The sequence below is a fragment of the Ruegeria sp. D4 genome (assembly GCF_056534475.1).
Genome location: NZ_JBQFPJ010000010.1, coordinates 54,388 through 162,033, shown reverse-complemented (window position 1 = coordinate 162,033; position 107,646 = coordinate 54,388). Strand labels below are relative to the sequence as shown.

Genomic DNA, 107,646 nt, shown 5'->3' with positions numbered 1-107,646 from the left:
TGCTGTTGGGCCTGCCGATCACCGAGCGCGCATATGGCCCCGAGAACCTGACTGGCAACTACGCCATCATCGCGTTTCATTCGCCCTTCTGTTACGGGGTTGGCATCACGGTCATGGAGATCATCCGCAACCGTGGGAACGGTGGTGCGCATATGGCCCGGTCCGTTCTCACGGCCATGTTCCGCAACGCGCTGATTCTTGGGATTGCACTTGGCTTTGTGGTTAATCTGTCCGGGTTTGCCGTTCCGGCGGTCGTGGACGAGGCTTTGGGGCTGATCACCCGCGCCGCTCTGCCCGGCGCGCTTTTCGCTCTGGGCGGGGTGCTGGTAAAATACAAACCAGAAGGTGACTTTCGTACAATCGGTTTTGTCTGCTGCATTTCTCTGGCCCTGCATCCGGGGCTTGTCTGGCTGTTCGGCTCAGCGGTTGGCCTGCCGCAGGATCTGTTCCGCTCGGGCGTTCTGAATGCTGCGATGGCACCGGGCTTCAACGCGTATATCTTTGCAAACATGTATGGTCGCGCCAAACGTGTTGCCGCGTCGTCGGTTCTGATTGGCACCGCGGTTTCGATCCTGACAGTCTGGATGTGGCTGACCCTTTTAGGGTGATCCGGCATTGACAATCCGCACCCGGAAAACACCTATCGCGATATCACACAGGAGACCCGGCAATGCCTCATGCTCTTATCGTCGCTCATGGCCAACCATCGGACCCGCCCCCGGCCGAGGCCGCGCTCGCGGCGTTTGCTGATCAGGTCGACAGGCTGGCGCAAGGCGTCACGGTCCGATCGGCGACATTGGCCGCCCCGGGGGCATTGGAGTCGCGGTTGGCCGAGCTGCCTGAAGATGTTGCGATTTACCCCCTGTTCATGGCCAAAGGCTGGTTTGTAACGAGTGCCCTGCCGAGGCGGATCGGCGAGCGCAGTGCCCGTATTCTGGACCCTCTGGGCATTGATCCGGACTTGCCCGAACTGACCGCCAGGTCGCTGCTTGCGACGATGTCGGGGAAGAACTGGGAAACCAGCACGACGGATTTGGTGATTGCGGCCCATGGTTCCGGACGCAGCCGCAACCCTTCTGCCGTGACAAACAGTTTTGCTGATCAGTTGAGGGCGCATTTGCCCTTCCGCTCTGTCCGTGTTGGATTTGTCGAGGAACCGCCCTCTATTGCCGAATCCGCAACCGGACTGGGCGAACGTGCGCTGTGTCTTCCGTTTTTTGCCTGCACCGGTGGTCATGTTCTGCAGGACGTTCCAGAACAATTGCAGCAAGCCGGTTTCCAAGGTGTTACATTGCCCGTGATCGGAGAGCTGCCTGAAATTCAGTCTCATATCGCGGATGTTCTGACCCGCGAATGCGCCGCATGACAGGCCTGTTCAAAAAATCTGCACCGTTTCGGTTTCAACGCACATCTGCCGAACAACTGTTGTCCGATACAAAGCTAAAAAAGCCGAGTGACGCCTCAGCTATTGCGGTTTGGCCATGTGTTCGCATTGGGCCGCGTTGGCAAGGTCGGAATAAAGGTGATGACGGGACTTGCCGTTTCGCTTGGCCTCGTACAAGGCCTGATCAGCGGCATGCAGTATTTCGGCAGACTTGAGGATATCAAACTGTGTGGAAATCGCCGTTCCAATGCTGGCTGAAATCCGACAGGGGTTCTGATCGAAACTCATCGGCTCGCGAAGCCTGCCGATCAAACGGCCTGCAATCGCCGACAGCTTCTTTTCATCCGTCAGGTCCCTAAAAACAATAACAAACTCATCCCCACCCATTCTGACAACCGCATCATCGCTGCGTGTCTCTTCAACCATGATCCGCGCGGCCTCTTGCAGAACAAAGTCACCGGCCGCGTGTCCCAACTTGTCGTTCACGGACTTGAAGAAGTCCAGATCAAGGTGCATCAGGGCAAAATCGGTTTGCGTCGATGCCATCTGGCCCAGTATGTGATCCATCGCGCGACGGTTTTTCAGGCCGGTCAACGTATCGGTAAAGGCCTGTTCTTCCGCCGCCACCCTGGCGTCCTGAAGGCGCCGGTTCAACGATCGCGACGCCTCCATCGCTGCGGACTTGGCCTCGACCAAATAAAGAAGCTCAATCGCAAGTTCAGCACCGGAAAAATCTGCGCTGGTCAGCGCGTAGTCGCGAACAGCATCTAGGATCGAAATACCAAACGAAAGGTTGATCACCGCGCCACCTTGATCCGGCAGCGGGGTTATCAGCCCTTTCAAAGCCGTGCGTGGTTCATCGTGAAACCGCAGGTGCAGCTTTGCACCCGCCATGGACATCAGAACGGGAACGGTCGACACGGTCCGGGGGCGGACCAATTCAAACAAGTCTAGAAAATTCTGCCCGGCCATTGCGCGTTCCGGCCGGAACTTTTGCAGCGTCGGTCCGACCTGAACAATCCGCCCGTCATTGTCCAACAACAAGAACATCGGGCAAAGAGTTTCAAGCAAGACGCCCAGACCCCGCACATCCATCATGGTCTTCGCGCCCCAAGTTCAAATTGACGCCCTTCGGCAAAGGAACTCTCCACCAGGGCAATTGTAATGACATCAGCGTCCCCCTGTACGCCGTCATGGGACAGTATCACCAAAGCGCCGTAGTCATCCGCCATGGCTCGCAAAACTCCGACCATGACACTGGAGTATCCCGGCAAGCCCGGAAAACAGTGCAACTGGTATTCAGCGCCGGACAGTTCACGCAATTCAAGCGCGGGCAGAGACAGGTCGGATACCGCCAGCCTGACCCGGTCGGACAAGTCGTCCAGGGAATGCAGAAACTCCACGTACGTCACGCCGCCAAAACGCAGCAGGCGCCGCAACCCTTCGGTATTCGGATGCGAGACAAGATATGTCCCAAGATCTTCAAGCATTTCGGCACGCGTGCGGTTCCGATCGGCGCACAGCGCATCCAAAACCCGCAGCGGCGTGTCCGTATCATAGACAAGCATCGCTTCGAACTCGACAAACCCGAGTTCAGCCGCCGCGGCAACGCGCAGCCAGCATGCCTGCCCATAGGTCGCGCATACGAAGGACTGTACCGCCCGGTTGATCAGACCATGCATCAATTGCCCCGGATTGATTTCGCGTTCAATCTGGCCAGATAATCCTTAACAAATACCCAATACCCGCTGCGAAACCGGAAATAGTGCAGCCATTCGAATTCCTAGAAATCCGTGGGCGCGCCACCTTCAGATTTACGCCGCGCGACAAAGTCGGCCAATTCTTCGCGAATGCCCTCATCCAATGCAGGTGGTTCAAAGCTTGTGATGATTTCCTTGAACATGTGATGCGCGCGCTCGGCTGTCCAGATGCCACCGGCCGCCGCCCAGCCTTCATAGTTCTTCCAATCACTCAGAAACGGCTGGTAGAACGCGGTCGAGTACCGGTCCTGTGTGTGCTGGATACCAAAGAAATGCCCGTCGTTACCAACCGCCCTGATCGCATCCAGCGCGATCTCGTCCGGCCCTGTGGCGCTGATTTCTGGCTGCATATATCTTTGGATCTGCTGCAGAATCTCGCAATCCATGATGAATTTTTCAGGGCTCGCGATAAGGCCGCCCTCAAGCCAGCCTGCAGCATGGTAGACCATGTTCGTTCCCGACTGCACCGCCGCCCACAGCGAGTTCGATGTCTCCCATATCGCCTGCCCATCCGGGACGTTTGCAGCACAAACACCTGATGAGCGCATCGGCAGTCCGTAGAAACGTGCCATCTGCCCGGTCATTTGCGTCGACCGCATGTACTCCGGCGTCCCGAAGGCCGGAGCGCCGGACTTCATGTCTACATTTGAGGTGAAGGTTCCGATCACACAGGGAATACCAGGACGTACATACTGAAACAACGCAATGGCACACAGTGCTTCGGCCAGCGACTGCGCGACTGCCCCGGCCATGGTCACGGGCGCCATGGCCCCCGCCAGGGTAAATGGCGTTACCACAATCGCCTGCCCCCGACGGGCCAGTCGCAGACAGCCATCAATCATCGGGAAATCGTGCTTGAGAGGTGATGTCGAGTTGATGTTGGTGTACATCCGCGGCTTCGACTCGAACTCCTCATGGCTGAGGCCGCTGGCGATGCGCACCATTTCCATGACATCTTCCACGCGCTCCTTACCCAGCGAATAGGCGTGCATGGCCTTGTCGGTCAGGGTCAGCTTGTCATACAGCACGTCCAGATGTCGCACACTGGCGTGAATATCCACCGGCTCGACCGGATAGCCGCCAGCAAAATGGATACAGTTGAAGTACTGCGTCAGCTTCAGCAGGTTCCGGCACATCTCGCGATTCCCCGAAACCTTGGTGCCGATCTCCATATCCCAGTAGTTCGGCGGCGAAGAGACGTTCCCGAACAGCATGGTCTTGCCGCCGACTTCGATCGTTTTGTCCGGGTTTCTAGGCGTGATGGTAAAGCTTGACGGCGCTTTGGCGATCATTTCCATGACAAAGTCGCGCCCCATGCGCACATTGTCACCGTTGATGGTACATCCTGCTTCGCGCAGAATGCCCAGCGCCTCCTTGTTGTAGAACTCGATACCGATCTCTTCGAGTATTCGCATCGCGCCCTCGTGGATCGCCTCGATCCCGGCCTGATCCAGCGGCTCGGTGGGTCTGTCGATATTGACGGGTGGGTTCCACGGCATCTGATCGATGACTGCGCTGCCCCGGCGAGCTGCGGCTCCCGAACGTCCACCACTTCTGCGTCTGCGCGTATTGCTGTCGGCCATTTGTTCCTCCGAGGCTTTTTATCAAAAAGCCCCGAAGTCTGGAACATGGCCGCTCTGTCTGCGACAGGTTGTGTCGGTTTCTTATTCCAAACCGCCGAAATCCGCTCAGATCGACCGATTTTCCGCCAGCCAAGCAGGAATATGTCCGATATCCGGCAATACAACATCGGCCATCGGCGCGAGCGTTTCAGGGCCTGCAAGACCGGTCAAAACCCCGATGGTGGTCATGCCGGCGGCGCGGCCTGCCTGCAGGTCATGCAGGCTGTCGCCAACCATGACCACATTCGCCGGGTCCACACACACTTGTGCGGCAAAAGCCAGCAACTGGCCCGGTCCCGGTTTGCAGCCGTGGCCGCTGTCATATCCCGCGACAAAGTCGAAATGATCCCGGATTCCAACGGATGACAAATGCTCCAGCGCGGGTCTTTCACTGTCATTGGTGGCAACGCCCAGCTTGAAGCCGGCTTCCCGTAGCTGTTCCAGAAAAGGCACAAGCGGAACGGCCGGTGCCTGTGGGGCCGCGGCGGATTCCTCGTCGATCAACTCGATCAGGGCCTCGCAGGTCATCTCGGGCAAATAGGGAAGAAGCGCTTCTGCAATTTCCACAACGCTTGCGGCAATTACGATGCTGTCATCCGAATAGGCCCCCTTCTCGGGATCAAACCCGATCACCAGCGCAAGTTCCTCCGCTTTTGATTTGTCACCCGATGACAGACGCAGCAGCAGACTGCGCCCAAATGTGCCCCAGGTGTTTGCAAAGTCAAACAAGGTACCGTCCTTGTCGAACACGATGGCGTTTATTGGCATTGGGGCTCCTGCAAAAAAGTCGTCTCAGGTCCAGTGAACATCGGCTTCGCCGGACAACGCGGCGCGCGCCTGACCCGGCAAGTCATAAGGGACCGAATTGGCATCACAAAAAGCGATCACCCACGAATCGTCAAGCATCAGAAACTCAAGAACCGACGCCATGAAATCCGGCTCGCCAGCGCGGGCGCGCAGATCGCCGACCGATGCACCGGTCGAACCCAGAAACACCGGTAGAAGTTCCTCGTTACCGACAAGCCAGGTCAGCACATTCAGCGCCAGAGTTTCCGCCGAATTGCCGGAGATTGCCATATTCAAGCCTCGGATCAGAACTTGGAAAGGGTTTGTTAACCAGACTCATAAACACTTTGGCAGCACATGCAATCAACGGTGAACGAATATGTCCGTGCAAGGAACGATCCTTGTCCTAGACGAGGCCTCGACCAATCGCATCATGCTGAAGGTTCAGCTTACGGCGGCATGGTATCACGTCGTTCAGGGTGAGAAGCTTGAGGGGCTGACACCCCTATTGCGCCGTGTGCGGCCGGATCTGGTGCTGACGGCGCTCGCGCTGGCAGATGGAACCGCCGCAGATGTAAAGCGGTTGATTCAGAACATTCCGGATCTTGGAGACATCCCCGTTGTCGCCATCGCCCCGCAGAATGACAAAGCGGCCCGGCTTGAGGCGCTGTCTGCCGGGTTGGACGACGTTCTGGCCCATCCGTTCAAGGACAATTTGCTGATGGCGCGGGTTCGCAGCCTGCTGCGCATGCGCGCGGACGTGCAGGACCTTCAGTTCAAGGAAGATACGCTTCCCATCGGCTTCGCCGAACCTCCCGCCACATTGATCGCACCAACCGCGCCATCGCGGGTCGCAATTCTGGCCCCGTCCCACCGCACAGGTGCGTCGTGGTGCCGGGCTCTGCAGCAGCAGACGCATCATTACCTTTCCAAGCACACCCAATCGAACCTGAAAGACATCCTGTCAGGCCCTGTTCCGGATGCAATTGTCGTGGACCTGAACACCGCGCCTTCTTCCCTCAACGTTCTGGCAGACCTGAGATCGCGCAGCGCCACACGACACACCGTCCTGATCGGCGTTCTGGACAAAGAACACGCGCCCAATGCAGCCGAAGCGCTGGATCGTGGGGCCGACGCAGTTTGCCTGGGCGACTTCTGCGCACGTGAGATTGCGCTGCGACTGGACAGTCTGATTGCCCGCAAGTCCCGCACCGATCAGATGCGCGCCTCATTGCGTCGCGGACTTGCTGACTCATGGGTCGACCCGCTGACAGGTCTAAACAACCGCCGGTTTGCGATGCAGGCCGTTGGCCATATCGTCCGGCGATCCCGGCACACCGGCCGTGGGTGCGCTCTGATGCTGGCCGACCTTGATCACTTCAAGGCAATCAATGACCGGTATGGTCATGCCGCCGGAGATCATGTTCTGACCGAAGCGGCCAGACGCATGCGAAACGCGCTTGGCCCCCGCGGCTTTGTCGCCCGTTTCGGAGGTGAAGAGTTTATGATCGGGGTGCCTGACGCAACCAATGCGCAGGCATTGAACCTAGCAGATGCGATGTGCAGATCGATTCGCGAAAGGCCCTTTTCGCTGCCGGACCAGAACGGGTTCACCCAAGTCACGACCAGCATTGGCCTGAACGTGTTTCGGCCCCCTTACCCGCAATACCAAACCGAACACGCGCTTCTGGACAGTTTGATCAAATCCGCAGACAAAGCTCTTTATGATGCGAAATAAGCCGGTCGCAACCAGATCAGCACCCGGCAAAGCGCGGCGTAACACCGGTTTCAGCGCGCTTTAGTCCTTTTTCTTGTGCCAATGCCGACCGCGTTTTGTCACTTCGTCCAGCCGGTCGGCATACACTGCCCGTTCTGCATCGCTCATTGCGATGACGCGCGCCAGCCACTGCCCTTGCAGGGCACCCTGCAATTTCGCCGAAGCCCGCGCCTGCTGCGTCAGCAAAACCTCGACGGCGGCCGGATCGAATGGCACGGTTCGCAAGGCCTGGCTGAGAGCTGCGAAATCCTTTGACCTGTGCTGCGATCCCTCTTTGCGCAAACCGGACAGGTCCGACCGCATCGCAGTTCGCTCTGATTTGGGCAATGCCCGGTAAAGGGCCGATCCGAACCCCGGCGGCGCCTTGGCATGATCGCTGCCCTTGACCCTCATGAAGGTCCCCAAAGCGACACCGACAATCAGCAAGTTAAGGGCCAGGGACGCAGCCAGAAGTATCGGCATCCAACGGCGTTTTGGCTTGGGTGTTTCGCTCATTCCGTATCCTCCAGGAACACTGCATCCAGGTCCGCCACTTCATAGGTTGCGTCCTGCGAGAACAGATACGTCGCCGGGTCCGGCAGAAAGGCCGGAGCCGAGAACCCGATCCAGACACCCGCCGCACTGGCCGCGACCAGCCCGCCAAGGCCCTGCCAACCACCGATACCGTCCAGAAGGCGTTGCCACGTGCTGCGCCCCGGCGGGACAGGTTTGGCAAGCCGATCCAGTCGAACTTGTTCTGCGTCCGTCATAATCCGAACCGCCAGATCGTCCGGCAGGTGTCGACGCCCGGCTCTGGCCTGCGCAAACAGTTGATTCAGCTCGGTATCATCATCAGCCATCGTCATACCCCAGTTCGTCCCGACGCCCGGCAAGATATCCCGCCAAGGCGCGTTTTCCGCGTGCCGTCAGGCTTTCGACCGCTTCTACAGATATGCCCATGATCCCGGCAATCTCGGGGTTGGGCAGCTCTTCGATATGCCGCAATACAACTGCCTGTCGCTGCCGTTCGGGCAGATGAGACAGGGCGGATTGCAGCGCGTCTTTTCGGGCCTCGTCCTGCATGCGTTCAAACACGCTTGCGCTGGCATCCTCGGGATCGACACCTTCGGCCAGCCTGTCAGGCTGTTTCTTGCGGCGCAAGTCAACGCACAGGTTCAGGACCACGCGATACAGCCACGTTGAAACCTTTGCCTGCCCCGGCATCCAATCCGGCGCCATCTGCCAAAGGCGCATCATCGCGTCCTGCGTGACATCTTCGGCTTCGGCTCGGTTGCCCAGCATCCGCAGGGCGACGGAAAAACAGCGCGGGCCAAGCCGGTCGGTCAAAACAAGCGCCGCCGCTGCGTCGCCGGCGGCAAACCGCTCCAGCAACGCATCGTCACCGATTGCGTCCGCGGCGCAAGTCCCGCCGCGAACGTCTTGCGTTGAGGAGGTCAGATCCTCCATCCCGCATCAGCTGTCGTCAGAGTCTGCCTTGCCACGCTTCTTGTGGTGCCGACCCATTCTGCCTTTTGCATCCGCAAATTCCTGCTCCGAGATCGTTCCGTCATCATTCGCATCGATCCGGTCAAACATCTTGTCAGCCCGGCGCGGTTTCGGCAACTCATCCGTGGTCAGGAAACCATCGTTATTGGCATCGTGTTCTTCAAACATACTTGCAATGCGGTCGCTGGTCTTTTTCTGCACTGCCGCCTGCATCTCTTCGACGCTCAACTGGCCGTCCCCGTTGGCATCCGCATCGCTAAATCGCTGATTGCGATGGGCCAGCATTTCGTCTTTCGTAACCTGCCCGTCACCATTCGCATCCAGTTCCTGAAACGACACCGGTTCCCGGTTTTTCGACCCTGCGGCCAAAGCCGTTGTGCCTGTAATCGCAACTGCCGCAACTACAATTGCCGAAATGAACTTTGCGCTGTGCATGTCGTGTTTCCTTTTTTCGCGCGACCCCATTGCCGCTGCTTATGGTGTTAAAACGGGACAGCCGCAGATTTCCGTCGCAGGAAACCAAAAAATTTTTCAGACCATTTTTCGCCGGATGCGGTCATTGCGACGCACCCCCCTTTCAAGCAGACCCAAAGATGCGCAATATATGCGACATTCGAATGCGCGAGTTTTCATCATGACGGATCATACGATCGACACCACAACTCCTCAGGATCGTGAGACCTGGCCCGCACTGGTCAGAGGCTTTCGTTGCCGTTGCCCGAAATGCGGACAAGGCAAGCTGCTGTACAGCTACCTCAAGGTCAACGACAGCTGCGGCAATTGCGGGCAGGAACTGCACCACCACCGGGCGGATGATGGCCCTGCATACCTGACCATTCTGATTGTAGGCCACTTGCTCGCGCCCGCGCTGCACGTCTCATATGTGCACTGGCGCCCTGATCCGCTGACGATGGCCCTGGTTTTCGCCATTGGCTGTACGGTTCTGACCCTTGCCTTGCTGCCCAGGATGAAGGGGGCCGTCGTGGCCTATCAGTGGGCGCGGCGGATGCATGGGTTCGAACGGGCCCGGTGACGGACAGGCATGACCACAGACAAAACTGCAATTCGCAACGCGGCAACCGTAATTGTCCTGCGGGACAGAATGACCGAGCCATCAATTCTGATGGGCCAGCGCGGGGCCAAAGCGGCTTTCATGCCGAACAAGTTCGTTTTTCCTGGCGGCGCAGTCGATGCCGCGGATGGTGATGTTCCGCTTGCCACGCCGCTGACTTCAAAGTGCCACGGCCGTCTGGCCGAGCGGGCAGAGACAAATTTGCAGAATGCGCTGGCTTCCGCCGCGATCCGCGAGTTGTGGGAAGAAACCGGCCTGATCCTGGGGCAACCGGGCACCTGGCCGGGAGATATCCCTGAAGACTGGCAGGGCTTTGCCGAGATGGGTTTTCGGCCCTCTGCGCAAGGCCTGCAGTTCGTGTTTCGCGCACTGACGCCGCCGGGCCGCCCCCGTCGCTTTGATGCGCGGTTCTTTCTGGTTGATGCCGATGAGGTACAAGGCGATCTGGACGATTTCAGCCATGCCTCGGACGAGCTGTCGCACCTGCAATGGGTCAGGCTGGATCAGGCGCGTGATTTTGACCTGCCCTTCATCACCGAAGTTGTTCTGGCCGAGATCGCTGCACGGGTCGCGGACACATCACCCCCGGCCTCTGTGCCGTTTTTCCTGAACAACGAAGAGGCCAGCCTGTTTCTGCGTCTCAAGGGCTATCCCATGCCCGAAGCAGACTGACCCGTCCGCTTATTTCATCCGGCTGATGACAACGGTAACTTCGGGCTTTTTCCCGATCTCCGTTTTTGTGCTCTGACGAACGATCCGTCGCATCGCTTCTTCCAGCTTGTCATCATCGCGCAGGGTTTTGGCCTCGGCCCGCATCAGGAACTGGTTCAGATCCTCCTCCAGCACCTCGACCAGCGCCGCGCGTGACGACCCAAGCTCCGGCAGGCCCATGGTGTCACACCAGGGCTCGCCCAGCGGTTCATCTTCTTCATCCAGAATAACCGTCACAGTCACGTGGCCATTCAGCGCCATGCGAATCCGGTCTCGCACAACCCCATCCAGCGCGCCAATCTTGACGGTTCCGTCCAGATAGGTTCGACCGGTTTCCACGTAGTCCGCAACCTCGGGCGTATCCCCGGTCAAGTCCAGCATGGTCCCGTTCACGGCCAGCATACCGGTTCGGCCGCCCGCCTCGGCCAGTTTCGCATGTTCGCGCAGATGCCGGTGTTCACCGTGCATCGGGATGACCATCTTTGGGTTCATCAACTCGTGCACCCGCTCAAGGTCAGGGCGGTTGGCGTGGCCTGAAACGTGATACAGACCCGAACTGTCGTCCACCACGTCCACGCCCTTTTCGCTCAGCTGGTTCATGATGAAAATCACCCCCCGCTCGTTGCCGGGAATGGTTTTGGAGGAAAATAGAAACAGGTCGCCGTCCTTCAACTCAAGTCCGCGATACTTTCCACGCGCCAGCTGTGCGCTTGCGGCGCGGCGTTCACCCTGGCTGCCGGTCACGATCAGCATCAGGTTCTGACGCGGCATATCCACCGCCTCTTCGGCGCTGACGACGCGAGGGAAGTCCGAAAGGATGCCGGTTTCCGTCGCTGCCTCAATCATGCGGCGCATTGCGCGCCCCAGCAGAACAACGGACCGGCCGGCCCGTTGACCGGCCTCGGCCAGGGTTTTGACCCGCGCGACGTTTGAGGCGAATGTGGTCGCGACGACCATTCCGTCGGCCTCTTCGACCAGTCGTGTGATTTCGGGCCCGACTTCACTTTCCGAGCGTCCGGGATGGTCAGAGAATACGTTTGTACTGTCACAGACCAGCGCCTTGACGCCGGGATTGGCTACTTCGGCCCACAGATCGGGATCGAAGGCTTCGCCGACAACAGGGTTGGCATCCAGTTTGAAATCGCCCGTATGCACGATCCGGCCAGCCGGGGTGTCGATCACCAGCGCCGCACTTTCGGGGATGGAGTGTGAGACCGGCAAAAATCCGACCGTAAACGGACCCACCTGAATCTGTTCGGGCCAGGCAGACGCTGTGCGCACCGCGTCCTCCGGATGGCCGTATTCCTCCATCTTGCGGCGCGCGATATTGGCGGTGAAGGCCCGCGCATAGATCGGCGCGTTCAGCGCGTCATAACAATGCGCAACCGCACCAACATGGTCTTCGTGCGCGTGGGTCACGAATACCGCGTCCAGCCGGTCCGCACGTTCCCGCAGCCATGAGATATCGGCATGGATCAGGTCAACGCCCGGGGTGGTATCCATATCCGGAAACGTCACGCCCAGATCCACAAGGATCAGCCGTTCCTGCCCCGGTTTGCCATACCCGTAGACATAGGCGTTCATGCCAATCTCGCCCGCGCCGCCCAGCGGCAAATAGATCAATCTTTCGCTGCTCATGCCGAGCCGTTTTCCTTGTTGTAGCGATGTATCACAGTCAGACCGTGCATCGTCAGATCATCCTCGATTGCGTCGAACCCCACGTCGGCCTGATCGAACAGAGGCGCAAGCCCACCGGTTCCAACGACTTTCATCGGCATTCCGTATTCAGCCTTGATCCGGGAAATCAGCCCTTCGATCAGCCCGGAATAGCCCCAATACACGCCGGACTGGATACAGCCAACCGTATTTGTCCCGATCACTTTTTCCGGGCGGGTTATGTCGATATGCGGCAATGCCGCCGCGCCCTGATGCAATGCCTCAAGACTCAGGTTCACACCGGGGGCGATGATGCCGCCGACATAGGCACCATCTGCGGCCACCACGTCGAAATTGGTCGCAGTGCCGAAGTCCACCACAACGACATTGCCGCCATGCCGATCAAAGGCACCGACGGCATTCGCCAGCCTGTCCGGCCCTGGAACCGTCCCCTCATCCACGCGTGGGGGCACGGGCAGCAGACAGTCCGGCCGGCCCACGACCAGCGGGCGGCAATCAAAGAAACGGTCCGCAAAAACCCGCAGGTTGAACACCACACGCGGTACGGTCGAAGCGATGATGACATCGGTGATTTCCGCTTCGATCCCATAGTGTTTCACCAAGGTCGAGTACCAGGTGAAATACGCATCAGCCGTACGGGCGTGATGGGTCGATGTGCGCAGGGTGCACAGGAACTTCTCGCCATCCCAGATCGAGAAAACGGTATTCGTGTTGCCGCAGTCGATAGCCAGAAGCATGTACGCCTCCCTCAGAAAAACACATCGGCCGCAGGAATGCTCACCCGGCCTTTCGCGGTGTTTAAGACAAGGTTTCCTGTCGCGTCTACAGTTTCGAAGGTTCCAACCGTTTCTGACGCTGCGGTCCGGGCGGTAATAACCTCGCCCAACCGGGCCGCACGGGACAACCATGCCTTTCGGATCGGATCAAACCCAAATGTGACAAACTGCGTTTCGTACCGCGCATAGGCCGCGGCCATTTCCGTCAGGAAATCTTCGGGCGACACCTGCGCCCCTGTTTCCGACAACAACGATACGGGCCGAACAGCGCCCGGTTCGACCATATCCGCTCCCGGAGCTTCGGTCAGGTTGACGCCGATGCCGATCGCCAGATGCGACACCTCGCGCCCGTGGCCGGTGCTTTCCAGCAATATGCCGGCCATTTTACCGCCGTTCAGCAGAACGTCATTGGGCCATTTCAACGACAAACCGGTCGCCCGGCCTGAAACAGCGACGCATGCATCGAACAGGGCCAGAGCAGCCACAAAGCTCCGCAGGGCGGATTGTTCCGGGTTGCCCTGTGGGCGCATCAGCAAGGTCGCCGCCAGATTACCTTTCGGATTGGCCCAAACCCGTCCCCGTCTGCCCCGCGCCGCCGTCTGGCGATGGGCCATGATCCAGACAGGCCCCTGCGCAGTCGGAGCGATCCGGGCCGCTTCGTTCAGGGTGCTGTCCACCTCCTGCACAACATGCAGGCCGTATCCGGCGGGCCAACCGCTCATGTCAAAAAGGCCCGGTCACAAGACCGAGCCTCCTGAATGTTGCGAAAGGGAAGATCAGTTGACAAGTGTCGCCGCCGCAGCCGCAGCCGCCCCCTCGATCCCGAACTGGTAGAACACGCCGATCAGCATGAGTGCCGCCGACCCCATCAGAGCGACCCACAGAACCGGTGTGGAATGTGTCTCGATCGGTTCTTCGTTCTCATCACCGAAGTACATGTAGAACACGATCCGCAGATAATAGAAGGCACCAATGACCGAAGCGATGGCCGACACAATGACCAACCCGGTCAACCCCGCGCCGACACCGGCCTGCCAGACGCCGAACTTTGCGAAGAAGCCCAGCATCGGCGGCACCCCGGCCAGGCTGAACATCAGGATCAGAACGGCCAGCGCCTTGCCCGGATCGCGCTTGGAGTATTGCCTCAGAGCGTCAATGTCGGTGACCGGTTTGCCGTCACGCTCCATCATCAGGATGAAGGCAAACGTGCCGATGTTCATGGTCACATAGATTGCCAGATACATCAGCATCGCCTTGACGCCCATTTCCGTGCCTGCAGCCAGGCCGATCATCGCATAACCCATATGGGCGATTGATGAAAACGCCATCAGTCGCTTGATGTTGCGTTGACCAATCGCGGCAACCGCACCCAACAGCATCGACAGGACCGAAAGCAGCACGATCACCTGCTGCCAGTCTTTCACCACACCACCAAAGGCGTCGTGCATCAGTCGGGCAAACAGCGCCATAGCGGCCACTTTCGGCGCGGTGGCAAAGAAGGCCGTGATCGGCGTGGGCGACCCTTCGTAAACGTCCGGTGTCCACATGTGGAACGGCACGGCCGACACTTTGAACGCAAGCCCCGAGATCAGGAAGATCAGACCAAACAGAAGGCCAATCGAGACGTCGCCGTGGTGAACCGTCTGGATAATGCCCGAGAACAGCGTGGTGCCGGTGAAACCATAGACCAGCGACGCACCGTAGAGCAGCAAGCCCGAACTCAGCGCGCCCAGAACGAAGTATTTCAGACCGGCTTCGGTAGACTTTGCACTGTCACGACGCAGGGCGGCCACCACATAAAGCGACAGCGATTGCAGTTCCAATCCCATGTAAAGGGACATCAGGTCGCCGGCACTGACCATCATCATCATGCCAACAGCGGCCAGGGCCACCAGCAAGGGGTATTCAAACCGCAGCAGACCGCGGCGGGTCATGTAATCCTGGCTCATCACCAGAACGGCAGCGGCCGACAACAGGATTGCAACCTTGGCAAAGCGCGAGAACCCGTCATCCACGAACATGCCGTTGAACGCGACATTGGTGCCGTCGCCATTTGTGGCAATCCAGAAGGACAGCAGCGCCATCAGACCTGCCGTCGCCCAGACCAGAACCGGCGCCAGCCCGTCTTTCGTCGTATAGACAGCCCCGATCAGAGCAGCCATCGCATACACGGCCAGAACGATTTCCGGCAGGATTATTGTCAGATCAGCCTGGATCATGTCTCCAAAGCTCCCTTAATGCGAGGCGGCCGTCTGGGTCGCGGCCTCAGCCGCGGCCAGAGCCGTGTCATAGTTCGAAATCAATGCAGCGGTCGATTGGCCGATCACATCTGTCACCAGCGACGGGTAGACACCCAGCAGGATGGTCATCACGATCAGCGGCGCAAAGATCAGCCGCTCGCGCGAGCTCATGTCTGTCATTGCCTTCAGGCTTTCCTTGATCAGGTCGCCAAAGACAACACGGCGATACAGCCACAGCGCATATCCGGCCGAGAAGATTACACCGCTTGCGGCGACCGCAGTCACCCAGGTGTTGACTTGGAATGCACCCATCAGGGTCAGGAATTCGCCAATGAACCCGGAGGTGCCCGGCAAGCCGACATTGGCCATGGTGAACAGCATGAAGACCAGCGCATAGGCGGGCATCCGGATCACCAGACCTCCGTACGCTTCGATGTCGCGGGTGTGCATCCGGTCATAGATTACTCCAACGCAAAGGAAGAGCGCCGCCGAGATGAACCCGTGGCTGAGCATCTGGAAGATCGCACCGTCAATACCCTGCTGGTTCGCCGCGAAAATCCCCATAGTCACAAAGCCCATGTGCGCAACGGATGAATAGGCAATCAGCTTCTTCATGTCCTCCTGCACCAGCGCAACCAGCGAGGTGTAGACAACCGCGATGGCCGACATCCACAGCACCAGATCGGTCATCACCGCCGAGCCCACGGGGAACATCGGCAGGCTGAACCGCAGGAAACCGTAGCCGCCCATCTTCAGCAGGATCGCCGCCAGCACGACCGAGCCCGCAGTCGGGGCCTGCACGTGCGCGTCCGGCAGCCAGGTGTGGACCGGCCACATCGGCATCTTCACGGCAAATGACGCAAAGAACGCCAGAAACATCAGCGTCTGCATTCCGCCGACAATGTAGATGCCCAGAACGCTGAACCCTTCGGACGAGAACTGATGCGTCATCAGCGCCTCGATATCCGTGGTTCCCGCATCCGAATACATCGCGACCATCGCCACCAGCATCAACACGGAACCAAGGAAGGTGTAGAGGAAGAACTTGAAACTGGCGTAAATGCGGTCCTTGCCGCCCCAGATGCCGATGATCAGGAACATCGGGATCAGACCTGCCTCGAAGAACAGGTAGAACAGCACCAGATCCAGCGCCATGAACACGCCCAGCATCAGGGTTTCCAGCATCAGGAAGGCAACCATGTATTCCTTGACGCGGGTCGTCACATTCCAGCTGGCCAGAATGGTCAGCGGCATGATGAAGGTGGTCAGCAGCACGAACAACACGCTGATGCCATCCACGCCCATCTTGTATTTCAGGCCCATCAGCCATTCACCCTCTTCCACCATCTGGAAGCCGGTGTTGGACGGATCAAAGCCGGTATAGATGCCGATCGACACCAGGAAGGTGACGGTGGTCGCCAGCAGTGCGATCCATTTCGCATTGCGCTGTGCCGCGGCATCATCGCCTTGCAGGAACAGTGCCAGAATACCGGCCGCCGCTGCGGGGATGAAGGTGACGATGGAGAGGATGTTATCCATTAGTGTGCGCCCCCGCCAATCGACATCCAGGTGATCAGGGCTGCGATGCCCAGTACCATCCAGAAGGCGTAAGTAAAGATGTACCCCGTCTGCGCCTTGCCTGCGAGGCGGGTAAAGAAGGGAACTACGCCCATGGCAACCCCATTCAGGAAGCCGTCAATCGTGTTGCCGTCACCGCGTTTCCAAAGGAACCGCCCCAAAGCCACGGTGGGTTTGACGAAGATCGCGTCGTAGATCTCGTCAAAGTACCATTTGTTCAGCAGGAACAGGTACAGCGGACGCTGGTTTGCAGCCAGTCGCGCAGGCAACGATGTGTTCACAATGTAGAACCAATAGGCCACGACAAAGCCCAGCAGCATTGCGATGAAAGGCGAAACCTTGACCCATTTCGGCGCCGCATGTGCATCGTCCAGCACATGGTTGTCCGGTCCGATATACAAGGCGCCCTCACCTGGTTCTCCGGCAAAGACATAGTGGTGATCGCCGCCTTTTGCGTCCTTGTCACCATGAACGGCATCCTCGCCATGCCCTTCATCCGCGTGCGCTGTGTCCGCATGAGCTTCTTCAGCTTCGTCACCGTGATGCTCCTCGGCGGTACCATCAGCCACATGCTCGGAATGCGTTTCGGCGTCGTGACCTTCCGCATGCTCCGAGGCTTCGGCCACGGGGATGCCGTAGAACTTGCCGACCTTGTCGGTATGCCCAAAGAAGGGGCTGTACCAGAGCATCCCGGCAAAAACCGCACCAAGTGACAGAACCCCAAGCGGCACCAGCATTGTCATCGGGCTTTCATGCGCGTGATCATGCGTATGCTTGTCGCCGCGCGGGTCGCCATAGAAGGTCAGGAAGATCAGACGCCAGCTGTAGAATGAGGTGAACATCGCCGCAATAACCAGCATCCAGAAGGCATAACCCGTACCGCCCGCGTAGGCGCTTTCGATGATGGCATCCTTGGACAGGAAGCCGGCAAAGCCGAATGTCGTCAGCGGGATGCCCACGCCGGTAATGGCCAGCGTACCAATCATCATCGCCCAGAAGGTATAGGGAATCTTTTTCCGCAGCCCGCCGTATTCGGTCATCTCCTGCTCGTGATGCATGGCGTGGATCACCGAACCGGCCCCAAGGAACAGCAGCGCCTTGAAGAACGCGTGCGTCAGCAGGTGGAACATCGCAGCGGAATACATGCCGACACCAGCGGCCACGAACATGTAGCCCAGCTGCGAACAGGTCGAATAGGCGATAACGCGTTTGATGTCGGTCTGCACCAGACCCACGGTCGCCGCAAAGAATGCGGTCGAGGCCCCAAGGAAGGTGATAAACCCGGTCGCACCCGGCGCGAACTCCATCAGCGGCGACATGCGGCAGACCAGGAACACACCCGCCGTCACCATGGTCGCGGCATGGATCAGCGCCGACACAGGCGTCGGGCCTTCCATCGCGTCCGGCAACCAGGTGTGCAGGATCAACTGCGCCGATTTACCCATCGCACCGATAAACAGCAGGACACAGATCACCTCGATGGCAGTCCACTCACCCCACAGGAAATGCAGCTTTTCTTCGGCCAATGCCGGAGCTGATGCAAAGATGTCCGAGAAGTTGATGCTGTCCGTCAGGAAAAACAGCGCGAAAATCCCCAGCGCGAAGCCAAAGTCACCCACTCGGTTGACGATAAAGGCTTTCATCGCGGCCGCATTGGCGCTGGATTTGCGATAATAGAACCCGATCAGCAGGTAGGATGCGACGCCCACGCCTTCCCAGCCAAAGAACATCTGAACCAGATTATCAGCTGTCACCAGCATCAGCATGGCAAATGTAAAAAACGACAGATAGGCAAAGAAGCGCGGCTTATAGCTTTCGCCCTCGCGCCATTGCGGGTCGTGATCCATGTAGCCGAAGGAGTAGAGGTGAACCAGCGCCGAAACGGTCGTTACCACGATCAGCATGATCGCGGTCAGGCGGTCCAGACGTATGGCCCAGCTTGTCGACAGCGAACCGCTCTCGATCCAGCGCATGATCTCGATCTGCTGGGTCACACCATCAAAGGTGAAGAAAACAATCCACGACAGCAGACAGGCCAGAAACAGCAGGCCTGTTGCAGTCCACATGGCGGCCTTCTCGCCAATGAACTTCCAGCCGAACCCGCAGAGCAGCGCGCCCACCAACGGGGCAAAGAGGATGGTAGTTTCCATATTCCCTTACCCCTTCATCATATTGACGTCTTCAACCGCGATGGTGCCACGGTTGCGGAAGAAGCAGACCAGAATGGCCAGACCAATCGCCGCCTCGGCCGCCGCCACGGTCAGCACGAACAGCGTGAACACCTGCCCGACCAGATCGCCCAAGAAACTGGAAAACGCCACGAGGTTGATATTCACCGCCAACAGCATCAGCTCGATGCTCATCAGCAGGATGATGACGTTCTTGCGGTTCAGGAAGAGACCGAAGATGCCGATGACGAACAGCGTCGCCGCGACCGTAAGATAGTGTTCAAGTCCGATCATCGTCTCAAAGTCCCTGCCCCGGTTTCACGTCCTTCAACTCCATCGCCTTGGCTGGGTCGCGCATCATCTGGCCGACGATGTCCTGACGCTTGATGTCCTGACGGTGGCGCAGGGTCAGCACGATGGCGCCGATCATGGCCACCAGCAGGATCAGGCCTGCCAGTTGGAACAGAAGGAAGTATTGATCGTAAAGAATTACACCCAGTGCCTCGGTGTTGTGGCGGTCTGCCGGGACCGGTTGTGCCAGATTGGCCGCTGCGCCCTGAGCGCTGTCCCAGGCCCCAAAGGCCATGACGAACTGCATCAGGATGACCAGACCGATCAGCAGAGCCAGCGGCATATAGCGCGCCATCTCAGCCTTGAGCTCAGCAAAGTCTACGTCCAGCATCATCACCACGAAGAGGAACAGAACCGCGACCGCGCCGACATAAACGATGATCAGCAGCATCGCCACGAATTCCGCCCCCAGCAGCACGAACAGGCCCGCCGCGGACAGGAAGGACAGGATCAGCCACAGCACCGAGTGCACCGGTTGTCGGCTGATCACCGTGAACAACCCGCCGGTAATGGCGCTGATGGCAAACAGATAGAAGGCAAAGACGGTCATTGATCCTCATCCTCGTTATCGCCCATGACCTCTTGCGCCAGATCCAGCGCGCGGGTCATGGCCGGGATGCCGGCAAAGACCGACATCTGACCGATCGTTTCCACGATCTCTTGTTTCTTGGCACCAGCCTCAAGCGCGTGGCGGACAGTCTGCCGAACCGCTGAGTCCGCCTGTGCGCCCTGACAGGTCAACCCGGCCAGCGTCAGCAGCAGGCGGGTCTTAGCGTCCAGCCCGTCCTTGTTGACGGTGTTGCCGAACATCATCTCCATGACCTCTTTGGGCATGGTCGGCCACAGCGCTTCGAAACCCTTGGGCGAGAAATTCTCCATCGCCGGGTTCATCGCCTTGGCCATGTCCTGAGCCTGCTTCATCATCAGCTCGAACGGATTTGTCGGGCTGTCACTCATCTGTACGGCGCGTCCATTTCCAGATTGCGGGCAATTTCGGCTTCCCAGCGTTCACCGTTCGACAGGAGTTTTTCCTTGTCGTAGAACAACTCTTCCCGGGTTTCTGTCGCGAATTCAAAGTTCGGGCCTTCGACGATTGCATCGACCGGGCAGGCCTCTTGGCAGAAGCCGCAATAGATGCACTTGGTCATGTCGATGTCATAGCGCGTGGTGCGGCGGCTGCCATCTTCGCGCGGCTCGGCGTCGATGGTAATGGCCTGCGCCGGACAAATCGCCTCGCACAGTTTGCAGGCGATGCAGCGTTCTTCGCCATTCGGATAGCGGCGCAGAGCGTGTTCCCCCCGGAAACGTGGCGACAGAGGGCCCTTTTCATGCGGGTAGTTCAAGGTTGCCTTGGGCGCGAAGAAGTACTTCAGCCCCAGTTTCATACCGACCCAGAAATCCTGCAGCAGGAAATACTTGGCAGCGCGGGTGTAGTCGATGTTTGCCATATCAGCCTCCTACGCTCCAACGGGCGAATGCACCCCAGAACCAGTCGAATTTCGCCGCGAAGGCCACGAAGACCACCCAGGCCAGCGAGAACGGCAGGAACACTTTCCAACCCAGCCGCATCAACTGGTCATAGCGGTAGCGGGGCGTGATCGCCTTGACCATCGCGAAGATGAAGAAGAAGAACGCCATCTTGGCGACCATCCACAACACGCCGTCCGGCAGGCCCGGGATCGGGGACAGCCAGCCGCCGAAGAACAGCAGCGAAGTCAGCGCGCACATCAGGAAGATGGCGATGTACTCTCCCGCCATGAACAGCAGGAAGGGCGTGGCCGAGTATTCGACCTGATAACCGGCAACCAGTTCCGATTCCGCTTCCGGCAGGTCGAAGGGCGGGCGGTTGGTTTCGGCCAGCGCCGAGATGAAGAACAGGAACACCATCGGGAAATGCGGCAGCCAGTACCAGCTGAAGAAGCCGAACGAGCCATCCTGCGCCCGAACGATATCACCGAAATTCATCGAACCGGTCGAAATGATGATGCCGATAATTATCAGGCCGATCGAGACCTCATAGGAGATCATCTGCGCGGCGGACCGCAGCGAGCCCAGGAACGGGTACTTTGAGTTCGACGCCCAACCGCCCATGATCACGCCATAAACTTCCAGCGAAGACACGGCGAAGACGTAGAGGATGGCGACGTTGATATCCGACAGAACCCAGCCATCGTTGAACGGGATCACGGCCCAGGCGATCATTGCCAGAACGAAGGACGTCAGCGGCGCAAGGATGAAAACCGTGCGGTCAGCGCCTGCCGGGATCACGACCTCTTTCACCACATATTTCAGCGCATCCGCCACCGATTGCAGAAGGCCATAGACGCCGACCACGTTGGGGCCGCGGCGCATCTGGACAGCAGCCCAGATCTTGCGGTCGCCGTAGACAAGGAACAACAGCGAAATCATCACAAAGGCAACGACTGCAAGCACTTGCGCCAGAATGATGATGGCTATTCCGCCTGGGGTGTTAAAGAAATCAGCCATTGGTCCTCACACCGTGGGTATTCCGTTTTCCGCGAACGATGCAAAGGCCACGTGCCTGCGCAAACTGCGGCTGGGTCGGCGCGTTGGTGTAAACAGCATCCGCCGCCCATGCGCCACCCTTAATCTTGGGTTTCACACACAAATCAGGCGCAGCATACTGCCACCCGGCAGTCGCGTTTGCCCGCGATATGAAACAGCTCTGGTTCATTCCGCCGCGATCTTCTCGGCCTTGCGTGCCTGCGCCTGCGCCGACAGTTCGGCCATCAGCTGCGAGGCCCGCGCAATCGGGTTGGTCAGGTAGAAATCCTTGACCGCGTTGCGGAAGGTCGCCGTGCCCAACGGGCCGGCATCCAGCGGCTGAACTTCATTTTCGACCACCTGATCGATCTGGGCCAGGTGCGGAACCGCTTCGACAAGCGCGGTGCGCAGTTGCGCCAGCGAGTCGTAGGGCAAAGTTGCGCCCAACTCAGCCGACAAGGCCCGCAGGATCGCCCAGTTCTCTTTCGCCTCACCGGGCGCGAACCCGGCGCGCATGGCCAGTTGCGGGCGGCCTTCGGTGTTCACGAACAGGCCGTTTTCCTCGGTATAAGCGGCACCCGGCAGGATCACGTCGGCGCGATGCGCGCCGCGATCACCATGGCTGCCCTGATAGATCACGAAGGCGCCCTCACCGATCTCGACCTCGTCCGCGCCGAGGTTGTAGATCACGTCCGCCGCTGAAACGGCATCCATGCCACTTTCGTTGGTCGCATCCACGTCCATCGCACCTACGCGCGAGGCGGCAGTATGCAGAACGATCAGGCCGCTTTCCGTGTTTGCAGCAATGGTTTGTGCGGCGGCCAGAACGGCGGCGCCGTCCGCCTCTTGCAACGCACCTTGGCCAACAATGACCAGCGAGCGTTTGCCCTTGATCGTATCGTCGCCACCCATGTCCACGACCTTTTGCAGCGCCGTGCGGTCATCACCCACATGGTGATACTCATAGGTCAGGTCCACAGCGGGACCTACCAGTGCAACCTCGGCCCCGTGCGCCCAGGCCCTGCGGATCCGGGCGTTCAGAACCGGCGCCTCGTCACGCGGGTTTGTGCCGATCAGCAGAATGCGTTCGGCAGCGTCAATATCCTCGATCGCCGCAGTCCCGGCATAGGCCGCACGATTGCCCGCAGGCAGTTTGGCCCCGTCGGTGCGGCATTCAACAACACCACCCTGCCCTTCGATCATCTGTTTCAGAGCAAACGCAGCCTCGACCGGAGCCAGATCACCGACGATCCCAGCCGGTTTCTCGGCCCCTTTCAGCGCCTCGGCGGCCTTGGTCAGCGCCTCAGACCATGAGGCCGGGCGCAGCTTGCCGTTCTCGCGCACATAAGGCTTGTCCAGACGCTGACGGCGCAGGCCGTCCCAGACGAAGCGGGTTTTATCGCTGATCCATTCTTCGTTCACGCCATCATGGTTGCGCGGCAGGAAACGCATCACTTCGCGCCCCTTGGTATCGACGCGGATGTTCGAACCCAGAGCGTCCATCACGTCGACGCTTTCGGTCTTGGTCAGTTCCCACGGACGCGCGGTAAAGGCGTACGGCTTCGACGTCAGCGCCCCGACCGGGCACAGATCGATAATGTTGCCCTGCAGGTTCGAATTCAGCGTCTGGTTCAGGTACGAAGTGATCTCGGCATCCTCACCACGCCCGGTCTGGCCCATCTGGGTGATCCCGGCGACTTCGGTGGTGAAGCGTACGCAGCGGGTACAACTGATGCAGCGCGTCATCGCGGTGCCGACCAGCGGTCCAAGATCCAGATCATCCACCGCCCGCTTGGCTTCCTTGAAGCGCGTGCCCGACAGACCATAAGCCATCGCCTGATCCTGCAGATCACACTCACCACCCTGATCGCAGATCGGGCAATCCAGCGGGTGGTTGATCAGCAGGAACTCCATCACCCCTTCGCGGGCCTTCTTGACCATGGGCGAGTTCGTCTTGACCACCGGCGGCTGTCCTTCCGGCCCCGGGCGCAGATCGCGCACCTGCATCGCGCAGGAAGCCGCAGGTTTGGGCGGGCCGCCAACAACCTCGACCAGACACATCCGGCAGTTTCCGGCAATCGACAGGCGCTCGTGATAGCAGAAGCGCGGCACTTCGACTCCGGCCTGTTCACAGGCCTGGATCAGGGTCATCGCACCATCGACTTCGATATCCTGCCCGTCGATATTGATCTTGCGGAGGTCAGACATTCTCTAGTTCGCCCTCAAATACACGCCAATGGCGCTGTTTCTTTCGATTTCCGTCTGCCCCAGTGAGCAGAAGGACTTGGGGTTGTCATAAGACACACCGTTCTGGGACAGATACGCCTCGCCCTTGGCGCGCATCCGGTCCTTTTCGGAATCCGAGTCCACATAGGCGCGGATTTCCTGATCCGAGTACCCCAGTTTGTTCGCTTTGGATCGCAATCCCCACATCACTCCGATCGCTTTCATCCGGCGCCCGCTGATCGACGGGCAGTACTCCGAAATCTCGTTTGCGATGGCGATGTAGTAGAGTTCGTTGTCGATCTCTTTGACATCCCTCAAAGGCGGCTTGGCCTCTGCCACTATCGGGAAGGTTAATACTGAAATCAGAGCAATTGCCTTCGCGCCGAGCGTGATCCTTCCGTTCGGTATGGAAGGTCCACAACGATGTTTTCTCCGGGCGCTAAGCAATAGCTGCCCGGTCAATCCGCCGCGATATGCAAAACCCTGCTTCATGGTCTCTGGCAGGTTCCTGCAAATGTCAGTTTGTCATCCGCGATGCGCAGATTCTGGGGTTCCGTATCAGGTCCGACTTTCCAGGCGATTCTGGACGATCCGAAGTTCTGAATACAGAACTTGGTACCTTCATAACGGCCGGCTTCGAGCGCTCCGTCCAACGACGCGGAAACACCTTTCACGGTCACGGTGAACTCGGCCGGCATGGCCTTTTTGTTTACCGCTTTCGCCTTGGCCCGGAAGGATTTGCCATCGAACGTGACCCGGTCATCCGGAGGTTTGACAAGGCCGCATGCCGTCACAAGCGACAAAGCCGCAATCGCCACTGTCAGCATCGATGCAGCTCTTGGCTTGCGGGTCGTATTTTCGCGTGCGCCTATCGACATCAGAACGCCGCCACCAATGCCATGAGACCGGTAAGGAACATGCAGGCCCATGCCACGACGTACAGCACGGAACGCAAACCGCTGTTGGGTTTGCCGACGCCGCGAATATGGACGAACAACATGACCAGTCTGGCAACCAATGCCACCGATGCGAAAAGGTTGACCCAGAACGGGCTTACACCCATCAAAATTGCGGCCACTGTAACAGCCAGAAACGCGGGCAGCGTCTCTGTGCCGTTCAGATAGGCCCGGTTCAGGCGGTAAGCCTTGTCCGAATAATCCTGATTCGGTGTCGCCCCCGGAGCCAGCCCTTTTCCCTGTTTGGCCAGCGCGGTGAACGGTGACAGAAACAGAACAACCAGGGTGAAAATCACCAAAGCGGCGATTGCGTGGGAATATTCGGCATAGATTTCCATTGAGTTCACTCCGCAGCCATCGCACCCATGCGGCCCGATTTCTGAGCCTTGATGCGATCCTCGATTTCTTCACGGAAGTTGCGGATCAGGCCCTGGATCGGCCAGGCCGCCGCGTCGCCAAGGGCGCAGATCGTGTGGCCTTCGACCTGTTTGGTCACGTCGAACAGCATATCGATCTCTTCCAGTTCCGCCTCGCCCTTAACCAGACGATCCATGACGCGCATCATCCAGCCGGTGCCTTCGCGGCAGGGCGTGCACTGGCCACAGCTTTCGTGCTTGTAGAACTTCGACAGACGCCAGATCGCCTTGATGATGTCAGTGGACTTGTCCATCACGATCACCGCCGCCGTACCAAGCCCCGATCCCAGATCGTTGCGCAGATGGTCGAAATCCATGACTGCATCGCGCATGTTCTCGCCGCGTACGCAAGGCACCGAGGATCCGCCGGGGATCACCGCCAGCAGATTGTCCCAACCGCCGCGAATGCCACCGCAATGGGTTTCGATCAGTTGTTCGAACGGGATCGACATGGCCTCTTCAACCACGCAGGGGTTGTTCACATGGCCAGAGATCGCAAACAGCTTGGTGCCCGCGTTGTTCTGGCGGCCGAAGCCCGCGAACCAGTCGGCCCCACGGCGCAGTATCGTCGGCACCACAGCAATCGATTCCACGTTGTTCACCGTGGTCGGACAGCCGTAAAGACCCGCACCTGCCGGGAACGGAGGTTTCATCCGCGGCATACCCTTCTTGCCCTCAAGGCTTTCGATCAGGGCGGTTTCTTCACCGCAGATATAGGCCCCGGCACCGTGATGCAGGAACAGGTCGAAATCCCAGCCCGAACCAGCGGCGTTCTTTCCCAGCAAGCCAGCGTCATAGGCTTCGTCAATCGCGGCCTGCAGCGCCTCACGCTCGCGGATATATTCGCCACGCAGGTAGATGTAGCAGGTGTGCGCGTTCATTGCGAAGGACGCGATCAGGCAGCCTTCGATCAGCGTATGCGGATCGTGGCGCATGATCTCGCGGTCCTTGCATGTGCCGGGCTCGGATTCATCTGCGTTCACAACCAGATAGGCCGGGCGTCCATCGCTTTCCTTTGGCATGAACGACCATTTCAGACCGGTCGGAAAGCCCGCACCACCACGACCACGCAGGCCCGAGTCCTTCATGGTCTGGATGATCCAGTCGCGCCCCTTCTCGATCAGGCCAGCGGTGCCGTCCCAATGCCCCCGGGCTTGCGCGCCTTTCAGCGTGCGCTCATGCATCCCGTAGATGTTGGTAAAGATCCTGTCCTGATCCTTCAGCATCATTCGTTACCTTCAGCTTTCCTGACGCATGCGCCAGAGTTGAAAAATGTTCACGCCCGCATAGATGAATGCCGCCAACGCAGCAAAGTCAAACAGCAGCGCGTGTCGCGCCGTCAATCCCAACGCGGGGCCGACAAACAAGTTCATGGCAAGCCAAATCGTCATCGTCACTGCGATGACGATACCGATATGTCGGCCCTTTCGGGCTATGGCCTGTTCTTTGTCCTTGTCCATCACACATTGATGCCCCGGATGGGCACCGGCTATCACTCTTCGTATGTGCCGTCTTTCTTGGCACGTTTCGCAAACTCGGTTTCTTCACCAGCCGCCAGCTTGCCCGCCTGCTCGATCCAGCCATCCCGTTCGATCCGGCCCTTGAACTTCAAACGCGCGTCGACCCAAGCCACCTGATCAGGCGTCCAGGCGGCGATCTGGTCAAAGTGGTAGAATCCCAGCTCGTTCAGCGTTTGCTCCAGCTTCGGCCCAACGCCTTTCAGCAGCTTGAGATCATCTGCCTTGCCATCCCGCGCAGCCGATAGCGTTTCAGGCGCATTTTCCTTGGCCTTCGCCTCAGCCGCTTGTTTCACTGCAGGCTTAGCCGGCGCAGGTGCTTTGGGAGGGTTCGGAGCCGCCTTGGTCGCAGCAGCCTTGCCATCCTTGCCCAGCCAGGGCGTCAGGATCGGCACTTCGGTTCCGTCGATCCGCTTGACTGTATCACCCAGATCCGTCGCCAATGCGACGCTGGCGTTATACTGCGTTCTGCCACTGTCATACTCGGTCAGGCTGGTCAGCCCTATCAGGGGTTCCGCCGCATAGCGCCCGTTCTGCGGACCCGGTGTCGGCACTTTGCCCGCCGCCAGATCGTCAATGATCTGGCCAAAGCTCTCGGCGGTCAGATCCTCATAGTAATCCTTGCCGATCTGCGCCATCGGAGCATTGGTGCAGGAGCCGAGGCATTCGACCTCTTCCCAGCTCAGCTTGCCATCGGCGGACAGTTTATGCGGCTTGGCGGCGATCTTTTCTTTGCAGACCGCAATCAGATCTTCGGCCCCGCAGATCATGCACGACGTCGTGCCGCAGACCTGAATGTGCGCAACTGATCCAACCGGTTGCAGCTGGAACATGAAGTAGAAAGACGCAACCTCAAGAACGCGGATATAGGCCATACCCAGCATGTCGGCGACGGATTCAATCGCCGGACGGCTCAGCCAGCCCTCTTGTTCCTGCGCACGCCACAGCAGCGGGATCACCGCGCTGGCCTGACGCCCCTCGGGGTATTTTGTGATCTGCGCTTCGGCCCATTGCTGGTTCGCAGCAGTGAAGGCAAAGCTTTCGGGTTGTTCGGGGTGAAGACGGCGAAGCATTAGCGGTCAATCTCTCCAAATACGACGTCCATAGTGCCAATGATGGCGGCGACGTCGGCCAGTTGATGGCCCTTGGCAACGTGGTCCATGGCTTGCAGGTGCAGATAACCCGGAGCGCGCAGCTTGGCGCGGTAGGGTTTGTTGGTGCCGTCGGCGACCAGATAAACGCCGAACTCACCCTTGGGGGCTTCGACTGCAGCGTAGACCTCACCGGCGGGGACGTGGAAACCTTCGGTATACAGTTTGAAGTGATGGATCAGACTCTCCATCGAGGTCTTCATGTCCGAGCGTTTCGGCGGGGTGATCTTGCCGCGCGCCAGAACATCGCCGGGGCAATCACGGATTTTCGAGATGGCCTGACGGATGATGTGTAGCGACTGGCGCATCTCTTCCATGCGGCAGAGATAACGGTCATAGCAGTCGCCGTTCTTGCCAACAGGGATCTGGAACTCGAACTCGTCGTAGCATTCATAGGGCTGCGCGCGGCGCAGGTCCCAAGCGAGGCCCGATCCGCGCACCATCACGCCCGAGAAACCGTATTTCTGGATGTCATCCTCGGTCACGACACCAATATCGGCGTTGCGCTGTTTGAAGATGCGGTTTTCGGTCAGCAGGCCGTCAATGTCATCGAGAACTGAGGGGAACTCATGGCTCCACGCTTCGATATCGTCCAGCAATTCCGGCGGCAGATCCTGATGTACACCGCCGGGGCGGAAATAGGCGGCGTGCAGGCGGGCGCCACAGGCACGCTCATAGAACACCATCAGCTTTTCGCGCTCTTCAAAGCCCCACAGCGGCGGGGTCAGCGCGCCAACATCCATCGCCTGCGTGGTCACGTTCAGCAGGTGGTTCAGGATGCGCCCGATCTCGGAATACAGAACCCGGATCAGCGAGCCGCGACGCGGCACTTCCACACCGGTCAGCTTTTCGATGGCCAGACACCAGGCGTGCTCCTGGTTCATCGGGGCCACATAGTCCAGACGGTCGAAATACGGCAAGTTCTGCAGATACGTCCGACTTTCCATCAGCTTTTCGGTGCCACGGTGTAGCAGGCCTATATGCGGATCGCAGCGTTCGACGATCTCGCCGTCGAGCTCAAGCACCAAACGCAAAACTCCGTGCGCCGCAGGGTGTTGCGGGCCGAAGTTGATGTTGAAGTTGCGGATCTTCTGTTCTCCGCTCAGCGCGTCCGTGCTGCCGTCATCGTATCTTGAGCCGTCCATCAACGCCCTCGTTTCTTCTTTTTCGCCTCAGCCCGGACCCGGACCTTTTCGGCTTCGGCCGCTTTCGCTGCAGCCCCCGCAAGCAAGACGCCCAAGGCGCCTAAAACGATCAGTTCGCCCATCATGTCAGCGTCGCTCCATCTCTTGCAGCTTCATGGCCATCATCCACAAAAGGACAATGACCACTGGCGAAATCACGCAAGCGAACGCCCAGTTCTTGTTGATCCCGAAATGCGGCAACAGCTTGGTCATCGGAATGACCGTTGCAACCACCACGATAATCCAGATCAAGAACTCCATGATTACGTCTCCTGTTTTTCGTCCCCTGGCAGAATGTAGTTCGCACCTTCCCATGGGGACATGAAATCGAATTGACGATATTCCTGAACCAGCGACACGGGTTCGTAGACCACGCGCTTCTGCGCCTCGTCGTACCGTACCTCGGTATAGCCGGTGGTCGGAAAATCCTTGCGCAGCGGATAGCCGCGGAAGCCATAGTCGGTCAGAATACGCCGCAGGTCCGGATGGCCCGAGAACAGGATGCCGAACATGTCGAACACCTCACGCTCGAACCAGTTGGCCGAGGGGTGAACGCCCACGATCGAGGGCACCATGTCTTCCTCGCGGATCGAGACCCGCAGGCGGATGCGCTGATTCTGGTACATCGACAGGAAGTGGTACACCACGTCGAAGCGCTTGGCCCGTTCCGGGTAGTCCACACCGGTGATGTCCACCAGCGTCGAAAACTTGCAGTTCGGATCGGACGTCAGGAATTCGACAAATTCCACAAGGTTCGACGGGGCCACATCAACGTTTAGCTCGCCGTGAGTTACGTCCCATGACAGGACGCAATCAGCCCGTTTCAGCTCTAACTGCATGCCGAGTTCCTTGAGTGCTTCGCTCATCAGCTCTCTCCTCAGCGTACGATGGTGCCGGTGCGGCGGATTTTGCGCTGCAACTGCATCAGCCCGTAAAGCAGCGCCTCAGCCGTCGGAGGGCAGCCGGGGACGTAGATGTCCACAGGAACAATCCGGTCACAGCCGCGAACGACAGAATAGGAATAGTGATAGTACCCACCGCCATTGGCGCAGGACCCCATCGAGATCACGTAACGCGGTTCCGGCATCTGGTCATACACCTTGCGCAGCGCCGGTGCCATCTTGTTGGTCAGCGTCCCCGCGACGATCATCACGTCGGACTGACGCGGAGAAGCGCGCGGAGCAATGCCAAACCGTTCGGCATCGTAGCGCGGCATCGAGGTGTGCATCATCTCAACCGCGCAGCAGGCCAGACCGAATGTCATCCAGTGCAGCGACCCGGTACGCGCCCAGTTGATGATGTCTTCGCTCGAGGTCAGCAGGAAGCCCTTGTCCTGCAACTCGGCATTGAGGGCCTGGGTGGCGACTTCCTTGTCGACGCCGGCGGTGTTTGCGCCCGTCATCACTCCCATTCCAGGGCCCCCTTCTTCCATTCATAGGCAAAGCCGATCGTCAGCACCGCCAGGAATACCATCATGGACCAGAAACCCACATCGCTGATGTCGCGGAAGCCCACGGCCCACGGAAACAGGAAGGCGATTTCCAGATCGAAGATGATGAAGAGAATCGAGACCAGATAGAATCGGACGTCGAATTTCATCCGCGCATCGTCGAAGGCATTGAAGCCACATTCATATGCGCTGACTTTTTCAGGATTAGGATTGCGAACAGCAAGCACCACAGCCGCAAGAATAAGGACGATTCCAAGGCCTACGGCGACGGCCAGAAACACCAGGATCGGGAGATACTCCCGCAACAGCTCTTCCACGAGTGGCTCCTTTCCTGCGCGTCCGGTCCCGGGCGCGCCGTCAATTGGCGTGTTGACTGGACATTCTCTATCCGTGCGGGGTCAGAGGGTCAACCAAGCACAGGCGGCGAATGCCGTATTAATCTGCATGCCTGACCCCGATACACCGCCCGGATTTCGCTTTATCCAACAAACGGGAACATGCTGCTAAACCTTACTATTCCATGCAGGTTTTCGTTTCTCGAAGAACGCACTGATTCCCTCTTGCGCCTCTTGTGTTTCCCACCTTTGGACCAGGGCGTTGATCGTGTGATCAATAACGGCATCGTCGATTTTCGGGCCCAACGCCTGAACAAGGCTTTTGGCGGACGCGACAGCCCCGGGCGCGCAGGACAGATAAGGTTCCACATGGGCTTCCACCGCGTCCTCCAGACCTTCGGCGGGCACAGTCTCAGCCAGCAGCCCAAGATCCACAGCCTCGCTCGCATCAAACAGGCGCGCGGACATGAAGACACGGCGCGCTCGCGCTTCGCCCATGCGAGCAACGACGTATGGCCCGATCGTTGCCGGGATCAGACCTAGGCGGGTTTCCGTCAGGCCCATCTTCAGGCTGTTCACACCGATCGCAATATCGCAGACGGCCGCCATGCCCACACCGCCCCCGAACGCGTTGCCCTGCAAGGCGCCAATCAACGGCTTGGGCAGGGTATTCAGGGCGTTCAGCATTTCGGCCAGCTTGCGTGCTTCGGTGAACCGTGTGGCGGGATCCGCTGCCATCTGGTCCTGCATCCAACCAAGGTCGCCCCCGGCGCAAAAGCTCTTTCCTGCCCCGGTCAGAACAACCAAGCGCACGTTTTCATCCTTGCCCAGCGCCGCTGCCGCGCTGGTCAGTTCCGCAATCATTTGCGCCGACATGGCGTTGTGCTTTTCGGGGCGGTTCAGGGTCAACCTGGCGACACCACGCTGATCAACTGCAATATCGATCGTTTCAAACATCGTTTTTCTCCTGTGGGTCTTCACGGATCGCAGCCGCCAACAAGGTCGCCGCCTCGGCCGGATCTGTCTGCGCTGTGTCGATCCTGACATCGGGATTTGGAAACGGGTCGTATCTGCGCCTCTCAACGGCCTGCCAGGTCGGCGGTGACCAATTGGGCAACTCGACTGTGCGATGTTCGACACGTTTTTGATGTTCGGTCTTGTCTGAGCACCAGAATTCCACATCAAGATGCCGCGCTTGGGCTTTCCCCGACACACCGCGCCAAGCGTCTCGCGTCAGGCTGATTGGGTTCACACAGTCGGCTATCACGTCAAACCCCTGCTGCAAGGCACCAGTGGCAACGGCTTGTGCTGCGGCATAACCGCCATCTGCAAGATCATCGACCTTCATATGCGACGACTGCATGGCGGTTTCGATCTGATCAATCCAAAGCCACAACGCGCCTGTCCGCTCCGCAACCATTCGGGCAATTGTCGTTTTGCCAACACCCGGCAAACCGGACAGACACATCAAAACCGGCACTCAGGTGCCCCGCATCGAACGGGCCATCTCTGCCGCTTCCTGCAGGATCACGGCGTCCAGACCCGTGTCATAGCCCAACCGTTCAAGATGCGCCGCAACCGCCTCGGTCGCCACGTTCCCCGCCGCCCCCGGCGCGTATGGGCAGCCGCCCAAACCGCCGACCGCCGCATCGAAGACACGCACCCCAAGTGCCAGAGCGGCATCGATATTATCCATCGCCCGGCCATTCGTGTCATGAAAATGCCCCGCCAACCTTGTGACCGGCACCTGCTCGCGAACAGCAAGGATCATGCGCGCGATCTTGTCGGGCGTGCCCTGCCCGATGGTATCGCCCAATGAAATCTCATAGCAGCCGTGCGAAAACAGCACATCAGCCACTTCGGCGACTTTCTCCGGCGCTGTCGGTCCGTCATAGGGGCAGTCGGTCACGCAGGAAATATACCCGCGCACCGGCAAGTCGATATGGCGCGCTTCCTCCAGAATCGGCTCGAACCGCGCGATGGATTCCGCAATAGACGCATTAATGTTTGCCTTCGAAAACCCTTCGGATGCCGACGCGAATATGGCGATTTCGTCCGCATGTGCGGCAATAGCGTCCTCATAGCCGCGCATATTCGGCGTCAAGGCAGCGTAGCGAACGCCAGCCGCGCGGGTAATGCCTGCCAAAACCGCTGCACTGTCTGCCATTTGCGGCACCCATTTCGGCGACACAAAACTCGCAACTTCGATGCGATTGAAGCCGGCATCGCTCAGGCGATTCACCAGCGCCACTTTCTCGGCCACGGGGATCTGGCGCTGTTCATTCTGCAGACCGTCCCGGGGCCCGACCTCAAAGATTTCGACTCTGTCACCCATTCCTGCGCCTCTCCTGTGTTGTTCCGATCAACGGCTGAACCTGCCCCGACAATGGCATGCGATGCATCACAGGGATAGGCTACTCCTCTTCCAGCCGAACAAGCGCGGCACCGGCTTCGACCTGCGATCCGGGTGCGGCCAGAACTTCGGCAACGATGCCGTCACGTGCGGCCAGCAAGGCGTGCTCCATTTTCATCGCTTCCAGAATGGCCAAGCGGTCGCCCTCCGATACGGACTGACCAGCCTCGGCGAACACGGCCTTGACCAGACCGGGCATGGGCGCCTCGATCACGTTTGTGTTGCCGGATGCTGTCGTATCGCGATCCAGCGGATCGATTAGTTCAAACGCGTGGCCGTAATCGTCAAAAACCGTGATGACGGCTCCGTTGATGGCAACGCGAGGCATGGGCTGACCGTCCAGACGCCAGAGGCCATCGCGCCGCCGTGCCTCGATCTGTTTCTGGTTTACATACCACAGTTGCCGGTCACGCCCATCGACCTGCACGTCCAGATCGATGACATCGCCCCGGTGCTGCAGGTGGACCGCACGACGCAGCGGCTCCCACAGCGTGAAACCGGTCTCGTAATCCGTGTCGACAAGGCCCAGGGCCGCCATAGCGGCGGCCACGGAATGTCCGGCAGAGGGTTCTGTTTCCGAAGTCAGCCCCGGCAACTCCCGGCCAATCAACCCAGTATCCACATCACCTGCGGCAAATCCTGCATGCCGCGTCAGCGCGCCCAGAAATGCAAGGTTCGTCACCGTTCCAGCGACCTCGGTTTGCTGCAACGCACGGTGCAATTGCTCCAGCGCCGCCGATCGGGTTGGTCCATGCACGATGACCTTGGCAATCATCGGATCGTACCACGGGCTGATTATGTCACCGGCACGCACACCACTGTCGGCGCGGCAATCATCTGGAAACCGAAGATGAGAAAGCTGTCCGGTCGCGGGCAGAAACCCTTTTGGTACGTCTTCAGCGTAAAGCCGCGCCTCGAAGGCATGCCCGCTGATCGACAGATCTTCTTGACCGGCGGGCAGCTTTTCCCCGGACGCGACCCGCAATTGCCATTCGACCAGATCAACGCCAGTGATCGCTTCTGTCACGGGATGTTCAACCTGCAAACGTGTGTTCATTTCCATGAACCAGAACCGGTCCGGGCGCAGCCCCTCCGAGGCATCTACAATGAACTCAACGGTCCCTGCGCCCTTGTAGCCGATCGCTTCGGCGGCCCGGACACCTGCCTGCCCCATCGCCTCGCGCATCTCGGACGTCATCCCCGGCGCTGGCGCTTCCTCGATGACCTTCTGATGGCGCCGCTGTAACGAGCAGTCCCTTTCGAACAAATGCACGGCATGGGTTCCGTCGCCGAACACCTGCACCTCGATATGGCGGGGTTTGGCGACGAATTTCTCGACCAGAACCGCGTCATTGCCAAACGCCGTCCGCGCCTCGCTGCGCGCGCTGTCCAGCGCGGCGTCGAAGTCCTGCGGCTTTTCGACCAAGCGCATGCCTTTGCCGCCGCCACCGGCAACCGCTTTGATCAGAACCGGGTAGCCAATGGTATCCGCAGCCCCGGCAAGGTGTTCCGGGTCCTGGTTTTCGCCGTGATAGCCGGGAACAACCGGCACACCGGCCTCCTCCATCAGAACCTTCGCCGCATCCTTCAATCCCATCTTGCGGATCGCATCGGCGGACGGTCCTATGAACGTCAGACCGGCAGCTTCGACTGCATCCACGAAATCGGGGTTTTCGGACAGGAATCCATAGCCGGGATGGATCGCTTGCGCGCCGGTTTTTAACGCCGCCTCGATGATCACGTTCCCTTTGAGGTAGCTGTCCGCAGGGGCCGCGCCACCGATATGCACCGCCTCATCGGCCATCTGGACGTGCTTGGACCCGATATCGGCGTCCGAATAGACGGCAACGCAGGAAACCCCCAGCTTTTGCGCGGTTTCCATCACTCGACAGGCAATCTCACCCCGGTTGGCAATCAGAATTTTAGTGAACACAAGCCCAGTTCCTCTCTGAACAAAAATCCCTCGACGAAGGATTTCTTCCCAAGAATTTTCGCAGAAACTTCTCTGCCATCACATCCTGAACACGCCGAAGCGCGTCTCCTCGATCGGGGCATTCAACGCAGCGCTCAGCGAGAGGGCCAGCACTTCGCGGCTTTTGCGCGGGTCGATGATGCCGTCGTCCCACAACCGCGCCGAGGCATAGAGCGGATGCGACTGCTCCTCGAACATGTCCAGCGTGGGCCGCTTGAATTCCGCTTCTTCTTCAGCCGACCATGTGCCGCCCTGCCGTTCGATCCCGTCGCGCTTGACCGTGGCCAGAACACCCGCCGCCTGTTCGCCACCCATGACCGAGATGCGCGAGTTCGGCCAGGTCCAAAGGAAGCGTGGCTGGTAGGCGCGGCCCGCCATGCCATAGTTCCCGGCCCCGAACGAGCCACCGACAAGCATCGTAATCTTCGGAACCGAGGTCGTCGCCACTGCCGTCACCATCTTGGCCCCGTGCCGTGCGATGCCTTCGTTCTCGTATTTCCGCCCGACCATAAAGCCGGTGATGTTTTGCAGGAAAACCAGAGGGATTTTGCGTTGTGAACAGAGTTCAACGAAATGCGCGCCCTTCTGGGCTGCCTCTGAGAACAGCACCCCGTTATTGGCGATGATCCCGACGGGGCAGCCTTTGACATGGGCGAACCCAGTCACCAGCGTTTCCCCGAACCGCGGTTTGAACTCGTCAAAACGCGAGCCATCCACCAGCCGCGCGATTACCTCGCGAATGTCATAGGGCGTGCGCAGATCGGCGGGGACCACACCCAGAATCTCTTCAGGATCATAAGCGGGATCTTCCGGGTTCGCCCAATCCACGGTCTGCGGCTTGCGCAGGTTCAGCGATGCGACGGCCCGGCGCGCCAACGCCAGCGCATGGGCATCATCCTCGGCCAGATAGTCGGCTACGCCGGACAGGCGGGTATGAACGTCACCACCGCCCAGATCCTCGGAACTGACCACCTCGCCTGTTGCGGCCTTGACCAGAGGCGGTCCGGCCAGAAAGATCGTCCCCTGCTCTTTCACGATGATCGTCACGTCCGACATCGCAGGCACATAGGCGCCACCCGCCGTGCACGACCCCATGACCACCGCAATCTGAGGGATCCCCTTCGCGCTCATCCGCGCCTGATTGTAGAAGATGCGACCAAAGTGGTCGCGGTCGGGAAAGACCTCATCCTGATTGGGCAGGTTCGCGCCGCCACTGTCGACCAGATAGATGCAGGGCAAATGATTTTCCTCGGCGATCTCCTGCGCGCGAAGGTGTTTCTTGACCGTCATCGGGTAGTAGGTGCCGCCCTTCACGGTGGCGTCGTTACACACCACCATGACCTCGCGCCCCTGCACCCGGCCAATGCCCGCAATGGCCCCGGCAGACGGCGCGGCATCTCCGTACATCCCATGGGCCGCCGTTGCACCGATTTCAAGGAAAGGAGAGCCCGGATCGAGCAAGTTCGCCACCCGGCGGCGCGGCAGCATCTTACCCCGAGATTCATGCCGTGCACGGGACTTTTCACCGCCCCCCATACGGGCCGCTTCCGCAGCAGCGGAGATTTGTGCCAATGCCTCGAGATGAGCAGCGCGGTTTTGTTTGAAGCCCTCGGAGGTGGGCATGGCTTTGGATGTGAGTTTCATACCTTGACCTCTAATTTCAGCATTTGATTACTCAGCGGCATTGCAACAAGGAACACATAAATCAGAAAGGGAATGAATTTGGCGACGCCCGATGAAACGAAAGGTGCCATTGACGTTATACTGTCTGCTAGCACGTCTAGTATTCCCTGCGAAATTAGGAAGAAAATCGGGACAAACATCAAGATAAGTGAAACCAAGAAAAAGCTCAGCGCGTTACCAAGCCTAACTCTTAGAACGCTGTTACATTTCGCGCATTTACCTGCGGGCAAATGGCCTTCAACAATATCAACACTCCCCGCAAGCATCCAAGACACCCATAGAGGAAGCGGTTCACAACAATTCGGGCACTTTAGGCCAGCCAGTCGTCGAAAAAGCCCAATCAATTGTTTGTTTCCTCTGCAGCCAAGTGCTTCAACTCTTTCCGAATAACTTTTCCCGTCACGGTCATCGGCAGTTCCTTCAGAAACGCCACCTCGCGCGGATAGGAGTAATGCGCCAGACGGTCCTTGACCCAATCCTGCAACTCGGCCCCCGACGCCTCGGCGCCGGGTTTCAGCACGACATAAGCCTTGACGATCTCGGTCCGCAGCGCGTCAGGCTTGCCGACTACGCCCACGGTCGCTACCGCCGGATGGGTCAGCAGGCAGTCTTCGATCTCGGCGGGGCCAATGCGGTAGCCAGCCGAAGTGATCACGTCATCTTCGCGGCCGACAAAACGCAGGTATTCCCCCTCCCACACGCCGCGGTCGCCAGTGATCAGCCAATCGCCGCGAAACTTCTCGGTCGTGGCCTGGGGCCGGTTCCAGTACTCCAGCATCATTGAGGCCGACCCCTGCCTGATCGCTACGTCGCCTTCCTCGTCCGTCGGAACACCATACTCGTCAATCACCGCGACCTCCTGCCCAGGCACCGGTTTGCCGATGCATCCGGGACGGACCGGATAGTCCTCGGCGCAGGAAGACACGACCATGTTGCATTCGGTCTGACCGTAGAATTCGTTGATGGTCAGGCCAAACGCCTTTTCCCCCCAGGCCAGCATTTCCGCGCCCAAAGGCTCTCCTCCCGAGGCGACAGAGCGCAGGCCGGGAATGTTCTGATCTGCCGCTTTCAGCATCCGCAGCGCGGTCGGCGGAAAGAAAACGTTCCGTACTCCACCCCGCGAAATTACGTCGGCGCACCCTTCGGGCGAAAACTTCTCAAGCCGCGCGGCAACCACCGGAATTCCCAATGCCAACCCCGGCATCAACACGTCGAACAGTCCGCCAATCCAGGCCCAGTCCGCAGGTGTCCAAAGGCAATCACCGTCCCGCAAATAATTGTGGCTGGTCGACACACCCGGCAGATGGCCGGTCAACACCCGATGCCCGTGCAAAGCCCCTTTCGGAGTCCCTGTTGTACCAGATGTATAGATCAAAACCGCAGGGTCGTCTGGGCCCGTGTCAGCAAAAGGCACCGGATCACCTGGTTCTCCGATCTGGTGTGCCAGCAAAGGTTCGGCCAGATCGCCCAGCAGCGCGGCCCCTTCGGCGTCGGTCAGCACAATCCGCGCCCCGGAATCCCCGACTCGCGAAGACAGAGCATCGCGGCGGAACAGCTTGAACAGCGGCACTGAAATGGCACCGATTTTCCAGATTGCCAGATGTGCCGCAGCGCACCAAACAGACTGCCCCAGCAACACACCAACCCTGTCCCCGGCCCGCACCCGGCGCAACAGCGTCCGTGCCAAACCATCCGACAGAACGCTGAGTTCCCCGTATGTCACGGATGAGGGTTCTTCACCGGTCAGATCCAACAGTGCCAATTTGTCCGGGGCCTGCGCCAAGCACTGCTGGGCCATGTTCAATTGCGCCGGACAATCCCAGCTGTGATCGGCGCGCAAACCCGGTATGACCTCAGTGGGACGCATGGGTTTTTTCCATTGTTTTACTGCGCTTTACCGCCGCTACCTCATTTGGCATTTCGACACGGATTTGACTCAGATCAGAGTCCGCCAGCCATTGATCCGGCACCACAGCTTTATCAACATAACCAAAGGCATGAATATGACCAAGAAACTCGCCGCTTTGACCTTGTCTACTGCACTGGTTGCGCTGGCCGCGCCGGCTTTTGCACAATCGCAAGGAGACTGGACCGTGGGTATCGGTGTCGGCTACCTCGACCCGAAATCCGACAATGGCACTCTGGCCACGCTGGATGCCGAAGTCGGGTCCAGCACCCGCCCGATCTTTACCGCCGAGTACTTCGTCCGCGACAACCTTGGTATCGAACTTCTGGCCGCAACCCCGTTCAGCCACACCATCGCGCTGGGTGGCATTGATGCCGCCAGCACCAAGCAACTGCCGCCGACCCTGTCCCTTAACTATCACTTCCCGACCAACAGCGCCTGGAAGCCCTATGTTGGTGCCGGTTTGAACTACACGATCTTCTTTGACGAAAAGTCCGCCTTGGGCGATCTCGACATCGACAACTCCTTTGGCGCCTCGCTGCAGGCCGGCCTGGACTACATGGTCACCGAACAAGGCTCCGTGCGGCTGAACGTGCGCTGGTTCGACATCGACTCGGACGTCACGTTGGATGGCGTCAAAATCGGCAAAGCCGAAATCGATCCGTGGCTGGTCGGTGTGTCCTACGTCCATCGCTTCTGATCCGTTCGCAATCCCGCCCCGCTGGTCCATTGGCCTGCGGGGCGAATTATCTCAGAGCATCTTGTTCATCATTTCGCGCCCGATCAGCATCCGACGGATTTCGCTGGTCCCGGCACCAATTTCCATCAGCTTTGCATCCCGGAAGATGCGGCTGACCGCGGCGTCGGACAGGAACCCGGCCCCGCCCATTGCCTGCACTGCCTGATGAGCCTGCGTCATGGCCTGCTCCGACGCATAGAGGCAGCAAGCCGCCGCGTCCTGACGGGTCACGTCGCCCCGGTCACAGGCCTTTGCGACCTCGTAGATATAAGCTCTAGCCGAGTTCATCGCGGTGTACATATCGGCGATCTTGCCCTGCATCAGCTGAAAGGTACCGATTGGTTTGCCAAACTGCTTGCGCTCGGCCAGATAAGGCATGACCTCATCCAGACAGGCCGCCATGATACCGGTTCCAATCCCCGCAAGAACGACGCGTTCGTAATCCAACCCGGACATCAGCACCGCAACGCCTTTGCCCTCCTCGCCCAGAACATTCTCGAAGGGCACTTCGACATCTTCGAAGATCAGTTCGGCGGTATTCGACCCGCGCATCCCCAGCTTGTCGAAATGGGGTGAGGTCGAAAACCCGGTCATCTCCTTTTCGATCAGAAAGGCGGTGATGCCCTTGGACCCTGCATCCGGGTCGGTCTTGGCGTAGACAACCAGCGTATCGGCATCCGGGCCGTTGGTGATCCAGTATTTGTTGCCATTCAGCCGATAATGATCGTTCCGTTTCTCGGCCCGCAGCTTCATCGACACAACATCGGATCCGGCCGAAGGTTCGGACATCGCCAACGCGCCGACATGCTCACCGGAAATCAGGCGTGGCAGGTATTTCTGTTTCTGCTCGGCATTGCCGTTCAGCTTGATCTGGTTCACACACAGGTTCGAATGGGCGCCGTAAGACAAAGATACCGAAGCGGACGCGCGGGCGATTTCCTCAACCGCGACCGTGTGCGCCAGATAGGACATTCCGGCTCCGCCGTATTCCTCGGGCACGGTAATGCCCAGCAGGCCCAGTTCCCCCATTTCCGTCCAAAGATCATTTGGAAACGCGTTCGAGGAATCGATCTCGGCGGCCATCGGTTTGACCCGCTCCTGCGCCCAGCGATGCACCATATCGCGCAGGGCATTCACATCTTCGCCCAGATCAAATTGCATTGTTGCGGTGAACATCCGGGCCTCCCTTGCCGGTTTAATGAACACTTGTTCAATAACGACATACCAGCTTGCATCCGGCCGGTCAACGTTACGGTTTCACGATCTGCCAAAACGAAAAAACCGCCGCCTGTTGGCAGGCGGCGGTTTCTTTGAGAAATCAAGCGTGCGCCGCAGGCGCACTCAATCGGATTGCGCCTGATAGACTGCACCGACTTCGGATCGGATAATCCGGGCAATGACGCGACAGTCTTCAAGCGAAAACGTCAAAGGCACCCGCATATCCATGATGCCGGCCAGGATACGGTCACTCGCTGGCATCCGGGTGCTTTCCGCATAGCGCCAGCTGTCATAGCGCGAGGTAAAACCGGCCGGTTCCGCCCCGCCAAACCACTTCAGTTCCACCCCTCGCGCGGCACAGCGGGCAATGACCTCTGCGATGCGGTCAGGGGGCCAGTCCAGCAGCAGAAACTGGATCGAAGACCCGACATAGGTCTCGCCCTCCGGGCGTTCGACAATCGTCAACCCGGGCGTTTGGCGCAAACCTGCCTCAACTTCTCTGTAACGTTCGTTCCAGCGCTGCACCTGACGGTCGAGATCCCGCAGTTGCGGGCGCAGAATCGCGGCCCGCAGATTATCCATGCGGCCAGAAACGTTGGGCGTGGTGTATTTGATGCGCTCGAAAACCTCCGACCCCGGAGCGGCCAGATGCCGCTCATACAGCATGTAGGATCCCGACAGCATCGTGGCCTTGGCGGCCAGTTCCTCATCATTGGTGATCAGCAGCCCGCCTTCACCGGAATTGACATGCTTGTAGGTCTGACAGGAATAGCACCCGATGGCGCCCTGACGGCCCGACAATTGCCCCCGCCATGCCGCACCCATCGTGTGGGCGCAGTCCTCGATCACCGTGACACCGGCCGCATCACACATCTGCATCAGCCGGTCCATGTCGCACAGATGTCCGCGCATATGGCTTAGCATCAGAACGCGTGCCTGACCCAACTTTCCTTCCAGATCGTCCAGATCGATCGTCAGGCTTTCCGTCACCCCGACAAACACCGGGCGGGCACCGACCGAGGCGATTGACCCCGGCACCGGAGCCAGCGTGAAGGCATTCGTCAGAACCGGATCACCCGGCTGAACCCCGACGGCCCGTAAGGCGGTCGCCAGCGCATACCCCCCCGAGGACACGGCGAGACAGTATTTCGCGCCGGTCTGCGCGGCAAATTCCTGTTCCAGCAATGCAGTCTCGCCCAGTTCCCCGGGCACCACGTTATAGCGATGCAGCCGGCCGTGCCGGAGGACGGCTAACGCGGCTTCGATTGCGTCTTCGGGGATGGGTTCCTGCTGCGTGAAGCTGCCAGAGAATGTTTCGGTCATGTGCCAGTTCTGATCCTGCAAAAGGTTCCGGTCAAGAGCTTACGCCGTCACGCCGATCAGGTCATTCACGACGTCGGGCAGATCATTGAAATGATGCAGCAGGGCGTCCGGTTCCAACGCGGCCATATCTTCGCCGGAAGGCCCGAACGTCACCAGGACCGACGGCACCCCGGCGGCGCGTGCCGTGTTGTGGTCGGTATCCGAGTCTCCAATCAGAACGCACTGGTCGGGGTGCCCGCCAGCACGGCGCGCGGCCTCGCGCAGGGGTTCGGGATCGGGCTTTCGCACCGCCAGCGTATCGGCCCCAACCAGCGAGGCGAAACGATCCCGCACCCCAAGACGCATCAAAAGCAGATCGGCCAGAGCCTCGGGTTTGTTGGTGCAGATACCCACACCGTACCCTGTGGCTTTCAACGTATCGACTGCCTCAAGCGCGCCGGGGTAGAATTTGGTGTGGATGTCAATGGCTTCCGAATAGGCCTCGAGCAGAATTGGATAATACGCCAGCACTGTTGCCTCGTCATACGCTCCGACCCGTTTCAGCCCGTGGCTCAGCATCATGCGTCCGCCACGCAAGGCAACACCGGCGTCCTGTTCCCGCGTCAGAACATCGCCATGCCCCATTTCACGAAAACAATGATTTGCCGCCGCCAGCAAATCGCCTGAAGTATCCGCCAAAGTGCCGTCCAGATCGAAGATGACCGTACGCATTTTGCCTCCTTGCTCGGCAGAAACCCGCCATGAGATGTTGCAAACGGCAATCTTGTTTGATGGGCGAACCGCTTGCGCCTTTGAAACCAGCGGATAAAACGGACGACAACAAAACACAAAGAGAAAACGATTTCATGACCACTGCCCTTGTCATCCTCGCCGCCGGAAAAGGCACCAGGATGAATTCGGAGATACCAAAAGTTCTGCATCCCATCGCGCAGGCCCCGATGCTGGTTCACGCCATGCGCGCCGGCGCAATTCTGTCCCCCGAACGCACTGTCATCGTCACCGGGCACGGGTCCGAGGCGGTCGCCAAAGCCGCGCGGGCCGAGGATGAAGACGTGCATATCGCCATGCAGGAGGAGCAACTGGGTACCGCCCACGCGGTCGCGCAGGCACGCGGCGCGTTGGACGGGTTTTCCGGCGATATCGTGGTTCTGTATGGCGACACACCCTTTCTGCAACCGGACACTCTGGAACGGATGGTAGCCGCGCGGGCCGAGAACGATCTTGTCATTCTCGGGTTCGAGGCGGCCGATCCCGCCCGTTATGGCCGACTGGTCATGAAGGGCGACACACTGGAACGGATCGTTGAATTCAAGGACGCCTCCGAGGAGGAGCGCGCGATCACCTTTTGCAATTCGGGCCTTTTGGCCTGCGATGCCCAGACCCTGTTCTCGCTGATCGACGCGGTCGGGAATGGCAATGCATCCGGCGAGTACTACCTTACCGATGTTGTTGAAATCGCCGGAAATCGCGGACTGAAGGTCACCGCTGTTGCCTGTGATGAGGCCCAGACACTGGGTGTCAATTCCCGCGCCGATCTGGCGGCGGCAGATGCCGTTTATCAAACCCGCGCTCGTGCAGAACTGATGGATTTGGGCGTCACGCTGATGGACCCGCAGACCGTGTACCTGGCTGCTGACACAGTGATCGGGCGCGATACCGTGATTGAACCAAATGTGGTTTTTGGCCCCGGCGTTACCGTGGAAAGCGGCGCAACGATCCGCGCCTTTTCGCATCTTGAAGGATGCCATGTCAGCCGCGGTGCCATCGTTGGCCCCTTTGCCCGCCTGCGTCAGGGCGCCGAATTGGCCGAAGATGCGCGTATCGGAAATTTCGTCGAAATCAAGAATGCAGAAATCGGTGAAGGTGCCAAGGTCAATCACCTCAGCTATGTCGGCGATGCCTCGGTCGGGGCCAGAACCAATATCGGCGCCGGAACCATCACCTGCAACTATGACGGCGTCATGAAGCACCGAACAACGATTGGTGACGATGTCTTCATCGGCTCCAACACTATGTTGGTGGCACCGGTCACGCTGGGCGACGGCGCAATGACGGCCACTGGCACGGTGGTCACCAGGAATGTCGATCCCGACGCACTGGCCGTGGCTCGTTCACGCCAGGAAAACAAACCGGGTTATGCGCGTAAATTGTTTGAAATGTTAAAGGCGAAGAAGGCTCGCCGCGACAAAGGAGCCTAGAATATGTGTGGTATTGTTGGCGTACTGGGACAGCACGAAGCCGCCCCTATTCTGGTCGAGGCGCTGAAGCGGCTGGAATATCGCGGTTACGACAGTGCGGGGATTGCAACGGTCAACAACGGCGCGCTGGGGCGTCGGCGGGCCGTTGGAAAGCTGGTCAACCTAAGCGATCTGCTGGTGCACGACCCATTGCCCGGCAAATCGGGTATCGGCCACACCCGCTGGGCCACGCATGGCGCGCCTTCGGTCACCAACGCCCATCCGCACAGGGCGGGCCCGGTGGCCGTTGTCCATAACGGCATCGTCGAAAACTACCGCGAATTGCGTGCGGAGCTGGCAGAAAACGGGATCGATTTCCAGACCGAAACCGATACTGAAACCGTCGCCCTGATGACCGAACACTACATGAAAACCGGTCTGAACGCGGTTCAAGCCGCCTTTAAAACGATCGACCGGCTGGAAGGTGCCTTTGCCCTAGCATTCCTGTTCGATGGAGAGGATGACCTGATCATTGCCGCCCGCAAAGGCTCTCCGCTGGCGATTGGTCATGGCGATGGCGAGATGTTCGTTGGCTCGGACGCCATTGCGCTGGCCCCGCTGACAGACAGGATCACATATCTCGAGGAAGGCGACCGCGCCGTCCTGACCCGCACGTCGCTGGAAATCCGCAATGAAAAGGGTGACCTGGCCAACCGGGAAACGCGCCGGATCAAACTGGATCACACCCGAACCGACAAGGGCGGGCACAAACATTATATGGCCAAGGAAATCGCCGAACAGCCGATCGTGGTGGCCGAGGCGATCCGGTCCTATCTGCCGACAGGTGGCGACCGGGTCGTGTTGCCCGATGCGGATCTGGATTTCACGAAACTGGATCGGCTGACCATGGTGGCCTGCGGCACAGCCTTCTATGCCTGCCTGACCGCAAAATACTGGTTCGAACAACTGGCCAAAATGCCGGTCGAAGTCGATATCGCCAGCGAGTTCCGCTACCGCGAACCACCGATCACTGATCGGACACTGGCCCTGTTCGTCAGTCAGTCAGGCGAAACGGCCGACACACTGGCCGCGCTGCGCTATTGCGAGGGCAAGGCGGACAAGATCGTTTCGGTTGTCAATGTCCCCGAAAGCTCGATTGCCCGCGAAAGTGACATTGCCCTGCCGATCCACGCCGGCGTGGAAATCGGCGTGGCATCGACGAAGGCGTTCACGTGTCAGTTGAGCGTGTTGCTGATGCTTGCGCTCAAAGCTGCCGCCGATCGGGGCACGCTCAGCGACGAAGAACTGGCCGATCACGCCGCAGCTTTGCGCGGTCTGCCCACAATCCTGAACGCGGCGCTGGATCAAAGCCAAGCCATCCGCAAATCCGCTCAGCGCCTGTCCGAGGCGCGCGACGTGTTGTTTCTGGGCCGGGGGCTGATGTATCCACTGGCCATGGAGGGGGCGCTAAAGCTCAAGGAAATCAGCTATATCCATGCGGAAGGTTATGCCTCGGGTGAATTGAAACACGGGCCCATCGCCCTGATCGACAAGCATATGCCGGTGGTTGTCATGGCCCCGCGCGACGCCGTTTTCGACAAGACAGTTTCGAACATGCAGGAGGTCATGGCGCGCAAGGGCAAGGTCATTCTCATCTCAGACGCTGACGGCATTACCGACGCGGAAGACGGCGTCTGGAACACGATCCGCATGCCGCATGTCCATACAAGCCTGGCGCCAATCCTGTATTCGGTGCCGGCCCAGTTGCTGGCCTATCACACCGCTGTCGCAAAGGGCACGGATGTGGATCAGCCGCGCAACCTGGCCAAATCCGTAACGGTGGAGTGAACAATGTCCAAACAATTCCCGGAACTGGACGCCGCCCAACGCAAGTTCATCGAAGACCAGCACATGTTCTTCGTTGGCACCGCAGGGCCTGAAGGTCGCGTCAATATCTCGCCCAAGGGCATGGATTCATTACGTGTTCTTGGGCCCAACCGGATCGTCTGGATGAACCTGACCGGCAGTGGCAACGAAACCGCCGGTCATTTGCTGCAGACCAATCGCATGACGCTGATGTGGTGTTCCTTCACCACGCGCCCGCTGATCCTGCGCACCTATGGCACTGCACATACCCTGCACGTCGGCGACGATGGCTGGGACGAACTGGCCGCCCTGTTCCCCACTCATCGCAGCGCGCGGCAGATCTATGACCTCAGCCTCGACATGGTGCAAACATCCTGTGGCTACGCGGTTCCGTTCATGGAATTCCAATCGGACCGCGACACGATGCAAAAGTGGGTCGACGGAAAATCCGACGAGGACATCCGTGCCTATTGGGTCGACAAGAACCACTCCACGATTGACGGCCACCCCACCCGTGCCTTGGAAAAGGGCGGCGATGCCGGATAGCTATCTCAACCAGATCAAGGCTCATGCCGACCCCGAGCGCGCAGACCAGATTGCGGCCTATCACAAGGTCGAGCGTCCTTATCTGGGGGTTGCCAATCCGGTTTTGAACGACCTCACCAAGTCGTGGCGGCAAGAGCTGGATGTTTCTGATCGCGTAGAAGTGGCGGACGCTCTGTGGCAGAGCAACATTCACGAGGCTCGTCTTGCTGCTGCCAAACTGCTGACGCAGGCCCGTATCCGGCCAGATCAGGCGGTCTGGGAACTGCTGCACAGCTGGTTGCCGGATTTTGACGCCTGGGCGGTGGCCGATCACGCCTGCATGGCAATGCAAAAGCGCCTTACAGCAGACCCCGAACGGCTGGATCAGGTGGAGCTCTGGACCACCTCAGACCACATGTGGACCCGCAGGGCTGCTCTGGTCGCCACCCTGCCCTGGACCAAGCAAAACCACCCCAAACCCGACGATCTGCAACGCCGCGACCGTATTCTGGGTTGGGCTGCGGGTTATGTTCCCGATCGTGACTGGTTCATTCAGAAATCTGTCGCCTGGTGGCTGCGCGAACTGTCCAAACACGATCCGTCCCGCGTCATTGCGTTTCTGTCCGCGCATGGCAGCCAGATGAAGCCGTTTGCCCGCCGCGAGGCCGGAAAATACCTGAAAGATCAGTTGGAATAGACTTCAAGTTCGACCAGAGCGTCGAGCGGCAACAAAAGTGCCCGCATTGCATCCAGCGACAGACGGCTGCCCCCGCTTTCAGGTCCCGGTGCCGGAACCAGCGCAATATAGGCCTGCGCCCCCGTACTTGGGACCAGAACACGGCCCGTAAACTCGGTCTCGACCAAAGGGGTTTCCATCCAGCGTCCCGGCGTCGTGGGATCACCCAGCGCGGCGACGGTCGTTCTGGCGCCGATCCAACCAGCCGCAGTGGCCGCAACAGGTTCCGGTTCGACCGCGTCCCCGGCAGTCGCAGCATCCTGTTCGGCAGCGCCATCGCCACCGCCAAAAACCCGGTCCGTCGTTGACCGAACCGCGTCACATCCCGCCAGCAAAGCGCAAAACACCAAAACCGCATATCTCATGGCCACAACCTATCGATCTGTGCCCATCTATGCCAGCGCAAAGGAAACTTCACCCTTGTCGCGGGCAGGCCGCAGCTTTACCTATGTCGCATGACAGCTCCTCTTATCGACCCGTTTGCGCGCGCCATCACCTATCTCCGTGTTTCCGTCACGGATCGCTGCGATTTCCGCTGCGTCTATTGCATGTCCGAAAACATGACGTTCCTGCCCAAGAAGGACCTGCTGACTCTCGAGGAGCTGGATCGCATGTGTTCGACATTTGTCCGGCTGGGCGTCGAAAAGCTGCGCATAACCGGCGGGGAACCACTGGTGCGCCGTAACATCATGAGCTTTTTCAACGCCATGACCCGGCATCTGGACAGCGGCGCGCTGAAAGAGCTGACACTGACAACCAACGGATCACAGCTAAACCGTTTTTCCGAGGATCTGTATGCCGCGGGCGTGCGCAGGATCAACGTGTCGCTGGATACGCTGGATGACGACAAATTCGCCCGCATCACCCGTTGGGGACGCCTGAAACAAGTGCTGAACGGCATTGATGCCGCACAAAAAGCCGGATTGCGGATCAAGATCAATGCCGTGGCTCTGAAAGGCTTCAACGAGGAAGAACTGCCGCGCATCACGCAATGGTGCACCGAGCGTGACATGGACCTGACCTGGATCGAGGTCATGCCGATGGGGGACATCGGCAACGAAGATCGTCTGGATCAGTACTGGTCACTCAAGGATGTACGGGCCGAATACGAAAACCAATACCGGGTCACCGATCTGGCCGAGCGGACCGGCGGCCCTGCGCGCTACGTCCGGCTCGAGGAAACGGGGCAGAAGATCGGCTTCATCACGCCGCTCAGCCACAATTTCTGCGAAAGCTGCAACCGCGTGCGGCTGACCTGTACGGGCGAGCTGTACATGTGCCTGGGCCAGGAAGACATGGCCGATCTGCGCGATCCGCTGCGGGATCATCCGGATACGGAACAACCGCTCGAAGACGCGATCCGCGCTGCGATCAACCTCAAACCCAAGGGGCATGATTTCGACTATTCCCGTCAGGCGGTAGATGGCCGGATGAGCCGCCACATGAGCCACACAGGCGGCTGACATGCCGCGCCGGAACGGCCAGACACTGCTTTATCGATTGTATTGCGGCCTGACCTCAATTGCCGCACCGCTTGTCTGGCGTACCGTGCGCAACAAGCTGCAGGCTGCAGGGGTTCCCCAGGCACGGCAACAGGAACGCCTCGGCCACGCAAGCCAGCCCCGTCCAGATGGCCGCCTGGTCTGGTTTCACGCCGCCAGCGTCGGAGAAAGCCTGTCCGTTCTCAGCCTGATCAATCGGCTGGCGGAGAAGCTGCCAGATGCGCATTTCCTGATCACATCCGGCACTCCGACCTCGGCGGCCCTTATCGAAAAGCGGCTTCCGCCCAGAACGCGCCACCAGTACCCGCCGCTGGACACAGGCGGCCCCGTCAGACGGTTTCTGGCCCATTGGAAGCCCGATGCCGGGATCTTCGTCGAAAGCGAAATCTGGCCGCACCTGATTGTCGAGGCCTCGCACCTGGGAATGCCGCTTGCCCTGCTCAATGCCCGACTGTCGGATAAATCGGTCGCTGGCTGGAAAAAGCGTCCGCGAACAGCACGGTTCATCCTTGAACAGTTTCGCTTGTTTTTGACCCAGAACGACAAGGCGGCGGCCAACCTGCTGGCCATGGGGGCCCAAGCTGACCGGGTCAAGCCCGGGACCAACCTCAAGTCGATGTCCGACCCCCTGCCCGTGAACAAGGAAACGCTGACCAGCATCCGCAGCCAGATTGCCGGGCGGCCGGTCTGGATCGCCAGTTCCACCCATGCCGGAGAAGAGGAAATCGTGCTGGCGGCCCACGCGCAATTGCTGGAAAGCTGGCCCGACCTGCTACTCCTGCTGATCCCCCGCCATCCTGAACGGCGCGCAGATTTCGGCGCATTGATCCAGCAGGCCGGCTTTTCCATGTCGCTGCGCTCTGCCGACATGCCGATCACGGCAGACACGCAGGTCTACGTCGCCGATACCCTCGGCGAAACCGGAACATGGTATGCCTTGTGTCCGATCGTATTTTTGGGCGGCTCGCTCAAGGAAATCGGCGGTCACAATCCGTTTGAACCGGCACAGGCCGGCGCGGCCGTCATTACCGGGCCGGGGTATTTCAACTTTGCCGAAACATTTGCGCCTCTGATCGAAAGTGGCGGCACAATCGAGGTGCGGACAGCACAAGACCTTGCCACGGCCGTTACCACTTGGCTGAGCGACAAAGTGGCATTAGCGGAAGCCCAAAGCGCCGTCAAATCCTGCGTGAACACTCAAAAATCGGCGCTGGACGACGTCACAGATACACTCTGCAAGTATCTTTCTCTCACGTGATCGCCCGCGGGGTCCACGCTTCATCTGGCTAAAAATATCCCGGGGGAGGCGCGCCATGGGCGCGACGGGGGCAGAGCCCCCATCGCCTTTGCCGTCAGGCGGTCGGCATCCTTTGCTCGACAATCTCGGCCCACCAACTGCATCCTGCCGGAATGGCCTCATCATTGAAGTTGTATTGCGGGTGATGCACCATCGCCGTGTCGCCGTTGCCAACCAGAATATAAGCGCCCGGACGTTCTTCCAGCATAAAGGCAAAATCCTCGCCGCCCATGACCAGAGGTGCCTCCTCGCAAGCGCCTGAGACTGAACGCGCCACGTCCGCCGCAAAATCGGTCTGCTCGTCGCTGTTCACCATGACCGGATAGCCTCGGATATAGGTCACATCAGCGGTCCCACCGTAAGTCGCGGCAACGCCGTTGCAGATTTCGTTGATCCGTCGCTCAGCCAGATCCCGCATAGCATTGCTCATGGTGCGCACGGTTCCCTTGATCTGAACCGTCTGAGGGATCACGTTGAAAGCCTTGGAGGAGGTTTCGAACGAGGTTACGGATACCACAATCTGATCGACCGGATCGGCATTACGCGAAGCGATGGTCTGCAACGCCAAAACTGCATTGGCGGCCAGGACGGTCGTATCAACAGTTTCATGTGGTTTGGCCGCGTGGCCGCCAAGGCCTTCGAACGTGATGTCGAACTGGTCAGTAGCTGCAAAGAACGCACCCGGACGGATCGCAAACGACCCTACGGGCTTACCAGGCCAGTTGTGCATTCCATAGACTTCCTGAATATTCCAGCGATCCATCATGCCATCTTCGCACATCTCGCGCCCGCCGCCGCCGCCTTCTTCGGCAGGTTGGAAGATGACCACAACCGTTCCATCGAAATTGCGGGTTTCAGCCAGATATTTTGCGGCCCCCAACAACATCGCCGTATGCCCGTCATGGCCACAGGCATGCATGGCACCCGGAGTTTTCGATGCATAGTCCAGCCCGGTCGCCTCATGGATCGGTAGCGCATCCATATCCGCCCGAAGTCCGATGACCTTGCCTTTGGTATCCGACTTGCCCTTGATCACGCCAACAACGCCGGTTCGCCCGATGCCGGTTACAATCTCGTCACAGCCGAATTCCTTCAGCTTGTCGGCGACCACCGCGCTGGTGCGATGCGTTTCGAACAGTATTTCCGGATTTTCATGAAGATCCCGTCGCCAAGCGGTGATTTCTTCCTGCATCTCGGCAAGGCGGTTCTTGATAGGCATGTCATTCTCCCCTGTGTGTCATGCGACAGGCATTCGTCGTTCCACCACTTCCGCGTACCAACTGCAGCCCGCGGGTATGGCTTCGTCATCAAAGTTATATTCAGGATGGTGGCACATGGCGGTGTCCCCATTGCCAACAAAGATGTAGGCGCCCGGCCGTTCTTCAAGCATGTAGGCGAAATCTTCCGACGGCATGATCGGATCGACGCTATCATTCACCTTGCCGGCAACAGCCGCCGCAGCTTCGGCAGCATAGCCTGTTTCCGCATCGGTATTGACAGTCGCCGGGTACCCCGGCGTCCAGATCACTTTTGCCGTTGCACCAAAGGCCGAGGCCGTGTCCTCGGCGATCCGGCGCACCCGCTCTTCCGCGATGGCGCGATACTCGGGATCCAGCGTTCGCACCGTGCCCTGCAGCCGCACCGTGTGCGCGATCACGTTTGACGCAACGCTATCAGTCACGAAGGTACCGACCGTCAGCACCACACGCTTGATCGGATCGACGGTGCGCGACACAACCGACTGCAAAGCCACGACTATATGAGATGCGACAAGTGTTGTGTCCACCGCATCATGCGGCGCGGCGGCGTGCCCGCCCTTGCCCATCACAACAATCTCGAACTCGTCGGACGAGGCCAGCAAGGCACCAGGTCGAATGGCGAACTCTCCCACCGGAAGACCCGGCATATTGTGCATGCCGTATACTTCCTGAATGCCCCATCGTTCCATCAGGCCATCCTGACACATCGCCAATCCGCCCGCGCCGCCTTCTTCGGCGGGCTGGAAAATCAGAACAACGGTCCCATCAAAATTCCGGGTCTCAGCCAGATACTGTGCCGCCCCCAGCAGCATCGAGGTATGGCCGTCATGCCCGCAGGCATGCATCTTGCCCGGCACGATCGAGGCATAGTCGAGCCCGGTTGCCTCTTCGATGGGCAGCGCATCCATATCGGCGCGCAGACCCACGACACGACCCTTCGTGTCGGTCCGCCCCCGGATCACGCCAACAACGCCTGTTTTGCCGATACCGGGCGTAATCTCATCTACGCCAAACGCTTTCAGGCGCTCTGTTACAAAGGCGGCCGTTTCGTGGACGTCATACATCAATTCTGGATTGGCATGCAGATGGCGGCGCCATTTGGTGATCTCGCCATGCATTTCGGCTAGCCTGTTTTTGACGGGCATTTTCATCCTCCTGTGACAAGAGTTTCAATATCGACCAAATGGCCACAAATCTCAGGCGCCGAGCTTGTTTACCAGCCGCTCCATAAATCTGTGACCTTCATTGAACTGTGCAATCGTTATGAACTCGTTCGGCTGATGGGCCTCTGCAATATCGCCGGGGCCGCAAATAACCGCTGAATAGCCCGCTTCCTGAAACTGCCCCGCTTCAGTCCCGTAGCTGACAACATGCGAGGCATTGTCCCCCGTCAGGGATCGCACCAAGGCCTCGGCCTCTCCATCAGGTTCGGGCACCAGCGCCGGTACTGCAAAATCCTCGGCCACGTCGATGCGCGCTTCCGGGTGGACCTGCTGCATCCGGGCTTCGATCTGCCGCACCTGCTTCAGATAGTCCGTTCTCCAGTGCGATGCCTGTTCACCGGGCACCACTCGGAAGTCCATCATGAACCGGCAGTCCTTGGCAGTGATATTATGCGCTGTTCCCCCTTCGATCATCCCGACATGGCAGGTGGTCCAGGGCGGGTCGAATATCGCGGCGACATCACTCGGTTCGGCTGCCATGTTCTCGGCATTACGATCGTTGGCCCAATCGATCAGCGGCGCCGCCGACATGATCGCGTTGACCCCGGTATGCATGATCGAGCTGTGGACCTCAAACCCGACAACATGTGTATCATACCCGAAGCTGCCCTTGTGGCCCGTGACGGCCTGCATCATCGACGGCTCGCCCACGATCACGGCGGATCCCTTGGGCAGAACCTCCTGCATGGCTTCGATCATCGGCGGGGCTCCGGTGCAGCCAACCTCCTCATCAAAGCTCAGCGCCAGTTGCAGAGGTCGTTTGAGATCCGCGTATTGCGCCTCGACCAAAGCCCAGATGGCCAGTGCGTCAAAGCCCTTCATGTCGCAGGCTCCGCGCCCGAAATATTTGCCGTCTCTTTCAACAACAGTGAACGGGTCGCTGTCCCATGACTGCCCGTCAACGGGCACGACATCGGTATGGCCGGACAGGACAACCGCCCCTTCCTGCCAGGGGCCGACATGGGCCAGTAGGGCGGCTTTGTGTGGCTGGTTCGGATCGGGCCAGCGATGCGACGTGATGCCGTGGCTGGCCAAGTAGGCTTCGACCCAGTCCACCAGAGGCAGGTTGGTCTCACGGCTCACCGTCGGGAACGAGATCAGGCGCGTCATGATCTCAAGCGGCGTCAGGCGGTGCGGCATGGGGATCAGTAACCGCTATCCGTGGTTAGGACGAAGTGACTCGGCTCGACCTCGCGGTATTCTGAAGGTTCGGGTTTATAGCCGATTGGATGAATTGGCGACGGGATCGGCTTGAAATTCAGATCCTTTTCCGATTTCCGCTGGTTCGGATCGGCAATCGGAACAGCCTTCATCAGCGCCTGAGTATAGGCGTGCTGCGGGTTCTCGAACACCCGGGCACGCGGGCCAAGTTCGACAATGCGGCCCAGATACATGACGCCGACATGGTGGCTGACCCGCTCGACCACGGCCATGTCGTGGCTGATGAACAGATAGCTGAGGCCAAGTTCCGACTGAAGCTCCATCATCAGGTTCAGAACCTGCGCCTGGACCGATACGTCAAGCGCCGATACCGCCTCGTCCGCGACGATCAGTTTGGGGTTCAGCGCCAGCGCTCGGGCAATCGCGATCCGCTGCCGCTGACCACCCGACATCTCGTGCGGGAAACGACGCATGAAGCTGCGCGGCAACTGTACCTTGTCGAACAGTTGCGCCACACGGTCCTGCAACTCCGAGCCGGACGCGACACCGTAGTTGCGCATCGGTTCGGCCACCTGATCGATCAGCTGCATCTGCGGATTGAGCGAGGCGAACGGGTCCTGAAAGATCATCTGCATATCCAGCCGCGCTTTGCGCAGACCCGCAGAATCCAGTTTCATGATATCAAGGCCATCCAGATTGACCTCACCTGCCATCGGCTCGACCAGCCGCAGGATCGACCGACCCGCCGAAGATTTGCCGCACCCTGATTCGCCCACAAGGCTCAGCGTCTGGCCCTTGTTCAGGGTGAACGAAACGTCTTCGACCGCGTGCACATTGGAAATCGTGCGACGCAGCAGCCCCCCCTTGACGGGGAACCGGGTGGTCAGGTTCTTGACGGACAGCAGAACTTCTTCAGTGCCGGGGATTGGCGCGATGTTCTGCCCTTCGACACCCAGCAGCTTCATCGGTTCCGGAGCCGATTTTCCCTGCATTTCGCCCAGTTTCGGAACAGCGGCCAGCAGCGCCTTGGTGTAATCGTGCTGCGGATTCTCGAAGATTTCCTTGACCGTGCCCTCTTCGACCTTGTTGCCGCGGAACATGACCACGACGCGGTCGGCCATCTGCGCCACAACCGCCATGTCATGGGTGATGAACATCACCGCCGTGCCGGTTTCCCGCTTGAGCCGGTCCATCAGCGCGAGGATCTCGGCCTGAATGGTCACGTCCAGTGCTGTGGTGGGTTCATCGGCGATCAGCAGGCGCGGCTCGCAGGCCATGGCCATGGCGATCACCACCCGCTGGCGCATGCCGCCAGACAATTCGTGCGGATATTGCTTCAGTCGCCGTTCGGGTTCCGGAATGCGGACCTGACGCAGCAGTTCCAGCGCGCGGTCCTCGGCCTGCGACTTGGACAGGTTCTTGTGGATCCGCAACCCTTCGGTCAACTGCCGGCCGACGGTAAAAACGGGGTTCAGCGCTGTCATCGGCTCCTGAAAGATCATTCCGATCTCGTTGCCGCGAATCTGTTTCATCAGATTCTGATCGGCCACAGACAGGTCCATTTCGGTCTTGTCGCGCCGGTCAAACAGCAGTTGCCCACCCGCGATCTCACCACCGCCGAATTCCACCAGCCGCATCAGCGACAAAGACGAGACCGATTTCCCCGACCCCGATTCACCAACGATACATACGGTTTCGCCGGGATGGACCGAAAACGAGACATCTTCGACCCCGACCACCGGACCATCCTTGGTCTGAAATTCGACCCTGAGATTCTTGATCTGGGCAATAGGCTGATCCAGCACGCGCACGCTCCCCTTGGCGGCTTGTTATTTTTGAATGCCAAACGCTAAGGCGGCAGGAAGGGAAAAGTCAAACGCATTGCAGGTTTTCCTTAAGGCAAGGCTTGCAATTTTCCAAAACTCTGTTTCGATACGCCGCGTAACCGTTTTTGGGAGATGGCGGAATTCGCGAAGCGTGGCTTGCATACATGTTTCTTTTCAGCGCCTTACATTCCCACACGGCAACGCCAAACCCGCAGGCCTTGCGGAGATAATCGAGACACGAATGTGTCCAACATGGAGTGTATGATGAAAATCAAAACCCTTTTGCTTGGTGCGATTGCAAGCACAGCGATGGCCCCGATGGCCTTTGCCGAGCGCGGATCGGACGGCAATGTCAGCATCATTTACTGGCAGGCACCGTCGATCCTGAACCCGTTCCTTTCGGGTGGCACCAAGGATGTGGAGTCGGCCTCGCTGGTGATCGAACCGCTCGCCCGCTACGACCAGGACGGCAACATGGTGCCTTATCTGGCATCGGAAATTCCAACCGTTGAAAACGGCGGTGTCAGCGAAGATCTGACCTCGATCACCTGGAAAATCGCACCGGGAATCACCTGGTCGGATGGTAGTCCGTTCACTTCTGCGGACGTGAAATTCACCGCTGACTACTGCATGCACCCCGAAGGTGGCTGCGCGCAGGTGACCAAATTCGAAGGCGTCACATCGGTCGAAGCCGTGGACGACCTGACCGTAAAAGTCACGTTCGATGCACCGACCCCGTTCCCCTATGGTCCGTTTGTTGGCGGCGAAAGCCCGATCATTCAGGCCGCACAGTTTGCCGACTGCCTGGGCGCGAAAGCCCCCGAATGCACCGAGCAGAACTTTAACCCGATCGGCACCGGCCCGTTTGTCGTCACCGAGTTCAAGCCGAACGACGTGATCACCATGAAGGCCAACGACAACTACCGTGATCCGGCAAAACCTGCCTTTGCGACGCTGACCTTCAAAGGTGGCGGTGACGCAACTGCAGCGGGCCGCGCGGTGATGGAAACCGGCGAGTTTGACTATGCCTGGAACCTGCAGCTGGCACCCGAGGTGATCCAGCAGATGCAGGAAGGCGGCAAGGGCACTCCGGTCGCAGGCTTCGGCCCGCTGGTCGAGCGCATCATGCTGAACCAGACCAACCCGTCGCCCGATCTGCCGGAAGGCGAGCGTTCGACTGCTGCGCATCCGCACCCGTTCCTGCAGGATCCTGCGGTTTACAAGGCGATGTCTCTGGCAATCGACCGTCCGCTGCTGGTGGAAATCGGCTATGGCCAGGCCGGTCAGGTCACTTGTAACTGGGTTCCGGCCCCGGCTGCCGTGAATTCGGACACCTTTTCCTGTGACACGCAGGACATCGAAGGTGCGAAGAAACTGCTGGATGACGCGGGTATCGTAGACTCTGATGGCGACGGCGTTCGTGAAAAAGACGGCGTTCCGCTGAAGATCGTCTACCAGACCTCGACCAACGCCGTCCGTCAGGACTTCCAGGCGCTGATCAAGGAATGGTGGAGCCAGATCGGTATCGAAACCGAGCTGCGCAACATCAACGCGTCGGTCTTCTTCGGCGGTGACCCGGGTTCGCCCGACACCTTCCAGAAGTTCTATGCGGACGTTGAAATGTACGCTAACACCTTCAACGGCACCGACCCGCAGTCCTATCTGGGCAACGGCCTGTGCGACAAGGCTCCCAAGCCGGAATCGCAGTGGCAGGGTGAGAATATCAGCCGCTTCTGCAACGAAGAATTCGACAAGCTGCATGGTCAGCTGGCCGAAACCGCCGGTGCGGAAGAGCGTGCGAAAATCGCCCGTCGTCTGAACGACATCATGGTAGAAAACGGCGGTATGATCCCGCTGGTGCACCGTGGCCGTCTGTCGGCGCACGCAAACACCCTGGGTGGCGTGATCCTGAATGTTTGGGACAGTGAGCTGTGGAACGCAGCAGACTGGTACCGCAAGACCGGATCCTAAACATCAAGTTGCAAAGCTGCGCCCCGATCTGTATCGGGGCGCGGTCATTTGCACACCACTCCAACAAGAAGACGCACAATAAAGGCGCCTTTTGATGCTCAACTTCACCATCAGACGACTGATTCTGGCCGTTCCGACGCTCCTGTTCATCAGTCTCGTCATCTTCCTGCTGCTTGAACTCGCACCCGGCGATCCCATGGCGCAGGTTCCGCTTACCGTCCCTCCCGAAGTCAAAGAGAAGATGCGCGAGGCGCTTGGCCTCGGGCAGCCGATGCATATCCGGTTCTGGAAATGGATCGTGCAGTTCTTCTGGATTGAACCGCAGGTGTTGATCGACTCGATGTTCGGCACGACCTTCTCCGAAGGCGATCTGCGTGTGATTTCGTGGCAGACCCGCTCGCCCGTCATGGACATCGTCGTTCAGCGTATCCCGCAGACCCTGTGGGTCGTCGGCACCGCCTATGTGGTCGCCATCCTTATCGCGCTGCCCATCGGCATCTATTCCGCATACCGCCAGTATTCCTGGTTCGATCAGATGGGTACATTCGTGTCGATGGTCGGCTTCTCGGTCCCGCCTTTCTTCTCGGGCGTGCTGGTGATCGTGATCTTCTCGGTCCAACTTGGCTGGTTCCCATCTATCTATGACACAACACATGTGGTCGACAGCTGGGACAGCTTTGTCGTGCAGCTGAAGCAGATGATCATGCCTGTCATGGTTCTGGCGCTTCAGATCACCGCACAACTCAGCCGGTTCATGCGCGCCTCGATGCTGGATAACCTCAACCAGGACTACGTCCGCACCGCCCGCGCCAAGGGCCTCAGCGAATACACCGTCGTGATGGTCCACGTGCTGCGCAACTCGATGATTCCAGTTGTCACCGTGATTGCTCTGGGCATTCCCGCCATATTCGGCGGCGCCATCATTACCGAGCAGGTCTTCAAGGTGAACGGCATCGGCCAGTTGCTGATCGGGGCCATTCAGGCCAATGACCTGCCGATGGTGCAGACCCTGACTTTCATCTTCGCCGTCCTGATCGTGCTGTTCAACCTGATCGCAGACGTCCTGTATGGCATTCTGGACCCGAGGATTCGCTATGACTGATCATGATCGCACGGATTCTCTGGTTCCGGACGAAGGGCTTGCCCCGGCCTCGACCGCTCTGCCAACGGCAGACGTGCTGGAGGAACTGGCCACCCCGCCCCGCAGTCAGTGGCGCGATGTCTGGGATCAGTTCAAGACCCACAAGGGCGCGATGATCGGGGCCGTCCTGTTTATCTTCATCGTGGCCGGCGTCTACATTGGTCCTTATCTGTGGAGCATCGACCCGACACAGATCGACATCCGGTCCCGCAATCAGGGGCCAAGCTGGTCGCATCCGTTTGGAACGGACCAGTTGGGCCGTGACATTCTGGCCCGTATGATGTCAGGCGGGCAAACCTCGGTCTCCGTGGGCATCACCGCGATGTTGCTGGCGTTGTTCCTGGGATCTTTCATCGGCGTTCTGGCCGGGTTCTTCAAACAGCTGGACGGGCCGTTGATGCGCCTGACCGATCTGTTCCTGGCCCTGCCCCTGCTGCCATTGCTTCTAGTCATGATGCTGCTGTTCCGAGAACCGCTGTCAGCGGCATTCGGGCTGGAGCGCGGGATTTTCATCCTGATCGTCGCCGCAATCGGCGTCACGTCGTGGATGCCGACCGCACGGATCGTGCGCGGAGATGTTCTGGCGATCAAGGAGCGGGAGTTCGTTCTGGCCGCGCGCTCGATCGGGACAAGCAACGGACAGATCATCACGCGGCACATCCTGCCCAATGTGCTGTCCCCGATCATGGTCTCCGCCACGCTGGGCATCGCCACCGCGATCATCACCGAAAGCGCACTGTCCTTCCTGGGCCTGGGCTTTCCGCCGGACTTCCCGACCTGGGGCCGGTTGCTGTTTGACGGTGTCGACTATCTGCAGCAATACCCCGAACGCGTGTTCTGGCCCGGTCTTGCGATCTCGCTGACGGTGCTAAGCGTCAACTATCTGGGTGACGGTCTGCGCGACGCTCTGGACCCGCGTATTCGCGGACGTTGAACCAAGTCAGCCGGCGCGTTTCAGCGCGCCGGCCAACACGACGATCAGTACCGCCAGCGGTATCAGCACCGAAAACGCCATTCTCAGGCCAAACAATTCGGCCAGAAACCCGATCAATGGCGGCCCGATCAGCAACCCGCCATATCCAAGCGTTGCAACACTGGCAATTGCCTGTCCGGGGGGCACCAGCGGGTCATTCGCGGCGCGGCTGAATGCCAAGGGCATGATGACGGCATAACCGATCCCCATCAAAGCAAAGCCGAACAAAGCCAGCGAGGTCGCCGCAGCGGATACCACGCAAAACACCCCGATGGCCGCACAGACACCTCCGAATCTTGCGATGCTGACCGGCCCGAACCGGGCTATGAACACACCACCCGCCAGTCTGAGCGCAACCATCGCGACCGAAAACACCGCATAACCCAACGCCGCAACACCTTCGGTCGCTTCCGTGACATCGCGCAGGTAGACCGCGCTCCAGTCCGCGACCGCTCCCTCGCCCAACGCACCACACAGGGCCGCAATTCCAACAAGAACCAAAGCACCGGACGGCCATGCAAAAACGGCGCCGCCCGCGCTCTCCGACAGTTTTGACGTCCAGCGCACCCATGACAGGGCAAGCGCAAAGCCCACGACAATCCCACCTGCCAGCAGGAAATGAGTGATCACGGTCAGCCCCATCTGGACCGCCATGTAACCGCTGAGCGCCCCCAGCCCGGCCCCAAGGCTCCACATCGCGTGAAACGAGGACATGACGGGTTTATCATAAGCCTGCTCTACCTCGGCCGCCCAGGCGTTCATCGCCACGTCCATCGACCCGTGGAATGCCCCAAAGATGAACAGAAACACAGCCAGCGCCCAGAAACCGCCTGCCAGAGCCAGAAGGATCAGCGAAAGCGTGTAGAGAACGGCAATCACACGCGTGATAACGACAGCTCCGAAACGGTCGGTCAGACGCCCCGTCACTGGAAATGAACACACCGCCCCTGCCGCCATGAACAGCAAGCCATAACCCAACGCCTCGTGCGTCAGCTCCAGCCTGTCACGCACCGCGGGGATGCGCGATGCCCAGATGCCGAACAAGGCACCGTTCAGGATGAACATGGCCGCGACGGCGCGCCATGCGACCACAATTCCGGTCACGAAAAACCCCTCTTGCCGGGCAAACCTGCCAGCCCCGTTCTACAGGCCTGATGGATTTTGGCAAACGTGATCTAGGACAGCCGCTTGCGGATATGGCGAACACCGACCCAAACGCCTGCGACAACCGGCAATGTCACGGCGGCCGTCAGCATCCCCTTGCTGATGCCCGCGCTCGTCAGCGGATACAAAAGATAGCTGACCAAAGACACCGCATAATAGCTGATTGCAACAACCGACAAACCTTCTACCGTGTGCTGAAGTCGCAAGGCCAGATCCGCGCGACGATCCATGCTTTCCAGCAGCGCCTGGTTCTGCGCACTTCGTTCCACATCCACCCGTGTCCGCAGCAGGTCGCCGGCGCGGATAGCCCGGTCCGACAAGGCTTGCAGGCGGCGCTCGGCCGACTTTACGGTGCGCATAGCCGGGTCATAGCGGCGCATCATGAAATCGGCAAAAGACTGGCCGCCCTCGAACCGTTCCTCACGCAGGATTTCGATCCGTTGGTTGACGATGGCTTCATAGGCGCCCGACGCTCCAAAGCGGAAAGAGGATTGGGCCGACAGGGTTTCCAGTTCGATCGACGTGGACAGCAGTTGCGGCAACAACTCATCCGGCTTGGACGAACTGACAGTCATCTGCCTCATCAACTCCGTCAGCTTCCCGTCCAGTTCGCCTATGCGCGGCATCAGCTGTTTCACCCGTGCAAAGCCCAGCATGGACATTGCCTTATAGGTCTCGATTTCACACAGACGCTGAATGATACGGCCAGTCCGGCGCTGATTGGTCCCGTCACGGACAAAAACGGCAAAGCGCATATGACCCGCCGGGTCGATGCGAAAATCGCTGGCGCAAATGGCGGCGTCATCCAAAACGCGGGCCACCGCCAGGCTTTCCGGTTCGAACCAATCCGCAAGCATCGGCTTCACGGAGTCATCATCTTTGCATTCCACCACCCGCAGCATCGCCGAGGTTACGCGCTGACCGGGGCTTGCCATCAGCCAGTCGGGCGGAAAAATTTCGAAGTCCGCCGGATTGAACGGGCGGTCACTGACATTCTGCGCAATGGCCGTATACGTGACGAATTCAGCGTGCTGTTCCCATTTGAGCCAGTGGCGCCCGATCTGTCCGGCATAATGCGTGGCCCCGGGCTGCGGATGCGGTGCCCCGTGGCGGTTCAGCAGATCCGTCAGATGCGCAACATCTTCATCACGATCCCGCGCTGCCGCCGCAACGGGCTTCTTGATGGCCAGAAACACCACCGTACAGGGCGTTTTCGCCACCGGAAACGGGCGCGCGTGCAATTCATTGGCCAGCGCATAGCGCAGCGGATGATCCTGGATGGGCGTCATTGTTAGCTCCCTGACTCCGGGCCACTATACCCTGCATTCAAAATACATCAATTATTGTTTTATTTCATATACTTACATGAATACCTTCGCATACAGTGGCGCTATCCTATTGATTTGGCTGCCAGAGCTCGATCGGATTGCCTTCAGGGTCGCAAATACGAGCGAACTTCCCGACCTCACTGTCCCACTCATCGCGGGTTTCGACCTGGATGCCTGCTGCCTCAAGCTGAGCGATTAACGCTGCCAGATCATCGACGCGGAAGTTGATCATCCACTGTTGCTCTGACCGGCCGAAATATTCGGTCTTCTGATCGAAAGGCGCAAACACCGTGTGCCCCTCGCGCTGTTTCCAGGGGACAGGATCGTAGTGATTGACCCCCAGATGGGTCTCGTACCACGCGGACAGCGCTTTCGGATTACGCGCGCGGAAAAACACACCGCCGATGCCGTTCACCTTTTCCATCAACGCCTCCTGTCAACAACCTGGCCCGCCCAGCCTAGCACGCCCCGCCTGCTTCATCTGACCAAAAATATCATGGAGGTCAGGAGGCAAAGCCTCCTGCATACAAAAAAAGAAAAGGGCGCCGTCTGGCGCCCTTTGCAATTTTGATACAGCCTGCCGATCAGTCGATCATGGGCAGCAGCTTGTCCAGGCTCGCCTTGGCGTCGCCATAGAACATGCGGGTGTTTTCCTTGAAGAACAGCGGGTTTTCGATACCCGAATAGCCAGTACCCTGACCACGCTTGGACACGAACACCTGCTTGGCCTTCCAGCATTCCAGAACCGGCATACCGGCGATGGGGCTGTTGGGATCCTCCTGCGCCGCAGGGTTCACGATGTCGTTCGAGCCGATCACGATGGCCACATCCGTATCCGGGAAGTCATCGTTGATCTCGTCCATTTCCAGAACAATATCATACGGCACTTTCGCTTCGGCCAGCAGAACGTTCATATGGCCCGGCAGACGACCGGCTACGGGGTGGATCGCAAAACGCACCTCTTTGCCCTTGGCGCGCAGCTTGCGGACCAGTTCGGAAACGGACTGCTGCGCCTGCGCCACGGCCATCCCGTAACCCGGGATGATGATCACGCTGTCAGCGTCGTTCAGCGCGGCCGCAACGCCATCTGCGTCAATCGCCACCTGCTCGCCTTCAACAGCCATCTGCTCGCCCTGAGGACCGCCAAAACCGCCCAGGATTACGCTGACAAAGTGACGGTTCATCGCCTTACACATGATATAGGACAGGATCGCACCGGACGAGCCCACCAGCGCACCGACCACGATCAGCAGGTCGTTGCCCAGCGAGAAGCCGATCGCCGCAGCGGCCCAGCCCGAGTAGCTGTTCAGCATCGACACAACCACCGGCATGTCAGCGCCTCCGATGCCCATGATCAGGTGGTAACCGATGAACAGCGCCGCCAGCGTCATCAGGATCAGCGGGAACAGGCCACCCGACGAGGTGTACCAGATCAGGCAGATCAGCGAGAGACCGGCAGCCGCCGCGTTCAGCGCATGACCGCCGGGCAGTTTGGTTGCGGCGCTCGTCACCTTACCCGCCAGCTTGCCATAGGCGACAACCGAACCGGTAAAGGTAATCGCACCGATGAAGATGCCGAGGTACAATTCGACATGCAGGATTGCCAGTTCCGCCGCGGTCTTCTTGGCGATCAGCTTGGCGAATGCGCCCAGATCGGAAAGATCCGCCTGAGACGCACTGTCGGCAATCGCCATCACCTGCGCCACGTTACCGATTTCGAAATGAGCGTTGAAGCCGACGAACACAGCCGCCAGACCCACCAGCGAGTGCATAGCCGCGACAAGCTGCGGCATCTCGGTCATCTGCACGCGCTGCGCCACGTACTGGCCGATGAAACCACCACCGGCTATCAGCAGCAGCGACAGCAGCCACAGTCCCGAACCGGGACCAACCAGCGTGGCGAAGACCGCCAGCGCCATACCGACGATGCCATACCAGACCGCGCGCTTGGCGCTTTCCTGGTTCGACAGACCGCCGAGCGAAAGGATGAACAAAACAGCCGCAACGACATAGGCAGCAGTAGTGAAGCCAAATTCCATGTGCCCGGCCTCCTTAAGATTTCTGGAACATGGCAAGCATGCGCCGGGTTACGAGGAAGCCACCGAAGATGTTGATCCCGGCCATGAAGACGGACAGCGCCGCCAGCAGAATGACCAGGAACGATCCTGATCCGATCTGCATCAAGGCCCCAACGATGATGATCGACGAGATCGCGTTGGTGATCGCCATCAGCGGAGTGTGCAAGCTGTGCGAAACATTCCAGATCACCTGGAAGCCCACAAAGATCGCCAGCACAAAGACGATGAAGTGCTGCATGAAACTGGCCGGAGCGATCAGCCCCACCAGCAACATCAGCGCGCCGCCCACACCCAACAGGGTAAACTGCTGCTTGGTCTGCGCCTTGAAGGCCGCAATCTCCTGCGCCTTCTTCTCTTCCGGGGTCAGTTCCTTGACTTCCGGTTTCTTCTGCGCCGCAATCGCCTGCACTTTGGGCGGCGGCGGCGGGAAGGTAATCTCGCCCTCGAATGTCACAGTCGAGCCGCGAATCACGTCATCTTCCATGTCATGATTAATCTGACCGTCCTTTTCGGGCGTCAGGTCGGTCATCATGTGACGGATGTTGGTCGCATACAAAGACGAGGACTGTGCTGCCATCCGGCTGGGGAAGTCGGTGTAGCCGATGATGGTCACGCCATTGTCGGTCACGATCTTCTCGTCCGCCACGGTCAGCTTGCAGTTGCCGCCCTTTTCCGCCGCCAGATCGACAATGACCGAGCCGGGCTTCATGCTTTCGACCATGTCTTTGGTCCAAAGCTCGGGCGCTTCGCGGTTCGGGATCAGCGCGGTGGTGATGACGATGTCCATTTCCGGCGCAAGTTCACGGAATTTGGCCAACTGCGCATTGCGGAACTCTTCGGACTGGACCGAAGCATAGCCACCGGTGGCCGCGCCGTCTTGTTGGTCTTCTTCAAAGTCCAGATAGACGAATTCAGCACCCATGGACTCGACCTGCTCGGCCACTTCCGGGCGCACGTCGAACGCATAGGTGATCGCGCCCAGCGAGGTCGAGGTCCCGATGGCCGCCAGACCGGCCACACCGGCGCCAACGATCAGCACCTTTGCAGGCGGCACTTTACCCGCCGCCGTCACCTGACCGGTGAAAAAGCGACCAAAGTTGTTGCCCGCCTCGATCACGGCGCGGTAACCCGCGATATTGGCCATCGACGACAATGCGTCCATCTTCTGCGCGCGCGAAATACGCGGAACCATTTCCATGGCGATCACGTTTGCGCCCTTGGATTTGGCCAGTTCCATGCCTTCTTCGTTGCCCGCAGGGTTGAAGAACGAGATCAGCGTCTTGCCCTTGGTCAGCCGCTTCAATTCCACATCGGTCGGTTGGCGCACCTTGGCGACAATATCGGCCGCCTTCCATAGCGCCGCCGCAGTCTTGACCACCTCGACACCCGCAGCCTCATAGGCCGCATCCGAGAACCCGGCAGCGGCGCCCGCGCCCTTCTCGATCAGGCACTCATAGCCCAGCTTCTGCAATTGCACGGCAGAGTCCGGCGTCATCGCAACCCGGTTCTCTCCGTCCAGTCTTTCCTTCGGTGTGCCTATTTTCACCGGTGCTATCCCCCTAATTTTGACTCAATCCGAGCAGGTGGTCGGTATTGTTTGATAAGCAATCATGTATCCTGCGCAACATTATTTCGCAAGCGCAGCATTTTTGACGTTGGATCATGGCCGCAACCCACTCATATCCACCGCCGTGTTTCCCGTTCATAGCGGGCAAAATCGGCGCGGAATGTCCGGCGCAGGCGGTCTTCTTCCGGCAGGATAAAACGGCGTTCCAGGACCCAGACAAAGACCGGCACCAAAACCAGAGAAAGCACTGCATCAAAACGCAGAATCAGACCGGCCAGGATCAGAACATCCCCCAGATAAATCGGATTGCGGCTGCGCTTGTAGATGCCCGATCGCACCATCGCGGTTGGTGTTTCGTGCGGAATAACGGTGGTTTTGTGGCGGCGGAATTCGACGATGGCCAACACGGCCAGAAGGATGCCCCCTCCGATCAGGATGCCACTCAAAAGATCGGTCAGGCCGCTTTCCAGCGACAGATCCAACGACAGATGACGTACCTGCAGCCACGCGAGCACGGCGAATCCCAAAAGCCAGACGGGTGGTACATCGATCCGTTGCACGCACATTTCCTGTGATTGACGACACGCGCGATTATGTCGCTTCTGAACGACGTCCTACCGCTTTCGGGCCAAAATGGCAAAGCTCAGGATGTCGCATCGATGGACAGGCGGTTTCCGATCAGATAGGCCCGTGGAAACACTGATCCGAAGCACAATAAGATGAGCCCTGAATGACCGATTTTGCCGCAACCAAAGCCATGTTCGACCTGCCTGAGGGCGTGATTTATCTGGATGGCAATTCGCTCGGTCCCTTGCCCAAGGCGGCTGGCGCACATGTGCAGGACATGATGGCCAACGAATGGGGGCAAATGCTGATCACCGGCTGGAACAAGGCAGGTTGGATGGGAATGCCGACCGGGCTGGGTGATCGTATCGGGCGGCTGATTGGGGCCGAACCCGGCAGCGTTGTGGTCGGCGACACATTGTCGATCAAGGTATATCAGGCCGTGGCCTCCGCGCTGGAGCTGTGCCCCAACCGCAAGGTTGTTCTGTCGGACAACGGAAACTTCCCCTCGGACCTTTACATGGCGGACGGGCTTCTGCGCTCACTCGGACCGGATTATGAATTGCGTGTGGTCGCCCCTGAGGACGTGGCCGCGAACATTACCGAAGACGTTGCCGTTCTGATGCTGACGGAAGTGGACTATCGCTCGGGACGCATGCACGACATGAAGGCGCTGACGGAACAGGCGCATTCGAACGGCACAGTTACGGTCTGGGACCTGGCCCATTCTGCGGGCGCAATCCCCGTTGACCTGTCGGGCTGCAACGCAGATTTTGCAGTGGGCTGCACATACAAATACCTCAACGGTGGTCCGGGCGCGCCAGCCTTTATCTATGTCGCACCACGTCTGGCTGACAGCGTCAGGCCCGCACTGTCCGGCTGGCTGGGTCACGAAGCGCCATTTGCCTTTGATCTGGATTACCGTCCGGGCAGCGGGATCGAAAGAATGCGGGTCGGCACCCCCCCGGTCATTCAGATGAGCGCGCTTGCATCAGCAATGGATGTCTGGGATCTGGCAGAAATGAACGACGTGCGGGCCAAGTCCATCGAACTGACCGAGCTTTTCGTTGCGCGCGTCGAAGCCACCTGCCCTGGTCTGCATCTGGCCAGCCCGCGAGATCCGAACCTGCGCGGCAGTCAGGTCTCATTCCATTTCACCGAGGGCTATGCCGCGATGCAGGCCCTGATCGCGCGCGGCGTGATCGGAGATTTCCGGGCCCCGGACATTATGCGCTTTGGCTTCACGCCGCTCTACATCGATGAACAGGATGTCGAACGCGCGGTCGAAATCCTTGCAGATATCATGCAGAACAGATTGTGGGATGCGCCGGAATACAAAATTCGCCAGCGCGTCACCTGACCTCAAGCCCGGCGCCAAACAGGTCAGCCACCTGGCCTACCTGTTGTTCGTAAACCTCGGCACCCGCTCCGGTCAGTTTCAATCCCTTGAGCGTCGCTGAAATGGTCCGGCCGGTTTCAACGGCGTCCGCGAACAACCGAACGCGCCCAGCTTGTTGTTGGTGTGACAGCCAGTCTGCGTAAAGCCCCGCCAGCATGGCCTCCCCCTCCGAGATGATCTCGGAAGACATGGACTTGGTGTTATCCAGCAGTTCAAGCCCGTGCGGCAGCGCCAGAATGGCTGCCATTCCTTCGGTCTGCGCCCGTATTGCTCGCTTCAACACGTCCGGCACGGAACCGGGCGACGCCAGCGCGGCAGCAACCGCTGCGCTTTTTTCCGCATAGTAGAGTTCGGTCAGCTTTCTGACGATCGCTTCTTTGTTCTTGTAGTGCAGATACACGGCCGGTCGGGACATCCCCGCGCCCCGCGCTATGTCGTCCATTGATGTCTTGCGAAATCCGTACGTAGCAAATGCCTGAAAGGCCGAGTCCAGGATCGCTTTTTGCCGTATATCGCCAACTGCTTCTGTCATGCTCAAATTCGTGACATTTTTTGTTTATTTTGTCAATTGACATCCTGACACTTTTCAACAATTGTGTCAGAAACCGCGACAGCTACGAGAGGTGCGCCATGGCGACCGCCCTTAAGATCAATGGAAAGCAGCATCAGATTGACCTGCCCGATGACGTCCCCCTGCTTTGGGTCTTGCGGGATGAGGTCGGCCTGACCGGGACCAAATTCGGCTGTGGCGTGGCAGCCTGCGGGGCCTGCACCGTCCATATTGATGGCGAGGCGGTACGCTCGTGCCAGGTTGCGCTATCGGACGTTTGGGGTGACGTGACCACAATAGAAGGTATCGGCACCCCGGACGCGATGGCGACCATACAGCAGGCCTGGGTCGATCATCAGGTCGCGCAATGCGGTTATTGCCAGTCAGGCCAGATCATGCAGGCCGCTGCGCTGCTGGCGGAAAACCCCGTCCCAAGCGACAGCGATATCCACGAGGCGATGCAGGGCAACCTGTGCCGCTGTGGCACCTATCCCCGCATTCGCGCCGCGATTCACGATGCGGCGTCCAAGATAAACGAGGCGTAAACTATGGCATCTGTTGGTAAAATCCTCCGCCGCACGTTCCTGATCGGTTCAGCCGCAATTGTCGGCGGCGTGGCGTTCGGCGCCTACTATGTCAGCCGCCCGGTCGCCAATCCGCTCAAACCTGGCAAAGGCGAGGCGGCGCTGAACCCGTTCGTTCTGATCGACCAGAACGGCGTTACCCTCTTTGCACCCCGCGCCGAGATGGGGCAGAGCGTGAAAACCACCTGGGCCGCACTGATCGCGGAAGAACTGGACGTGGATCTGGACCAGATCACCGTCCTGCACGGCCCGGCGGCGCAAGCGTATTACAACACGGCCATGATCGGTGAAGGCTTGCCGAACAAGGGCTACGACATCTCTGATTTCCAGCACAATCTGGGTGAAGCTTTGGGCGGGATCGGCAAAGTGCTCAGCCTGCATGTGACTGGCGGCTCGACCTCGATGAAGGACGGGTTCGAGCGGATGCGGGAAGCCGGTGCCTCGGCCCGCGAAACGCTGAAACAGGCTGCCGCCGACCGTCTGGGCGTGGACCGCAGTGCCCTGAAAACGGCCTCGGGCCATGTGATTGCCCCGAATGGCGACAAGATACCCTACACCGAACTGGCCGAAGATGTGGCCAAGCTCCACCCGATCGAGGCACCGCTGCGTGACCCCTCGGAATGGCGTTACCTTGGCCAGACCCAACCGCGTCTGGACATGGCCGAAAAGGCAACCGGCACCGCCGAATTCGCAATTGATGTACGCCTGCCCGGAATGAAGTTCGCCTCGGTCCGCATGAACCCGAAACTGGGTGGCCAGATGAACGGCTTTGACGACACCGCCGCGAAGTCAATGCCTGGGGTCGAGAAAATCGTCGATCTGGGCACTGGCGTTGCTGTCATTGCCACCAATACATGGCTGGCCAATCAGGCAGTCGAAGCCATTGACGTGGATTGGGGCGACGCGCCCTATCCGCCCGGGACAGAGGCAATCTTTGCCAGGATCAGCGAGGCGTTCGAGAACGACCCGAACTCGACCATGCGCGATGACGGCGACGTCAGCACTCTGCCGGACGGCGCCACCGAGATATCCGCGGAATACACCGTGCCTTATCTGGCCCACGCGACAATGGAACCGATGACGGCCGCCGCGCTGTTTTCCGGCAACAAACTGGAATTCTGGGGCGGCAATCAGGCCCCGACCTTCATGCAGATCAAAATTGCCGAGGCGGCCAATCTCGAAACCGATGCTGTTGAGGTTCATACCACCTATCTGGGCGGGGGCTATGGCCGTCGGCTGGAGTTTGACTTTGGGGTCATCGCCACAAAAATCGCCTTGGCCATGCCGAACACGCCGGTTCTGACGACCTGGAGCCGGGAAGAGGACATGCGCCACGACTTCTATCGTCCCGGCGCAATAGCCCGGATGCGCGGTGCGGTCAAAGACGGTCAGGCGGTCCTGATTGACGGTCGGGTCGCCTCGCAATCCTGCACACATCAGGCCGTGTCTCGCGTGACCGGGTTCGCCGGCGGCGGCCCCGACAAGGTACTTGTCGAAGGGCTGTTCAACCAGCCATATGCCGTGCCGAACTATCGCATCAGCGGCCACATCGCCGATCTGGATATTCCCGTCGGCTTCTGGCGTTCGGTCGGCAACAGCCACAACGGGTTCTTCCACGAAACTTTCATGGATGAAATGGCCCATGCCGCCGGCCGCGACCCGCTGGAATTCCGGCTGGAGCTGATGAAGAACGAACACGCGCCATCGGCCGGGTGTCTGGAAGCGGTGCGCGACATGTCGGGCTGGACCGGCCAGACCCCGGACGGAGTTGGCCGCGGGGTCGCCTTCACCTACAGCTTCGGCACTCCGGTAGCGCAAGTGATCGAAGTCGTTGACGAAGACGGCAGCATCCGCATCAGCAAGGCTTGGATTGCCTGCGATATGGGCATTGCGCTGGACCCCGATAACATCAAGGCGCAGATGTTCGGCGGCATGATGTACGGCCTGTCAGCGGCCTGCTTTGGTGCAATAACCTTTGCCGATGGCGAGGTCGAGCAGTTCAACTTCCCCGACTATGACGCCATGCGTATGCACACGGCCCCGGAAGTCGAAGTGCGCGTACTGGAAACCAACCGTCACCTGGGCGGCGCAGGAGAACCCGGCACGCCGCCATCAATGCCGGCACTGGGCAACGCGCTTTTTGACCTGACCGGAGAACGCGCTCGGTCTCTGCCGCTGATCAATCAGTTCAATCTGGTGGTTTGATGCAACCCGACCGGTCCCGTTTTGCGGGGCCGGCGCAAGTCACGCGGTTTGTTGAAACAGTCCAGCTTCCGATCCAGTCGCCCAGGCCCGCACCGCCGCTCCAAATGCTTCGAACAATGGCCGTGACACAGGATCATTCACAGCATCCCATTCCGGATGCCACTGTACGGACAGGGTAAATCCCGGGGCGTCTTTGACATAGATCGCCTCGGGCGTGCCGTCCGGTGCATGGCCGTCGATTTCGATCCTGTGGCCGACTGTCTTGATCCCCTGCCCGTGCAACGTGTTGGTCATCACCTCGGTCGCGCCCATCAGGCGGTGGAACACACCACCCTCGGCCAGTGTCACGACATGGCGCAGGGCGAATTTCTCTTCCAACGTACCGTCGGGCGGCATCCGGTGGTTCATGCGCCCGGGCAGATCACGGATTTCGGGGTATAGCGTCCCGCCCAATGCCACGTTGACTTCCTGAAACCCACGGCAAATTCCAAAAAACGGCTGACCTCGCTCAACACAGGCCCGGACCAGTGGCAAAGTTATCGCATCGCGCGCCCGGTCGAATTCCCCATGCGCTTCAGTGGCCAGTTCGCCATACTCCTCCGGGTGAACATTGGGGCGCCCACCTGTCAGCAGGAAGCCGTCGCAGACCTCAAGCAGTTCATCGACGGATACATATCTGGGGTCTGCCGGGATCAGCATCGGCAGGCAGCCCGAAACATTCGCCACCGCATCGGAATTCATCGTACCGCCGGCATGCGTCGGGTATTGATCGTTCATCAGATACGAGTTTCCGATGATACCAACCACGGGTCGTGACATTGTTGTTTTCCAAAACGTTTCCAGATCTAGCTGAAAACTATCGGCGGCAGATGAGACGTGCAATAGCACACACCCTGCATCTCAGCGCAAGCTCCTGTTCACAAGTGCACAATTTTTCCCAATTTTCGATCAATATTCAGGAAATTGTTCCAGCAAGATCACTAGAAGCGGGAAGGAGTTCCAAATGGCGGTTCTTCAGTCTCCACACCGGCCACGACATAACGTTGCGTGTCAGATCTCGCCCGTCAGACCTGCGGCTTCGATGCCAGCCAGGGCCGCCGCCGCGTCGTTGTCCGACGTGTCGCCCGTCACCCCAACCGCACCAATCACGGCACCCTTTTTGTCGCGCAGCAGGACGCCACCCGGAACAGGCACGACCTGACCGCCATAAACGCCATTTACCGCCGCCATGAAATAGGCCTGAGCCTCGGCGCGCTGCATCTGCGCAGTACCCGCCATGCCCAACATGACCGCCCCATAAGCCTTGCCGTGCGCTATTCCAAAGCGCCCCGGGGCCGCGCCGTCCTCACGCTCGAATGCGATGACGTGACCGCCGGCATCCAACACAACCACCGAGAGTGGCTTCAACTCCATCTCATGCGCTTTTTCCAACGACTTTCGAATGATGGTGCGCGCCTTGCGCAAGGAAATAGCCATCCCTGATCCCTTTCATCTGGCCCAAAGTATCCTCGGGGGAGCGCGAGGGGGCAGACAGCCCCCTCGTTCCCGCCCGTGCAGCTCAACCCAAACTGGCTTTCTTTTCCAGCCGCCGTGCATGCAAAACCGGCTCGGTATAGCCCGAGGGCTGCACCCGCCCCTTGAAAACCAGATCGCAAGCCGCCTGAAAGGCGATACCATCAAAACCGGGCGCCATTGGAGAATATTCCGGATCATTCGCATTCTGGCGATCGACCACGGCCGCCATCTTGCGCATTGCGGCCATCACCTGACCTTCGTCCATCACATCATGGTGCAGCCAGTTGGCCAGCGCTTGCGAGGAAATCCGGCAGGTCGCGCGGTCCTCCATCAGGCCGATGTCATGAATGTCCGGCACTTTCGAGCATCCGACACCCTGATCGACCCACCGCACAACATAACCCAGAATGCCTTGCGCGTTGTTCTCGACCTCACGAGTGATTTCCTCTTCGCTCAGGTTGCGCCCGCCCAGCAGGGGCACGGTCAGCAGATCCTCAAGCGTGCCGCGCGCGCCGCCGGCCGCCAGTTCGTCCTGACGGGCCAGAACATCAACCTTGTGATAGTGGGTCGCGTGCAGTGTAGCGGCGGTTGGGGAAGGCACCCAGGCACAGGTCGCGCCGGATTTCGGGTGGCCGATCTTTTGGTCCAGCATGTCGCCCATCCGGTCGGGCATCGCCCACATGCCCTTTCCGATCTGAGCCTTGCCCTTCAGGCCGCAGGCCAGACCGATATCAACGTTGCGATCCTCATAGGACGCAATCCAGGGCGTGTTCTTGATGTCGCCTTTCGGCAGCATCGGGCCGGCCTCCATCGAGGTGTGAATCTCATCCCCGGTGCGGTCCAGAAAGCCGGTATTGATAAAGGCCACCCGCGATTTTGCAGCGCGGATACATTCCTTTAAGTTGACCGACGTGCGGCGCTCCTCATCCATGATACCCAGTTTCACGGTGTTTCGCGGCAAGCCCAGAATATCCTCGACCATGTCGAAAATTTCGACCGAGAACGCCACTTCTTCCGGCCCGTGCATCTTGGGCTTGACCACGTAAACCGACCCTGCGACCGAGTTGCCCCCCTCGCGCCGCAGATCGTGCATCGCGATCAGCGTGGTGCAAAGCGCATCCATCAACCCCTCGCCGATCTCATTACCCTCGCCATCCAGAACGGCGGGGTTGGTCATCAGATGGCCGACGTTTCGGATCAACATCAGCGAGCGGCCCTTCAGCGCCGCGGTTTCGCCGCCAACGGCGGTGTATTCAACGTCGCCAGCCAGCTTTCGGGTGAATGTCCGGCCACCTTTCGAAACCTCTTCGGTCAGGTCGCCCTTCATCAGACCCAGCCAGTTGCTGTAGGCAACAACCTTGTCGGCGGCATCCACGCAAGCCACCGAATCTTCGCAGTCCATGATAGTGGACAGCGCCGATTCCAGGCGCACATCAGCGATGCCTGCGGGGTCGGAGGCACCAATATTGCTGGACGGGTCGATCATGATCTGCACGTGAAGACCGTTATTCTTCAGCAGCACGAACTCAGGCTTGTCAGCGGAACCGCCAAAGCCAACGAAACCTGCGGGATCGGCCAGCGCCGGCACCAGCGCACCGCCTTCGACGCTCAGGCCCGAAACGTCGGACCACGAGCCATTTTCCAGCGGTACCGCGTCATCCAGAAATGCCTTGGCCCACGCGATCACGCGGGCGCCCCGAGCGGTATCGTATCCTTTACCCTCGGGCAGATCGCCCATCGCATCAGTGCCATAAAGCGCATCATACAGGCTGCCCCATCGCGCGTTGGCGGCGTTCAGCGCAAAGCGGGCGTTGGTGATTGGCACCACCAGCTGAGGCCCGGGTGTCAGAGCAATCTCCGGATCGACCCTGGCGGTTTCGATCTGAAAATCGGTACCTTCCTCGACAAGGTATCCAATCTCTCGCAGGAAAGCCTGATACGCGGCGGCATCATGATCCTGCCCTGTTCGGGCCAGATGCCAGCCGTCGACCCGGCCTTGGATCTCGGCCCGCTTTGCCAGCAACGCTTTGTTCTTCGGCCCCAGCTCCTGAACCATCCGGGAGAGGCCTGACCAAAAATCCTCGGATGAAACGCCCGTTCCGGGCAGCGCCCGGTTTTCGATGAAATCTGCCAGTTCAACGGCGATCTGCAAACCGTTCCGGGCTTCTCTACTGCTCATATTCGACATCTCCCGCAATTGTACGCCACTGTATGCCGGCTTCAATTAGAGCGGAAGTTTCCGATAGGCAACATATTCGCCATCGCTTTTCGGCGGACCTGCCGGATTGGCGTGGCGTCAGCACGCAGGAGAAGCACGCCGGATTTACGTGCCCGGCACCGCTTGCAGCGCATCGCCGCAACCCATAACGTCGCGCCAGACATGAACCGATGCGAGGCCCCCGATGCGCGACGCCGCCCCCACCATAATCTATCTGAAAGACTACACGCCCTTCGGCTATCTGGTGGACAGTTTGCATCTGACCTTTGATCTGGCCGAACACGCCACGCGCGTCACATCGCGCATCGCGTTCCACCCCAATCCCCAAGCAACGGACCGAACCTTTTTCCTGCACGGCGAGGATCTGAAACTGATCCGCGCCGCCATTGATGGCGCGGACATCGCGCCACAGGTCACCGACAAGGGCCTGACTGCGGATGCACCGGATGCGCCGTTCGTGTGGGAGGCCGAAGTCGAGATTGACCCGGGCAACAACACCGCGCTTGAGGGGCTTTACATGTCGAACGGCATGTACTGCACGCAGTGCGAGGCCGAGGGGTTCCGCAAGATCACTTTCTACCCCGACCGCCCGGATGTGATGTCGACCTTCACCGTGCGGATAAATGGCGACCTGCCCGTGCTTCTGTCCAATGGCAACCCCACGGCCAAAGGCGAAGGCTGGGCCGAATGGACCGACCCATGGCCCAAACCCGCCTATCTGTTCGCACTGGTCGCGGGCGACCTGATCGCCCATCCCGACCGGTTCACCACCATGTCGGGCCGGGACGTGGACCTGAACCTTTGGGTTCGTCCGGGCGACGAGGGCAAATGCGCCTTTGGCATGGAAGCGCTGAAGAAGTCGATGAAATGGGACGAAGATGTCTATGGCCGCGAATACGATCTGGATATGTTCAACATCGTGGCCGTCGATGATTTCAACATGGGCGCGATGGAGAACAAGGGGCTGAACATCTTCAACTCCTCCGCCGTTCTGGCCAGCCCCGAAACCTCGACCGACGCCAATTTCGAACGGATCGAAGCGATCATCGCGCATGAGTACTTCCACAACTGGACCGGAAACCGGATCACCTGCCGCGACTGGTTCCAATTGTGCCTGAAAGAGGGTCTGACCGTCTTCCGCGATGCGCAGTTTACGTCCGACATGCGCTCGGCCCCTGTCAAGCGCATCCACGACGCCATAGACCTGCGCGCACGGCAGTTCCCCGAGGATAACGGGCCGCTATCGCACCCCGTCCGGCCCGAAAGCTTCCAGGAGATCAACAACTTCTACACCGCGACCGTCTACGAAAAAGGCGCCGAGGTAATCGGCATGCTGAAACGGCTGGTGGGGGATGAGGCCTATTCCAAGGCGCTCGACCTCTATTTCGATCGCCATGACGGGCAGGCCTGCACCATCGAGGACTGGATCCAGGTGTTCGAGGACACTGCTGGCCGCGACCTGAGCCAGTTCAAGCGCTGGTACAGCCAGTCGGGAACCCCGCGGGTGGCCGTAACAGAGGACTGGGCCGATGGCACCTATACGCTGACCCTCAGCCAGCGGACAGAACCCACACCGGGTCAGACCGAGAAGTTGCCGCAGGTGATCCCCGTTGCTGTTGGCCTTTTGGGGCCGAACGGCGACGAGGTGCGCGCAACTGAAATGCTGGAATTGACGGAAGCGGAACAGAGCTTTGCCTTTACCGGTCTGGCCGCCAAGCCAACGCCGTCGATCCTGCGTGATTTCTCGGCGCCAGTGATCCTGGAGCACGATCAGACCAATGCCGAACGCGCTTTCCTGCTGGCCCATGACACCGACCCGTTCAACCGCTGGCAGGCGGGACGCTCACTGGCGCAGGACACACTGCTGCGCATGATATCCGAAGACGCCACCCCGGACTCCGATTATCTGGACGGGTTGCTGGCCGTGCTGCGCAACCGGGATCTTGATCCGGCTTACCGCGCCCTGATGCTGGGACTGCCAACGCAATCGGAACTCGCTGCCGCCTTGTTCGACCGTGGTGAAACACCAGATCCAATGGCGATCTGGAGTGCGGTCGAGACATTGCGGCAAGCCACAGCGCAACATGTGCAGGACCTGCTGCCCCGCCTGCACAGCGAAGCCCTGGTTCAGACCCCCTACAGCCCCGACGCGGAGCAATCCGGCAAACGCGCACTGGGCAGCGCCGCTCTGTCGCTGACTTCGCGCCTGGACGGCGGTGCCAAGGCAGTAGAAGAGTATGGCGCAGCCAACAACATGACCCTTCAACTCTCGGCCCTGGCCTGTCTTTTGCGGGCCGGAAAAGGTGAGACGGAACTGGCCGGATTTTACACGCAGTGGCAGCACGACCGGCTGGTCGTGGACAAATGGTTCGGCCTGCAGGTCGCGATGGCCGCGCCCGATGCGGTGCCAGACACCGCGCGCAATCTGACCGAACATGCCGATTTCAACTGGAAGAATCCCAACAGGTTCCGCGCAGTAATGGGCGCGCTGGCAATGAACCACGCCGGGTTCCATCAGGCCGACGGCGCAGGTTATGCCCTGCTGGCGGACTGGCTGATCCGGCTTGACCCGGTCAACCCGCAGACCACTGCGCGTATGTGCTCGGCCTTTCAGACATGGAAGCGGTATGACAGTGACCGTCAGGCCCTGATGCGCGCACAACTGACACGCATCCAGGATACCCCAAACCTGTCGCGGGACACCGGGGAAATGGTGTCACGCATACTCGACGCATGACGCCCTTTACCTTCACCCGGCAAAACCGCGCGCCCCGCACTGTACTGATCCTGATCGGCGTCTTTGCGGGGCTGATATCGCTCGTGATCTTTTTCAACGCCGCACTATGGCTGGTCGGGGTGCTGGCGCTTGCCACGCTGCCGGCCATCTGGGACATCGTGAAAGACACCAGCGCCGGGCTGACGCTGGACCGGGATTGCCTCAGGTGGCATTCGGGCGGGCGCGAAGGTGAAATCGACCTGAACGAGATCGATTTTTTCCGCTTCGACACACGTTGGGACTTCTCGGTTCGCGTCTCTTTAATGTTGAAATCGGGCAAGCGTATCCGGCTGCCGGATGAGTCGGTCCCGCCGCACCGGGCCTTTGAAAACACTTTGGAAAACGCCGGCTTTCGGGTCGAACGGCATCATTTTACAGCTTTCTGAAACGATGAGCCGCCACTGACCGGATTGACCCGGGATTCTGAAGTGTTTCAGGCAATTTACTTGAACTGACGCTGATTTACGGCCAGACTTCCGCTGTAAGTTACGTTTTTTGTTACAGTTCCGAGTTTCGCCATGTTCAGGTCATTCAGGGCTCATCTTGCCCGTTTCACAAATCCTTCCCGGCAAATTGCGCCGCCAAACAAGGTGGCAGCAGATGCTGTTGCCGCCGTTCTGCCTGATCAGGGGCAGCTTAACATTCCCGTTGCACAACTAAACGCTGGCGACTTCGTGGGACGCACCACTATTGAACGCGGCCGTCACCTGGCCCGGCAGGATCGGTGGGAAGATCTGTCCGCGGAAATGCGGGCAGCTGATGCAGCGCGCGACACCGCGCCCGACGGGTTGCCGATTGCTGATTTGCTGGCATTCGGTGCACGCTCGGATGTGGTTCTGGCCGCTGAACATGCATTGTCGGATGGCAAGGCCCTGTCAGACTATGATCTGCTAGGAGGCGTCGCCGATCTGGAAGACGTGATGCAGGAACACCCCGGCAACCCGATGATAGCCCTGATCGTTGCACTGGCACATATCGATCTTGCCTGGGCATGGCGGGGAACGGCGCTGGATGCGATCTTGCCACCGCTGCACCGGTCGCGCTGCGCAGCGCATTTTGACCGGGCGGCGGCTATTCTGCCCAAGTGCAAGGCCGCGTTGCCAGACAGCCCGTTGGTTGCTGCCGCAGGCTGCGCCCTGCTGGCCGGTCAACGCCGCACGTCGGTTCGGGTAGCGGACGAGTACGAGCGGCTGATCGCGCTGGACCCCGAAAACCAGCGTCACATGCGCGCCATGGGCAGCCATCTGCTGCCGCGCTGGTTTGGCAGCTATGAAGAGCTTGAGGTTCAGGCCCTGCGCAACGCCGCCAGAACGCAAAAAATATGGGGCGCCGGGGGATATACCTGGGTCCAATTCGATGCGATTGCCTTGGATGAGGAAGCCTGCGCTCGGGTCGATATCGAGTTCTTCCTGGAGGGGCTGCACGACATCTTGGAGCGTCGTCCGGACCAGCAGACCATCAACATGCTGTCGGCCTATTGCGCCATTACCGTGCAAAACGGCGTGGGCCTGAACGAAAAAGCCGATCTTGTCCGCTCGCAACTGCGCGAGGCGGCAAACTGGCTGATCCGCGATCATCTGACCGAACTGCATCCGCTGATCTGGGCCCATGCGGCCGCCGGGTTCAACAATTCGGTCCGCGTACCTTCGCCCGAGCGGTTCGCCGCGCGCGGGCACCGGGACGCATTGCGGGCCATCGCCGATCTGTTTCGCGAGGAACTCAACAGCGGCAAGGACGTGACATTTACCTCGTCGGGCCTGCAACTTTCACGGAACTGAACCGGCAAAAGACTGGAAATCACAGCCATTCCCCCTTGCTCCTCTGACGTGCCGGGCCTAATACGCTGGCCTAGACTTCTGCGGATATGAGGCGCGCCATGCTCGACCTGACATACGAAATGCCCAAACCCAAGACCATTGCCGGGGCCAAGCACGACTGGGAACTGGTAATCGGGATGGAAGTGCATGCGCAGGTCTCGTCCAATGCCAAACTGTTTTCGGGCGCGTCGACAAAATTCGGGGCTGAACCGAACGCAAACGTTGCTTTCGTGGACGCGGCAATGCCGGGCATGCTGCCGGTGATCAACGAGTATTGCGTGGAACAGGCGGTGCGGACCGGGCTGGGCCTGAAGGCAGACATCAATCTGAAATCGGCCTTTGACCGCAAGAACTATTTCTACCCCGATCTGCCGCAGGGATACCAGATTTCCCAGCTTTATCATCCGATTGTGGGTGAGGGCGAAGTGCTGGTCGAGATGGGTGACGGCACCGCACGCAAGGTGCGGATCGAACGTATCCACATGGAGCAGGACGCGGGCAAATCGATCCACGACATGGACCCGCATATGTCCTTCGTCGATCTGAACCGGACCGGCGTTTGCCTGATGGAAATCGTGTCGCGTCCCGACATCCGTGGCCCCGAAGAAGCCGCTGCTTACATCGCCAAGCTGCGCCAGATCATGCGCTATCTGGGTACCTGCGACGGCAACATGCAGAACGGCAACCTGCGGGCGGACGTAAACGTCTCGATCTGCTTGCCGGGCGCGTATGAGAAGTATCAGGAAACGCAGGACTTCTCGCATCTGGGCACACGGTGCGAGATCAAGAACATGAACTCGATGCGCTTTATCCAGCAGGCGATTGAGGTCGAAGCCCGCCGTCAGATCGCAATTGTTGAGGCCGGTGGCAAGATCGATCAGGAAACCCGCCTGTATGACCCGGACAAGGGTGAGACCCGCTCGATGCGGTCCAAGGAAGAAGCGCATGATTACCGCTATTTCCCGGACCCCGACCTGCTGCCGCTTGAGATCGAGCAGGCGTGGGTGGATGATATAGCCGCCAATCTGCCGGAACTGCCGGACGGCAAAAAAGCGCGCTTTATCAGCGAGTTCGGGCTGACTGATTATGACGCCTCGGTGCTGACTGCCGAGGTGGAATCGGCAGCGTATTTCGAAGAAGTCGCCAAGGGACGCAGCGGTAAACTGGCCGCGAACTGGGTCATCAACGAGCTGTTCGGCCGATTGAAGAAAGAAGATCACGACATCACCGAGTCGCCGGTTTCGCCAGCGCAGCTGGGCGGTATCATCGACCTGATTTCGTCGGACGCCATCTCGGGCAAAATCGCCAAGGACCTGTTTGAAATCGTCTATACCGAAGGCGGTGACCCGGCACAGATTGTCGAAGAACGCGGCATGAAACAGGTGACAGATACCGGCGCGATTGAAACGGCTCTGGACCAGATCATCGCCGCCAACCCAGCGCAGGTCGAAAAGGCCAAAGTGAACCCGAAACTGGCCGGATGGTTTGTCGGTCAGGTGATGAAGGCGACCGGTGGCAAGGCCAACCCGAAGGCCGTCAACGAATTGGTCAACAAAAAGCTGGGTTCGTAAATCTTCGGGTTTGCACGTCGCGCACGGCCCACGGTGTGCATTTTGTACATAACGAAAAGTTAACCGCTCAGCCCCGATTTCGGGCTGAGCATCTGCTTGACTCCCCGCCGGATTGCACCCTTTCTTCCGGGCAAGAGAGGTGAGGTAACATGCAGAAAAGATTTGATCAGGAACTCAAGGACCGGCTGGTCCGGTATGCGGCGATCGACAGTCAGAGCGATGAGACGTCGCCCTCGACCCCAAGTTCGGACATCCAGCTGAACATGCTGAACCTGCTACGCCAGGAACTGACCGAAATCGGCGCGCAGGATGTTGAATTAACAGGTGACAGCGTTGTTGTCGCCACTATCCCCGGAACTGTTCCCGGCCCCACGATCGGGTTTCTGGCCCATGTCGACACCGCCCCGCAGTTCAATGCCACCGGCGTCAAGCCGCGCGTGATCAAGGGGTACAATGGTGGCGAGATCACCTTTCCCGACGACCCCGATCTGGTCCTGTCGCCGGAGGAGCACCCCTATCTCGCCGAAAAGATCGGGCACGATCTGATTACTGCATCGGGCACCACGTTGCTGGGCGCGGATGACAAGGCGGGTGTCTCGATCCTGATGACCATGGCGCGGCATCTGGTTGAAAATCCTGATATTCCGCACGGGCCGATCCGCATCGCCTTTACCCCCGATGAAGAGATCGGGCGCGGTGTTACCGAACAACTACCCAAGGATCTGGGCGCTGATTTCGCATACACTCTGGATGGTCAGGAAGTTGGCGAAATCGAATATGAAAGCTTTTCGGCCGACCGTGCCGTGATCCGGATCGAGGGCGTCTCGATCCACCCCGGGCTTGCGAAGGGAAAAATGGTCAACGCAGCCCATCTGGCAGCTAAGATCGTGCAGACTTTGCCGCAGGCGACGATGACGCCCGAGGTCACAGATGACCGCGAAGGGTTCATTCACATTACCGATATGAATGGCGGCTCCTCCGAGATGGAGATCAAGCTGATCCTGCGCGACTTCGAGCTGGACGCATTGCAGGCGCAGGGCGATCTGGTGCGACAGGTCTGCGCCGCCGTGCAAGCCACGGAGCCACGCGCGGTGATCAGGTGCGAGATTTATCCGCAATACCGCAACATGCGCTATTGGCTGGAAAAGGACATGACCCCGGTTGATCTGGCGCGCGACGCCTGCCGCGACATGGGGATCGAGCCTGTATCTGTTCCGATCCGGGGCGGCACTGACGGGTCGCGCCTGACCGAGTTCGGCACCCCATGCCCCAATATCTTTACCGGGATGCAGTGCATTCACGGCCCGCTGGAATGGATTTCGGTGCAGGACATGGCCGTCGCGACCGAGTTGTGCCTGTCCGTGGCGACCAGGGCAGCGCAGAAACCGGGCAACAGTGGCGGGTAAAATCAGGCATCGGGTCGACGTCTCTTTCGCCCGGCGGTCAACGTGATAACCTGTCCGCCACAGGCATTTCAGGAACGGTTGATGCAGCGCTACGAATACAAGGTTGTCCCCGCCCCGCAAAAAGGCACCAAGGCCAAGGGCGTGAAAACGCCCGAGGGGCGGTTTGCCAATTCGGTCGAACAATTGCTGAACCAGATGGGTCAGGACGGCTGGGAATACCAGCGCGCCGAGTTGCTGCCCAGCGAGGAACGCTCGGGCCTGACCGGATCGACGACCCACTGGCGCAATGTGCTGGTGTTCCGCCGCGCGTTCGAGGCTGAGGTCGCCCCGGTTCCCGTCCCGAGCCCGACGGAGACCCCCGAAGGCGTTCCGCTGGCCCACCCGATCCCGGGACCGGATAAGGTGAAGGCGCCCGAGCCGGATGCGGTTCAGGCCCCGGGACCTATTTCAGCCGAGGTTGATGAGCCGCCCCTGACCTTGCAACCCGGCGAAAAAGCCGACGAAGATTCCAAGTAACAAGCATCAAGACCAGACGGTTCGAATGGTGTGTTTTTGATGGCACGGATTTGACCGACAGGACTGAGACGGTCATCCGATTCAGGGTTTCGGTCGTATCGTTAAGAGATATTTTTTTGACACCCAGAAGGACCCCGTGCTGCGATGAAACCCCGCAAAGCTTATCTTTGTCTTTTTGCCGCCATCGCATGCCAGTTCGCGTTGCCCGCCGTCGCACAACAACGGTTAGGCTGGGTCAGCCAGATCGACGGGCTGGCCGCCTATCAGGGCAGCGCCGATCTGGATCAGGGCGGCGACTTCAGCGCGACGCGGTCGTTCCTGCGGGCTACGGGTTTGTATAATTTTGACAGCGGTACTTCGCTTGGTGTTTCGGTAAGTTTCGGGCAACTGGATTACGATTTCAGCGCAGCGGACAACCAGCCGTGGAACGATATCCGCGACATCCGAGTTTCAACCCCGCTTCGGTTTCAGGCCGGGCGACGGGCCAGCGTGTTCGTATCGCCTCAGATCAGATGGGACTACCAACGAGGTGCCGCATCTTCGGATGGGCGCACATATGGTGTTTTTGCGGGCGTCGCATGGCAGATGAGCGAAAGCTTGACCATCGGCCCGGCATTTGGGGCCTTCTCGCAACTGGAAGATAGCGGTGTGGATGTCTTTCCCGCGTTGTTGGTGGATTGGGACATCAATGATCGCTGGAACTTGAACACCGGATCCGGAATCGGAGCTACGCGAGGGCCGGGGCTGACATTGAGCTATGCGGTGAATGAAGTTTTCAGCCTCTCGCTTTCGGCACGTTCCGAGAAAATCCGCTTCCGGCTAGACGACAACGGGCTGGCTCCAAGCGGGATTGGTGAAGATCAGAGCATCCCGGTGGTTGCGTCCCTCAGCTATGACCCGAATCCCGGCGTGTCAGTAACCGTCTTTGCAGGGGCCGAGTTCGACGGTCGACTGACGCTGGAGGACGAGAACGGTAACGAAATCAGCCGTCAGAACTATGACACGGCCCCTCTGGTCGGTCTCGCCTTCCGGCTGCGGTTCTAAGCGCGATCAGACACCGATATCCAAAGCCAGCGCGTGAATGCGCGGAACCACATCGCCCAGCGCCTTGTGCACAGCGCGGTGGCGGGCAACGCGGGATTGGCCTTCAAACGCGCCTGCGCGGATGCGGACGTTGAAGTGGCTCTCGCCCCCGTCCTGGTATCCGGCATGGCCCCGGTGGCTTTCGCTGTCATCAACCACTTCAAGCTCGCGCGGGTCAAACGCGGCCTGCAGGCGGGATCGGATTTCTTCGGTCACGCTCATTTTTATGCTCATCGGCAAAATTTTTGCCGCCCCCCTCTTCTACTTTCGGCTGCTTAGACTAAACTGCTGCCTCCGAGTCGAAAAGATGTGTTCGTAAGGATCAGAGCATGACGAAATCAGACCCATTCGGATTCGATATGTCCGTTTCCAGCGCCAAGAAAAAGAACCCGCGCGGGCGTCGGGGCATGTCGGGTGCGTCTGAGACCTCGATGCGAATCTGCGATCACGAGGGTTGTGAAGAGGCCGGCAAGTTTCGGGCGCCAAAAGCGCCGGACGTTCTGGATGACTTCTTCTGGTTCTGCCAGCAGCACGTGCGCGAGTATAATCAGAAGTGGAATTTCTTCGACGGCACCACCGAGGCCGAACTGAACGCGCAGCGGTCCAAGGACAAGGTGTGGGAGCGTGAGACCAAACCCATGGGCGACCCCGAGGCGCGCGCCTGGGCCCGGCTGGGCATCGAGGATCCCCACCAGGTGCTGGGCGCCAACGGTACACAGAACAAGGGCCGTACATCAGGTGGCGGCGGGCGCCGCCTGCCCCCGACCGAGCGCCGTGCAATCGAGATTCTGGAAGCCAATGACAGCTGGTCAAAGGCCGAGGTGCGCAAGGCGTACAAGAAACTGATCAAGGTGCTGCACCCGGATATGAACGGCGGCGACCGCAGTCAGGAAGAGCAACTGCAGGAGGTTGTCTGGGCCTGGGATCAGATCAAGGACAGCCGGAACTTCAAATAGACCGGCATCCGGTTGGCCCTGCCGCAAACAATGACAGCAGGACCAGAACGGATCTGGCGCGTCAAACAATCATTCCGGAACGTAGCGCGGATAGGTCGATTTGCTTTGCGCGGCAAAGTCCAGATCGATCTCGACCGTGGCAAAGGGATTGTCAGGGTCGGTGGTGGCCAGCACGTTCCCTTCGGGGTCGATCACCCAAGCCAGACCGCCTGCGTCGGGGGCATCTCCGACAGGGGCCCACAGGTTGGACGACAGGCAATAAGCACCGGAACACACGGCCGAGGCCTGACCGCCGGCCAGCCATTTTTCGACAGAGCCGTGCGGCGTCGCACGCGGCACGCACAACAGATCGGCACGCGAGGCCGCATAGTGGCGGGCCCATTCAAAGAACCACATCTCGGTACAGATCTGGACGCCGACGCGCATCCCCAGAACACGGGCCAGATCAAAGCTCTTGGGTCCGCGATCATACCAGCTGTGCTCATGATAACCCGGTTCATCCGGCAAATAGTATTTCTCGTGCACCGGCGCTGCGTTGTCGGTTTCAGCGGTCCAGACATAGGCCTGATTGCGGCGACTGCCGGCGGCGTTGACAATCGGGCGGGTTCCCATCGCGCCGCGAACGCCCAGTTTCGAAAGCTGCGAAATCCTGTCGTCATGCGCCGCAACGGAGGCAGCCCAGCGCCCGGCATCCGGCGTTGCGTCATGCGCCAACCAGTCGAAAAAACACATCTCGGGCAGCAGCAAAAAATCTGTTCCGGCAGCTTGGACATGATCGGCCAGACCCGACAGGTACTGGTCCAGTTGTGATGGGCGCGGGTCGAGTTGGCAAACGGTGACTTTCACGGCTGCGGTCCTTGGACATGGTTGATATTGCGGATCAGCATGACTGCACCGGAATTGGCGTAACAGCCAGGGAATGGTATCGTTTCGATAGATCTTTAACGATTTGACAGCCATTTTGACGAAAGCGAACACAAGGCATGGACAATATCGATCGGGAACTGCTGCGCCTTCTGAGCGGGGATGCCCGACGTTCGGCCGCCGAACTGGCACGCGAATTGGGTGTGTCGCGGGCCACAATTCAGAACAGGATCGACAAGCTGAAGGCGAACGGCACGATCGCGCGGTTTACGGTGGAACTTGGGGGCAAGGTTGAAAACGCGCTGGTCGATGCACTTGTGCTTTTGAAGCTGGCACCGGGGGACAGCAGACGGATCATCGACCAACTCAGGAGAATTCCCGAAGTTCAGTCGCTTGGCTCCGTGAACGGTGTGTTCGATCTGGTTCTGGAATTGCGCACCTCCTCGCATCAGCGTCTGGATACGGTCCTGATGGATATCCGCCGCATGCCGATGGTGGCCGAAACCAACAGCTGCATCCGCCTTAATCACTTCAAATGAAGCAAATGCCCGCAGCGAAATACCTGTCCGATGTCGCAGGTGGACAAGCCTAAAGGTCCGATTCGATCGTCTGATCACCGCATGGGCAACGATCACCTTTACGACAAACTTCTGCGCCTTGCGCGCGACGCCTATCGCGGCAATCGTGAATTGACGGCCTTTGCGGCGTTTCCGGATGACGTCGAGCGGCAGCCGATCACGCCATTACACCGCCCCTGCGGTGACGCTCTGCGCAACGAAACCGGTTTGTCATCCCAAAACTATGCCGATCTGCAGGATGCCATCGTTGCCGCCGGTCCGGCGGCTGTCTGGCGCGAAACCTACAAGGGCACCAATATCGGGGACCGGTTCCTGCAAAATTTCGGATGCTATTCCATCATCGGCAAAGGCGGGCCATTCACCTCGCGGCAGTTGTGGCTGTGGATCGTCCATATGCCAGCCAGGCTGTATTATCCATGGCACCATCATCCGGGGGAAGAGGCATATTTGGTCGTGTCCGGGTCGGCTGTTTTCAAGCGGCGGGGATGCTCCGACGAAACCCTGCGCGAAGGCGGTACTGTACTGCATCAAAGCAACCAGCCACACGCGATGGAGACATTGGACGCGCCGGTCCTGTGCCTTGTCGCGTGGCGAAACGGGTTCGACACACCGCCTGTTCTGACGCCTTCGAAGTGATAGCCGTGTGGCTTGATCACGCGCAGGGTTCCGGCCAGAGGCTTCGGTTTTCTGGCGCATCGGGCTTGGGCAAACCGGGTGTGGGGCAACTCCTCGCTTGAAAGCGCTTCGGGACTGAGGCAGTAGGTCGTGACCCGCCGCTTTTGAAAGGCTGAGATGCTATTCAATTCCGTTTGTGTTTGTTTTTCTGCCTCTGAGCCTTCTTGGGTTCTACGCAGCCGCAAGACTGCGCAATGCGGATGTGAAACTCTTGTGGATCGCGGCTTGTTCGCTGTTTTTCTATGCCTATTGGCGGCTGGATTACCTGCCAATTCTCTTGGGATCGGTCTGCGTCAACTTTCTTGTGGCCCGGGCCATTCGGCACAAGATGGCGGCGCAGGGGCAGGACGGCGCGGCGCGGGGGCCGCTTGTCGCGGGCATACTGTTCAACCTTGGTCTGCTTGGGTTCTTCAAATACCTTGGATTTGCCGTCGGTATCCTGAATGACGTCACGGGGTCCTTCATCCAGCCGCTGAGCATCGCGTTGCCGCTGGCGATCTCCTTTTTCACTTTTCAGCAAATCGCATTTCTGGTGGACAGCTACAAGCGGATCGCGCGGCCGACGCGGTTTCTGAACTATCTGGTGTTTGTCACCTTCTTCCCGCAGCTCATCGCGGGACCCATCGTGCATCACCATGAGATGATGCCGCAGTTCAAATCGCCTTCGATCGGGATCTTGCGATGGAAAAACCTGTATGTCGGGATAGTGATCTTTGGCATCGGGCTGTTCAAGAAACTGGTCATCGCAGATCAACTGGCGGTCTATGCAGATCAGGGTTTTGCCGATTACGCCAACCTGACCGTTCTGGACACCTGGATTGCGATATTGTCCTACACCTTCCAGCTGTATTTCGACTTCAGCGGTTATACAGATATGGCCATCGGTGCAGCGCGGATGTTCGGCATCCGCCTGCCGCAGAACTTTAACTCGCCCTACAAATCCCTGTCGGTTCAGGATTTCTGGCGCAGGTGGCACATGACGCTGTCGAGTTTTCTGCGCGACCATGTCTATATCCCGCTGGGCGGCGGCTGCCGGTCGTCCGCGCGGGTGTCGGCAAACCTGTTTACAACCTTTCTGCTTGGCGGTATCTGGCACGGCGCAGGCTGGACCTTTGTGATCTGGGGTGCCGTTCACGGCGCTGTTCTGGTGGCCGAGCGCTATCTGGCCCGGCTGAAGGTCCGCCTGCCGAATCCGGCCCGCTGGGCAATTACCTTTTTGATCGTGCATTGCGCCTGGGTCTATTTCCGGGCCGACAGCGTGGCGCAGGCCAACAGCATTCTTCGAACAATGTTTGGCCAGGGTGCATCGAACTCCGGTAGCAGCCATGTGGTGATCATCGACAGCGACACTGCGGCGGTTGCCATTCTTGCCGCGTTCTTCGTGGCGCTGGCCCTGCCCAACACGAACCAGTTTGTGCGCAACCTCAACCCGCAATGGAAAACCGTTTTCGCCGGAATGGCCTTTGGCACCGCCTGTACGGCGATGCTGGCCACGCGCAGCGACGTTTTCCTTTATTTCAACTTCTGAGGAACGGGCCGGATGATGTACCGCAATCGTTTCCTTCTGGTCAGCGCCATCGCGGCGGTTGTGTTCCTGTTTCTGCCCATCACCACTCTGTTGGCGCGCCTGCAGGTGCAGGACGGGCCGCTTGTGCCGGAGGACCGTCGCGCATTATGGTCCGTGAACAATGCCGAAGGCATGCTGGCGCTAGGGTTGTGGTCCTGCTGCGGCGTCTCACTTAACACCGATCAGGTGGTGATCGGGCAATCGGGCTATCTGTTTCTGGGCAACGGTCACAATCGTGTGCTCGACAGAACGTCGGGCCGGAAGATGCCCGATGCCAGAGATGTTGCGGGCTGGGCGGATCATCTGCGGCAGTTCTCGGACGGGCTGCAGGCGCGGGGTTCGGATTTCCTGCTTGTGATCGCGCCGAACAAGCATACGATCTATCCGGAATTTCTGCCGCCCGAAGTGGCACCAGCGGACATTACCGGCACGGACATGTTTATTGAGGCCGCGCGTGAACAAAATCTGCCGCTGCTGGATTTGCGCACCCTGATGACGGGACTGAAGGCCACCGCTCAGGCCTACCTGAAAACCGATACGCATTGGACAAACCTGGGGGCCGCGCGAAGGTATGAAGCGACTTTGGAGGCCCTTGGGCCCTACTATGATCCGATTGCCTACACGGCAGAGGAACTGGAACACACATCGGGTGATCTGGCCAATCTGCTGAAAGTTCGGGATTTGCTGGGCCACCGCCATGAAACGGACTATGCAATCGGATTTGAGAATTTGGTGGTCTGCGCAGGTGCAACTCCGTTCATCGGAATCGTACCTGACATCTGTACGGCAGAAGCCGGCGACGGAGGGGGTTTTGAGACGACATTTGCGCCTGCCGCCATAAATCCCGGCACCGCGTTGCTAATCTGCGATTCATTCTGCGAGGCGAACATCGCGCTTTATCGCCGCACGTTCCGGATCGTTCACAAGGTACAATGGCAGGATCTTTTAGATCGAGACATGGCGGGACAGATCGATCGCCTGCAGCCCGATGTGGTCATTATCCAACTTGTCGAACGAAACTTGTTCGAGCCTCGCCTGCACCTGCAATAGGTTGAAAGGCCCGCCGGATACGGGCCGCCGGATTGCGATACCCACGATTTATGGTCAGTTTCAAAGAAACATCCGGCCAGCTAAAGGAACGGGCGGCTTTCCCTTGCCCTTGTCCGCAATATGTTGCACCACACACGGGTTCAAACCCGGAGAGCGGGGCAAAGGATAAGGACAAGGCGCATGGCTGACGGATCGATCGATATCAACGCAAAACCAACCGAAGACATCTCGGTCCGTGACGTATTTGGAATTGACAGCAATATGGCGGTCAAGGGGTTCGCCGAGCGCAGCGACCGCGTTCCGGTAATCGACCCGACCTACAAGTTCGACCCCGAAACCACGCTGGCGATCCTGGCGGGTTTTTCGCACAATCGCCGCGTGATGATCCAAGGTTATCACGGCACCGGGAAATCGACCCATATCGAACAGGTCGCCGCGCGTCTGAACTGGCCTGCCGTACGTGTGAACCTGGACAGCCACATCAGCCGGATCGACCTGATCGGCAAGGACGCGATCAAGCTGCGCGACGGCAAACAGGTGACCGAATTCCACGAAGGCATCCTGCCCTGGGCGCTGCGCAACCCCGTCGCCATTGTCTTCGACGAATATGATGCGGGCCGTGCCGACGTGATGTTCGTGATCCAGCGTGTTCTGGAACATGACGGCAAGCTGACCCTGCTGGACCAGAACGAGATCATCACACCGAACCCGAACTTCCGCCTGTTCGCGACCGCCAACACCGTGGGTCTTGGCGATACCACCGGCCTTTATCACGGCACGCAACAGATCAACCAGGCGCAGATGGATCGCTGGTCGCTGGTTTCGACCCTGAACTATCTGAGCCATGATGCCGAAACGATGATCGTGCTGTCAAAGGCACCGCACTACAACACCGCCGAGGGCCGCAAGACCGTCAGCCAGATGGTGACCGTTGCTGACCTAACCCGGACGGCCTTCATGAATGGCGATCTGTCCACGGTGATGAGCCCGCGGACCGTGATCAACTGGGCCCAGAACGCTGAGATTTTCCGCAATGTGGGTTACGCTTTCCGCCTGTCATTCCTGAACAAGTGCGATGAGTTGGAGCGCCAGACCGTGGCCGAGTTCTATCAGCGCTGTTTCGACGAGGAACTGCCCGAGAGCGCGGCGAGTGCGAGCCTGGGGTAAGCACCTGAACTGCGCCCGTTTCGGGCGCAATGCCTCCGGCGGGGATATTTTTGGCCAGATGAAGGCGGATCCGTTATTGTTTTCCAGGCCGGGCTGGTCACTTTGATGAGGGCTTAAGGACATGGCACAGAAGAACGACAACCCCGCCGATCCTTTCAAGAAGGCCTTGGCCGAGGCCACCAAGGTGATGGCCGACGATCCCGAGCTTTCGGTCAGCTATACGGTCGACCCGTCGGGCCTGTCCGGCGAATCGATGCGATTGCCGCAGGTCTCTCGTCGCATGACACGGGAAGAGGTGTTGCTGGCGCGCGGCACGGCGGATGCTCTGGCGCTGCAGCGGCGGTATCATGACGATGCGACCCATGCGCGTTATGCGCCTCCGGGCGATATGGCGCGGGATCTTTATGAGGCGATGGAAGTTGCCCGTTGTGAAGCGATGGGCGCACGGGACATGCCCGGGACTGCCAGCAATATCGATGTCAAGATCAGCCACGAGGCGATCCGGCGCGGATATGACCAGTGCAAACAGCCTGCAGATGCGCCGCTTGCAGTGGCCGCGGGCTATCTGATCCGGCATCTGGCGACCGGGCGGGATCTGCCGCCGGCGGCCGAGAACATCATGAACCTTTGGCGCGGGTTCATCGAAGAACAGGCGGGTGGCGTGCTGGAGAACCTTGAAGAGGTTCTGTCGGACCAGGCGGAATTCGCAAGGTTTGCTCGTCAGATGATCAAGGATCTGGGCTATGGCGACCAGCTGGGCGAGGACCCGGACGAGCTGGACGACGAGCAGGAAGATCAGGCCGAAGACGACGCCGAGGAACAGCCCGACCCCGACAGCACCGGGCAGGACGATCAGGACGAGCAGGACGCCGACGCCACCCCCGAACAGACGCAGGAAGAGCAGCAGGATCAGTCTCAGGCGCAGGTCTCGATGGACGAGATGGCCGAGGATGAGATGGGCGAAGAGGCCGAGATGCCCGATGGCGAGGCCCCACTGGAGCCGCCTGCCCCGCCGCCCGCGTCTGAAGCGGATCCCGACTACAAGGTTTACCTGAGCACCCATGACGAGGAGATCGCCGCCGAGGATCTCGCGGAACCGGCCGAGTTGGAGCGGCTGCGGGCCTATCTGGATCAGCAGCTGGAGCCTTTGAAAGGGGCGGTTTCGCGCCTGGCCAACAAGCTGCAGCGCCGGTTGCAGGCGCAGCAGAACCGGTCTTGGGAGTTTGACCGCGAGGAAGGCATTCTGGACGCGGGCCGTCTGGCGCGGGTGGTGGCGAACCCCACGACGCCGCTAAGCTTCAAGGTCGAGAAGGATACCGAGTTCCGCGACACCGTGGTGACGCTGCTTTTGGACAATTCGGGCTCGATGCGCGGGCGTCCAATCTCAATCGCGGCCATCTGTGCCGATGTTCTGGCGCGGACGCTGGAGCGCTGCAACGTCAAGGTCGAAATTCTGGGCTTTACCACACGGGCATGGAAAGGCGGTCAGGCGCGTGAGGCCTGGCTGAACGATGGACGCCCACAGCAACCCGGCCGTCTGAACGACCTGCGCCACATCATCTACAAAGGTGCGGACGCCCCTTGGCGTCGTGCACGACCTAATTTGGGTCTGATGATGAAAGAAGGCCTATTGAAGGAAAACATCGACGGCGAAGCCCTGGAATGGGCACATCGCCGGATGCTGGCGCGGCGCGAACAGCGCAAAATCCTGATGGTGATTTCGGACGGTGCGCCGGTTGATGATTCAACTCTGAGCGTTAACCCTGCGAATTATCTGGAAAAACACCTGCGTGACGTGATTGCGATGGTGGAAAAACGCAAGATGGTCGAGTTGCTGGCCATCGGTATCGGCCATGACGTGACCCGGTACTATGACCGGGCCGTAACTATCACGGATGTCGAGCAGTTGGCAGGTGCCATGACCGAGCAGCTGGCGGCTCTGTTCGACAGCGACCCGCGGGCGCGGGCTCGGGTCATGGGCATGAAGCGGGCCAGCTAGATCCGTTGACGTCGCCCTGCCGGGCGGCATAGCATCCCAAGAAACCAGCCCCAGATTGACGATCCGGCTGTCGGAGCAATTCGGGGCTGGGTATTAATGTGCCCGTGGCGAACGGCCTTGTGGTGCAATAACGCGATATCGAAGGGTGGCATCATCCGAAGCTCCTGTTTGTTGCCTCTAATTTGGCAACGGCGCTGCCCTCTCGCTTGAAGACAATCCTGAGAAACCCCCGAGAAACCTTTGGGAATGCCATTGAACCTTGTGGCCCCAATCGAAACGGAGTGTACTCAGCCCATGCGCTATGAGTTTGCAGATTGTATTCTGGACGTTGACCGCCACGTGCTGTTGCGCGGGGGCGAAGCGGTTCCGGTTGAACCTCAGGTCTTTGATCTGCTGGAGTTACTGGTTGAAAGCCCCGGCAAGCTGGTTGCACGCGAAGAGATCATCGAGCGGGTCTGGCATGGTCGGTTTGTCTCGGAATCGACCATAAGCGCCCGCATCGCTGCAGCACGCAAGGCAGTAGGCGATGATGGCAAGACGCAACGGATCATCCGGACAATTGTGCGGCGTGGCCTGCAGATGGCGGCTGAAGTCAGCCGTGATTCAGAGCCTGCACAAAACGGCGAACATCGAACCCAGCGGCTAAGATATGCCCGGGGACATGACGGTCAGGCGATTGCCTTTGCCATGTCCGGAAAAGGCCCTCCGGTTCTGAGGGTCGGTTCCATCGTTTATGATCTTGAGGCAGAGTGGCGGCTGGCTTCAGAGCGGACCTACCTTGAAGCGATGGGCGCAAAGTTCACGATGTTGCGTTACAACAAAAGCCACCAGTCCCATTGGGGCGACCCCTGCCGGGCCAATTACGAAGGGGTTGCTGAAGACATTCTGGCGGTGACGCAGGCCGCAGGATTTGACCGGTTTGCCATTGTCTCGGAATTCGGCGGCGTATTCTCGGCCTTGCAATTCGCCACGAAATATCCCGCGCACGTCAGCAGGCTGGCGATTGTTGGCGGCTGGGCAGAAGGGCGCGATCATCGTGAAGGTGTGGCGGGGCCGGATTCGATCCGCAACCTGATCATCGAAGGCTGGAAAGACCCCGGGAGCGGTTATGCGGTTGGCTCGCTGTTGAGCTACTTTCCCGAGGGACCTTTGGAAGCCGTGCGCGAAATTGTGAACGAGATGCAGACGCTCTATTCCGTCGAACAGAAACTTTATCAGCGCGACAGTGGAAATACCGCCTCAGTTCTGCATCTTTTGCCGCAAGTGCAATGCCCGACGCCGGTCCTGCATGGGCGCAACAGCGCCGTCCACCCCTTATCCGAGGCGCGAAAACTGGCAGCCGGTATTCCCGACGCTTCGCTTGTCATTCTGGAAACCGCCAATCACATTCCTCTGCCCGGAAACGACGTTTACGACTCTTACATCGAGACGCTGAAAGGCTTTCTGGGCGCAACCGAATAGTGTCGTCGCGATGTGCTGGACATTTGCCGCCGCGCGCCCCACTTTTCGCCGCACCAAGACAAAAGCAAGAGGGCTCCATGTTCCAGACATTCGAAGTGACCGCCCGCCCGGAACAGGGGCCGACCCGGTTGCAGGCCTTGCGCGGCGAGGTGGCTCAGGAAGGGCTGGACGGATTTCTGATTCCCCGCGCGGATGCGCATCAGGGGGAATATGTCGCGCCGCGTGATGAGCGTCTGGCCTGGTTGACCGGGTTCACCGGATCGGCCGGGTTCTGTGCCGCGCTGAAAGACGTGGCGGGTGTCTTCATCGACGGGCGCTATCGCACGCAGGTCAAGGCGCAGGTCGCGGATGTGTATACTCCGGTTCCCTGGCCCGATATCGGGTTGGCCGCCTGGCTGAAAGAACAGCTACCGCAAGGCGGCAAGGTCGGGTTCGACCCCTGGCTGCATGCCGTGGGTCAGATCACGAGCACGCAGAAGGATCTGCAGGGCAGCGGTATCGAACTGGTCCGTTGTCCGAACCTGGTGGACCGGATCTGGGCGGACCAGCCTGCGCCACCGATGAACCCGGTTAGCGCGCACCCGATTGAATTCGCCGGGGAATCCGCCGAAAGCAAGATCAGCCGTCTGGCCGAAGCGCTGCAAAAAGCGGGACATGCGGCTGCGGTGATCACGCTGCCGGACTCGATCATGTGGCTGCTGAATATCCGGGGATCGGATATCGGGTACAACCCGGTGGCGCACGGGTTTGCGATTTTGCATGCCGATGGCGGAGTGGACCTGTTCATGGCCGCCAAAAAGCTGTCCGATGTTGCCGATCATTTGGGGCCCCGGGTGCGCCAGCACGAACCGGATGCGTTTTTGCAGGCCATAAGCGGGCTGGCTGGTTCGGTGCAGGTCGATCCGGCGACACTGCCGCAGATTGTTGCTGACGCTCTGGGCGACAGGATGGCCGAGGGAGGCGACCCCTGCGCCCTGCCCAAAGCCTGCAAGAACGCCGCGGAAATCGCGGGCAGCGCCGAGGCCCATCTGCGCGATGCGGTCGCGGTGATCGAAACGCTGTGCTGGTTGGACGCGCAGCCCCCAGGCAGCCTGACCGAAACGCAGGTCGTCACCCGGCTGGAGGAAAACCGGCGGCAGGACGCGGCACTGCGGGATATCTCGTTCGACACCATTGCGGGCACCGGGCCAAACGGCGCGGTCATGCATTACCGGGTGACGACCGAGACAGACAGCCTGTTGAAGGATGGCCATATTCTGGTTCTGGACAGCGGAGGGCAATATCTGGACGGCACCACGGACATCACCCGAACCGTTGCGATCGGCACCGCCGGTGACGAGGAAAGCGCCTGCTTCACGCGCGTGTTGAAAGGCATGATTGCCATGTCCATGCTACGCTGGCCCGTCGGGCTGTCCGGGCGCGACATCGAATGTGTGGCGCGCGCGCCGCTGTGGTCCGCGGGGCAGGATTTTAACCACGGCGTGGGCCACGGCGTCGGTGCCTATCTGAGCGTGCACGAAGGCCCGCAGCGCCTGTCGAAGGCCAGCCATGTTGCGCTGGAACCCGGTATGATCCTGTCAAATGAGCCGGGGTACTACCGGGAAGGTGCCTTTGGTATCCGGATCGAGAATCTGGTGGTTGTGGAAGAAGCCCCCTCGCTGCCCAGCGGCGATACCGAGCGGGCGATGCTGAACTGGCGTACGCTGACCTTTGTGCCCATTGACCGCCGGTTGATCGTCGCCGACATGTTGTCCCCGCAGGAACGGGCATGGCTGAACGAGTATCACCGCGAAGTTGCGGAAAAAATCAGGCCAAGGCTGGGCCATGACGCGCAACTGTGGTTGGATGCCGCAACCGCGCCGGTGTGACATCCGGCTGTTACATAGATTGGGCAGAGGAAAGGCCCTGACGCGACAAAAGAAGGAGCAGACATGACCGACAACATAACAATCCGCAAGGCGCCCGGAAAATGGAGCGTCCGGTCAGGTGGCGCGATTCTGGGCGAAACCACGGGTGCGTTGGAGTTGCTTGAGGGGAATCTGGATCCGGTGATCTATTTCCCACGCTCCGATATCGCGATGGCCTTTCTGGACCAGACGGATAAAGTCACCCACTGCCCGCACAAAGGCGACGCCACGCATTTCTCGATCGTCAACAAATCCTCGACAACCGAAAACGCCGCGTGGAGCTATGAAGACCCGATCCCGGCGGTGGCCGAAATCAAGGGCTATCTGGCGTTCTATCCGCTGGACTCGGTGAAGGTCGAACAGTTGTAGAACCATCCGATGTTGAGAAGTCAGTCGAAGCCGACAGTTGCACCAAGTAATGGCAGGCCGGATCACCCCTCGGCGGGTTGCACGGCCCGCTGATAGAGATGCCATGTTGTGTGGCCAAGGATCGGCAGAGTGAAGATCAGGCCCAGAAACGCCGGGACAAGCGACAACAGCATAGTGACCGAGATAATCGCCGCCCAGCCAAGCATGACCAACGGATTTTCCGTGACGACGCGAATGGACGTGATCATGGCAGAGACAAAATTGGTTTCCCGGTCAAGCAGCATGGGCATGGCGATGACGGTCACCGAGAACAGTACAGCCGACAGAAATGCGCCGACGCAGGTGCCAACGGCCAGGAAAGTCCAGCCCTGCGGTGTGAAGAACACGGTGTTCAGAAACCCGTCGAAATCCGAGAAAGATACATTCTGTAGGATGATCGCCAGCCATAGACGGACCTGATAAATCCACACCCAGAAAATGAACAGGGTGACAAAGGCCATCCAGCCCATTTCGCGCTTACGCTGGTTGGCCATGACGGTGAGGATTTCAGACCAGCCGAAACTCTCGTTGTTCTGAATCCGGCGGGACATCTCATACAGCCCGGCGGCAGCAAATGGCGCGACCAGGGGGAAGCCGACGACCGCTGGAATGATCATCCAGATCTTGCCAAGCCAGACCAGGCTCCAGACAAACAGGATGCCGAAGACTGCATAGAAAAGTCCAAAAAAGCCACTCATGAAGGGGCGGGCCAGAAAATCGGAAAAGCCGGCCTTCAGGGACGCGGTGATATCATCCGCAGTGACCTTGTTGATCCTGGGCATGGCCTGCGGCGGCGGCGTCAGATTGTTCGGTGGCGTGGAACCCGCAGTCTTGGATGTCATGACACTCCTCCCAAAGCAGCTGCACCGTTCTGGTCCGCTTTCAAACAGACCTAACGGAGAAACAGACATCCCTCCTTTGCGATCAAGTTTGCATCAGGTGGGGCACAAGGGCAAGAAGCGAGTATTGTGGCCAAGTGTTCGCAGGGTCTGCGGAAAATCAGCAATTTCGCGTCAAGAGTACGCCGGTTCCCAAGGCCTGCGTTATTCAGGAAGGCTATGCGACCGCCCGGAATCCTGCCTTTGTGTTGCCTTTGGGATAGTCCATGTCGGGTGCTGGCAAGCCCAGCCCCCTGCACAAAGGCCCCCAGCCGGAGCCAAGCGGCAGGTCGATAAGCCGTTCCGCAGGCACTTCGTTTCGGACCCTGGCGATCGTGCCCTCGTAAACAGACAGAACATGCGCCTTGTCCTGAATGTTTCCACCGAAAACCCCTTCGGTTATCACGCTGGTTCCCAGACCGCCGACATCCGTGCCTGATAGCAGCGCTGTCTGAATCGTATTGGTGAAACTGTTCCACCAGTCTTCGGCGGGCCGGTGGGTCAGCACCACTTTGGCATCCGGGTAGAAGGCCATCGTTTCACGCCAGTAGGCGGCTGATGGCCAGTCCACGGCGCTGTTGTATCCTTCAAACAGCGAGGGCCAGTCCGGTGTTGCCCCGTTTGCGAAAGCGATCCAGCGTTCCCGCTGCGTTTTGCTGTCCATGACCTCGTACATGCGGTGCATCGGTCCGAGCCCAAGGGCTTTAAGCGCCCGCTTGAGGCTTTCCGTTCCTGTCCGTCCAAATCCGGCTCCGATCACTTTCAAAGTCATGTTCATCCTCCGGTCTGTTGCAATACATCCCGTGACGGGTCTGCTTGCCTAAGGATGTCCGGATGTGTCAGATTGAACAATCAGATCAATCCGTTTCATTGCATTGAAATTTTCAATTACACTCAGACAGGGTTCCGATGTCCACAGCGCCAGAAATACTCTCGCTGGATTTCGCGGCGCTTCGTACGCTGAAGCTGGTGTACACGCACCGCTCATTCGCAAAGGCCGCGGCCGAGCTGGGCATGAACCCGTCTTCGGTCAGTTACACGATCGAACGTGTCAGAAAGACAGCGCAGGATCCCCTGTTCGTCAAACAAGGCGGAGGGATAGCACCTACGCACCATTGCCACCGGCTCATGGACCGAGTGGAGCACATGTTGGAAGAAGCCGAGCAGTTTCGCGACGATGAGGCATTCGATCCGAAGCAGTCCGAGGGAGAGATCCGGATCAATATCACCAGTTACGAAACGTTGCTTGTTTTGCCTCAAGTTGTTCGACGGCTCCGGCGCGAAGCCCCGGCGATCCGGCTGATCCTGAACTATAACTACGGCCTTGCCAGCGACTTGTTGCTGAGTGGCAGCGCCGATATCTACCTCGGGCCTCAGAAAGTGTCGGACAGCGGGATTTACGGCGAAGAATACCTGAACCGCGAGCAGCATGTCTGTATGATGGATCCGTCACACCCGCTGGCAAAGAAAGAGGTCCTGGGGCTGGACGACATCAAGGAGATGAATTTCGTCCATTTCGAACCGCGCCCCGGCTGGCAGCAGGCGCCGGTTCGCTATGCCGCCGAACAGGGCATCAGCCTGCGGCGTTCGATCGTCAGCAGTGATGCTATATCCTTTGGCGAAATCATCGTGGGCACCGACCTCCTGGCCGCGTTGCCGTCACGGATGGCCAACCGGTTCAGGGACAGGCTTGCTCTGCGGCCTTTCGATTTTGACACGGGCATGGCAGAGCATATGTACTGGACTGCTGCAACCGATCGGTCGAAACTGGCACGTTGGGTCCGGTCTGTGATCAAGGAAGAAGCGAGGAAAGCGCCAACCGGCTAAGCGGCTCCCGTTTCAGAAGACGCAGTGCAGCGCGCCGGCTTCGGCCTCGCTACGAATGCTCCTCGGCCGCTGTCGCCGCCAGCGCACGGTTATACGCCTTGAGCGCATCTATGTGATAAAGCGCGCCGACCGGGGTTTCGACACCGTTATCTTCGATCAGAACCACCGGAATGCAGGGGATGTCACCGCGGTCGAAATAGGGCATCGCAGCCTCAAGCGTGGCGCTGGCCTGAATGCAGAAGCCCTGTTCAATCAACTCCTGCGCCTCATCCCTGGTGATCGAGCGCGGATCTCCGAGCGGTCGCATCACGGCGCCAGCGCGCAACATGGCCAGCAGGTAGGCCTGCGGCCCGGCGGCCAGATGCACGTTGCGGCGCTCCAGTTGAGTCAGGAAGAAGGACCGGTCCACCAGGCGCGAAGCCAGCGCGGTGGACATCGAAACCGAGACCATCACCGCAAGGCCGATCTGCCAGTCTCCGGTCAGTTCGAACACGATCAGCGTGGTCGAGATGGGTGCCCCCAGAACTGCGGCGGCCACGGCACCCATTCCGGCAAAGGCATAGAGCGTGTGGGTCCCCGATACGTCCGGCAGCAAGCCGGTGGCGATCAGGCCAAAGGCCAGCCCGGTCAGCGCGCCGATCATCAGCGACGGTGAGAACACACCGCCACCCATGCGGCCGCCCATGGTAATGGCGACCGCAACGGTCTTGAGAACGGCAAACAGGATTGCGGTGGTCAGCAGCAGGTCGCCGGTCAGGGCGCGGATCGTGGTCTCGTACCCGACACCGATGATATGCGGGAACCAGATCGCCATCAGCCCCAGCATCGCCCCCGATACCGCCGGCCGCAGCCAGCGCGGCAGTGACAGGCGGGTCTGGATGTGGTTGCCGATATCCTCGGCAAAGAAGATCGAGCGCATCAGCAGCAGAGAGACGAACCCGCAGATCAGCCCGAGGATCAGGAACGCGGGCAACTCCACATAGAATTGCAGCGATCCGGGGGTCTCCAGGACAAACTCGGTGACGTCACCATAGGCCAGACGGTTGATAACCGTCCCCGCGACCGAGGCAATAACGATAGGGGCGAAGGCATGGACCGCGAAGTGGCGCAGAACCACTTCGAGCGCGAAAAGCGCACCCGCAATGGGGGCGTTGAAGCTGGCCGAGACGGCGGCGGCCACGGCACAGCCCAGCAGGTCGCGACCGGTGATGCCGTCCGCGTGGATGCGGTTGCTGACCCATGTTGAAATGACGCCCGCCATGTGAACCACCGGCCCTTCACGACCCGTCGAGCCGCCTGAGCTGAGCGTGATGAGCGAGGCGAGGAAAGACGCGATCCCTGCCTTGATCTCGACCCTCCCATCGGTGACGGCAGAACCTTCCATCACGTCCGCCACGGACCGGACACGCCCGTCATCGGTGAAAATGTGCAGGATGATACCGACAACCAGGCCACCGATGATCGGCGTGATCAGGATCAGGACCCAAGGCAGCTTTTCCACATGGCTGTGCAGCAGAAGGATATCCTCGGTGTTGTAGATATACGCCTGAAGTGCGGCGATGGCCTTGCGGAATCCCAGCGCCATGAAACCCGCCGCGATACCGATGGCCAGGGCGATGAACCAGAACTGAATCTGGCTGGGTCCCCGACGGAGCATCACCCGCCATGCATCCTTGATCGCGGCCAGTGCCTGATTGAGCTGATTGCGCAGAACGGTGCGGGTCGACTGGGTCATTTGCCCTCGGAGGTCATCGTTCCCTCATTAGTAAGCCACGGTGCGTCCTTATAAAAGTGGGATAGCGACGGTTTGAGAACCGGAAAGCGGCAGATATGTCTCAGGCCTGCAGCAAAGCGCGTGCGGCGGCGCGGGCTTCGTCCGTTATGGTGTCGCCTGCGACCATGCGGGCAATCTCATCCACCCGGTCCGGGTCGGCCAGCGGGATGACGGTGGACAGGGTTTGCCCGTCCGCAACCTGTTTCTGGACACGCCAGTGATGCGCGGCCCGCGCGGCCACCTGCGGCGAATGCGTCACGACCAGCACCTGCCCCCCCTGCGCCAGCGCGGCCAGACGGCGGCCAACGGCATCGGCAGTGGCACCGCCAACACCCCGGTCGATTTCATCGAAGATCATCGTGCGGGCGCTGTCATCACCGCTGAGGCAAACCTTGAGCGCCAACAGGAAGCGGCTGAGTTCACCGCCGGATGCGATCTTGTTCAGCGGTCCCGAGGGCGCGCCGGGATTGGTGGCGACGGTGAAGGCCACCGCATCGGTGCCTTCGGGGCCGGGATCGGCTGGTGTGATTTCGGTTCGAAACACCGCGCGTTCCATTTTCAGCGGTGCAAGTTCAGCCATCACGGCCGCGTCGAGTTGCCCCGCCGCATTCTGACGCGTGCTGCTGAGCTGGGCTGCGGCGGCATCGTAGGCGGCCTGCGCGGCCTCGACAGCGGCACGCCTGTCGGCAAGGTCGGCATCTCCGGCGTCCAGCCGGTTCAGACGCTCACGCAGGGTGTCGGCGAAAGCGCCCAGATCGTCAGGCGCGACGTCGTGTTTGCGGGCCAGCGCGCGAATGGCGAACAGGCGTTCTTCGGTCTGTTCCAGTTCTGCCGGGTCGAAATCCAGCGCCTGAAGGCAGGCGTTGACGCCATCCTGCGCTTCGCCCAGTTCAATCATGGCGCGGCCGAGTGCGGCGATGGGCTCTTCAAGCTGGCCGCCGGCATGGTCCGACACACCTTCAAGCCAGCGCACCGCGTCGGCCAAAGCGCCTTCGGCGCCCTCGCCCCCCAACAGGGCAAAGGCACGGGCCACGTCGTCGCGGATCCGTTCGGCCCCCTGCATCATGCGGCGGCGGGCGTCGAGTTCGGCATCTTCACCCGGCTGAGGATCAAGCTGATCCAGTTCCGCCACGGCGTGGCGCAGAAACTCTTCTTCGGCGCGCATTGCGGCCAGCGTGCCTTCGGTCTCGGTCAGCGCCTTGCGGGCGCGGGACATCTGTGACCAGGCCGCTCGGACGGCGCTAAGCTGGTTCCCTGCCCCGGCATAGTCGTCCAGCAGAACACGATGCCCGCGCGGGTTCAGCAGGCCGCGGTCATCGTGCTGGCCGTGCAGTTCGATCAATGTCTCGGACAGCGCACGCAGCACCTCTCCCGAGCAGCGGCGGTCATTGACCCAGGCGGTTTTGCGGCCCTCGGCCGTGTTGACGCGGCGCAGGATCAGTTCTTCGCCGCCGGGCAGCCCGGCCTCGGCCAGAACGGCATGGGCGGGATGATCGGCGGGCAGTTCAAACTCGGCCAGCACTTCACCCTGCGCAGCCCCCTGCCGCACCAGTTCGGCGCGACCACGCCAGCCCAGAACAAAGCCCAGAGAATCCAGCAGGATCGACTTGCCCGCACCGGTTTCACCGGTCAGCGCATTGAGACCCGGCTGGAAGGTCAGTTCCAGCCGGTCGATGATCAGCATGTCGCGAATATCAAGGGCGCGTAGCATCGGGTCCTACTGTCCCAACCCTATGGTCATGGCGACTACAACCACTGCCCTTTGATCGATTGACGGTAAACCTGGCTGAGCCAGTTGTTGCCACGGCTCTTGAGTTTGAGGCCGCGCGAAGTCAGCAGGGTATAAGCACTGTCGTACCATTCCGAGGACTGGTAGTTGTAGCCCAGGATCGCACCGGCCGACTGCGCCTCATCCACCAGGCCCAACGACAGGTACGCCTCGACCAGACGATACAGCGCTTCGGCAGTGTGCGAGGTGGTCTGAAAATCCTCGACCACAACGCGGAAGCGGTTGATGGCGGCTGCAAAATGATCCTGACGCAGGTAATAGCGTCCGATCTCCATCTCTTTTCCGGCCAGATGGTCGAAGGCGAGATCGAATTTCAGCACCGCAGAGGTGGCGTATTCACTGTCCGGATAGACCTCAATCACCGTGCGCAGCGCCTGCAGCGCCTGAAAGGTCAGGCCCTGGTCGCGGCCCACTTCGTCGATCTGGTCATAGTAGCTGAGCGCCAGCAGATACTGGGCATAGGCGGCATCTTCGTCCGTAGGATAAAAATCGATATAACGCTGAGCTGCCGCCCGGCTTTCTTCATAGTTCTCGTCGGTATGGAACGCGAAGGCCTGCATGATCAGCGACCGTTTGGCCCAGTCAGAATAGGGATAGAGCCGTTCGACTTCCGAGAAATACCACGCCGCGTCGTCAGAACGGTTCTGCGACAGTTCGTATTCACCGCGCGTGTAAATCTGTTCCGGCGTGAAGCCTTCCAGGTTCTGGTCGCGGTCCGCGCCCCTTCTTCCGAAAAGTCCGCCATTGCCGCACGCTGCTAAAGTTGCTGCCAGAAGAATCGCCCCTGCGAACCTGACTGCCGCCTTGCTGCCCACCATTCCGCTCATCCTTGTCGTCTTGCTTAGCGGGTTCTGACCCGGATTGTGCCATGGTCTAGCACAGAAAATTCCGGTGCAAAACGTCTTTAACGCTCTCTGTCGGAAATGTCGCCAGTGTTGATCCGCGGCATCTCGCGGACCGCCCAGATCAGGCGACTTCGGGGATTTCCGCCCAGATCAGGCCCTGACCGGGCAGTCGGGCCGCCTGTTCGGGGGTGCACAGCACGGGGCGCACGGCGCCGGGCGTCTCGAACAGCTTGCGCAGCAGCGTGTTGGTCATCGAATGACCGGACTTGTCGCCGGTGAAGTGGCCCAGAATCGGACCGCCTGCCAGATACAGGTCGCCCAGGGCATCCAGCATCTTGTGGCGTACGGCCTCATCCGCGCGGCGGAACCCGCCTGGTGTCAGAACGTCGGTGCCCTGAACAACGACTGCGTTGTCCAGCGTACCACCCAGCGCCAGGCCGTTTTCGCGCATGGCTTCGACATCGGTGCGGCGGCAGAACGTGCGGCAATCGCTGAGTTCGCGCGCGAACGAACCGTTGCGCATATCCAGCGTCTTGGTCTGGTTGCCAATCGCGTCATCTTCGAAATCGATGTGGAAATCGATGAACAGCCCTTTCGCCGGAGCGATCGAGGCGCTTGCGCCCTCGCGAGAGACGGTGACCGGTTTGAGCACTTCGTAAGCCAGAACAGGGCTGGCCTGACGGCGCACGCCCTTGGCCATGATGCCACGCACGAATTCGATGGACGAGCCGTCCATGATCGGAACTTCGGGACCATCAATCTCGACCAGCGCGTTGTGCACGCCGCAACCGGCAAGGGCCGCCATGATGTGTTCAACGGTTGAAACGGAAACGCCGGCCTCGTTCACCAGACGGGTGCAGAGCGGGGTCCGGTCCACCATGTCGTAGATGGCCGGGATCAGCGCATTGCCCAATTCGATATCCGTCCGCTTGAACCAGATGCCGTGACCGGCGGCTGCCGGCTTCAGGACCATCGTCGCAGGCTTGCCGCTGTGCAGCCCGGTGCCTGTAAACGTGACCGATGATTTGAGCGTGTGTTGCAAAACTGACCTCAGTGGGTGATGTCCAGCCTGCTTGGGCTGTGTTGGACACTCAGTTAAGGAAGCCGGCGATAAGGCTCAACTCACTCTTTGCAACCGATTGAAACATGGATGTTACAGATCGGCAAAACCCTGCTTACATTACAATAAGCACTTTATTTTAAACGAAAAAGGGCCGCCAAACGGCGACCCTTTGTCATCATTTTGTTACCGCGATCAGTTGGCCTGACGGCGCAAGAAGGCCGGAATTTCGATACGTTCCTGATCCGGATCTGCCTCTTCATGGGCAGGTGCCGTGGCGTCAGCCTGGCGCATGACCGGCTGTTGGCGGGCCGGTTGAGCGGGTGTATCGGCTGCATGACCGGTCATGCGGTCGATCAGCCTGTTGAAGCCGAAACGGGGCCGGTCATGAGCTTCCGCCCGCTGTGCGGGGGCCGCTTCTTCGACGTCCGCGCGGCTTGCCGCCATGCGCTGTTTTGCCGATGGCACGTTCTGAACAGCTGCCTGCAGTCGCTGCAGGGCCTCGGGGGACGGAGTGCCGGCAGCAGCGGCGCGCGGTGCGACAAAGCTTTCCGGCGCAGGTTCCGCAACCTCGGGCTGCGGTTCAAACTCGGCCACGCGCGGCTGATAGGCGGGCGGCGGCAGGTCATCATCATCCTGTTCCGCCTGCGGCTGGAACTGAGGCTGGGACTGGACCGGCTCGTCAGCCGCTTCGAACAGCGAAGGTTCGGGGTTTACCTCAGCAGGTGCCTGCTGTTCTGCGGCAACGGTCTGCGCTTCTTCCTGCGCCTGCTCTTCCGCGGAAACGGTGCGGGTCAGCGGTGCCGACATCGAACGACGCGCAACCGGAATTTCGGCCTGTTTGTCGGTTGCATCGATCCCGGTGGCCACGACGGACACGCGCATGCCGCCTTCCATCGCGGTATCGAGGGTCGACCCGACGATGATGTTGGCTTCGGGGTCCACTTCTTCGCGGATGCGGTTGGCAGCTTCGTCCAGTTCGAACAGGGTCAGGTCGTGCGAGCCAGTGATGTTGATCAGCACGCCTTTGGCACCCTTAAGGCTGATTTCGTCCAGCAGCGGGTTGGCAATCGCCTTCTCGGCCGCCTGAACCGCGCGATCTTCGCCGGTTGCCTCGCCGGTCCCCATCATCGCTTTGCCCATCTCGTCCATGACGGCGCGAACATCGGCAAAGTCGAGGTTGATCAGGCCCGGACGGACCATCAGGTCGGTCACGCCTTTGACGCCCTGATACAGAACGTCGTCGGCCATCGAGAACGCCTCGGTAAAGGTCGTCTTTTCATTGGCCAGACGGAACAGGTTCTGGTTCGGGATGATGATCAGCGTATCGACAACCTTCTGCAGCGCCTCAACACCGTCTTCAGCCTGACGCATCCGCTTGGCACCTTCGAACTGGAAGGGTTTGGTTACGACGCCGACGGTCAGCACACCCAGCTCGCGCGCGGCCTGCGCGATGATCGGAGCCGCGCCTGTCCCGGTGCCACCCCCCATGCCAGCGGTGATGAAACACATATGCGCGCCAGCCAGATGATCGACGATCTGTTCGATGCTTTCTTCGGCGGCGGCTGCGCCTACGGTCGGACGCGCCCCAGCGCCCAGGCCTTCGGTGACTTTCACACCCAGTTGCACCCTTGCCGAGGACTGGCTTTGCTGCAGCGCCTGCGCGTCTGTGTTGGCGACCACGAAATCGACGCCGTCAAGCTGTTTCTCAATCATGTTATTGACGGCATTGCCGCCTGCACCGCCCACGCCAAATACTGTGATCCGAGGCTTCAGTTCGTCGTGCCCGGGCATCGAAAGATTCAATGTCATGCTCTGTCCGCCTGTTCTTATAACCCGCCAAAGCGGTGTTTTTCTTACCTATCCGCCTTTAATTCTACCGGTCATATCCACAAACGTCACGTCAAAAATCGCAGGAATCCACAAAATATGGAGGAAATAAGGCAACCAGAGGCGGTATTTCGCGCGATCTGCCAGATGTTGCGGAGCGGACGCAAGGCGCCACAAGGCATACGCAATTCGTGCCGCCAGCCAGAAGATGCGTCACAATCGGGTCCATTCTTGTTTTGCGGGTACCTGCTCGGGTCCTGCCGCCGGGCCTCTGTCGGGCCTTGTGGATATCTTGAGGGATATTCTCGGGCGCCGCAAGCCGATTTTTCAACTGACAGGGACACTTGGACAGTTGAGGCTATCCTCGCTTATTCGGCGGACCTCCTGAATTTCACCGCCGATGAAGGTGGCCAGGCGCACCAGCAGCCGGTCGTGGTGCAGAAACGGCCACCAACAGACTGGCACCCCGTCCGTGTCATTGTCATAGAGGAAGCAGATCTGCCCGTTTGGCGTGGTGATCTGACCATAGACGCAGCCCAGGCCATTCTCGCGCCAGACCGAGGTGTTGCGACTTAAAAACTGCTCTGTTCCGACCAGCTTACCGCTGCGGATCTCATAGAACGTGACCGTCT

General features: G+C 59.6%; 103 protein-coding genes (1 of these 103 only partly in view). 36 read left to right on the top strand and 67 right to left on the bottom strand.

Going from position 1 to position 107,646, the window contains the following annotated elements; translation table 11 throughout:
- A partial coding sequence (locus ACR0MI_RS14890; protein WP_480854753.1) for an AEC family transporter occupies window positions 1-608 on the top strand: 608 nt, incomplete at its 5' end.
- Window positions 609-670: 62 nt separating this feature from the next.
- Window positions 671-1,366, top strand: coding sequence for a CbiX/SirB N-terminal domain-containing protein (locus tag ACR0MI_RS14885; RefSeq protein ID WP_170615413.1), 696 nt, complete (start codon window positions 671-673; stop codon window positions 1,364-1,366).
- A 99-nt stretch (window positions 1,367-1,465) separates the two neighbouring features.
- On the opposite strand, the gene ACR0MI_RS14880 is transcribed toward ACR0MI_RS14885, so the two are convergent.
- From ACR0MI_RS14880 to ACR0MI_RS14860, 5 genes are all read right to left on the bottom strand, one after another.
- Window positions 1,466-2,482, bottom strand: a complete 1,017-nt coding sequence (locus ACR0MI_RS14880; RefSeq protein ID WP_170615411.1) for a GGDEF domain-containing protein — start codon at window positions 2,480-2,482, stop codon at window positions 1,466-1,468.
- A complete protein-coding gene (locus tag ACR0MI_RS14875; RefSeq protein WP_170615409.1) occupies window positions 2,479-3,066 on the bottom strand; it encodes a heme NO-binding domain-containing protein in 588 nt (195 codons plus the stop codon). Before ACR0MI_RS14875 ends, ACR0MI_RS14880 begins: the two co-directional genes overlap by 4 nt.
- A gap of 101 nt (window positions 3,067-3,167) precedes the next feature.
- Window positions 3,168-4,727: a trimethylamine methyltransferase family protein gene (locus ACR0MI_RS14870; protein ID WP_170615407.1), complete on the bottom strand. Its 1,560-nt coding sequence runs from the start codon at window positions 4,725-4,727 to the stop codon at window positions 3,168-3,170.
- A gap of 105 nt (window positions 4,728-4,832) precedes the next feature.
- Window positions 4,833-5,534 carry an HAD family hydrolase gene (locus ACR0MI_RS14865; RefSeq protein ID WP_170615405.1) on the bottom strand — a complete coding sequence of 234 codons (702 nt, stop codon included), beginning with the start codon at window positions 5,532-5,534 and terminating at the stop codon, window positions 4,833-4,835.
- A 24-nt stretch (window positions 5,535-5,558) separates the two neighbouring features.
- Window positions 5,559-5,843, bottom strand: a complete 285-nt coding sequence (locus ACR0MI_RS14860; protein ID WP_170615403.1) for a DUF3572 domain-containing protein — start codon at window positions 5,841-5,843, stop codon at window positions 5,559-5,561.
- Between the two features lie 88 nt (window positions 5,844-5,931).
- On the opposite strand from ACR0MI_RS14860, the gene ACR0MI_RS14855 reads away from it, so the two are divergent.
- Window positions 5,932-7,290 carry a diguanylate cyclase gene (locus ACR0MI_RS14855; protein ID WP_170817057.1) on the top strand — a complete coding sequence of 453 codons (1,359 nt, stop codon included), beginning with the start codon at window positions 5,932-5,934 and terminating at the stop codon, window positions 7,288-7,290.
- Window positions 7,291-7,350: 60 nt separating this feature from the next.
- Here the strand turns inward: ACR0MI_RS14855 and ACR0MI_RS14850 are convergent, their stop codons facing one another.
- Genes ACR0MI_RS14850 through ACR0MI_RS14835 form a run of 4 tightly spaced genes read right to left on the bottom strand, consistent with a single transcriptional unit; the run spans window position 7,351 to window position 9,249 of the window.
- The gene (locus tag ACR0MI_RS14850; protein WP_170615399.1) at window positions 7,351-7,824 is read right to left on the bottom strand and encodes a periplasmic heavy metal sensor; all 474 of its coding nucleotides are present in this window, start codon (window positions 7,822-7,824) and stop codon (window positions 7,351-7,353) included.
- The gene (locus tag ACR0MI_RS14845; protein ID WP_170615397.1) at window positions 7,821-8,168 is read right to left on the bottom strand and encodes a hypothetical protein; all 348 of its coding nucleotides are present in this window, start codon (window positions 8,166-8,168) and stop codon (window positions 7,821-7,823) included. Before ACR0MI_RS14845 ends, ACR0MI_RS14850 begins: the two co-directional genes overlap by 4 nt.
- Window positions 8,161-8,775 (bottom strand): RNA polymerase sigma factor, encoded by a 615-nt coding sequence (locus ACR0MI_RS14840; RefSeq protein ID WP_480854747.1) that lies wholly within the window; start codon window positions 8,773-8,775, stop codon window positions 8,161-8,163. The genes ACR0MI_RS14845 and ACR0MI_RS14840 overlap by 8 nt, the downstream gene beginning before the upstream one ends.
- 6 nt (window positions 8,776-8,781) lie before the next feature.
- The gene (locus ACR0MI_RS14835; protein WP_170817058.1) at window positions 8,782-9,249 is read right to left on the bottom strand and encodes an EF-hand domain-containing protein; all 468 of its coding nucleotides are present in this window, start codon (window positions 9,247-9,249) and stop codon (window positions 8,782-8,784) included.
- Between the two features lie 199 nt (window positions 9,250-9,448).
- Between ACR0MI_RS14835 and ACR0MI_RS14830 the strand changes: the two genes are divergently transcribed.
- The gene (locus ACR0MI_RS14830; RefSeq protein ID WP_170615392.1) at window positions 9,449-9,847 is read left to right on the top strand and encodes a DUF983 domain-containing protein; all 399 of its coding nucleotides are present in this window, start codon (window positions 9,449-9,451) and stop codon (window positions 9,845-9,847) included.
- Window positions 9,848-9,856: 9 nt separating this feature from the next.
- The gene (locus ACR0MI_RS14825; protein ID WP_170615390.1) at window positions 9,857-10,558 is read left to right on the top strand and encodes an NUDIX hydrolase; all 702 of its coding nucleotides are present in this window, start codon (window positions 9,857-9,859) and stop codon (window positions 10,556-10,558) included.
- A 9-nt stretch (window positions 10,559-10,567) separates the two neighbouring features.
- On the opposite strand, the gene ACR0MI_RS14820 is transcribed toward ACR0MI_RS14825, so the two are convergent.
- The 30 genes from ACR0MI_RS14820 to ACR0MI_RS14675 form a co-directional block, all read right to left on the bottom strand.
- On the bottom strand, window positions 10,568-12,235 hold the full coding sequence (locus ACR0MI_RS14820; protein WP_170615388.1) for a ribonuclease J: 1,668 nt from the start codon (window positions 12,233-12,235) through the stop codon (window positions 10,568-10,570).
- The gene (locus tag ACR0MI_RS14815) at window positions 12,232-13,011 is read right to left on the bottom strand and encodes a type III pantothenate kinase (protein ID WP_170615386.1); all 780 of its coding nucleotides are present in this window, start codon (window positions 13,009-13,011) and stop codon (window positions 12,232-12,234) included. The genes ACR0MI_RS14820 and ACR0MI_RS14815 overlap by 4 nt, the downstream gene beginning before the upstream one ends.
- Before the next feature lie 11 nt (window positions 13,012-13,022).
- The gene (locus ACR0MI_RS14810) at window positions 13,023-13,772 is read right to left on the bottom strand and encodes a biotin--[acetyl-CoA-carboxylase] ligase (protein WP_170615384.1); all 750 of its coding nucleotides are present in this window, start codon (window positions 13,770-13,772) and stop codon (window positions 13,023-13,025) included.
- Window positions 13,773-13,826: 54 nt separating this feature from the next.
- Window positions 13,827-15,269 carry an NADH-quinone oxidoreductase subunit NuoN gene (nuoN, locus tag ACR0MI_RS14805; RefSeq protein ID WP_170615382.1) on the bottom strand — a complete coding sequence of 481 codons (1,443 nt, stop codon included), beginning with the start codon at window positions 15,267-15,269 and terminating at the stop codon, window positions 13,827-13,829.
- A gap of 15 nt (window positions 15,270-15,284) precedes the next feature.
- Window positions 15,285-16,829, bottom strand: coding sequence for an NADH-quinone oxidoreductase subunit M (locus ACR0MI_RS14800; protein ID WP_170615380.1), 1,545 nt, complete (start codon window positions 16,827-16,829; stop codon window positions 15,285-15,287).
- Entirely contained in the window at window positions 16,829-19,018 is a 2,190-nt protein-coding gene (gene nuoL / locus ACR0MI_RS14795) for an NADH-quinone oxidoreductase subunit L (protein WP_170615378.1), read from the bottom strand. The genes ACR0MI_RS14800 and nuoL overlap by 1 nt, the downstream gene beginning before the upstream one ends.
- Window positions 19,019-19,024: 6 nt before the next feature.
- A complete protein-coding gene (gene nuoK / locus ACR0MI_RS14790; RefSeq protein WP_005984024.1) occupies window positions 19,025-19,330 on the bottom strand; it encodes an NADH-quinone oxidoreductase subunit NuoK in 306 nt (101 codons plus the stop codon).
- Between the two features lie 4 nt (window positions 19,331-19,334).
- Window positions 19,335-19,937, bottom strand: a complete 603-nt coding sequence (locus ACR0MI_RS14785) for an NADH-quinone oxidoreductase subunit J (protein ID WP_170615376.1) — start codon at window positions 19,935-19,937, stop codon at window positions 19,335-19,337.
- Complete coding sequence (locus ACR0MI_RS14780) at window positions 19,934-20,344, bottom strand: carboxymuconolactone decarboxylase family protein (RefSeq protein WP_010442761.1); 411 nt, start codon at window positions 20,342-20,344, stop codon at window positions 19,934-19,936. The genes ACR0MI_RS14785 and ACR0MI_RS14780 overlap by 4 nt, the downstream gene beginning before the upstream one ends.
- Window positions 20,341-20,835: an NADH-quinone oxidoreductase subunit NuoI gene (gene nuoI / locus ACR0MI_RS14775; RefSeq protein ID WP_170615374.1), complete on the bottom strand. Its 495-nt coding sequence runs from the start codon at window positions 20,833-20,835 to the stop codon at window positions 20,341-20,343. Before nuoI ends, ACR0MI_RS14780 begins: the two co-directional genes overlap by 4 nt.
- A gap of 1 nt (window position 20,836) precedes the next feature.
- Window positions 20,837-21,874 (bottom strand): NADH-quinone oxidoreductase subunit NuoH, encoded by a 1,038-nt coding sequence (gene nuoH / locus ACR0MI_RS14770; protein ID WP_170615372.1) that lies wholly within the window; start codon window positions 21,872-21,874, stop codon window positions 20,837-20,839.
- Window positions 21,875-22,078: 204 nt separating this feature from the next.
- On the bottom strand, window positions 22,079-24,100 hold the full coding sequence (nuoG, locus tag ACR0MI_RS14765) for an NADH-quinone oxidoreductase subunit NuoG (protein ID WP_170619707.1): 2,022 nt from the start codon (window positions 24,098-24,100) through the stop codon (window positions 22,079-22,081).
- A 3-nt stretch (window positions 24,101-24,103) separates the two neighbouring features.
- Window positions 24,104-24,457, bottom strand: coding sequence for a DUF5333 domain-containing protein (locus tag ACR0MI_RS14760; protein ID WP_480441352.1), 354 nt, complete (start codon window positions 24,455-24,457; stop codon window positions 24,104-24,106).
- A gap of 149 nt (window positions 24,458-24,606) precedes the next feature.
- The gene (locus ACR0MI_RS14755; protein ID WP_480441354.1) at window positions 24,607-24,996 is read right to left on the bottom strand and encodes a hypothetical protein; all 390 of its coding nucleotides are present in this window, start codon (window positions 24,994-24,996) and stop codon (window positions 24,607-24,609) included.
- The gene (locus ACR0MI_RS14750; protein ID WP_170615366.1) at window positions 24,996-25,412 is read right to left on the bottom strand and encodes an MAPEG family protein; all 417 of its coding nucleotides are present in this window, start codon (window positions 25,410-25,412) and stop codon (window positions 24,996-24,998) included. The genes ACR0MI_RS14755 and ACR0MI_RS14750 overlap by 1 nt, the downstream gene beginning before the upstream one ends.
- Window positions 25,413-25,417: 5 nt before the next feature.
- Window positions 25,418-26,716, bottom strand: a complete 1,299-nt coding sequence (nuoF, locus tag ACR0MI_RS14745; RefSeq protein WP_170817085.1) for an NADH-quinone oxidoreductase subunit NuoF — start codon at window positions 26,714-26,716, stop codon at window positions 25,418-25,420.
- 12 nt (window positions 26,717-26,728) lie between these two features.
- Window positions 26,729-26,950 carry a DUF5337 domain-containing protein gene (locus ACR0MI_RS14740; protein WP_170615364.1) on the bottom strand — a complete coding sequence of 74 codons (222 nt, stop codon included), beginning with the start codon at window positions 26,948-26,950 and terminating at the stop codon, window positions 26,729-26,731.
- A 32-nt stretch (window positions 26,951-26,982) separates the two neighbouring features.
- On the bottom strand, window positions 26,983-28,080 hold the full coding sequence (nuoE, locus tag ACR0MI_RS14735; protein WP_170615362.1) for an NADH-quinone oxidoreductase subunit NuoE: 1,098 nt from the start codon (window positions 28,078-28,080) through the stop codon (window positions 26,983-26,985).
- Window positions 28,080-29,303, bottom strand: a complete 1,224-nt coding sequence (locus ACR0MI_RS14730) for an NADH-quinone oxidoreductase subunit D (protein ID WP_170817060.1) — start codon at window positions 29,301-29,303, stop codon at window positions 28,080-28,082. The genes nuoE and ACR0MI_RS14730 overlap by 1 nt, the downstream gene beginning before the upstream one ends.
- On the bottom strand, window positions 29,303-29,425 hold the full coding sequence (locus ACR0MI_RS14725) for a hypothetical protein (RefSeq protein WP_480713765.1): 123 nt from the start codon (window positions 29,423-29,425) through the stop codon (window positions 29,303-29,305). The genes ACR0MI_RS14730 and ACR0MI_RS14725 overlap by 1 nt, the downstream gene beginning before the upstream one ends.
- 4 nt (window positions 29,426-29,429) lie before the next feature.
- Window positions 29,430-29,603, bottom strand: a complete 174-nt coding sequence (locus ACR0MI_RS14720; RefSeq protein ID WP_170615358.1) for a hypothetical protein — start codon at window positions 29,601-29,603, stop codon at window positions 29,430-29,432.
- A 2-nt stretch (window positions 29,604-29,605) separates the two neighbouring features.
- Window positions 29,606-30,208, bottom strand: coding sequence for an NADH-quinone oxidoreductase subunit C (locus ACR0MI_RS14715; RefSeq protein ID WP_170817061.1), 603 nt, complete (start codon window positions 30,206-30,208; stop codon window positions 29,606-29,608).
- A gap of 11 nt (window positions 30,209-30,219) precedes the next feature.
- Complete coding sequence (locus ACR0MI_RS14710) at window positions 30,220-30,753, bottom strand: NuoB/complex I 20 kDa subunit family protein (protein WP_170615354.1); 534 nt, start codon at window positions 30,751-30,753, stop codon at window positions 30,220-30,222.
- Window positions 30,744-31,109: an NADH-quinone oxidoreductase subunit A gene (locus ACR0MI_RS14705; protein ID WP_170817062.1), complete on the bottom strand. Its 366-nt coding sequence runs from the start codon at window positions 31,107-31,109 to the stop codon at window positions 30,744-30,746. The genes ACR0MI_RS14710 and ACR0MI_RS14705 overlap by 10 nt, the downstream gene beginning before the upstream one ends.
- 186 nt (window positions 31,110-31,295) lie before the next feature.
- Window positions 31,296-32,084 (bottom strand): crotonase/enoyl-CoA hydratase family protein, encoded by a 789-nt coding sequence (locus ACR0MI_RS14700; RefSeq protein ID WP_170677832.1) that lies wholly within the window; start codon window positions 32,082-32,084, stop codon window positions 31,296-31,298.
- Window positions 32,077-32,607: an AAA family ATPase gene (locus ACR0MI_RS14695; RefSeq protein WP_170615348.1), complete on the bottom strand. Its 531-nt coding sequence runs from the start codon at window positions 32,605-32,607 to the stop codon at window positions 32,077-32,079. Before ACR0MI_RS14695 ends, ACR0MI_RS14700 begins: the two co-directional genes overlap by 8 nt.
- The gene (locus ACR0MI_RS14690; protein ID WP_170615346.1) at window positions 32,608-33,462 is read right to left on the bottom strand and encodes a hydroxymethylglutaryl-CoA lyase; all 855 of its coding nucleotides are present in this window, start codon (window positions 33,460-33,462) and stop codon (window positions 32,608-32,610) included.
- Window positions 33,463-33,541: 79 nt separating this feature from the next.
- Window positions 33,542-35,473, bottom strand: a complete 1,932-nt coding sequence (locus ACR0MI_RS14685; protein ID WP_170619704.1) for an acetyl-CoA carboxylase biotin carboxylase subunit — start codon at window positions 35,471-35,473, stop codon at window positions 33,542-33,544.
- A 78-nt stretch (window positions 35,474-35,551) separates the two neighbouring features.
- Window positions 35,552-37,156, bottom strand: coding sequence for a carboxyl transferase domain-containing protein (locus tag ACR0MI_RS14680; RefSeq protein ID WP_170615342.1), 1,605 nt, complete (start codon window positions 37,154-37,156; stop codon window positions 35,552-35,554).
- Between the two features lie 379 nt (window positions 37,157-37,535).
- Window positions 37,536-39,062, bottom strand: coding sequence for an AMP-binding protein (locus ACR0MI_RS14675; protein WP_170615340.1), 1,527 nt, complete (start codon window positions 39,060-39,062; stop codon window positions 37,536-37,538).
- Between the two features lie 136 nt (window positions 39,063-39,198).
- Here ACR0MI_RS14675 and ACR0MI_RS14670 point away from each other — a divergent pair, with 136 nt between their 5' ends.
- Window positions 39,199-39,801, top strand: coding sequence for an OmpW family outer membrane protein (locus tag ACR0MI_RS14670; protein WP_170817064.1), 603 nt, complete (start codon window positions 39,199-39,201; stop codon window positions 39,799-39,801).
- Window positions 39,802-39,852: 51 nt separating this feature from the next.
- Here ACR0MI_RS14670 and ACR0MI_RS14665 read toward each other — a convergent pair whose 3' ends face one another.
- From ACR0MI_RS14665 to ACR0MI_RS14655, 3 genes are all read right to left on the bottom strand, one after another.
- Window positions 39,853-41,016 carry an isovaleryl-CoA dehydrogenase gene (locus ACR0MI_RS14665; RefSeq protein ID WP_170615336.1) on the bottom strand — a complete coding sequence of 388 codons (1,164 nt, stop codon included), beginning with the start codon at window positions 41,014-41,016 and terminating at the stop codon, window positions 39,853-39,855.
- A gap of 165 nt (window positions 41,017-41,181) precedes the next feature.
- Entirely contained in the window at window positions 41,182-42,381 is a 1,200-nt protein-coding gene (locus ACR0MI_RS14660) for an aminotransferase class I/II-fold pyridoxal phosphate-dependent enzyme (protein ID WP_170615334.1), read from the bottom strand.
- Window positions 42,382-42,420: 39 nt separating this feature from the next.
- Window positions 42,421-43,092 carry an HAD-IA family hydrolase gene (locus ACR0MI_RS14655; protein WP_170615332.1) on the bottom strand — a complete coding sequence of 224 codons (672 nt, stop codon included), beginning with the start codon at window positions 43,090-43,092 and terminating at the stop codon, window positions 42,421-42,423.
- Window positions 43,093-43,226: 134 nt separating this feature from the next.
- Here ACR0MI_RS14655 and glmU point away from each other — a divergent pair, with 134 nt between their 5' ends.
- From glmU to ACR0MI_RS14635, 4 genes are read left to right on the top strand one after another with little or no spacing between them, the layout of a single operon-like run.
- Complete coding sequence (gene glmU, locus ACR0MI_RS14650) at window positions 43,227-44,579, top strand: bifunctional UDP-N-acetylglucosamine diphosphorylase/glucosamine-1-phosphate N-acetyltransferase GlmU (protein ID WP_170817065.1); 1,353 nt, start codon at window positions 43,227-43,229, stop codon at window positions 44,577-44,579.
- Window positions 44,580-44,582: 3 nt separating this feature from the next.
- On the top strand, window positions 44,583-46,406 hold the full coding sequence (glmS, locus tag ACR0MI_RS14645; protein WP_170619702.1) for a glutamine--fructose-6-phosphate transaminase (isomerizing): 1,824 nt from the start codon (window positions 44,583-44,585) through the stop codon (window positions 46,404-46,406).
- Window positions 46,407-46,409: 3 nt separating this feature from the next.
- Window positions 46,410-46,970 (top strand): pyridoxamine 5'-phosphate oxidase family protein, encoded by a 561-nt coding sequence (locus ACR0MI_RS14640; RefSeq protein WP_170615326.1) that lies wholly within the window; start codon window positions 46,410-46,412, stop codon window positions 46,968-46,970.
- On the top strand, window positions 46,960-47,646 hold the full coding sequence (locus tag ACR0MI_RS14635) for a DNA alkylation repair protein (protein ID WP_170615324.1): 687 nt from the start codon (window positions 46,960-46,962) through the stop codon (window positions 47,644-47,646). Before ACR0MI_RS14640 ends, ACR0MI_RS14635 begins: the two co-directional genes overlap by 11 nt.
- Here the strand turns inward: ACR0MI_RS14635 and ACR0MI_RS14630 are convergent.
- Complete coding sequence (locus ACR0MI_RS14630; RefSeq protein WP_170615322.1) at window positions 47,634-48,050, bottom strand: hypothetical protein; 417 nt, start codon at window positions 48,048-48,050, stop codon at window positions 47,634-47,636. The genes ACR0MI_RS14635 and ACR0MI_RS14630 overlap by 13 nt on opposite strands.
- Before the next feature lie 90 nt (window positions 48,051-48,140).
- On the opposite strand from ACR0MI_RS14630, the gene moaA reads away from it, so the two are divergent.
- Entirely contained in the window at window positions 48,141-49,148 is a 1,008-nt protein-coding gene (gene moaA / locus ACR0MI_RS14625; RefSeq protein WP_170817066.1) for a GTP 3',8-cyclase MoaA, read from the top strand.
- 1 nt (window position 49,149) lies between these two features.
- Window positions 49,150-50,445, top strand: a complete 1,296-nt coding sequence (locus tag ACR0MI_RS14620) for a 3-deoxy-D-manno-octulosonic acid transferase (protein WP_170615318.1) — start codon at window positions 49,150-49,152, stop codon at window positions 50,443-50,445.
- Between the two features lie 94 nt (window positions 50,446-50,539).
- On the opposite strand, the gene ACR0MI_RS14615 is transcribed toward ACR0MI_RS14620, so the two are convergent.
- From ACR0MI_RS14615 to ACR0MI_RS14600, 4 genes are read right to left on the bottom strand one after another with little or no spacing between them, the layout of a single operon-like run.
- Window positions 50,540-51,703 (bottom strand): M20 aminoacylase family protein, encoded by a 1,164-nt coding sequence (locus ACR0MI_RS14615; protein ID WP_170615316.1) that lies wholly within the window; start codon window positions 51,701-51,703, stop codon window positions 50,540-50,542.
- Between the two features lie 18 nt (window positions 51,704-51,721).
- Complete coding sequence (locus ACR0MI_RS14610; protein ID WP_170615314.1) at window positions 51,722-52,888, bottom strand: M20 aminoacylase family protein; 1,167 nt, start codon at window positions 52,886-52,888, stop codon at window positions 51,722-51,724.
- A gap of 51 nt (window positions 52,889-52,939) precedes the next feature.
- Window positions 52,940-54,106: an acetylornithine deacetylase gene (gene argE / locus ACR0MI_RS14605; RefSeq protein ID WP_480854726.1), complete on the bottom strand. Its 1,167-nt coding sequence runs from the start codon at window positions 54,104-54,106 to the stop codon at window positions 52,940-52,942.
- Between the two features lie 5 nt (window positions 54,107-54,111).
- A complete protein-coding gene (locus ACR0MI_RS14600; RefSeq protein ID WP_170817067.1) occupies window positions 54,112-55,932 on the bottom strand; it encodes an ABC transporter ATP-binding protein in 1,821 nt (606 codons plus the stop codon).
- Window positions 55,933-56,217: 285 nt separating this feature from the next.
- Between ACR0MI_RS14600 and ACR0MI_RS14595 the strand changes: the two genes are divergently transcribed.
- From ACR0MI_RS14595 to ACR0MI_RS14585, 3 genes are all read left to right on the top strand, one after another.
- Complete coding sequence (locus tag ACR0MI_RS14595) at window positions 56,218-57,924, top strand: peptide ABC transporter substrate-binding protein (RefSeq protein WP_170615308.1); 1,707 nt, start codon at window positions 56,218-56,220, stop codon at window positions 57,922-57,924.
- Window positions 57,925-58,018: 94 nt separating this feature from the next.
- Window positions 58,019-59,026, top strand: a complete 1,008-nt coding sequence (locus ACR0MI_RS14590) for an ABC transporter permease (RefSeq protein ID WP_170615306.1) — start codon at window positions 58,019-58,021, stop codon at window positions 59,024-59,026.
- Window positions 59,019-59,999 carry an ABC transporter permease gene (locus ACR0MI_RS14585; RefSeq protein WP_170615305.1) on the top strand — a complete coding sequence of 327 codons (981 nt, stop codon included), beginning with the start codon at window positions 59,019-59,021 and terminating at the stop codon, window positions 59,997-59,999. The genes ACR0MI_RS14590 and ACR0MI_RS14585 overlap by 8 nt, the downstream gene beginning before the upstream one ends.
- Window positions 60,000-60,005: 6 nt before the next feature.
- Here ACR0MI_RS14585 and ACR0MI_RS14580 read toward each other — a convergent pair whose 3' ends face one another.
- The 6 genes from ACR0MI_RS14580 to ACR0MI_RS14555 form a co-directional block, all read right to left on the bottom strand.
- Entirely contained in the window at window positions 60,006-61,142 is a 1,137-nt protein-coding gene (locus ACR0MI_RS14580; protein WP_480854721.1) for an MFS transporter, read from the bottom strand.
- A 71-nt stretch (window positions 61,143-61,213) separates the two neighbouring features.
- Window positions 61,214-62,491, bottom strand: a complete 1,278-nt coding sequence (locus tag ACR0MI_RS14575; protein ID WP_170615304.1) for a DUF3422 domain-containing protein — start codon at window positions 62,489-62,491, stop codon at window positions 61,214-61,216.
- A 106-nt stretch (window positions 62,492-62,597) separates the two neighbouring features.
- Entirely contained in the window at window positions 62,598-62,954 is a 357-nt protein-coding gene (locus ACR0MI_RS14570; protein WP_170615303.1) for a VOC family protein, read from the bottom strand.
- A gap of 160 nt (window positions 62,955-63,114) precedes the next feature.
- Window positions 63,115-64,569, bottom strand: a complete 1,455-nt coding sequence (locus ACR0MI_RS14565; protein ID WP_170615302.1) for an NAD(P)(+) transhydrogenase (Re/Si-specific) subunit beta — start codon at window positions 64,567-64,569, stop codon at window positions 63,115-63,117.
- 13 nt (window positions 64,570-64,582) lie between these two features.
- Window positions 64,583-66,154: a Re/Si-specific NAD(P)(+) transhydrogenase subunit alpha gene (locus ACR0MI_RS14560; protein WP_170615301.1), complete on the bottom strand. Its 1,572-nt coding sequence runs from the start codon at window positions 66,152-66,154 to the stop codon at window positions 64,583-64,585.
- Window positions 66,155-66,285: 131 nt separating this feature from the next.
- Complete coding sequence (locus ACR0MI_RS14555) at window positions 66,286-66,735, bottom strand: methyltransferase family protein (protein WP_480441370.1); 450 nt, start codon at window positions 66,733-66,735, stop codon at window positions 66,286-66,288.
- 170 nt (window positions 66,736-66,905) lie between these two features.
- Here ACR0MI_RS14555 and kynU point away from each other — a divergent pair, with 170 nt between their 5' ends.
- Window positions 66,906-68,099 (top strand): kynureninase, encoded by a 1,194-nt coding sequence (gene kynU, locus ACR0MI_RS14550; RefSeq protein ID WP_170615299.1) that lies wholly within the window; start codon window positions 66,906-66,908, stop codon window positions 68,097-68,099.
- Here the strand turns inward: kynU and ACR0MI_RS14545 are convergent.
- On the bottom strand, window positions 68,092-68,670 hold the full coding sequence (locus tag ACR0MI_RS14545) for a TetR/AcrR family transcriptional regulator (protein ID WP_170615298.1): 579 nt from the start codon (window positions 68,668-68,670) through the stop codon (window positions 68,092-68,094). The genes kynU and ACR0MI_RS14545 overlap by 8 nt on opposite strands.
- 98 nt (window positions 68,671-68,768) lie before the next feature.
- Here ACR0MI_RS14545 and ACR0MI_RS14540 point away from each other — a divergent pair, with 98 nt between their 5' ends.
- A complete protein-coding gene (locus ACR0MI_RS14540; RefSeq protein ID WP_170615297.1) occupies window positions 68,769-69,233 on the top strand; it encodes a (2Fe-2S)-binding protein in 465 nt (154 codons plus the stop codon).
- A gap of 3 nt (window positions 69,234-69,236) precedes the next feature.
- On the top strand, window positions 69,237-71,477 hold the full coding sequence (locus ACR0MI_RS14535) for a molybdopterin cofactor-binding domain-containing protein (protein ID WP_170619700.1): 2,241 nt from the start codon (window positions 69,237-69,239) through the stop codon (window positions 71,475-71,477).
- A 39-nt stretch (window positions 71,478-71,516) separates the two neighbouring features.
- On the opposite strand, the gene ACR0MI_RS14530 is transcribed toward ACR0MI_RS14535, so the two are convergent.
- The 3 genes from ACR0MI_RS14530 to ACR0MI_RS14520 form a co-directional block, all read right to left on the bottom strand.
- Window positions 71,517-72,296, bottom strand: coding sequence for a gamma-glutamyl-gamma-aminobutyrate hydrolase family protein (locus ACR0MI_RS14530; protein WP_170615295.1), 780 nt, complete (start codon window positions 72,294-72,296; stop codon window positions 71,517-71,519).
- A 231-nt stretch (window positions 72,297-72,527) separates the two neighbouring features.
- Window positions 72,528-72,953 (bottom strand): GlcG/HbpS family heme-binding protein, encoded by a 426-nt coding sequence (locus ACR0MI_RS14525; RefSeq protein ID WP_170615294.1) that lies wholly within the window; start codon window positions 72,951-72,953, stop codon window positions 72,528-72,530.
- Between the two features lie 82 nt (window positions 72,954-73,035).
- Window positions 73,036-75,171: a malate synthase G gene (locus ACR0MI_RS14520; RefSeq protein ID WP_170619699.1), complete on the bottom strand. Its 2,136-nt coding sequence runs from the start codon at window positions 75,169-75,171 to the stop codon at window positions 73,036-73,038.
- Between the two features lie 223 nt (window positions 75,172-75,394).
- On the opposite strand from ACR0MI_RS14520, the gene pepN reads away from it, so the two are divergent.
- The 7 genes from pepN (at window position 75,395) to ACR0MI_RS14485 (ending at window position 84,340) form a co-directional block, all read left to right on the top strand.
- Window positions 75,395-77,947 (top strand): aminopeptidase N, encoded by a 2,553-nt coding sequence (pepN, locus tag ACR0MI_RS14515; protein WP_170817069.1) that lies wholly within the window; start codon window positions 75,395-75,397, stop codon window positions 77,945-77,947.
- Entirely contained in the window at window positions 77,944-78,372 is a 429-nt protein-coding gene (locus tag ACR0MI_RS14510) for a hypothetical protein (RefSeq protein WP_170615291.1), read from the top strand. Before pepN ends, ACR0MI_RS14510 begins: the two co-directional genes overlap by 4 nt.
- Before the next feature lie 204 nt (window positions 78,373-78,576).
- Window positions 78,577-79,764, top strand: coding sequence for a hypothetical protein (locus tag ACR0MI_RS14505; protein WP_480441377.1), 1,188 nt, complete (start codon window positions 78,577-78,579; stop codon window positions 79,762-79,764).
- 98 nt (window positions 79,765-79,862) lie between these two features.
- Window positions 79,863-81,374: an Asp-tRNA(Asn)/Glu-tRNA(Gln) amidotransferase subunit GatB gene (gene gatB / locus ACR0MI_RS14500; RefSeq protein WP_170615289.1), complete on the top strand. Its 1,512-nt coding sequence runs from the start codon at window positions 79,863-79,865 to the stop codon at window positions 81,372-81,374.
- Between the two features lie 149 nt (window positions 81,375-81,523).
- Window positions 81,524-82,780, top strand: coding sequence for a peptidase T (gene pepT / locus ACR0MI_RS14495; RefSeq protein ID WP_170817070.1), 1,257 nt, complete (start codon window positions 81,524-81,526; stop codon window positions 82,778-82,780).
- An 81-nt stretch (window positions 82,781-82,861) separates the two neighbouring features.
- Window positions 82,862-83,296: a DUF4177 domain-containing protein gene (locus ACR0MI_RS14490; protein ID WP_170615285.1), complete on the top strand. Its 435-nt coding sequence runs from the start codon at window positions 82,862-82,864 to the stop codon at window positions 83,294-83,296.
- A gap of 144 nt (window positions 83,297-83,440) precedes the next feature.
- Window positions 83,441-84,340 carry a hypothetical protein gene (locus tag ACR0MI_RS14485; protein WP_480441381.1) on the top strand — a complete coding sequence of 300 codons (900 nt, stop codon included), beginning with the start codon at window positions 83,441-83,443 and terminating at the stop codon, window positions 84,338-84,340.
- Window positions 84,341-84,346: 6 nt separating this feature from the next.
- On the opposite strand, the gene ACR0MI_RS14480 is transcribed toward ACR0MI_RS14485, so the two are convergent.
- Window positions 84,347-84,601 (bottom strand): BolA family protein, encoded by a 255-nt coding sequence (locus ACR0MI_RS14480; protein WP_170615283.1) that lies wholly within the window; start codon window positions 84,599-84,601, stop codon window positions 84,347-84,349.
- Between the two features lie 107 nt (window positions 84,602-84,708).
- Here ACR0MI_RS14480 and ACR0MI_RS14475 point away from each other — a divergent pair, with 107 nt between their 5' ends.
- Entirely contained in the window at window positions 84,709-85,335 is a 627-nt protein-coding gene (locus ACR0MI_RS14475) for a J domain-containing protein (RefSeq protein WP_170615281.1), read from the top strand.
- 69 nt (window positions 85,336-85,404) lie between these two features.
- Here ACR0MI_RS14475 and ACR0MI_RS14470 read toward each other — a convergent pair whose 3' ends face one another.
- Window positions 85,405-86,181 (bottom strand): carbon-nitrogen hydrolase family protein, encoded by a 777-nt coding sequence (locus tag ACR0MI_RS14470; protein WP_170615279.1) that lies wholly within the window; start codon window positions 86,179-86,181, stop codon window positions 85,405-85,407.
- Between the two features lie 137 nt (window positions 86,182-86,318).
- Between ACR0MI_RS14470 and ACR0MI_RS14465 the strand changes: the two genes are divergently transcribed.
- The 9 genes from ACR0MI_RS14465 to ACR0MI_RS14425 all read left to right on the top strand — a co-directional run bounded on the left by ACR0MI_RS14465 (window position 86,319) and on the right by ACR0MI_RS14425 (window position 96,972).
- Complete coding sequence (locus ACR0MI_RS14465) at window positions 86,319-86,738, top strand: Lrp/AsnC family transcriptional regulator (RefSeq protein WP_170615277.1); 420 nt, start codon at window positions 86,319-86,321, stop codon at window positions 86,736-86,738.
- An 81-nt stretch (window positions 86,739-86,819) separates the two neighbouring features.
- The gene (locus tag ACR0MI_RS14460; RefSeq protein ID WP_170817071.1) at window positions 86,820-87,413 is read left to right on the top strand and encodes a dimethylsulfonioproprionate lyase family protein; all 594 of its coding nucleotides are present in this window, start codon (window positions 86,820-86,822) and stop codon (window positions 87,411-87,413) included.
- Between the two features lie 175 nt (window positions 87,414-87,588).
- Window positions 87,589-88,980 carry an MBOAT family O-acyltransferase gene (locus ACR0MI_RS14455; RefSeq protein WP_480854715.1) on the top strand — a complete coding sequence of 464 codons (1,392 nt, stop codon included), beginning with the start codon at window positions 87,589-87,591 and terminating at the stop codon, window positions 88,978-88,980.
- Between the two features lie 12 nt (window positions 88,981-88,992).
- Entirely contained in the window at window positions 88,993-90,069 is a 1,077-nt protein-coding gene (locus ACR0MI_RS14450) for an alginate O-acetyltransferase AlgX-related protein (RefSeq protein WP_170615273.1), read from the top strand.
- Between the two features lie 180 nt (window positions 90,070-90,249).
- Window positions 90,250-91,236, top strand: coding sequence for a cobaltochelatase subunit CobS (gene cobS / locus ACR0MI_RS14445; protein ID WP_170615271.1), 987 nt, complete (start codon window positions 90,250-90,252; stop codon window positions 91,234-91,236).
- 121 nt (window positions 91,237-91,357) lie between these two features.
- Window positions 91,358-93,235 (top strand): cobaltochelatase subunit CobT, encoded by a 1,878-nt coding sequence (gene cobT, locus ACR0MI_RS14440; RefSeq protein ID WP_170615270.1) that lies wholly within the window; start codon window positions 91,358-91,360, stop codon window positions 93,233-93,235.
- Between the two features lie 246 nt (window positions 93,236-93,481).
- Window positions 93,482-94,696 carry an alpha/beta hydrolase gene (locus ACR0MI_RS14435; RefSeq protein ID WP_170817072.1) on the top strand — a complete coding sequence of 405 codons (1,215 nt, stop codon included), beginning with the start codon at window positions 93,482-93,484 and terminating at the stop codon, window positions 94,694-94,696.
- Window positions 94,697-94,773: 77 nt separating this feature from the next.
- Window positions 94,774-96,564, top strand: a complete 1,791-nt coding sequence (locus tag ACR0MI_RS14430) for an aminopeptidase P family protein (RefSeq protein WP_170615266.1) — start codon at window positions 94,774-94,776, stop codon at window positions 96,562-96,564.
- A 63-nt stretch (window positions 96,565-96,627) separates the two neighbouring features.
- Window positions 96,628-96,972, top strand: a complete 345-nt coding sequence (locus ACR0MI_RS14425; protein ID WP_170615264.1) for a DUF427 domain-containing protein — start codon at window positions 96,628-96,630, stop codon at window positions 96,970-96,972.
- Window positions 96,973-97,034: 62 nt separating this feature from the next.
- Here ACR0MI_RS14425 and ACR0MI_RS14420 read toward each other — a convergent pair whose 3' ends face one another.
- Both ACR0MI_RS14420 and ACR0MI_RS14415 read right to left on the bottom strand, forming a co-directional pair.
- On the bottom strand, window positions 97,035-97,853 hold the full coding sequence (locus ACR0MI_RS14420) for a DUF2189 domain-containing protein (protein ID WP_170615262.1): 819 nt from the start codon (window positions 97,851-97,853) through the stop codon (window positions 97,035-97,037).
- 214 nt (window positions 97,854-98,067) lie between these two features.
- A complete protein-coding gene (locus tag ACR0MI_RS14415; protein ID WP_170615260.1) occupies window positions 98,068-98,661 on the bottom strand; it encodes a sulfotransferase family protein in 594 nt (197 codons plus the stop codon).
- A gap of 137 nt (window positions 98,662-98,798) precedes the next feature.
- On the opposite strand from ACR0MI_RS14415, the gene ACR0MI_RS14410 reads away from it, so the two are divergent.
- Complete coding sequence (locus ACR0MI_RS14410) at window positions 98,799-99,716, top strand: LysR family transcriptional regulator (RefSeq protein ID WP_170615258.1); 918 nt, start codon at window positions 98,799-98,801, stop codon at window positions 99,714-99,716.
- A 49-nt stretch (window positions 99,717-99,765) separates the two neighbouring features.
- Here ACR0MI_RS14410 and ACR0MI_RS14405 read toward each other — a convergent pair whose 3' ends face one another.
- The 6 genes from ACR0MI_RS14405 to ACR0MI_RS14380 all read right to left on the bottom strand — a co-directional run.
- Window positions 99,766-101,451 (bottom strand): chloride channel protein, encoded by a 1,686-nt coding sequence (locus ACR0MI_RS14405; protein WP_170615256.1) that lies wholly within the window; start codon window positions 101,449-101,451, stop codon window positions 99,766-99,768.
- Window positions 101,452-101,551: 100 nt separating this feature from the next.
- Window positions 101,552-103,201 (bottom strand): DNA repair protein RecN, encoded by a 1,650-nt coding sequence (gene recN / locus ACR0MI_RS14400; RefSeq protein WP_170615254.1) that lies wholly within the window; start codon window positions 103,199-103,201, stop codon window positions 101,552-101,554.
- Between the two features lie 35 nt (window positions 103,202-103,236).
- Window positions 103,237-104,097, bottom strand: a complete 861-nt coding sequence (locus ACR0MI_RS14395; RefSeq protein WP_170615252.1) for an outer membrane protein assembly factor BamD — start codon at window positions 104,095-104,097, stop codon at window positions 103,237-103,239.
- Window positions 104,098-104,245: 148 nt separating this feature from the next.
- Window positions 104,246-105,166, bottom strand: coding sequence for a UDP-3-O-acyl-N-acetylglucosamine deacetylase (gene lpxC / locus ACR0MI_RS14390; RefSeq protein WP_170615250.1), 921 nt, complete (start codon window positions 105,164-105,166; stop codon window positions 104,246-104,248).
- A 213-nt stretch (window positions 105,167-105,379) separates the two neighbouring features.
- A complete protein-coding gene (ftsZ, locus tag ACR0MI_RS14385) occupies window positions 105,380-106,996 on the bottom strand; it encodes a cell division protein FtsZ (protein WP_170615248.1) in 1,617 nt (538 codons plus the stop codon).
- 345 nt (window positions 106,997-107,341) lie between these two features.
- Window positions 107,342-107,646 carry the 3' portion of a hypothetical protein gene (locus ACR0MI_RS14380; protein WP_480854705.1) on the bottom strand. The gene runs 115 nt beyond the window's last position, so the window shows 305 of its 420 coding nt (coding positions 116-420); its start codon lies off the right edge, out of view; it ends in the stop codon at window positions 107,342-107,344.

Coding starts and splice junctions, on each gene's coding strand:
- ACR0MI_RS14885 (WP_170615413.1), top strand. CDS start 671: ATGCCTCATGCTCTTATCGTCGCTCATGGCCAACCATCGGACCCGCCC.
- ACR0MI_RS14880 (WP_170615411.1), bottom strand. CDS start 2,482: ATGATGGATGTGCGGGGTCTGGGCGTCTTGCTTGAAACTCTTTGCCCG.
- ACR0MI_RS14875 (WP_170615409.1), bottom strand. CDS start 3,066: ATGCATGGTCTGATCAACCGGGCGGTACAGTCCTTCGTATGCGCGACC.
- ACR0MI_RS14870 (WP_170615407.1), bottom strand. CDS start 4,727: ATGGCCGACAGCAATACGCGCAGACGCAGAAGTGGTGGACGTTCGGGA.
- ACR0MI_RS14865 (WP_170615405.1), bottom strand. CDS start 5,534: ATGCCAATAAACGCCATCGTGTTCGACAAGGACGGTACCTTGTTTGAC.
- ACR0MI_RS14860 (WP_170615403.1), bottom strand. CDS start 5,843: ATGGCAATCTCCGGCAATTCGGCGGAAACTCTGGCGCTGAATGTGCTG.
- ACR0MI_RS14855 (WP_170817057.1), top strand. CDS start 5,932: ATGTCCGTGCAAGGAACGATCCTTGTCCTAGACGAGGCCTCGACCAAT.
- ACR0MI_RS14850 (WP_170615399.1), bottom strand. CDS start 7,824: ATGAGCGAAACACCCAAGCCAAAACGCCGTTGGATGCCGATACTTCTG.
- ACR0MI_RS14845 (WP_170615397.1), bottom strand. CDS start 8,168: ATGGCTGATGATGATACCGAGCTGAATCAACTGTTTGCGCAGGCCAGA.
- ACR0MI_RS14840 (WP_480854747.1), bottom strand. CDS start 8,775: ATGGAGGATCTGACCTCCTCAACGCAAGACGTTCGCGGCGGGACTTGC.
- ACR0MI_RS14835 (WP_170817058.1), bottom strand. CDS start 9,249: ATGCACAGCGCAAAGTTCATTTCGGCAATTGTAGTTGCGGCAGTTGCG.
- ACR0MI_RS14830 (WP_170615392.1), top strand. CDS start 9,449: ATGACGGATCATACGATCGACACCACAACTCCTCAGGATCGTGAGACC.
- ACR0MI_RS14825 (WP_170615390.1), top strand. CDS start 9,857: ATGACCACAGACAAAACTGCAATTCGCAACGCGGCAACCGTAATTGTC.
- ACR0MI_RS14820 (WP_170615388.1), bottom strand. CDS start 12,235: ATGAGCAGCGAAAGATTGATCTATTTGCCGCTGGGCGGCGCGGGCGAG.
- ACR0MI_RS14815 (WP_170615386.1), bottom strand. CDS start 13,011: ATGCTTCTGGCTATCGACTGCGGCAACACGAATACCGTTTTCTCGATC.
- ACR0MI_RS14810 (WP_170615384.1), bottom strand. CDS start 13,772: ATGAGCGGTTGGCCCGCCGGATACGGCCTGCATGTTGTGCAGGAGGTG.
- nuoN (WP_170615382.1), bottom strand. CDS start 15,269: ATGATCCAGGCTGATCTGACAATAATCCTGCCGGAAATCGTTCTGGCC.
- ACR0MI_RS14800 (WP_170615380.1), bottom strand. CDS start 16,829: ATGGATAACATCCTCTCCATCGTCACCTTCATCCCCGCAGCGGCGGCC.
- nuoL (WP_170615378.1), bottom strand. CDS start 19,018: ATGGAAACTACCATCCTCTTTGCCCCGTTGGTGGGCGCGCTGCTCTGC.
- nuoK (WP_005984024.1), bottom strand. CDS start 19,330: ATGATCGGACTTGAACACTATCTTACGGTCGCGGCGACGCTGTTCGTC.
- ACR0MI_RS14785 (WP_170615376.1), bottom strand. CDS start 19,937: ATGACCGTCTTTGCCTTCTATCTGTTTGCCATCAGCGCCATTACCGGC.
- ACR0MI_RS14780 (WP_010442761.1), bottom strand. CDS start 20,344: ATGAGTGACAGCCCGACAAATCCGTTCGAGCTGATGATGAAGCAGGCT.
- nuoI (WP_170615374.1), bottom strand. CDS start 20,835: ATGGCAAACATCGACTACACCCGCGCTGCCAAGTATTTCCTGCTGCAG.
- nuoH (WP_170615372.1), bottom strand. CDS start 21,874: ATGGCTGATTTCTTTAACACCCCAGGCGGAATAGCCATCATCATTCTG.
- nuoG (WP_170619707.1), bottom strand. CDS start 24,100: ATGTCTGACCTCCGCAAGATCAATATCGACGGGCAGGATATCGAAGTC.
- ACR0MI_RS14755 (WP_480441354.1), bottom strand. CDS start 24,996: ATGTCGATAGGCGCACGCGAAAATACGACCCGCAAGCCAAGAGCTGCA.
- ACR0MI_RS14750 (WP_170615366.1), bottom strand. CDS start 25,412: ATGGAAATCTATGCCGAATATTCCCACGCAATCGCCGCTTTGGTGATT.
- nuoF (WP_170817085.1), bottom strand. CDS start 26,716: ATGCTGAAGGATCAGGACAGGATCTTTACCAACATCTACGGGATGCAT.
- ACR0MI_RS14740 (WP_170615364.1), bottom strand. CDS start 26,950: ATGGACAAGGACAAAGAACAGGCCATAGCCCGAAAGGGCCGACATATC.
- nuoE (WP_170615362.1), bottom strand. CDS start 28,080: ATGCTTCGCCGTCTTCACCCCGAACAACCCGAAAGCTTTGCCTTCACT.
- ACR0MI_RS14730 (WP_170817060.1), bottom strand. CDS start 29,303: ATGGACGGCTCAAGATACGATGACGGCAGCACGGACGCGCTGAGCGGA.
- ACR0MI_RS14725 (WP_480713765.1), bottom strand. CDS start 29,425: ATGGGCGAACTGATCGTTTTAGGCGCCTTGGGCGTCTTGCTTGCGGGG.
- ACR0MI_RS14720 (WP_170615358.1), bottom strand. CDS start 29,603: ATGGAGTTCTTGATCTGGATTATCGTGGTGGTTGCAACGGTCATTCCG.
- ACR0MI_RS14715 (WP_170817061.1), bottom strand. CDS start 30,208: ATGAGCGAAGCACTCAAGGAACTCGGCATGCAGTTAGAGCTGAAACGG.
- ACR0MI_RS14710 (WP_170615354.1), bottom strand. CDS start 30,753: ATGGGAGTGATGACGGGCGCAAACACCGCCGGCGTCGACAAGGAAGTC.
- ACR0MI_RS14700 (WP_170677832.1), bottom strand. CDS start 32,084: ATGTTTGAAACGATCGATATTGCAGTTGATCAGCGTGGTGTCGCCAGG.
- ACR0MI_RS14690 (WP_170615346.1), bottom strand. CDS start 33,462: ATGGGTGACAGAGTCGAAATCTTTGAGGTCGGGCCCCGGGACGGTCTG.
- ACR0MI_RS14680 (WP_170615342.1), bottom strand. CDS start 37,156: ATGAAACTCACATCCAAAGCCATGCCCACCTCCGAGGGCTTCAAACAA.
- ACR0MI_RS14675 (WP_170615340.1), bottom strand. CDS start 39,062: ATGCGTCCCACTGAGGTCATACCGGGTTTGCGCGCCGATCACAGCTGG.
- ACR0MI_RS14670 (WP_170817064.1), top strand. CDS start 39,199: ATGACCAAGAAACTCGCCGCTTTGACCTTGTCTACTGCACTGGTTGCG.
- ACR0MI_RS14665 (WP_170615336.1), bottom strand. CDS start 41,016: ATGTTCACCGCAACAATGCAATTTGATCTGGGCGAAGATGTGAATGCC.
- ACR0MI_RS14660 (WP_170615334.1), bottom strand. CDS start 42,381: ATGACCGAAACATTCTCTGGCAGCTTCACGCAGCAGGAACCCATCCCC.
- ACR0MI_RS14655 (WP_170615332.1), bottom strand. CDS start 43,092: ATGCGTACGGTCATCTTCGATCTGGACGGCACTTTGGCGGATACTTCA.
- glmU (WP_170817065.1), top strand. CDS start 43,227: ATGACCACTGCCCTTGTCATCCTCGCCGCCGGAAAAGGCACCAGGATG.
- glmS (WP_170619702.1), top strand. CDS start 44,583: ATGTGTGGTATTGTTGGCGTACTGGGACAGCACGAAGCCGCCCCTATT.
- ACR0MI_RS14640 (WP_170615326.1), top strand. CDS start 46,410: ATGTCCAAACAATTCCCGGAACTGGACGCCGCCCAACGCAAGTTCATC.
- ACR0MI_RS14635 (WP_170615324.1), top strand. CDS start 46,960: ATGCCGGATAGCTATCTCAACCAGATCAAGGCTCATGCCGACCCCGAG.
- ACR0MI_RS14630 (WP_170615322.1), bottom strand. CDS start 48,050: ATGAGATATGCGGTTTTGGTGTTTTGCGCTTTGCTGGCGGGATGTGAC.
- moaA (WP_170817066.1), top strand. CDS start 48,141: ATGACAGCTCCTCTTATCGACCCGTTTGCGCGCGCCATCACCTATCTC.
- ACR0MI_RS14620 (WP_170615318.1), top strand. CDS start 49,150: ATGCCGCGCCGGAACGGCCAGACACTGCTTTATCGATTGTATTGCGGC.
- ACR0MI_RS14615 (WP_170615316.1), bottom strand. CDS start 51,703: ATGCCTATCAAGAACCGCCTTGCCGAGATGCAGGAAGAAATCACCGCT.
- ACR0MI_RS14610 (WP_170615314.1), bottom strand. CDS start 52,888: ATGCCCGTCAAAAACAGGCTAGCCGAAATGCATGGCGAGATCACCAAA.
- argE (WP_480854726.1), bottom strand. CDS start 54,106: ATGCCGCACCGCCTGACGCCGCTTGAGATCATGACGCGCCTGATCTCG.
- ACR0MI_RS14595 (WP_170615308.1), top strand. CDS start 56,218: ATGAAAATCAAAACCCTTTTGCTTGGTGCGATTGCAAGCACAGCGATG.
- ACR0MI_RS14590 (WP_170615306.1), top strand. CDS start 58,019: ATGCTCAACTTCACCATCAGACGACTGATTCTGGCCGTTCCGACGCTC.
- ACR0MI_RS14585 (WP_170615305.1), top strand. CDS start 59,019: ATGACTGATCATGATCGCACGGATTCTCTGGTTCCGGACGAAGGGCTT.
- ACR0MI_RS14575 (WP_170615304.1), bottom strand. CDS start 62,491: ATGACGCCCATCCAGGATCATCCGCTGCGCTATGCGCTGGCCAATGAA.
- ACR0MI_RS14570 (WP_170615303.1), bottom strand. CDS start 62,954: ATGGAAAAGGTGAACGGCATCGGCGGTGTGTTTTTCCGCGCGCGTAAT.
- ACR0MI_RS14565 (WP_170615302.1), bottom strand. CDS start 64,569: ATGGAATTTGGCTTCACTACTGCTGCCTATGTCGTTGCGGCTGTTTTG.
- kynU (WP_170615299.1), top strand. CDS start 66,906: ATGACCGATTTTGCCGCAACCAAAGCCATGTTCGACCTGCCTGAGGGC.
- ACR0MI_RS14545 (WP_170615298.1), bottom strand. CDS start 68,670: ATGACAGAAGCAGTTGGCGATATACGGCAAAAAGCGATCCTGGACTCG.
- ACR0MI_RS14540 (WP_170615297.1), top strand. CDS start 68,769: ATGGCGACCGCCCTTAAGATCAATGGAAAGCAGCATCAGATTGACCTG.
- ACR0MI_RS14535 (WP_170619700.1), top strand. CDS start 69,237: ATGGCATCTGTTGGTAAAATCCTCCGCCGCACGTTCCTGATCGGTTCA.
- ACR0MI_RS14530 (WP_170615295.1), bottom strand. CDS start 72,296: ATGTCACGACCCGTGGTTGGTATCATCGGAAACTCGTATCTGATGAAC.
- ACR0MI_RS14525 (WP_170615294.1), bottom strand. CDS start 72,953: ATGGCTATTTCCTTGCGCAAGGCGCGCACCATCATTCGAAAGTCGTTG.
- ACR0MI_RS14520 (WP_170619699.1), bottom strand. CDS start 75,171: ATGAGCAGTAGAGAAGCCCGGAACGGTTTGCAGATCGCCGTTGAACTG.
- pepN (WP_170817069.1), top strand. CDS start 75,395: ATGCGCGACGCCGCCCCCACCATAATCTATCTGAAAGACTACACGCCC.
- ACR0MI_RS14510 (WP_170615291.1), top strand. CDS start 77,944: ATGACGCCCTTTACCTTCACCCGGCAAAACCGCGCGCCCCGCACTGTA.
- gatB (WP_170615289.1), top strand. CDS start 79,863: ATGCTCGACCTGACATACGAAATGCCCAAACCCAAGACCATTGCCGGG.
- pepT (WP_170817070.1), top strand. CDS start 81,524: ATGCAGAAAAGATTTGATCAGGAACTCAAGGACCGGCTGGTCCGGTAT.
- ACR0MI_RS14490 (WP_170615285.1), top strand. CDS start 82,862: ATGCAGCGCTACGAATACAAGGTTGTCCCCGCCCCGCAAAAAGGCACC.
- ACR0MI_RS14485 (WP_480441381.1), top strand. CDS start 83,441: ATGAAACCCCGCAAAGCTTATCTTTGTCTTTTTGCCGCCATCGCATGC.
- ACR0MI_RS14480 (WP_170615283.1), bottom strand. CDS start 84,601: ATGAGCGTGACCGAAGAAATCCGATCCCGCCTGCAGGCCGCGTTTGAC.
- ACR0MI_RS14475 (WP_170615281.1), top strand. CDS start 84,709: ATGACGAAATCAGACCCATTCGGATTCGATATGTCCGTTTCCAGCGCC.
- ACR0MI_RS14465 (WP_170615277.1), top strand. CDS start 86,319: ATGGACAATATCGATCGGGAACTGCTGCGCCTTCTGAGCGGGGATGCC.
- ACR0MI_RS14460 (WP_170817071.1), top strand. CDS start 86,820: ATGGGCAACGATCACCTTTACGACAAACTTCTGCGCCTTGCGCGCGAC.
- ACR0MI_RS14450 (WP_170615273.1), top strand. CDS start 88,993: ATGATGTACCGCAATCGTTTCCTTCTGGTCAGCGCCATCGCGGCGGTT.
- cobS (WP_170615271.1), top strand. CDS start 90,250: ATGGCTGACGGATCGATCGATATCAACGCAAAACCAACCGAAGACATC.
- cobT (WP_170615270.1), top strand. CDS start 91,358: ATGGCACAGAAGAACGACAACCCCGCCGATCCTTTCAAGAAGGCCTTG.
- ACR0MI_RS14435 (WP_170817072.1), top strand. CDS start 93,482: ATGCCATTGAACCTTGTGGCCCCAATCGAAACGGAGTGTACTCAGCCC.
- ACR0MI_RS14430 (WP_170615266.1), top strand. CDS start 94,774: ATGTTCCAGACATTCGAAGTGACCGCCCGCCCGGAACAGGGGCCGACC.
- ACR0MI_RS14425 (WP_170615264.1), top strand. CDS start 96,628: ATGACCGACAACATAACAATCCGCAAGGCGCCCGGAAAATGGAGCGTC.
- ACR0MI_RS14420 (WP_170615262.1), bottom strand. CDS start 97,853: ATGACATCCAAGACTGCGGGTTCCACGCCACCGAACAATCTGACGCCG.
- ACR0MI_RS14415 (WP_170615260.1), bottom strand. CDS start 98,661: ATGACTTTGAAAGTGATCGGAGCCGGATTTGGACGGACAGGAACGGAA.
- ACR0MI_RS14410 (WP_170615258.1), top strand. CDS start 98,799: ATGTCCACAGCGCCAGAAATACTCTCGCTGGATTTCGCGGCGCTTCGT.
- ACR0MI_RS14405 (WP_170615256.1), bottom strand. CDS start 101,451: ATGACCCAGTCGACCCGCACCGTTCTGCGCAATCAGCTCAATCAGGCA.
- recN (WP_170615254.1), bottom strand. CDS start 103,201: ATGCTACGCGCCCTTGATATTCGCGACATGCTGATCATCGACCGGCTG.
- ACR0MI_RS14395 (WP_170615252.1), bottom strand. CDS start 104,097: ATGGTGGGCAGCAAGGCGGCAGTCAGGTTCGCAGGGGCGATTCTTCTG.
- ftsZ (WP_170615248.1), bottom strand. CDS start 106,996: ATGACATTGAATCTTTCGATGCCCGGGCACGACGAACTGAAGCCTCGG.